Annotated in this window: 99 protein-coding genes, 1 pseudogene and 3 riboswitches (2 of these 103 only partly in view); of the genes and pseudogenes, 32 read left to right on the forward strand and 68 right to left on the reverse strand. The window is 66.8% G+C overall.

Features of this window, described 5'->3' with window-relative positions; all coding sequences use genetic code 11:
* A protein-coding gene (locus tag HNP02_RS28850) for a nuclear transport factor 2 family protein (RefSeq protein ID WP_184444060.1) crosses the window boundary here: on the forward strand, positions 1–88 show its end. The gene continues 320 nt to the left of window position 1, outside the view; the window shows 88 of its 408 coding nt (coding positions 321–408); the start codon falls outside the window, past its left edge; it ends in the stop codon at positions 86–88.
* Between the two features lie 636 nt (positions 89–724).
* On the opposite strand, the gene HNP02_RS28855 is transcribed toward HNP02_RS28850, so the two are convergent.
* Genes HNP02_RS28855 through HNP02_RS28890 form a run of 8 tightly spaced genes read right to left on the reverse strand, consistent with a single transcriptional unit; the run spans position 725 to position 8,009 of the window.
* On the reverse strand, positions 725–1,375 hold the full coding sequence (locus HNP02_RS28855; protein ID WP_184444061.1) for a class II aldolase/adducin family protein: 651 nt from the start codon (positions 1,373–1,375) through the stop codon (positions 725–727).
* Positions 1,372–2,628 carry a 3-oxo-tetronate kinase gene (gene otnK / locus HNP02_RS28860; RefSeq protein WP_184444062.1) on the reverse strand — a complete coding sequence of 419 codons (1,257 nt, stop codon included), beginning with the start codon at positions 2,626–2,628 and terminating at the stop codon, positions 1,372–1,374. The genes HNP02_RS28855 and otnK overlap by 4 nt, the downstream gene beginning before the upstream one ends.
* Positions 2,625–3,281, reverse strand: coding sequence for an aspartate/glutamate racemase family protein (locus HNP02_RS28865; protein WP_221318159.1), 657 nt, complete (start codon positions 3,279–3,281; stop codon positions 2,625–2,627). Before HNP02_RS28865 ends, otnK begins: the two co-directional genes overlap by 4 nt.
* Complete coding sequence (locus tag HNP02_RS28870; RefSeq protein WP_184444063.1) at positions 3,278–4,213, reverse strand: SMP-30/gluconolactonase/LRE family protein; 936 nt, start codon at positions 4,211–4,213, stop codon at positions 3,278–3,280. The genes HNP02_RS28865 and HNP02_RS28870 overlap by 4 nt, the downstream gene beginning before the upstream one ends.
* Positions 4,210–4,986 (reverse strand): HpcH/HpaI aldolase/citrate lyase family protein, encoded by a 777-nt coding sequence (locus tag HNP02_RS28875; protein WP_184444064.1) that lies wholly within the window; start codon positions 4,984–4,986, stop codon positions 4,210–4,212. The genes HNP02_RS28870 and HNP02_RS28875 overlap by 4 nt, the downstream gene beginning before the upstream one ends.
* A 13-nt stretch (positions 4,987–4,999) precedes the next feature.
* Positions 5,000–5,836: an IclR family transcriptional regulator gene (locus tag HNP02_RS28880; RefSeq protein ID WP_221318160.1), complete on the reverse strand. Its 837-nt coding sequence runs from the start codon at positions 5,834–5,836 to the stop codon at positions 5,000–5,002.
* Positions 5,833–6,582, reverse strand: a complete 750-nt coding sequence (locus tag HNP02_RS28885; RefSeq protein WP_184444065.1) for an SDR family NAD(P)-dependent oxidoreductase — start codon at positions 6,580–6,582, stop codon at positions 5,833–5,835. The genes HNP02_RS28880 and HNP02_RS28885 overlap by 4 nt, the downstream gene beginning before the upstream one ends.
* Before the next feature lie 41 nt (positions 6,583–6,623).
* Positions 6,624–8,009, reverse strand: a complete 1,386-nt coding sequence (locus tag HNP02_RS28890; protein ID WP_184444066.1) for an MFS transporter — start codon at positions 8,007–8,009, stop codon at positions 6,624–6,626.
* Positions 8,010–8,284: 275 nt separating this feature from the next.
* On the opposite strand from HNP02_RS28890, the gene HNP02_RS28895 reads away from it, so the two are divergent.
* A complete protein-coding gene (locus tag HNP02_RS28895; protein ID WP_184444067.1) occupies positions 8,285–9,220 on the forward strand; it encodes an SDR family NAD(P)-dependent oxidoreductase in 936 nt (311 codons plus the stop codon).
* Here HNP02_RS28895 and HNP02_RS28900 read toward each other — a convergent pair.
* Genes HNP02_RS28900 through HNP02_RS28935 form a run of 8 tightly spaced genes read right to left on the reverse strand, consistent with a single transcriptional unit; the run spans position 9,217 to position 16,692 of the window.
* On the reverse strand, positions 9,217–10,311 hold the full coding sequence (locus HNP02_RS28900; RefSeq protein WP_184444212.1) for an MSMEG_0565 family glycosyltransferase: 1,095 nt from the start codon (positions 10,309–10,311) through the stop codon (positions 9,217–9,219). The two genes, HNP02_RS28895 and HNP02_RS28900, sit on opposite strands and share 4 nt — an antisense overlap.
* Before the next feature lie 32 nt (positions 10,312–10,343).
* Positions 10,344–11,168 (reverse strand): carbon-nitrogen hydrolase family protein, encoded by an 825-nt coding sequence (locus HNP02_RS28905; RefSeq protein WP_375373719.1) that lies wholly within the window; start codon positions 11,166–11,168, stop codon positions 10,344–10,346.
* Positions 11,169–11,184: 16 nt separating this feature from the next.
* Positions 11,185–12,627 carry an MSMEG_0567/sll0787 family protein gene (locus HNP02_RS28910; RefSeq protein WP_375373720.1) on the reverse strand — a complete coding sequence of 481 codons (1,443 nt, stop codon included), beginning with the start codon at positions 12,625–12,627 and terminating at the stop codon, positions 11,185–11,187.
* Positions 12,628–12,629: 2 nt separating this feature from the next.
* Complete coding sequence (locus HNP02_RS28915) at positions 12,630–13,685, reverse strand: MSMEG_0568 family radical SAM protein (protein ID WP_184444069.1); 1,056 nt, start codon at positions 13,683–13,685, stop codon at positions 12,630–12,632.
* Between the two features lie 12 nt (positions 13,686–13,697).
* Positions 13,698–14,981, reverse strand: coding sequence for an MSMEG_0569 family flavin-dependent oxidoreductase (locus HNP02_RS28920; RefSeq protein WP_184444070.1), 1,284 nt, complete (start codon positions 14,979–14,981; stop codon positions 13,698–13,700).
* Positions 14,978–15,274 (reverse strand): MSMEG_0570 family nitrogen starvation response protein, encoded by a 297-nt coding sequence (locus HNP02_RS28925; RefSeq protein ID WP_184444071.1) that lies wholly within the window; start codon positions 15,272–15,274, stop codon positions 14,978–14,980. Before HNP02_RS28925 ends, HNP02_RS28920 begins: the two co-directional genes overlap by 4 nt.
* Entirely contained in the window at positions 15,267–16,160 is an 894-nt protein-coding gene (locus HNP02_RS28930; protein WP_184444072.1) for a carbon-nitrogen hydrolase family protein, read from the reverse strand. The genes HNP02_RS28925 and HNP02_RS28930 overlap by 8 nt, the downstream gene beginning before the upstream one ends.
* Before the next feature lie 10 nt (positions 16,161–16,170).
* Positions 16,171–16,692 carry an MSMEG_0572/Sll0783 family nitrogen starvation response protein gene (locus HNP02_RS28935; protein ID WP_184444073.1) on the reverse strand — a complete coding sequence of 174 codons (522 nt, stop codon included), beginning with the start codon at positions 16,690–16,692 and terminating at the stop codon, positions 16,171–16,173.
* 199 nt (positions 16,693–16,891) lie between these two features.
* Between HNP02_RS28935 and nei2 the strand changes: the two genes are divergently transcribed.
* Complete coding sequence (gene nei2 / locus HNP02_RS28940; protein ID WP_184444074.1) at positions 16,892–17,650, forward strand: endonuclease VIII Nei2; 759 nt, start codon at positions 16,892–16,894, stop codon at positions 17,648–17,650.
* Positions 17,651–17,675: 25 nt separating this feature from the next.
* Here nei2 and HNP02_RS28945 read toward each other — a convergent pair whose 3' ends face one another.
* Together HNP02_RS28945 and HNP02_RS28950 are read right to left on the reverse strand one after the other, a co-directional pair.
* The gene (locus HNP02_RS28945) at positions 17,676–18,716 is read right to left on the reverse strand and encodes a fatty acid desaturase (RefSeq protein ID WP_255507096.1); all 1,041 of its coding nucleotides are present in this window, start codon (positions 18,714–18,716) and stop codon (positions 17,676–17,678) included.
* Positions 18,717–18,841: 125 nt separating this feature from the next.
* The gene (locus HNP02_RS28950) at positions 18,842–19,918 is read right to left on the reverse strand and encodes a ferredoxin reductase (protein WP_184444076.1); all 1,077 of its coding nucleotides are present in this window, start codon (positions 19,916–19,918) and stop codon (positions 18,842–18,844) included.
* A 69-nt stretch (positions 19,919–19,987) separates the two neighbouring features.
* Here HNP02_RS28950 and HNP02_RS28955 point away from each other — a divergent pair, with 69 nt between their 5' ends.
* Positions 19,988–20,674, forward strand: a complete 687-nt coding sequence (locus tag HNP02_RS28955) for a TetR family transcriptional regulator (protein ID WP_184444077.1) — start codon at positions 19,988–19,990, stop codon at positions 20,672–20,674.
* A gap of 24 nt (positions 20,675–20,698) precedes the next feature.
* Positions 20,699–21,481, forward strand: coding sequence for an enoyl-CoA hydratase/isomerase family protein (locus HNP02_RS28960; protein ID WP_184444078.1), 783 nt, complete (start codon positions 20,699–20,701; stop codon positions 21,479–21,481).
* Here HNP02_RS28960 and HNP02_RS28965 read toward each other — a convergent pair.
* The 5 genes from HNP02_RS28965 to HNP02_RS28985 form a co-directional block, all read right to left on the reverse strand.
* Complete coding sequence (locus HNP02_RS28965; RefSeq protein WP_184444079.1) at positions 21,478–22,248, reverse strand: SDR family NAD(P)-dependent oxidoreductase; 771 nt, start codon at positions 22,246–22,248, stop codon at positions 21,478–21,480. The genes HNP02_RS28960 and HNP02_RS28965 overlap by 4 nt on opposite strands.
* Before the next feature lie 76 nt (positions 22,249–22,324).
* Positions 22,325–22,561 (reverse strand): hypothetical protein, encoded by a 237-nt coding sequence (locus HNP02_RS28970; RefSeq protein WP_184444080.1) that lies wholly within the window; start codon positions 22,559–22,561, stop codon positions 22,325–22,327.
* A 203-nt stretch (positions 22,562–22,764) separates the two neighbouring features.
* Positions 22,765–23,661, reverse strand: coding sequence for an NAD(P)H-binding protein (locus HNP02_RS28975; protein WP_184444081.1), 897 nt, complete (start codon positions 23,659–23,661; stop codon positions 22,765–22,767).
* A gap of 49 nt (positions 23,662–23,710) precedes the next feature.
* Positions 23,711–24,091: a DUF1330 domain-containing protein gene (locus HNP02_RS28980; RefSeq protein ID WP_309241731.1), complete on the reverse strand. Its 381-nt coding sequence runs from the start codon at positions 24,089–24,091 to the stop codon at positions 23,711–23,713.
* Positions 24,092–24,667: 576 nt separating this feature from the next.
* The gene (locus HNP02_RS28985) at positions 24,668–25,312 is read right to left on the reverse strand and encodes a hypothetical protein (protein WP_184444083.1); all 645 of its coding nucleotides are present in this window, start codon (positions 25,310–25,312) and stop codon (positions 24,668–24,670) included.
* A 61-nt stretch (positions 25,313–25,373) separates the two neighbouring features.
* Here HNP02_RS28985 and HNP02_RS28990 point away from each other — a divergent pair, with 61 nt between their 5' ends.
* Together HNP02_RS28990 and HNP02_RS28995 are read left to right on the forward strand one after the other, a co-directional pair.
* Positions 25,374–37,130 carry an Ig-like domain-containing protein gene (locus HNP02_RS28990; protein WP_184444084.1) on the forward strand — a complete coding sequence of 3,919 codons (11,757 nt, stop codon included), beginning with the start codon at positions 25,374–25,376 and terminating at the stop codon, positions 37,128–37,130.
* Between the two features lie 375 nt (positions 37,131–37,505).
* Positions 37,506–39,413: a glycoside hydrolase family 2 protein gene (locus HNP02_RS28995; protein WP_184444214.1), complete on the forward strand. Its 1,908-nt coding sequence runs from the start codon at positions 37,506–37,508 to the stop codon at positions 39,411–39,413.
* On the opposite strand, the gene HNP02_RS29000 is transcribed toward HNP02_RS28995, so the two are convergent.
* From HNP02_RS29000 to HNP02_RS29010, 3 genes are read right to left on the reverse strand one after another with little or no spacing between them, the layout of a single operon-like run.
* Positions 39,334–40,314: an RluA family pseudouridine synthase gene (locus tag HNP02_RS29000; RefSeq protein WP_184444085.1), complete on the reverse strand. Its 981-nt coding sequence runs from the start codon at positions 40,312–40,314 to the stop codon at positions 39,334–39,336. The genes HNP02_RS28995 and HNP02_RS29000 overlap by 80 nt on opposite strands.
* On the reverse strand, positions 40,311–42,056 hold the full coding sequence (locus tag HNP02_RS29005; RefSeq protein WP_184444086.1) for a glycerol-3-phosphate dehydrogenase/oxidase: 1,746 nt from the start codon (positions 42,054–42,056) through the stop codon (positions 40,311–40,313). The genes HNP02_RS29000 and HNP02_RS29005 overlap by 4 nt, the downstream gene beginning before the upstream one ends.
* Positions 42,057–42,115: 59 nt before the next feature.
* Complete coding sequence (locus tag HNP02_RS29010; RefSeq protein ID WP_184444087.1) at positions 42,116–43,531, reverse strand: NAD(P)H-quinone dehydrogenase; 1,416 nt, start codon at positions 43,529–43,531, stop codon at positions 42,116–42,118.
* Between the two features lie 81 nt (positions 43,532–43,612).
* On the opposite strand from HNP02_RS29010, the gene HNP02_RS29015 reads away from it, so the two are divergent.
* A complete protein-coding gene (locus HNP02_RS29015) occupies positions 43,613–44,086 on the forward strand; it encodes a gamma-glutamylcyclotransferase (protein ID WP_184444088.1) in 474 nt (157 codons plus the stop codon).
* 72 nt (positions 44,087–44,158) lie between these two features.
* On the opposite strand, the gene HNP02_RS29020 is transcribed toward HNP02_RS29015, so the two are convergent.
* From HNP02_RS29020 to HNP02_RS29030, 3 genes are all read right to left on the reverse strand, one after another.
* Positions 44,159–45,046 (reverse strand): hypothetical protein, encoded by an 888-nt coding sequence (locus HNP02_RS29020; RefSeq protein ID WP_184444089.1) that lies wholly within the window; start codon positions 45,044–45,046, stop codon positions 44,159–44,161.
* A 161-nt stretch (positions 45,047–45,207) separates the two neighbouring features.
* Positions 45,208–46,377 carry an amidohydrolase gene (locus tag HNP02_RS29025; protein WP_184444090.1) on the reverse strand — a complete coding sequence of 390 codons (1,170 nt, stop codon included), beginning with the start codon at positions 46,375–46,377 and terminating at the stop codon, positions 45,208–45,210.
* Entirely contained in the window at positions 46,374–47,552 is a 1,179-nt protein-coding gene (locus HNP02_RS29030) for a M20 family metallopeptidase (protein WP_184444091.1), read from the reverse strand. The genes HNP02_RS29025 and HNP02_RS29030 overlap by 4 nt, the downstream gene beginning before the upstream one ends.
* A gap of 138 nt (positions 47,553–47,690) precedes the next feature.
* On the opposite strand from HNP02_RS29030, the gene HNP02_RS29035 reads away from it, so the two are divergent.
* Positions 47,691–48,494, forward strand: coding sequence for a purine-nucleoside phosphorylase (locus tag HNP02_RS29035; protein ID WP_184444092.1), 804 nt, complete (start codon positions 47,691–47,693; stop codon positions 48,492–48,494).
* Here HNP02_RS29035 and HNP02_RS29040 read toward each other — a convergent pair.
* Complete coding sequence (locus HNP02_RS29040) at positions 48,440–49,540, reverse strand: AbrB family transcriptional regulator (RefSeq protein ID WP_184444093.1); 1,101 nt, start codon at positions 49,538–49,540, stop codon at positions 48,440–48,442. The two genes, HNP02_RS29035 and HNP02_RS29040, sit on opposite strands and share 55 nt — an antisense overlap.
* Positions 49,541–49,616: 76 nt before the next feature.
* On the opposite strand from HNP02_RS29040, the gene HNP02_RS29045 reads away from it, so the two are divergent.
* Both HNP02_RS29045 and HNP02_RS29050 read left to right on the forward strand, forming a co-directional pair.
* Positions 49,617–50,054 carry a MarR family winged helix-turn-helix transcriptional regulator gene (locus tag HNP02_RS29045; protein ID WP_184444094.1) on the forward strand — a complete coding sequence of 146 codons (438 nt, stop codon included), beginning with the start codon at positions 49,617–49,619 and terminating at the stop codon, positions 50,052–50,054.
* Positions 50,055–50,058: 4 nt separating this feature from the next.
* Positions 50,059–51,582, forward strand: a complete 1,524-nt coding sequence (locus tag HNP02_RS29050; protein WP_255507070.1) for a phospho-sugar mutase — start codon at positions 50,059–50,061, stop codon at positions 51,580–51,582.
* Here the strand turns inward: HNP02_RS29050 and upp are convergent.
* Positions 51,564–52,187 (reverse strand): uracil phosphoribosyltransferase, encoded by a 624-nt coding sequence (gene upp / locus HNP02_RS29055; RefSeq protein WP_184444096.1) that lies wholly within the window; start codon positions 52,185–52,187, stop codon positions 51,564–51,566. The genes HNP02_RS29050 and upp overlap by 19 nt on opposite strands.
* Positions 52,188–52,238: 51 nt before the next feature.
* On the opposite strand from upp, the gene HNP02_RS29060 reads away from it, so the two are divergent.
* Together HNP02_RS29060 and HNP02_RS29065 are read left to right on the forward strand one after the other, a co-directional pair.
* Positions 52,239–52,592, forward strand: a complete 354-nt coding sequence (locus tag HNP02_RS29060) for a hypothetical protein (protein ID WP_255507071.1) — start codon at positions 52,239–52,241, stop codon at positions 52,590–52,592.
* 2 nt (positions 52,593–52,594) lie between these two features.
* Positions 52,595–53,674: a C40 family peptidase gene (locus HNP02_RS29065; protein ID WP_184444216.1), complete on the forward strand. Its 1,080-nt coding sequence runs from the start codon at positions 52,595–52,597 to the stop codon at positions 53,672–53,674.
* Here HNP02_RS29065 and HNP02_RS29070 read toward each other — a convergent pair.
* The 3 genes and pseudogenes from HNP02_RS29070 to HNP02_RS29080 all read right to left on the reverse strand — a co-directional run.
* Positions 53,675–54,270: pseudogene (locus HNP02_RS29070) on the reverse strand (BTAD domain-containing putative transcriptional regulator); the annotation flags it as partial.
* 96 nt (positions 54,271–54,366) lie between these two features.
* Complete coding sequence (locus HNP02_RS29075) at positions 54,367–55,410, reverse strand: zinc-binding dehydrogenase (protein WP_184444097.1); 1,044 nt, start codon at positions 55,408–55,410, stop codon at positions 54,367–54,369.
* 30 nt (positions 55,411–55,440) lie between these two features.
* Complete coding sequence (locus HNP02_RS29080) at positions 55,441–55,764, reverse strand: hypothetical protein (protein WP_184444098.1); 324 nt, start codon at positions 55,762–55,764, stop codon at positions 55,441–55,443.
* A 252-nt stretch (positions 55,765–56,016) separates the two neighbouring features.
* Between HNP02_RS29080 and HNP02_RS29085 the strand changes: the two genes are divergently transcribed.
* On the forward strand, positions 56,017–57,291 hold the full coding sequence (locus tag HNP02_RS29085; RefSeq protein WP_184444099.1) for a primosomal protein: 1,275 nt from the start codon (positions 56,017–56,019) through the stop codon (positions 57,289–57,291).
* Between the two features lie 38 nt (positions 57,292–57,329).
* A complete protein-coding gene (locus HNP02_RS29090) occupies positions 57,330–58,190 on the forward strand; it encodes an alpha/beta fold hydrolase (protein WP_184444100.1) in 861 nt (286 codons plus the stop codon).
* 179 nt (positions 58,191–58,369) lie between these two features.
* Here the strand turns inward: HNP02_RS29090 and HNP02_RS29095 are convergent, their stop codons facing one another.
* The 3 genes from HNP02_RS29095 to HNP02_RS29105 are packed head-to-tail and all read right to left on the reverse strand — an operon-like array spanning position 58,370 to position 61,220.
* Positions 58,370–59,458, reverse strand: a complete 1,089-nt coding sequence (locus HNP02_RS29095; RefSeq protein WP_184444101.1) for an adenosine deaminase — start codon at positions 59,456–59,458, stop codon at positions 58,370–58,372.
* A gap of 56 nt (positions 59,459–59,514) precedes the next feature.
* Positions 59,515–60,816, reverse strand: coding sequence for a thymidine phosphorylase (locus tag HNP02_RS29100; protein WP_184444102.1), 1,302 nt, complete (start codon positions 60,814–60,816; stop codon positions 59,515–59,517).
* Positions 60,813–61,220: a cytidine deaminase gene (locus HNP02_RS29105; protein ID WP_184444103.1), complete on the reverse strand. Its 408-nt coding sequence runs from the start codon at positions 61,218–61,220 to the stop codon at positions 60,813–60,815. Before HNP02_RS29105 ends, HNP02_RS29100 begins: the two co-directional genes overlap by 4 nt.
* A gap of 238 nt (positions 61,221–61,458) precedes the next feature.
* On the opposite strand from HNP02_RS29105, the gene sdhC reads away from it, so the two are divergent.
* From sdhC to sdhA, 3 genes are read left to right on the forward strand one after another with little or no spacing between them, the layout of a single operon-like run.
* Positions 61,459–61,887 carry a succinate dehydrogenase, cytochrome b556 subunit gene (gene sdhC, locus HNP02_RS29110; RefSeq protein WP_184444104.1) on the forward strand — a complete coding sequence of 143 codons (429 nt, stop codon included), beginning with the start codon at positions 61,459–61,461 and terminating at the stop codon, positions 61,885–61,887.
* On the forward strand, positions 61,884–62,354 hold the full coding sequence (locus tag HNP02_RS29115) for a succinate dehydrogenase hydrophobic membrane anchor subunit (RefSeq protein ID WP_184444105.1): 471 nt from the start codon (positions 61,884–61,886) through the stop codon (positions 62,352–62,354). Before sdhC ends, HNP02_RS29115 begins: the two co-directional genes overlap by 4 nt.
* 10 nt (positions 62,355–62,364) lie before the next feature.
* Positions 62,365–64,119 (forward strand): succinate dehydrogenase flavoprotein subunit, encoded by a 1,755-nt coding sequence (gene sdhA, locus HNP02_RS29120; RefSeq protein ID WP_184444106.1) that lies wholly within the window; start codon positions 62,365–62,367, stop codon positions 64,117–64,119.
* Between the two features lie 49 nt (positions 64,120–64,168).
* On the opposite strand, the gene HNP02_RS29125 is transcribed toward sdhA, so the two are convergent.
* Positions 64,169–65,353: an RNA-guided endonuclease TnpB family protein gene (locus HNP02_RS29125; RefSeq protein WP_184444107.1), complete on the reverse strand. Its 1,185-nt coding sequence runs from the start codon at positions 65,351–65,353 to the stop codon at positions 64,169–64,171.
* Between the two features lie 98 nt (positions 65,354–65,451).
* Here HNP02_RS29125 and HNP02_RS29130 point away from each other — a divergent pair, with 98 nt between their 5' ends.
* Complete coding sequence (locus tag HNP02_RS29130; RefSeq protein ID WP_184444108.1) at positions 65,452–66,237, forward strand: succinate dehydrogenase iron-sulfur subunit; 786 nt, start codon at positions 65,452–65,454, stop codon at positions 66,235–66,237.
* A gap of 345 nt (positions 66,238–66,582) precedes the next feature.
* The gene (locus HNP02_RS29135) at positions 66,583–67,176 is read left to right on the forward strand and encodes a carboxymuconolactone decarboxylase family protein (protein ID WP_184444109.1); all 594 of its coding nucleotides are present in this window, start codon (positions 66,583–66,585) and stop codon (positions 67,174–67,176) included.
* Here the strand turns inward: HNP02_RS29135 and HNP02_RS29140 are convergent.
* Together HNP02_RS29140 and HNP02_RS29145 are read right to left on the reverse strand one after the other, a co-directional pair.
* The gene (locus HNP02_RS29140; protein WP_184444110.1) at positions 67,124–68,104 is read right to left on the reverse strand and encodes a sigma-70 family RNA polymerase sigma factor; all 981 of its coding nucleotides are present in this window, start codon (positions 68,102–68,104) and stop codon (positions 67,124–67,126) included. The two genes, HNP02_RS29135 and HNP02_RS29140, sit on opposite strands and share 53 nt — an antisense overlap.
* Complete coding sequence (locus HNP02_RS29145) at positions 68,101–69,300, reverse strand: MFS transporter (protein ID WP_184444111.1); 1,200 nt, start codon at positions 69,298–69,300, stop codon at positions 68,101–68,103. Before HNP02_RS29145 ends, HNP02_RS29140 begins: the two co-directional genes overlap by 4 nt.
* Positions 69,301–69,717: 417 nt before the next feature.
* Between HNP02_RS29145 and HNP02_RS29150 the strand changes: the two genes are divergently transcribed.
* Positions 69,718–71,370 carry an APC family permease gene (locus tag HNP02_RS29150; protein ID WP_255507100.1) on the forward strand — a complete coding sequence of 551 codons (1,653 nt, stop codon included), beginning with the start codon at positions 69,718–69,720 and terminating at the stop codon, positions 71,368–71,370.
* An 18-nt stretch (positions 71,371–71,388) separates the two neighbouring features.
* Here the strand turns inward: HNP02_RS29150 and HNP02_RS29155 are convergent, their stop codons facing one another.
* The 17 genes from HNP02_RS29155 to HNP02_RS29235 all read right to left on the reverse strand — a co-directional run bounded on the left by HNP02_RS29155 (position 71,389) and on the right by HNP02_RS29235 (position 94,510).
* Positions 71,389–72,762: an L-serine ammonia-lyase gene (locus HNP02_RS29155; protein WP_184444112.1), complete on the reverse strand. Its 1,374-nt coding sequence runs from the start codon at positions 72,760–72,762 to the stop codon at positions 71,389–71,391.
* Positions 72,759–74,030 carry a serine hydroxymethyltransferase gene (glyA, locus tag HNP02_RS29160; RefSeq protein WP_184444218.1) on the reverse strand — a complete coding sequence of 424 codons (1,272 nt, stop codon included), beginning with the start codon at positions 74,028–74,030 and terminating at the stop codon, positions 72,759–72,761. Before glyA ends, HNP02_RS29155 begins: the two co-directional genes overlap by 4 nt.
* 204 nt (positions 74,031–74,234) lie before the next feature.
* Positions 74,235–74,337: riboswitch (glycine riboswitch) on the reverse strand.
* A 92-nt stretch (positions 74,338–74,429) separates the two neighbouring features.
* On the reverse strand, positions 74,430–75,239 hold the full coding sequence (locus HNP02_RS29165; RefSeq protein WP_255507072.1) for an IclR family transcriptional regulator: 810 nt from the start codon (positions 75,237–75,239) through the stop codon (positions 74,430–74,432).
* Between the two features lie 16 nt (positions 75,240–75,255).
* Entirely contained in the window at positions 75,256–77,046 is a 1,791-nt protein-coding gene (locus HNP02_RS29170; RefSeq protein WP_184444219.1) for a putative nucleotidyltransferase substrate binding domain-containing protein, read from the reverse strand.
* A 64-nt stretch (positions 77,047–77,110) separates the two neighbouring features.
* On the reverse strand, positions 77,111–78,685 hold the full coding sequence (locus tag HNP02_RS29175) for a GMC family oxidoreductase (protein ID WP_184444114.1): 1,575 nt from the start codon (positions 78,683–78,685) through the stop codon (positions 77,111–77,113).
* Between the two features lie 159 nt (positions 78,686–78,844).
* Positions 78,845–80,371, reverse strand: coding sequence for an APC family permease (locus tag HNP02_RS29180; RefSeq protein WP_184444115.1), 1,527 nt, complete (start codon positions 80,369–80,371; stop codon positions 78,845–78,847).
* A 53-nt stretch (positions 80,372–80,424) separates the two neighbouring features.
* Positions 80,425–81,927 carry an aldehyde dehydrogenase family protein gene (locus HNP02_RS29185; protein WP_184444116.1) on the reverse strand — a complete coding sequence of 501 codons (1,503 nt, stop codon included), beginning with the start codon at positions 81,925–81,927 and terminating at the stop codon, positions 80,425–80,427.
* Positions 81,917–83,146: an aromatic ring-hydroxylating dioxygenase subunit alpha gene (locus HNP02_RS29190; RefSeq protein ID WP_184444117.1), complete on the reverse strand. Its 1,230-nt coding sequence runs from the start codon at positions 83,144–83,146 to the stop codon at positions 81,917–81,919. Before HNP02_RS29190 ends, HNP02_RS29185 begins: the two co-directional genes overlap by 11 nt.
* A complete protein-coding gene (gene solA / locus HNP02_RS29195) occupies positions 83,143–84,282 on the reverse strand; it encodes an N-methyl-L-tryptophan oxidase (protein WP_184444118.1) in 1,140 nt (379 codons plus the stop codon). The genes HNP02_RS29190 and solA overlap by 4 nt, the downstream gene beginning before the upstream one ends.
* A gap of 7 nt (positions 84,283–84,289) precedes the next feature.
* The gene (locus tag HNP02_RS29200) at positions 84,290–86,728 is read right to left on the reverse strand and encodes an FAD-dependent oxidoreductase (RefSeq protein ID WP_184444119.1); all 2,439 of its coding nucleotides are present in this window, start codon (positions 86,726–86,728) and stop codon (positions 84,290–84,292) included.
* Between the two features lie 177 nt (positions 86,729–86,905).
* Complete coding sequence (locus HNP02_RS29205; protein WP_184444120.1) at positions 86,906–88,498, reverse strand: gamma-glutamyltransferase family protein; 1,593 nt, start codon at positions 88,496–88,498, stop codon at positions 86,906–86,908.
* Between the two features lie 23 nt (positions 88,499–88,521).
* A complete protein-coding gene (locus HNP02_RS29210) occupies positions 88,522–89,301 on the reverse strand; it encodes an amino acid ABC transporter ATP-binding protein (RefSeq protein WP_184444121.1) in 780 nt (259 codons plus the stop codon).
* A gap of 26 nt (positions 89,302–89,327) precedes the next feature.
* Positions 89,328–90,110, reverse strand: coding sequence for an amino acid ABC transporter permease (locus HNP02_RS29215; RefSeq protein ID WP_184444122.1), 783 nt, complete (start codon positions 90,108–90,110; stop codon positions 89,328–89,330).
* Positions 90,111–90,125: 15 nt separating this feature from the next.
* The gene (locus HNP02_RS29220) at positions 90,126–90,974 is read right to left on the reverse strand and encodes an ABC transporter substrate-binding protein (protein ID WP_184444123.1); all 849 of its coding nucleotides are present in this window, start codon (positions 90,972–90,974) and stop codon (positions 90,126–90,128) included.
* A 113-nt stretch (positions 90,975–91,087) separates the two neighbouring features.
* The gene (locus HNP02_RS29225) at positions 91,088–91,768 is read right to left on the reverse strand and encodes a TetR/AcrR family transcriptional regulator (RefSeq protein WP_184444124.1); all 681 of its coding nucleotides are present in this window, start codon (positions 91,766–91,768) and stop codon (positions 91,088–91,090) included.
* Positions 91,769–91,834: 66 nt separating this feature from the next.
* Positions 91,835–93,016 carry an enhanced intracellular survival protein Eis gene (locus HNP02_RS29230; RefSeq protein WP_184444220.1) on the reverse strand — a complete coding sequence of 394 codons (1,182 nt, stop codon included), beginning with the start codon at positions 93,014–93,016 and terminating at the stop codon, positions 91,835–91,837.
* An 18-nt stretch (positions 93,017–93,034) separates the two neighbouring features.
* A complete protein-coding gene (locus HNP02_RS29235) occupies positions 93,035–94,510 on the reverse strand; it encodes a gamma-aminobutyraldehyde dehydrogenase (protein ID WP_375373718.1) in 1,476 nt (491 codons plus the stop codon).
* Positions 94,511–94,634: 124 nt separating this feature from the next.
* Here HNP02_RS29235 and HNP02_RS29240 point away from each other — a divergent pair, with 124 nt between their 5' ends.
* The 3 genes from HNP02_RS29240 to HNP02_RS29250 are packed head-to-tail and all read left to right on the forward strand — an operon-like array spanning position 94,635 to position 97,556.
* A complete protein-coding gene (locus HNP02_RS29240; RefSeq protein WP_184444126.1) occupies positions 94,635–95,156 on the forward strand; it encodes an Lrp/AsnC family transcriptional regulator in 522 nt (173 codons plus the stop codon).
* Positions 95,153–96,538 (forward strand): aspartate aminotransferase family protein, encoded by a 1,386-nt coding sequence (locus tag HNP02_RS29245; protein WP_184444127.1) that lies wholly within the window; start codon positions 95,153–95,155, stop codon positions 96,536–96,538. Before HNP02_RS29240 ends, HNP02_RS29245 begins: the two co-directional genes overlap by 4 nt.
* 22 nt (positions 96,539–96,560) lie before the next feature.
* Positions 96,561–97,556 carry an SMP-30/gluconolactonase/LRE family protein gene (locus HNP02_RS29250; RefSeq protein WP_309241732.1) on the forward strand — a complete coding sequence of 332 codons (996 nt, stop codon included), beginning with the start codon at positions 96,561–96,563 and terminating at the stop codon, positions 97,554–97,556.
* Positions 97,557–97,559: 3 nt separating this feature from the next.
* Here the strand turns inward: HNP02_RS29250 and HNP02_RS29255 are convergent, their stop codons facing one another.
* Positions 97,560–98,192, reverse strand: a complete 633-nt coding sequence (locus HNP02_RS29255) for a TetR/AcrR family transcriptional regulator (RefSeq protein ID WP_184444129.1) — start codon at positions 98,190–98,192, stop codon at positions 97,560–97,562.
* A gap of 119 nt (positions 98,193–98,311) precedes the next feature.
* Between HNP02_RS29255 and HNP02_RS29260 the strand changes: the two genes are divergently transcribed.
* A complete protein-coding gene (locus HNP02_RS29260; RefSeq protein WP_184444130.1) occupies positions 98,312–98,731 on the forward strand; it encodes an ester cyclase in 420 nt (139 codons plus the stop codon).
* 265 nt (positions 98,732–98,996) lie between these two features.
* Positions 98,997–100,235: a D-alanyl-D-alanine carboxypeptidase family protein gene (locus HNP02_RS29265; RefSeq protein ID WP_184444131.1), complete on the forward strand. Its 1,239-nt coding sequence runs from the start codon at positions 98,997–98,999 to the stop codon at positions 100,233–100,235.
* Between the two features lie 9 nt (positions 100,236–100,244).
* Here HNP02_RS29265 and HNP02_RS29270 read toward each other — a convergent pair whose 3' ends face one another.
* The gene (locus tag HNP02_RS29270) at positions 100,245–101,069 is read right to left on the reverse strand and encodes a nitronate monooxygenase (RefSeq protein ID WP_184444221.1); all 825 of its coding nucleotides are present in this window, start codon (positions 101,067–101,069) and stop codon (positions 100,245–100,247) included.
* A 61-nt stretch (positions 101,070–101,130) separates the two neighbouring features.
* Positions 101,131–101,195, forward strand: a riboswitch (guanidine-III (ykkC-III) riboswitch).
* Positions 101,196–101,206: 11 nt separating this feature from the next.
* Between HNP02_RS29270 and HNP02_RS29275 the strand changes: the two genes are divergently transcribed.
* On the forward strand, positions 101,207–101,524 hold the full coding sequence (locus HNP02_RS29275; RefSeq protein WP_184444132.1) for a multidrug efflux SMR transporter: 318 nt from the start codon (positions 101,207–101,209) through the stop codon (positions 101,522–101,524).
* Here HNP02_RS29275 and yhjD read toward each other — a convergent pair.
* From yhjD to HNP02_RS29295, 4 genes are read right to left on the reverse strand one after another with little or no spacing between them, the layout of a single operon-like run.
* On the reverse strand, positions 101,521–102,540 hold the full coding sequence (gene yhjD / locus HNP02_RS29280) for an inner membrane protein YhjD (protein WP_184444133.1): 1,020 nt from the start codon (positions 102,538–102,540) through the stop codon (positions 101,521–101,523). The two genes, HNP02_RS29275 and yhjD, sit on opposite strands and share 4 nt — an antisense overlap.
* A 16-nt stretch (positions 102,541–102,556) precedes the next feature.
* Entirely contained in the window at positions 102,557–103,585 is a 1,029-nt protein-coding gene (gene trpS, locus HNP02_RS29285) for a tryptophan--tRNA ligase (RefSeq protein ID WP_184444134.1), read from the reverse strand.
* Between the two features lie 16 nt (positions 103,586–103,601).
* On the reverse strand, positions 103,602–104,417 hold the full coding sequence (locus tag HNP02_RS29290) for an exodeoxyribonuclease III (protein ID WP_184444135.1): 816 nt from the start codon (positions 104,415–104,417) through the stop codon (positions 103,602–103,604).
* Between the two features lie 9 nt (positions 104,418–104,426).
* A complete protein-coding gene (locus HNP02_RS29295; RefSeq protein WP_255507074.1) occupies positions 104,427–104,741 on the reverse strand; it encodes a hypothetical protein in 315 nt (104 codons plus the stop codon).
* Between the two features lie 133 nt (positions 104,742–104,874).
* Here HNP02_RS29295 and HNP02_RS29300 point away from each other — a divergent pair, with 133 nt between their 5' ends.
* Positions 104,875–105,714, forward strand: coding sequence for an alpha/beta fold hydrolase (locus HNP02_RS29300; RefSeq protein WP_184444136.1), 840 nt, complete (start codon positions 104,875–104,877; stop codon positions 105,712–105,714).
* A gap of 1 nt (position 105,715) precedes the next feature.
* Here the strand turns inward: HNP02_RS29300 and HNP02_RS29305 are convergent, their stop codons facing one another.
* Both HNP02_RS29305 and HNP02_RS29310 read right to left on the reverse strand, forming a co-directional pair.
* Positions 105,716–106,933 carry an NADP-dependent isocitrate dehydrogenase gene (locus HNP02_RS29305; RefSeq protein ID WP_184444137.1) on the reverse strand — a complete coding sequence of 406 codons (1,218 nt, stop codon included), beginning with the start codon at positions 106,931–106,933 and terminating at the stop codon, positions 105,716–105,718.
* Between the two features lie 17 nt (positions 106,934–106,950).
* A complete protein-coding gene (locus tag HNP02_RS29310) occupies positions 106,951–109,188 on the reverse strand; it encodes an NADP-dependent isocitrate dehydrogenase (RefSeq protein WP_184444138.1) in 2,238 nt (745 codons plus the stop codon).
* 182 nt (positions 109,189–109,370) lie between these two features.
* Positions 109,371–109,492, forward strand: a riboswitch (SAM riboswitch).
* A gap of 140 nt (positions 109,493–109,632) precedes the next feature.
* Here HNP02_RS29310 and HNP02_RS29315 point away from each other — a divergent pair.
* From HNP02_RS29315 to HNP02_RS29325, 3 genes are read left to right on the forward strand one after another with little or no spacing between them, the layout of a single operon-like run.
* On the forward strand, positions 109,633–110,970 hold the full coding sequence (locus HNP02_RS29315; RefSeq protein WP_184444139.1) for a bifunctional o-acetylhomoserine/o-acetylserine sulfhydrylase: 1,338 nt from the start codon (positions 109,633–109,635) through the stop codon (positions 110,968–110,970).
* Complete coding sequence (locus HNP02_RS29320; protein ID WP_184444140.1) at positions 110,967–112,097, forward strand: homoserine O-acetyltransferase; 1,131 nt, start codon at positions 110,967–110,969, stop codon at positions 112,095–112,097. Before HNP02_RS29315 ends, HNP02_RS29320 begins: the two co-directional genes overlap by 4 nt.
* 11 nt (positions 112,098–112,108) lie before the next feature.
* Positions 112,109–112,831, forward strand: coding sequence for a class I SAM-dependent methyltransferase (locus HNP02_RS29325; RefSeq protein ID WP_184444223.1), 723 nt, complete (start codon positions 112,109–112,111; stop codon positions 112,829–112,831).
* Here the strand turns inward: HNP02_RS29325 and HNP02_RS29330 are convergent.
* Positions 112,828–113,322: a helix-turn-helix domain-containing protein gene (locus tag HNP02_RS29330; protein ID WP_184444141.1), complete on the reverse strand. Its 495-nt coding sequence runs from the start codon at positions 113,320–113,322 to the stop codon at positions 112,828–112,830. The two genes, HNP02_RS29325 and HNP02_RS29330, sit on opposite strands and share 4 nt — an antisense overlap.
* Positions 113,323–113,397: 75 nt before the next feature.
* Here HNP02_RS29330 and HNP02_RS29335 point away from each other — a divergent pair, with 75 nt between their 5' ends.
* Complete coding sequence (locus HNP02_RS29335) at positions 113,398–113,826, forward strand: nuclear transport factor 2 family protein (protein ID WP_184444142.1); 429 nt, start codon at positions 113,398–113,400, stop codon at positions 113,824–113,826.
* On the opposite strand, the gene HNP02_RS29340 is transcribed toward HNP02_RS29335, so the two are convergent.
* A complete protein-coding gene (locus HNP02_RS29340; protein WP_184444143.1) occupies positions 113,823–115,337 on the reverse strand; it encodes an FAD-dependent monooxygenase in 1,515 nt (504 codons plus the stop codon). The genes HNP02_RS29335 and HNP02_RS29340 overlap by 4 nt on opposite strands.
* Positions 115,330–115,343: the 3' end of a TetR/AcrR family transcriptional regulator gene (locus HNP02_RS29345; protein WP_184444144.1), read on the reverse strand. The gene runs 610 nt beyond the window's last position; the window shows 14 of its 624 coding nt (coding positions 611–624); the start codon falls outside the window, past its right edge — the gene reads right to left on this strand; its stop codon occupies positions 115,330–115,332. The genes HNP02_RS29340 and HNP02_RS29345 overlap by 8 nt, the downstream gene beginning before the upstream one ends.

Consider the following 115,343-nt stretch of genomic DNA (forward strand, 5'->3'; position numbering starts at 1 on the left):
CGAGAACGGCCTGATTCATGCCCACCGCGTCTATTGGGGCTGGCGAGGCGTGCAGATTCTCGCGAAGGACGAGTACCACCGGCCGTAACGCGTGTCGAACGACTTGGATTCGTCGGCCACATGGCTACGCAGTCTCCCATGATGGTGTTCTCACTACTGTGGGGTTTTCCGTACTTGACCTCCGCACAACACCTTTCAGTGACGACGGCAAGCTCGCTCGTCATGGGGCTCGCCGTTGCCACAATTCCGATCGGACAACTCGTCGGCGTGATGACCGCGCGCTACCCCATGTATCGATTGTGGGTCATCCTCGGCGTTTCGTGCACGACCAGCACGGTGTGGACGCTCGTCTTGGCCGCTCCGGGAACTGCGCCGGTGTGGATGCTCGTCGTTCTCGTACTTTCCCTGGCTGCGCGAGGACCGGGTTCGGTCGTGGGTTTGGACATCGCGCGCACATCGAATCCGCCCCTAAACATCGGCGTCGCGCAGGCAATCGCGAACCTCGGTGGCTTTCTTTCCACGCTGTTCGTCCTCGCAGCCATGGGAGGTGTCGTGACGGTGGCGGGTGGGTTCACACCGGAGGGATTTCGGATAGCTTGGCTCGTCATGTGCCCGATCTGGGGGTTTGCATCGTTGGCGTCATCGTCACCCGACACAAAGGTCGCCTGGCCCTCCGCGAACACGATCAACTTACGGGTCCGGCAAGGCCACGCAGCTCGGCTGATCACCAGGCGGCACGGAATCTTTCGGCCAGGTCCTTCATCGCGGCCGCTGGCAGCGAACTGGGGTGCAGTCGGTTCCACAGCAGTGCTGTCTCTTCGAGCTCTTCGAGCACCGCCATTGCCCGTAGTGGGGTGCCGTGCCAGACGTTCGGCCCGAGGCGTGCCAGGACGAGACTGCGCACGGGCCGGTGATCGCGGATGCGCCGGGCCACCAGCCTTCCCACGTGTTCGGCGGTCGCAGCACTCCCTGGCGCGGAGTAGTGAAGTACGGGCGTCGAGCCGACCTTCATCACCTGGTAGGGCGTGATGGGGGGCAGCAGATCGCCTTCCGGCTCGCGCTCCTCGAAGGACGCGGCTACCACCTCTCTGCTGTGGGTGTGGATGATGCACCGGGCGGAGTTGTCTGCGTCATATACGCTGCGGTGCAACGCTATTGCCTTACTCGCCGGTTCGCCGTCGACGTGCACGCCGTCGGGATCAACGAAGGCGAGCGCCGCGGGGTCGAGTTCGCCCAGGCAAGCGTCGGTGGGCGTGATCAGATAACCGTCGGCAAGCCTGACGCTGATGTTGCCCGTCGTGCCATGGACGTAACCACGCGTGAACAGAGATGCGCCGACCCTGCAGATTTCCGTTCGCGCCTCGTCGAGGTTCATTGCAGGGTCTCGAAGGCAGCGCGGAAGAAATCGGTCCGCCCGAAGTTGCCCGACTTGAGCGCGATGTGGACGCCACCCGCCGATGTCTCGCCCCACGCCCAGGCAACGCCTGGATCAATCTGAGGTCCCACGCGCAGAGACTGAATCCCAAGCGCCTCGACGCAGGCCCCCGATGTCTCTCCGCCCGCCACCACCAGACGCCGCACGCCGGCGTAGTCGACGAGCATTCGGGCCGCGCGCGCCAATGCGTGTTCCACCGCCTCGGCGGCGCGTCCACCGGAGATCTCCGCGGCGCGGGCCACGGCCTCCGGCGATGCGCTGGAGTAGAGCAATGGTGTTGCCCCAGAGTCGATCTGCCCATAGGCCCAGTGCAAGATCTCGTCGAGATGAGCGGGTCCGTCGAGGAGGGCATGTGGTTGGAGTGCTCGTTTGGGCCCCTCGTACGCCGCAACCTGCTGGTTCGTTGCCCGTGAGACACTGCCCGCGAGGACGGCGCCCGCACCAGCGGGCCCGGGAAGGTCGACCGCCGATGGGGAGAGTTCCAGCTGCCAGGCGGCGGGAAGGTGCTGTGCCAGACCAGATCCGCCCGTAACGACGGGGAGGTCGCGAGCCGCGACGGCCACCACGGCGAGATCGTCATCACAGATGGCGTCGACGACCACCAATCCGCCGCCGTCGGCGGCGATCCGGGCGAGCTCCTCGGCCACGGCGACGTGCCCCTGCCGGACGGTGTCGTGCGTTATCAGGGATACCCGGCGACGGGTCTGTGGGCGCAGCAGCCGAATGACGGAGGAGTCGGTCATCGGCGTGAGTGGATGGTGTCGCATGGAGGACTCGTCGAGAAGCTCGCCACCGACGAACAGGTGGCCTTGATAGACCGTTCGACCCGTCCCGGGAAATGTTGGGACGACGATGGTGATGTGTTCACCGAGCCGGTCCAGGACGGCATCGACGACCGGACCGATGTTGCCTGCGGGCGTGCTGTCGAAGGTCGAGCAGTACTTGACGTACGTGTTCGAGGCGCCGCGCTCGCGCAGCCAGTCCAGTGCGGCGGTCGAGTTGCGCACCGCATCGTCCACGGGCGCCGTACGCGATTTCAACGCCACCACGACTGCCTGCGCATCGCCGATGTCCGCGTCGGCGCCGGGCACGCCGTTGAGTTGTACGGTGCGGAGCCCGGCGCGGGCCAAGTTGTTGGCCAGGTCGAGCGCTCCGGTGAAGTCATCGGCGATGGCTCCGAGTGCGAGTCTCATGTGGCCGCTGCCAACCGGGCCCGAAGGGCCTCCATCAGGAGGCCGGGACTGGCGAGCACGTCGATGCCAAGCTGGTCAGCGAGCTTGGTTTGCAGGTGGGCCAAGGACGCCTGGGCCAGGACGATCACCTCGACACGCGGTGCGAGTTCCATGGCGGCCTGCTCGACGAGGCGGTCGTGTTGATCCTTGTCCCCTCGGTGTAGCGCGTCGTACGCCGCCGTGATCAGCATCGGCTCGATGACGACGTCGCCCCCGAGTGCGCGGGCGTGTTCGTGAAGCAGGTCGGTGCTGGCCGCCAAGGTGCTGGAGGCGGTGCACAGCAGTCCGATGACCGAACCGGTCTCCACGGCTAGTTGAGCCATCGGGTCATCGACCTTCACGATGGGGACGCCGAGTGTCCGTCGTGCGACGGCGACACCGGGTGATGTCGACGAGCACGTCATCACGATCAGGTCGGCACCCGTCGTCTCCGCCACGGCCAGCTGCGCGGTCAGTGCGTCGAAGACCACCTGCGGATCCTTGCCCCGCAACAGATCCTGCAGCAGTCCCTCGTTCAGAATGTGGAAAGCGTCCAGATCGGGAAGTTCCTCCGCCACCCGGGCCTTGAACATCTCCAGCACCCCGGTGACCGTGTGTACGAATGCGACTCTCACGATGCTCCGCGGGTGTTGACGTACAGCGCGTAGAGGGACGTGCCCGCAGCCATGAACAGCCGGTTGTTGAACCGACCCCCGAAGGCGACATTGGCACACCGTTCGGGAAGGCTGATGTGGCCGAGAGTCGTCCCCTCGGGGTCGAAGACCCGGACACCGTCGAGTTCGGCGGTACCCATCCCCCATCCGCACCAGAGGTTGCCATCCTCGTCGATGCACATTCCGTCCGGGATGCCGTCCTCGGCATCGATCAGGACCCTCTGGTTCGTCAATGCGCCGTCGCTCACGTCGTAGACGATGATGTTTCGGCGTGGGAGCGCTCGCGATTGCACGACGTACAGGAGCTTTTCGTCCGGCGAGAAGGCCAGGCCGTTCGGCGATCTGACATCGTCTGCGACACAGTCCACTTCGAGGGAATCCGAGTCGACCCGGTAGATGTTCGTCGGCAGTTCGGGATCTGCCCGGTGCCCCTCGTAGTCACCCGAGATTCCGAAGGCGGGGTCGGTGAACCACACCGAACCGTCCCGCGCGACGGTCACGTCGTTGGGGGAGTTCAACGGCTTGCCGTCGAAGGCGTCGGCGATCACGGTGACGCTGCCGTCGTATTCCGTCCGCGCCACACGGCGATTACCGTGCTCGCATGTCAACAGGCGGCCCCGTTGATCCCGGGCATTTCCGTTGGCGAACCGGGAAGGATGGCGGAACGTCGTCGTCTGGCTGGATGATTCGTCCCAGCGCAACAGGCGGTCATTGGGCACGTCACTCCAGATCAGGCATCGTTGATCGCCGAACCACACCGGTCCCTCCGACCATCTGCAACCGGTGGCGAGACGCTCCACCTTCGCGAGCACCACGACGTAGTCGGCGAAGCGCTGATCGAGGATTCGCACGGCTGGGTCGGGGAAGCGGTCGGCAGGACGCCAGTCGGTCACGACACCTCCCGGATTCGCAAGGTATCCATCACCATTGCTGCTCCGGTGTTGACGATCGACGTGTCGGTGGCGACACCGACCATCTCGATGCCCTGACGCATGCGATTCTTCGCTTCGGCACCGTTGAGCGTCAGGTATCCGCGGGGTTTGCCAAGGGACTGCAGCAAGCGAAACACTTCGTTGATCGCCTGCTGGACATCCGGATGCTGAGCATCCCCGAGGTGACCAAGGGACGCGGCAAGGTCTGCGGGTCCGATGAAGATGCCGTCGACCCCTGGGACGGCTGCGATTTCGGCAATGTTCTGCAGGGCGGTCGCGGTCTCGATCTGCACCAACAGGCAGATCTCGTCCGCTGCTCGGCGCAGATAGTCTGGGTACTGGCCGTAGCCTGCGGCGCGTGAACTGCCCGACACGCCGCGAAGCCCCTCGGGTGGGTAGCGGGTGTAACTGACCGCCGCGGCCGCTTCCTGCGCGGTGTCCACCGATGGGATCAGCAGGTTGCGCGCACCAGCGTCGAGGAGCCGTTTGATCTGGGTGCGATCCGACCATGCCGGCCTGACGACGGCACCGACGTCCTGCCCCTCGAGCACGCGCAATTGTTCGATGACGTCGGCCATCTCGCTGGGTGAGTGTTCGGTGTCGATGAGCACCCAATCGAATCCGAGCCCGCAGAGCAGTTCGACGAGTGTCGGACTGTTGAGGGTGGCGAACAGACCTACCTGCTGTTCGTGGGATAACAGTTTCTTCTTGAACATGTTGGAACGGTGGGGCATTGAGATCACCTTCCTAGGTGTGTGCCGTGAGCGGAATGTTGTCAAGGGAGTCTGAGAGCGCCTTTGACAGCTGTCCTGCAATCCGCAGGGTGAGTGGTGCGCCGATGTCGACGAGTTCGGCCATTGACATCCGGCTTGCCTCGACGGTGAGGCTGATTGCGGCGACTGGGACGCGATGGGAGTTGAAGACGGCGGCAGCGACCGTGCGGAGACCGTACGCGTTTTCGCCATCTGAGATCGCGTAACCCCGCTCCCGCACCTCGGCGCACCGTTGCAATAGATCGGGCAACTCCGTGAGTGTGCGTTCCGAGAGCTTCACTCGCTCACTGCTTTCAAGGGTCTGAATCTGGGTGCTCTCCGGAAGATGGGCGAGAATGACGTGGCCGAGTGCCGATGCGTATGCCTTCACCCGGCGCCCAGGACGGACGTCGATGTTGTGGTGGGCGAGCCCGCTGTCGACCCGTTGGAGATAGAGGATGTCGGAGCCCTCCAGCGTTCCGAGTGAAGCTGCGTCCGCGAAATCGGGTACGCATTCCTCGAGAAGCGGCTTGGCGTGATCCCACAAATCGTGGGAAGACAGGGCGTTGAAGCCCAGCTCGAGGCACTTCAGACTGAGCCGAAATCGCTTGGATGGCACACTGATCAGATAGCCGAGGTCGAGCAACGTGTTGAGCAGCCGGTAGGCGGTGCCGCGGTCGAGGTTGGCCGCCGCGGCGACCTCGCTGACCGACATGATCGGCGTGCTCGGCTGAAAGGCCGTCAAGACGGTGAATGCCTTGGCTACCGAATTGACGACGTTCTTGGGATTGCGGCCCTCCATCGCCGATGGCGAGCCCGTGGAGTTCCTCACGAGGCGAACACCTTGATCGTGGTGAGACCGCCGTCGACGGCGAGCACGGTTCCGACGATCGAGCGTGCACTCGGTCGACTGATGAAAAGGGCGGCATCGGCCACCTCGTTGGCGCCGACCATCGCACCGGTGGGTTGCCTGTGGTCGTACACCGCGCGCTGGGCCGCCGGATCGGGCGCCCGATCGATGAGTCGGTCGATCAACGGTGTATCGACGGTCCCCGGCGCCAGGCAGTTCACCCGAATCCCCTCGGCCACGAGGTCGGCCGCCATCGCCCGGCTCATGGCCTCGATGGCACCCTTGGTCCCGGCGTACAGCACTCGGTTCCGTAGCCCGGTGGTGGCCGTGCAGGACGACATGTTCAGAATGCTTGCCGCGGACGACTTCCGAAGAAGGGGCAGAGCAGCGCGTGCAGTGCGGATCATCCCGAGCACGTTGACGTCATAGACGTGCGCCCAATCCGATATCGATCCCTCCTCGACGGTCGCGGGGTAGCTGATACCGGCGTTGTTGATCAGGACGTCGAGTCGCCCGCCGGGACTGAGTTGGTTGACTGCGGACTCCACGTCGTCGTCGTCGGTGACGTCGACAGCGAGCGCCGTTGTCCCGGTCGGGGCACCGTGCGGATCCTTGTCCAGGACCCCCACGGTCGCACCCGCCGCGACGAAGGCCTTCGCGATCGCCCACCCGATGCCCGATCCACCGCCCGTCACGATCACGTGCATGCCATCGAATTCGTTGGTCATGGACTGCCTCCTTGAGTGTGGGTGGTCGGTGTCATCTCGAATTACGAATTGGCGGTGACGGTTTCGATCGACTTTCCAGTGTCCGGCTCGTAGGCCAGGCTCATCTGCTCGGCGCGATCGGCGGTCGTGAAGTCGCTGCGGCGTGTCGGTGCGATGGCGCCCTTGGCGAATGCGAGGCCGACGATCGCCACACCCTGCCAGAGGACGAGGAAGCCGATGACGTAACCCGCTCCTCCCCCGGCCAGCATGATGAGGCCCGACGCGACGAGCGGGGTCAGGCCGGACAGCGCCACACCGTTGAACTCGCGGGCCACGGAGATTCCGGTCTGCCGGAAGCGGGTCTCGAAGAGCTCGGCCAAGAACGCGCCCTGCGGACCGAACGTCGCGCCGAGACCGATGCCGTACGCGAGCGCCATCGCCAGGACTATCAGGGTGATGTTCCGGCTCTCGAGCATTGCGAAGAACGGGTAGGCGAACGCGATCATGAACACGCAGCCGGTGATCATCACACGCCGTCGCCCCACGATGTCGGAGAGCCAGCCAAAGAACGGGGTGCAGATCATGCCCGCAATCGCCGCGCAGACGAGGGCCCAGGTGGCAGTGTCGGTCGACATTCCGAGCGTGGCGACGATGAAGCCGGCCGCGAAGGTGTCGACCAGTGAACCCGTCGAGTTCAAACCCGAGATCGACAGAAAGCCCATGAACAGGTCGCGGGGGCGCTCCCGGAAGACTTGGAGGATGGGCATGTGCGGACGATCGCCCGCAGCCACCTCGGCGAGGAACGCCGGTGTTTCGCTGAGGCGGTTCCGGACGTAGACGGCGATCCCCAGGAACACGATGCTGATCAGGAACGGAATTCGCCAGCCCCAGGCGGCGAACTGTTCGTCAGTGGTCAACGCAGAGATGATGGCGAACGCGCCGGAGGCCAGGAGGAGACCACCCGAGGTCATCGCGCAGGTAATTGCGGTGAAGAATCCCCGACGCTTGACAGGCGCGTACTCGGCTACGAACGTGATGCCGCCCGCAAGCTCCGCACCGGCGCCGAATCCCTGGGCGATCAGCAGCAGTACCAACAAGATCGGCGCCCAGAACCCCGCTGTCGCATAGGTCGGCAGCACACCGATGAGGACCGTCGAGATGCCCATTAGTGACAGCGAGAACAGGAGAATCGGCTTACGCCCATACCTGTCTGCGAGGCTACCGAGCACCACGCCGCCAATTGGCCTTGCAAACGAGCCAACGGCATACCCGGCGAAGGCGGCGAGCGTTCCCGCCGCCGGGCTGAACGTCGGGAAGAACAGATCATTCAGGACGAGCCCGGCCACGATTCCGTACAGCGCGAAGCCATACCACTCGATCACCGTTCCCACGGCGGCGCCCATGGTGACGCGCCACATCTCCTGACTACTCAATGAATTGACGGACATCGCTCTGCTCCTGGTATGAGGATGACAGCCGCTCCTGACGGCGCGGCTGGGATGCGAGGAATGTCCGTCTCGCTGATCGGAATGCGAACACTCGTTCGGAATACCGATTACGGTCACCAGTGTGTGACGGACGCCACGTGTTGTCAAGTATTTGGCGGACGTCGGCGGCCTACGTCCGTGGGCCTAACTCGGGCGAATCGACCCGATCCGACCGCGGCCAGTTGTTCGACACGTTTACGGGAACACCCGACGGCCGCATTGTGTTGGCAACGGTCGTGAGCCATGACCTGATCACCACGCCATTTGGATTCGACTCGACCGCAGCGGAGGTGATCGCAGGCGTCGACCTCTCGGGCAAGCGCGCAATCGTCACCGGCGGCGCTTCAGGGATTGGTGTCGAGACCGCGCGAGCGCTGGCCGACGCCGGTGCGCACGTCACGCTGGCGGTGCGCGACACCGCCGCGGGCAGCCGGGTCGCCGGGGAGATCGGCGGCAAGGTGGACGTGGCGCCGCTCGACCTGAGCGCGCCCACGAGCATCGCCGCCTTCGTCGCGGCATGGTACGAGCCCCTGCACATCCTGGTCAACAACGCAGGCGTGATGGCCATCCAAGAGCTGACGCTGTCTGCCACCGGACACGAAATGCAGTTCGCCACCAATCATCTCGGCCACTTCGCGCTCGCCACCGGCCTGCACGATGCACTTGCCGCGGCGGGCGGCGCCCGCATCGTCTCGGTCAGCTCCAGCGGACACCTGCGGTCCCCGGTGATCTTCGACGACATCGACTACGCCTTCCGCGAGTACGACCCGTTCGGTGCGTACGGTCAGTCCAAGACGGCCAACGTGCTGTTCGCCGTCGATGCCAGCACCCGCTGGGCCGACGACGGCATCACCGCCAACGCCTTGATGCCCGGCGGAATCCTCACCGCGCTGCAACGGCACCTCGACCCGGACTACGGGAAGGAGGCCGAGGAGCGCTTCCGCAGGGCGGGCAGCCGGCTCAAGAACGCCGAGCAGGGCGCGGCCACCTCGACGCTGCTCGCCGCCTCTCCCCTACTCGACGGCGTTGGTGGCCGGTACTTCGAGGACTGCAACGAGGCGCCGGTGATACACCGCCGCGACGAGACGACCATCGCAGGCGTCGCACCGTATGCGCTCGACCCCGAGAACGCGGCCCGTCTCTGGGACCTGTCCGCAGAGCTGATTGGCTAGCGCGGCATCGGGTTTGACCGGTAGAACTCGACGTGACGCCGCGCGGAATCCTCCCAGGTGAGTGACGACGCCAGCGCGCGGCCCGGTTCCGGATCAGCACCGCGCTCCAGTGCATCGACGAGCGCCTCGGCGAACGCGGCCGGTGTGGAGGCATAGCGGACCGTGTCACCAAAGACCTCGTGCAGCACCGGCAGGTCCCGCGTCACGACGGGTCGACCCGCGGCCAATGCCTCCATGGCGGCCAGCCCGAATCCCTCCTTGGTCGAGGGAAAGGCGAAGGCCGCCGATGCGGCGACCAGGCTGGGTAACTCGTCGTCCTCGAGCGTGCCCAGAATGACGGGTTCGACGTCGAGATCGGCGCACTTCTGCTCGAAGGCGGCGCGATAGTCCCGGTAGTCGAACAGCGTCTCGCCGCCGGCGATGACCAGTCCGACGTCGGGAAGGCGCTGGCGCAGAAGGTGATACGCCTCGACCAGGTCGATGGTGCCCTTGCGGGGTTCGATCCCGCCGACGGCGAGCACGTACCTTCCCAGGCGTTGCCGCCAATCGTCACGCCGGTTTCGTGCCGACCGCGTGTCGGACGCCGCATCGATGAACCGTTGCGCGCGAACGCCGTTGGGGATGACGGTGGGATGCAGACCCCAGCCTGCGGCTACCTCGGCGGCCACGGCTGCCGACACGCAGATGCGGGCATACGGTTCGACGACGGCCTTCTCGTGGCACTCGGCCAGCACCGGGGTGGTGAACTCGTCGAGGTGGTGAATGGTGCGTATGCACCTACCCGCGGCGTTGGCGCTGATGCAGTCCTGGGCGTGCACGACGTCGTACTCGCCAGGGGTGAACTCCGAGCGCATGAGCGCTATCGACCGGACGATGCGGTCAGTCACCGACTCCTCGCCGCGGTCGGGGAAGTCGACCAGCCTGACCCGGACCGCCGGATCGACGTCGCGGAAGAAGCCGCGGTCACCCTTGCGGGCCAACGACCACACGGTCACCTCCACACCCGACGCCGCCAGCGCCTCGGCCAGGTTCAGCGTGTGCACCACCCCACCCCGGGGCTTCGTCGAATAGGTCAGGAGCGCGACGCGCAGCGGGGCGAGCGAAGCGACGGGAGATGTCACGGTCAACGCCGCGTCGTGATGCCGTAGACGTCTACCCGACGTTCGGCCAAGTGGTTCAACACCCTTCTGGCCCTGGCAATTTCGGCTTCGACGTCGACGGTGACCTTCGCCATTCCGCCCTTGGATCCGGTGTTCACCAGCACGTCACCGCCGGGACCCACCACCTTGGCCTGGCCAAGAAACCGCAAAGCCCCCATCACGCCCGTCTGATTCGACGACACCAGCACCACTTGATTCTCGGCGGCGCGGGCACAGTCGTAGAGGTCGAACAGGCGGGCCTGCCGGTCGGCGGGCAGTCTCGAGGCTCGGTCGGTCACGCTGGCCGGCCACGCCGACAGCGCCGCGATGATCTGTGCACCGTCCAGCGCCAGAGCGCGAGCGGATTCCGGGAACGTCTTGTCGTAGTCGATCAGCATGCCGAGCCGGCCGACCGGGGTGTCGAACGCCGCGAAGGCATCTCCGGCAAGATAGGCCAGCCCTTCGCCCGCCGGCTGATGGACCTTGCGGTGGTGACCGAGCACTCCGTCGCCCGAGACGCAGATCGCCGCGTTGTAGCGACCGTGGTGGGCCTCCTCGGCGTAGCCGAGGCACACCGTCATCGGCCCGGCAGCGGCGATCACCGCCGCGATCTCGGGCCCGTTCGGGTCCAGTGCCGACGGCCTGTCGTCGGGATCGGGCGCGCGCAGGTCACCGATGTAGCCGCCAAGGCACGCGTCGGGGAACACCAGGAGGTCGACGCCATCGCGTGCGGCGGACTCCACGATGCCGACCACCTTGGCGACCCCGCGATCGACGTCGCGGCCGAAGTTCGCCGCGACGGCCGCCATCGTGACCAAGGTCAACTCACGCCCTCCCCAGACCCGTCACACCGGGCGCCACCGCGGTCGTCGTGACGCCGTCCGGCCATCGCATCCGGACACCCGGATCAGTCGTCAGCCTGCCGCAGTCCGCGCTTGCCACTCCGTCGGGTACTGGTGTCGTACGGGCGTCTGCACGGTCGGCGGTGAGCATGGCGTAGCCAGGAAAGCACGTCAGCCACTGCCCCATGTCGGCTTTCGCCGGTCGCGGAATCCTGGCGACGTCGAGTTCGGCGCCGGCACCGCTGGCTTCGGCGAGCATGCCCGCGGTCCCAACGATGCCCGCCATGCTGACGTCCTTGGCCGCGCGCGGCCGCATCTGCCCCACCAGGGTTGCCAACCGCGCCAGGTCGGCGCCGTCGCGGGTGCTGCTGGAATCCCATTGGCGGCCATGGTGACCCGGCCGCCAGTCGCCGACCAGATCCGCAGTCAGGCGCAGGGTGTCTCCCGCCGATCCACCGCCTGCGCGGACGAGTTCGGTGGTGCGGCCGAACGCCGTCACCGCGAGCGATGCGGGGACGCCCAGCTGGGTGTGGCCACCGAGAACCGGGACCTGCCACGCGGCCGACGCCTTGGCGATCCCCCGCACGATGCGGGTGAGCAGCGACCTGGTCGGGGCGCCGATCGCATCCAAGAGACCCGTTGGTGTCGCGCCCATCGCCGTCAGATCGTTGACGTTGACCAACACCGAGCACCAGCCGGCCCACTCCGGATCACGTTCGACCATCGACGGGATGATGGCATCGCACGCGGCGACGAAGTCACTGCCGGGCAGCGGCACTCCGTCGTCGCCGACGAAGCCAGCGGGGCCGAGGCCGCCCTGGATCTCCCGCAGCGGCGCCAGCGCGTCGCCGAGGAACGACTTGGTGGCGTCGGCCAGGCGTTGCATCTGATGAAGCGGCCAGCGCATCGCGGCGTGTGGTTGGCCCGCGACCAGGCAATCGCCGTGGTTCTCCCACCCGAGCGAGCCGAACATCGCGGCGTAGCGCGCCTGTACCGTGGCATCGAAGCGCAGCACATCCGCGGACTCCGCGTGGGCGCACGCCGCCCGGATGAGTGCGGGGCCAACCCCCGAGGACCGTGCCGAGTCGACCGTGACCAGGCGGCTGCCCGTCCACCAGCCGATGTCCGGTTCGCACCGTGGCGCGAGTCGCACTCCGCCGAGGACCGTCCCGTCGGCGGCAGCGGCGACGAGGACCACCGTGCGTGGATCGTCGTCGATGTCGTCGGCGTCGCTGCTCGTGAACAGATGCTGCTCGCGCACGAACGCGTCGTGACGCAGCCTGCGGAATGCCGCGACGTCCGCGTCGCTCTCCGCACGATGGATGAGGAACGCCGGCGTCGAATGGGTGCGGGCGCCTGCCAGGATCGACAGCTCTTGCCTACGCCGGAGCTGTTGGGCCACTTCGGTTCTCGTCGTCTCCACGATGCTCACCCGCCCACGCTCTGCAGAATGCCGCAAGCACCGCACGCAGCGCAACCGGCCTTCTGTTCGGCGCCCGCCATACTTGCCAGCTGAAGGGCGTTGGCGACTTCGCGGGACACCTTCTCGACGATCGGGGCGTCGGGGGCCCGCGCTCCGTCGACGTCGACGGCCAGGGTGCCGGGATGCGGCCGGAACGGCACCACGAAGGGGTAGACCCCGATCTCGATGAGCTCGGCGGCGCCCGCGATGAGCTCATCGGGATCCTCGCCGAGTCCGACGAGCAGATACGTCGAGACTTGATTGCGTCCGAACACCCGGACCGCCTCGCGCCACGCGTCCCGGTACTGCGACAGCGGAACGGTCGCCTTGCCCGGCATCCATCGACGACGTACGTCATCGTCGAGGGATTCCACGTGAATGCCGATGGCGTCCGCACCCGCGTCGCGCAGTTCGGCGAGCACGGCCAGGTCGGTGGGTGGTTCGCACTGCACCTGGATGGGCAGTCCGGGCACCGCCGCCTTGACCGCCCGCACACAACGGGCCAGATGCCTGGCGCCGCGGTCACTTCCCGCGGAGGTGCCCGTGGTCATCACCATGTGCTCGATGCCGTCGAGCCGCACTGCCGCCTCGGCCACCTCCGCCAGTTCGGCAGGGCGCTTGACGGCGGTGGTGGCGCCCGACCGCAGCGACTCCTCGATCGAACAGAATCGGCAGCGCTGATCCTCCGCGTAACGGATGCAGGTCTGAACGACGGTGGTGGCGAGCACGTTCCGGCCGTGCAGCCGGGCGATCTTCTCGTATGACACGCCTTCCGCGGTCTGCAGATCGTAGAACCTGGGCCGGTCGATGACGCGAACGTCGAGCCCGGAATCCTCACCATCGAGGAGCACCTTGGCGCCGTCGAAGACGAAGGGGCTCAGCGGGTTGAGCGGGATGGCGGCGGCGCGGCCGTCGATCACCAGGTGGCCGTCGTCACTGGGACCCGCACCAGCGGTGCGGCTCACGGGCGGCCGGCCGCGAATACCCAACAGGGCGAGGTCGACTCGAGTGGAGACTGACATGGATTCTCCTCCTCAACGAGCCACGGCGAGCCGCGGCGCGGACTGGTGATGGAGATCGTCGATGATCGTTGTCGCAATGTGTTTGGCGTCGCGGTCGATGCCGAGGAAGCGGCCCGAACCCCAGGTGTGCATCCACGGGAGCCCAATGAACGTCAGGCCTTCGACTCCCGTGACACCGCGGTTCTGCATCGGCCGGCCTGCGCCGTCGAACGCACTCGCTTCGATCCACCGGTAATCGGGCCGGTAGCCGATCGCCCAGACGATGCTGGTGACTCCCTGGGCGGCGAGGTCCAATTCAGTGGTCTCGGCGTCGGGCTCCCAGACGGGGGTGTATCGGGTGGCCGGCGGCGCGGAGATGCCCTCGCGCTCGATGTGGGCGTCGATGTCCGCGCAGATCGAGTTGTACACGGAGTCGGCCTTGTCGAGCGCCTCACCCAATGACGGTTCGAAGGTCAGTGTCGCGTCCTTGCCGTTGCTCAGGGTGCCGTAAAGCCGCATTCCTTCTGCGGCGAAGCGACGCAGGTCGATGTCGCGTCCGCCGTCACGCCCGGTGACGTAGTGGTTGGTCTTCTCGATCGCCGCCTTCCCGCCGGGGTATTCGGGGGCAGGCTTCTCGTAGAGGCCCATGTCGGACAGCCACGTCATGCAGTCACGGCCACGGTAGAACCGCGCTACGCGTGGTGCACTGCCGACGGCGAGGTGCACCTGCCTGCCTGCCAGGTGCAGGTCCTCGGCGATCTGCGCACCGGACTGGCCGGTGCCAACAACCAGGACGGCACCATCCGGCAGCTGATCGGCGTTGCGGTACTGCTCGGAGTGGATCTGGCTGATCGAGGTGTCCAGCGACCCTGCGAACGGGGGCAGCACCGGAACGGGATATCCGCCGGTCGCGACCACCGCGTGATCACAGGTCAAGGACTCGTCGCCTGCTGCCGTCTGCAGCGTCAGTTCGAAACCGCCTGAAGCCAGCGGACGTAACCGCGTGACGCGGGTCTGGGTGAGCAGCGGGGGCGTGAAGGTGTGCAGCCAGCCGTCGAGCCAGTCCACGACGTCGTCTCTGGTCATGAAACCGTTGGGATCGTCACCCTCGTAGGCGTAGCCAGGCAACTTGCAGTGCCAATTCGGCGTGACCAGGGTGAAGTTGTCCCATCGGGTATCCGCCCAGGCATGCACGGGGGTCTGCGCCTCCAACACGACGTGATCGATGCCGGCCTCGCCGAGGTACCAGCTCACCGAGAGCCCAGCCTGGCCGCCGCCGATGACTGCGACTGTGACGTGTCCGGCGTCCGTACTCATGATGCCTCCAAACCCGGTCGCATGCCGACGATGCGGATCGTGGCGTTCGACGGGAATTCCGTTGCGGTCGACGAGATTTCTTCCTCGGTCCATGCCGCGGAGCTGCACGCGAAGCCGAACTTGGCCCGCACCCTGTCGCTCGCCTCGTGCAGCGCCTTTCCGGAACGCTCGAGGAAGTCCGCGACGGTGTAGTCCGTACCCGCGCTCAGGTAGTCGTGCATCACCAGGCTCGGCGAGTAGCACCGCTGCACCCGACCGTCTGGCCACTGCACGTCAAAGGTCATCTCAGGCATGGGTCAGCTCCTGCCATTGACTCGTGCCATCGGCATCCGTGACCGGGCCGTAGACGTCGGGCCTGCGGTCACGCAGGTGGAACATCCCGGCTCGCATGGCGCGGAACGTGCTGTCGATGTCGACGTCCGCGACGGCCATCCCGCTACCGAGAAGTGTTGTCGCCAACGTATTTCCACCCGGATCGACGACCTTGGCGTTGCCGACGTAGCGCAGGGATCCGAACGTTCCGCTCTGGTTCGACGCGATCCAGAACACCTGGTTGTCCAGTGCCCGCGCCGCATCGAACAGGTTGAACCGGTAGGTCCATCGATCGTCTTGCAGATTCTCCGCGGTGGCGGTGCGTGCCGCGGGCCACGCCGACAGGCTCGCGATGATCTGCGCGCCCTTCAGCGCCATGATCCGAGCGGCCTCGGGAAATGCCTTGTCGTAGCAGATCTGGAGTCCCACCCGGCCAACCGGAGTGTCGAACACGCCGTAGTCGGAACCAGCCGAGTAGGACATGCCTTCGCCGAGGGGCTGGTGCACCTTGCGGTACGTGCCGTAGACGGTGCCGCCGTCGAGGACGGCAGCCGCGTTGTAGCGGGTCTCGCCGTCGTCGTCGAGTTCGCAGAACCCGATAGCGACCACCAGATCGCCGGCGATCTGCTGGACCCTGGCGATCTCGGGGCCGTCGACGCGGATGGCGGGCGGCAGAGACTTGGACGTGGTCTTGACGGTGTCGCCGTGGTTGCCCAACGACGACAGGTAGCCACCGATGGCGGCTTCTGGCAGGACCATGAAGTCGACGCCCTCGTCACGCGCCTGTTGGGCCAGTGACTCGATGAGTGCGTAGTTCTGTTCCAGGTCGCGGGTGAAGTTGGCCGCTACCGCAGCGAGTTTGGTCATCGTGAATCGCCTAGACCATGTAGGTGGAGTTGATGATTGCGCCCTTTCGGGCGTAGTGAATGAGGGCGTCCTGCACGTCGAGTGGGTGCGCGGGAATCACGCCTTCGATCAGGTCTTCCTCGCGGCCGCCGTGCAGCGCCAAACCGAACCGGCAGCAGAACACGGTGCCGCCCTCGGAGATGAAGGTGCCAAGCGAGTCGTTGATGTTCTGCTCGCCGGGGAAGCCGGAGTCGCCGGTCTTGGGGAATCCGCGGGTGGCCAGGCAGTTGATGGCTCCCGGTCCGTAGAAGTAGATCGCCGATTCGTAGCCCTTGCGCAGCGCCCTGGTGGCCTGCAGTACTGCGACGAAGCTGACGGACGACTCGTGGGCGATGCCGTGTACCAGCGTGAAGTAGCTCTCGCCGTCCTCGGCCTGGTAGTCGGGGAAGATCTTCGTCCCGCCGTAGATGTTGGAGCCCTTTGGCAGAGCCGGATGCGGGATCTCGGCGAGCGAGGTCTTGATGTTCTCGGCGATTGAATCGTCAAACGTCATGGCGGACTCCGATTTTCAGCATTGGCGTGAAGGTTCTTGGCGACTCGGCGACGATGCCGGCTGGCCGGGAAGTTCGGCTTGAACCAATTACAGGAGCCACGTGTTTCCGATTGGTCATCACAGGAATACGTTTCGGTCATCGGGACCTCACAGCGGACATCTGCGCGTAACACGGGACGAGCGCGGGTAGCGTGTACGCATGCCCGAAGGGGACACCGTGTACCGGACGGCCATGAAGCTGCGCGAGGCACTCGATGGCAGAACACTCACCCGGTGCGACGTGCGGGTGCCGAAGTTCGCCACCGTCGACCTCACCGGCGAGAAGGTCGACGAGGTCATCAGCCGCGGCAAGCATCTGTTCATCCGCGTCGGCGATGCGAGCATCCACTCGCACCTCAAGATGGACGGCGCGTGGCTGATCGGCGGTCAGATCCGCCGGGTGCAGCCGCACAAGGTGCGGATCATCTTGGAAACGGCCGACTCTCGCGTCGCGGGTATCGATCTCGGTGTCCTGGAGATCCTGCAGCGGGAGCACGACATGGACGCCGTCGCGCACTTGGGCCCCGACCTGCTCGGCGACGACTGGGAGCCACGAACGGCAGCGAGCAACCTGGTCGCCGATCCCGACCGGCCGCTGGCCGAGACGCTGCTGGATCAGCGGGTGATGGCGGGTGTCGGCAACGTCTACGCCAATGAGCTGTGTTTCGTGCTGGGGCGCCTGCCGACGTCACCGGTGAGCAGCGTCAAGGATCCGCTGCGGGTCGTGCAGCGGGCACGGGACATGCTGTGGCTCAACCGGTCCCGGGCCAGTCGGGTGACGACCGGTGACACCAGACCCGGCCGTGACCTGTGGGTCTACGGCCGGGCCGGAAACGCGTGTCGCCGCTGCGGGACCATCGTGGAGATGGACCGCAACGGCGACCGCGTCATGTACTGGTGCCCGAACTGTCAGACCTAACGGATGCTTTCCTCGCCGAGCGGGGTTAGCGCCAGGGCAGAGCGAGCCTGTAGATCTTGCGGACCACGGTGGCGAACTGCTTGGGCAGCGGGCCCTTGTTGTAGGGCACGCCATACCGCTCGCAGACCTCCTGCACCTCCTTGGAGATCTCGTCGTGCCGGAACGCCGGGAGGTCGGGGAACAGGTGGTGCTCGATCTGGAACGATAGGTTGCCGCTCATCACGTGGAAGAGCTTTCCACCGGTGAGGTTCGCCGAGCCGAGGACCTGGCGGAAGTACCACATCCCACGGCTCTCGTTCTCGGTCTCCTCCTTGCTGAATTCCTGTGTGCCGTCCGGGAAGTGGCCGCAGAAGATGATCGCGTAGGACCACACGTTGCGGATCAGGTTGGCAGTCAGGTTGCCGGTGAACACCCACGGCGCGAAGGGGCCTGCGAGCAACGGGAAGGCGACATAGTCCTTCAGGGTCTGCCGCTTGACCTTGCGCCAGATGCCCCGGATCGTGTCGCGCTTGTCGGCGATGGAGATCTCACCGGAGCGGATGCGCTCGGTCTCCAACTCGTGCAGCGCCACGCCGTACTGGAAGAACACCATCAGCAGGAAGGCGTACACCGGGTTGCCCAGGTAGTAGGGCGACCAGCGCTGGGCCTCGCTCATCCGCAGGATGCCGTAGCCGATGTCGCGGTCCATGTCGACGATGTTGGTGTAGGTGTGGTGCATGTAGTTGTGCGAGTGGCGCCACTGGTCGCTGGGGCACGCCGAGTCCCATTCGAAGTTGCGGCTCGTCAGGGCGGGATCGCCCATCCAGTCGTACTGGCCGTGCATGACGTTGTGGCCGATCTCCATGTTGTCCAAGATCTTCGACGCGGCGAGCATGGCCGTCCCTGCGAGCCAGGCCGGCGGCAGGATGCCGGCGAAGAGCAGGGTCCGGCCGCCGACCTCGAGTGCGCGCTGGGCCTTGATGACCCGGCGGATGTAGGTGGCGTCGCGGTCGCCGAGGTCGGCGATCACGCGTTCCCTGATCGCGTCGAGTTCGCGGCCGAAGTTCTCGGCCTGCTCGGGCGTCATGGTGACCGTCTTGCCGCCGACGATCTTGGTGATGGCCGTCTGAGGAACAGGTGCCTTCGGTTCGACGATCACGTCGTCGGTGGTGGTGGCGTTCTCGAGTGTCGCAGTCATGACGAAGTCCTTTCCTAGAGCGCCAGTTCGACGTCGCCGACGGGGGCGGTGACGCAGATCTGCACGTCCTCCCCATCGGTCGTCGACACGGCGCCGGTGATTAGGTTCTTGACCGCGCCGCTGGTCTTGCGGCGGGTACAGGTGTGGCAGATGCCCATGCGGCAACCGCTTTCGGGTGACAGTCCGGCCGCCTCTGCCTGCTCGAGCAGGGATCGCCCGTCATCGACGACGTCAATGCCGCTGTCGGCGAACGCCACCCGGCCGCCCGACGCTTCGCTCGGCACGGCGAACACCGGCGGAACGAAGCTCTCCGACAGTGCAGCGGGGCACTGCGCGCGGACCGCATCGACCAGCGCGGGCGGGCCGCACGCGAACACGGTCTCGGGGTTCGGCATGGCCGCCACGAGGTGCTCGGGGCCGAACCGTCCGACGAGATCACCCGCATCGTCGCTGCGGGTGTAGCCGTGCAGCACCCGCACGCCGGGCAGCTCCGCCAACTCGTCGCGGTAGCACGCCTCGGTGGCCGTGCGGGCGTAGTGGACTAAGGCGACCTCGCCGGTGTGACCCTCGGCGATCAGCGTCCGCAGCATCGACAGCACCGGCGTGATGCCGCTGCCGCCGGACACGAAGAGGATGCGCCGCGGCCGGTTGGCCGGCAGGACGAAGTCCCCACCGACACCCTCGAGCCCGACGACCATGCCGGGACGGGCGTTGCGGTACAGGTGCTGTGAGACGGCGCCGCCGTCGTGCAGACCGATGGTCAGCTCGATGAGGGTGTCGTTCTCGGCGTTCGCCGGTGAGTAGCAGCGCGTCAGCCTGCGCCCGTCGACCTCGACGGAGAGGGTCACGTGCTGGCCAGCTCGCAGGGGGGATTTAGCCATGAAGGCCGCGTTGGGTTCCAGCGTCAGGGTGACACTGCGGGTGGTCTGTCGCCGGACCGCGACGACCTTGGCGCGGGAATCGCCAAGGGTCCAGGTGGGCTCCACCAGCTCGGTGTAACGGTCGACGCCGTGCGGGCCGGTAAGCAGGTCGACCAGCGGCGACCGCAGTACCCTGTCCCGTAGGCGCGGCTTCGAAGTTTGAGTGAACATGTGTACACCGTGATCCTCGTTAGCCCAATCCGTCAATCGATCGGGCCAGGTTGTGGTACGTTTCACACAGTGAACAGTCGTACGCCTAGTTCACGAACGCCCCGATCGGGACGCTCGTCGTCCTCCCGTTCCTCCCGGGACTCGCCGTCACGCGAGGAACGCAAGGAGGCGACGCGGCGGGCCATCATCGCGGCAGCACTGCGGCTCCTCGAAGAGCGCAGCTTCACCGCGCTGAGCCTGCGTGAGGTCACTCGTGAAGCGGGCATCGTGCCCGCGGCGTTCTACCGGCACTTCGACACGATGGAAGCGCTCGGGCTGATCCTCATCGACGAGTCGTTCCGCGCCCTGCGCGACATGTTGCGCAGCGCCCGCGCGGGCAAGCTCGACCCGACGAGGGTTATCGAAGGCTCCGTGGACATCCTCATAGCCGGCGTGAACGAGCGCCGCGAGCACTGGCGCTTCATTGCGCGCGAACGCAACAGCGGCGTTACCGTGCTGCGCTACGCCATCCGCACCGAGATCCGGCTGATCACCTCGGAGCTCGCGATCGACCTGGCCCGCTTCCCCGGGCTGAACGCCTGGAGTGCCGAGGACCTCAACATCCTTGCGAGCCTGTTCGTCAACTCGATGATCTCCATCGCCGAGGCCATCGAGGACGCCGTCGACCAGACCGCACTCGAGGAGATCAGGCGCATCGCCGTGAAGCAGCTCCGGCTGATCGGCACTGGGATCAACGGATGGCACAGTAGCGATTAGTTGACGCGAATAGTGTCAAGTGCCATGGCGCATCTTGAACTGACCCGGCCACGTCCAGACGTCGCCCTCATCACGCTCAACCGGCCCGACAAGCTGAACGCACTCAACTACGACTTGGTCGAAGACCTGCACGCCACACTCGAAGCGATCGATGCCGACGACGAGTGCCGCGTCGTGGTCCTGACGGGCGCCGGCCGCGGGTTCTGCTCGGGCCTGGACCTGACGGATCCGTTCCCCGATGAGGCCAACCACGGGTTGGAGTTTCCCCGGTCGAGCATGCGCTGGCAGGAGCGCATCGCGAACCTCACCACGCGCCTGATCCGCCTGCGCCAGCCGGTGATCGCCGCCGTCAACGGACCGACGTACGGCGGCGGTTTCGCCCTGGCGCTGGCCTCCGACATCCGGATCGCGTCGGAATCGGCGCGGTTCTGCACGCAGTTCATCAAGCTCGGACTCGGCGGCTGCGACATCGGCGTCAGCTACACGTTGCCGCGCGTGGTCGGCGCCGGGCAGGCCTTCGACCTGATCCTCACCGCGCGCACGGTTGCCGCGGACGAAGCGCTGCGGCTCGGCCTGGTATCGCGGCTGTCGACCGGATCGGTGGTCGACGACGCACTGGCGATCGCCGAAACCCTGTGCGGCTACGGCAAGTTCGGTGTTGAGTCCACCAAGCAGGTGCTGTGGGCGAACCTCGAGGCGCCGAGCCTGGAGGCGGCGCTGCAGGTGGAGAACCGCAGCCAGATCCTCGCGACCACTAGCGGTGAGATACGCGAGGCAACCGCGGCGTTCGCCACCCGCAAGCGCTAGCGCGGGGTCCCGCCGCCGTCGACGATGACGACCTGGCCGGTGATGAAACTACCTGCGCCAGAACACAACAGCAGCGCGGTACCGACCATCTCGTCGGCATGCGCGAGGCGCTTCATCAACGTTCCGCCGATCATGTGATCGATCGCCTGCTGCGGGTTGTTGCGCATCATGTCGGTGTCCACCGGTCCTGGCGCCATGGCGTTGACCCTGATGCCGTATGAGACCAAGTCAGCGGCCATCGACCGCGTGAACGACATCAGCGCCGCCTTGACGGAACCATAGATGGCCAGGCCCGGGGCGAACGTGAACGCACCCACCGACACCATGTTCAGCACCGCCGCGTGCTCGCTCTTCCTCAGGTGCGGCAGCGCCTTCTGCACCAGGAACACCGGGCCGTGCAGATTGACCTCGTAGGACTTCGTCAGCGCCTCGGGAGTCATCTCGCCGAACGGTTGGGCCAGCGCGTTGGCGGCATTGTTGACCACTACGTCGATGCCACCGAACTCGGCGACGGTGCGCTCCACGATGACGTCGAGGTCGTCGACGCTGCCCGTGTGCGCAGGCACGCCGATCGCCTGTCCGCCGAGGTCGCGCAGGTGTTTGGCAGCCCCCTCGCAGGCGTCGGCCTTGCGGCTGGCAACTACGACGTTTGCACCGGCCAGCACGAAACCCTCGGCCAAGGCCAGCCCGATGCCGCGGGTGCCACCGGTCACGATGACGGCACGGCCGGTCATGTCGAAGAGACGGTCGAATGCGCTGCGATCCATTTCGTCAGTAGAACACGGTGCAGTTTTCCGCTAGTCGCCCAAGTTCGTCGACCTACATCCGATCGGTGCAGGAGCCTCAGCCCTTATAGGGCGTGGCCTTCACGGGCGGCACGTTCTTGACCGGCTCAACAGTCCCCGAGAACGTCAGCGTCGTCGTCTCACCGGTCGACATCGACCCGACGGATACGACAGCCGTCTGACCGTCACTCGTGCCACCGGCTACTGCGCCGATGACTCCCATTGCAACCAGAGCGCTCAGGCCCAGCAGTGCGGCCGGCCCCTTGCGGTTGCCGGAGCCAAGAGTTCGGGTCATGTTGATCCACCAATCGTCAATTGTTCGGAACGCCTTGCCGGCGCATCGACGTCCATTAACCCTGCAGCGACCCCAATCCGACCGTCAGCCCAAGGACATTGACAGGAAATTGGTAAGCGAATGGCAGCATTCAGCGCTGGCGCAGATCAGATTTCGTGATCTGTTCACAGGGATCCCAACAGTGGACGAATCCCCGGCGTGGATTACGACCACAGGTCCAGATGGGTCGATACCCATTGCTCGACGGTTTGGGCGGGACGTCCCGTGACGCACTCCACGTCATCCGTCGCGCGGTTGTACCGGTCCTCACGATGCAGCTGCGCCATCGTCGAAATATGGTGCGCCACATGGTTGGAAAGCCCCGCACTGGCCAGCAGGCCGAGCATCGTCTCGGTCGGGAGCTCCTCGGGGGTGATCGATCGCCCCAGTGCCCGTCCGAACTGTTCGGCGAGCCCGGCGACGTCGAGCACCTGTGGCCCGGTCAGCTCGTACACCTGACCGGCCGTCGTCACGGGTTTGCCAAGCAACGCCACGACCACCCGGGCCACGTCGTCGGCCGCGATCGGCGAGGTGTGGCCGTCGCCGAAGGGCAAGGCGAGTACTCCCCTGTCGCGGATCGACGCGGCACCAAGGACGGTGAACAGCGGGTTGTCGAGGAACACCGTCGGCCGCACGTGCACGACGGGTATGCCCGACCAGTTCATGACGCGCTCGGAGAGCCAGTGCAGACGCTGTTGCCGGGACTCCTCGGTGCTCGTCAGCGTCATCTGAGACACCGTCATCTGCGACATGTTCACGACCGTCTCGAGGCCGCCGAGTTCCCTGACCACGGCGCTCACCACGGCCGAAGCCTCGACGTACTCCGGTGAGACGCTCATGTTGAAGTACATCCGGGTGACGCCGCGCGTCGCGCTGGCGACGTCCTCCGGCGATGTCAGGTCGCCGACCACCACTTCGGCGCCGAGGTCGCGCAGGGCGTCGGCGCGCGCGTCGTCGCGACGGACCAACGCACGCACCGGCTGGTCCGCCCGCCGCAGCTCGGCAACGACGCGACGGCTGACACTGCCGACGCCTCCGCCGGCACCGGTGATCAGGAACATGCGACTAGCGACGTCGGCGGGTGTCGAGGAATTCCCCGCCGCGGTGGGATCACTCGGTCATCGACCACGTCGACGTGGCGATCAGGTCGCCGTGTTCCAAGGCTGCCACGCGGAGTTCGTGCACCTTGGCGTAGTCGGGATCGGTCACCATGTCGATGAACGCCTGCGGCGTCGGATATTCGGCGATCAGGATGGCGTCCCAACCTGGCCGCTCGCCGTTGCCGATCACCACCGTCGGCGCCGTCCCGGCGTAGTGGACGGTCGCGCCCACCCGTTGCAGGTGCGGGACGACCGCCTGTGCGTACCGCACGTAGTTTTCGCGCCCGCCGTCCACCTTGAACGTCAACAGGTTGACCATCACGACCGGGGCGTCGGGCGGGCGCGCAGCCAATGCCGCGAACTGTTCGGGGGTGGGTTCGAGGGCGCTCACCGCGTCCACTCCTCCCTGAGTAGGGGCATGCACTGATTGTGGGCGCCGGCGCGCTGCCGCGGTGCGGAAAGCGCTCGATCTCGGACGGCGGTGCGGCCCTGCGAAGCGGTCGTCATAGGTCGAGCGGAAAACTCTCATCGAACTTTGTAGCAAATTTTGACGCGTACGTTCTTTCGTCAGCGTAAATTATTGCTAGAGGCGACCGCCCCCGACTGCGCCGAACCGTCGAACGAACCCTTGAGCCGACGGCTTGAACGTCGTCGTGTGCGTGCGCCCACGGCATCGCGGCACGCTTCCAGCTCCGGAATCGATCCCGATCGGGCCCTGAGCAGTAGAGGATGGACGTTTGACCGCGCATTCGAGTCGAAGTGGCGTCCGGTCGAAACCGCGCCACCGGAAGGTCGGCGGCGCACGTAGCAAGCAGGCCACCTACCCCAGCTTCCGCATCGATCAGCAACGTCCAAACTTTGCCCCAGTCGCGCCAATGGTCGTCACTGTGTCGGGTTGCAGTAAATATGTTGGACGCGTCGGAGCGCTCGCGGTGGCACTCGGCGTCGGGGCCGCGGTCGCCACCGGTCATGGCCTCGGACTGCCCGAGGCGCATGCCGAGACCGGATCGGATCCATCGGATACCAAGTCATCGGACTCGCCATCCGATTCGGCACCCACCTCGACGCCGACCGGGCGGACCAGCGAGAGCCACCAGGCGGCAACCGAAGAGCCCGCCGAGACGAGCACGTCGTCGACGACGCAAACGAACCAGCCGGCCGCGCCGACGACGTCCACCGGATCCACCTCGCAGCCGGCGCATGCCGCCGAGTCGGCACCCGAAATGCACGTCAGCAGCTCCGGCGGCGCCAATACGTCTACGAACGACGCGGGCCAGGCCACCGACGCGGACCCGACGCCGGCCTCTACGTCATCACCGACGTCGTCGCCATCAAGCACCCATGAGCAGGTGGAGCCGAGCACTACGCCGACGGTTACCGCGCCCGAGACGCCGGTCGTCACGACGCCCGCAGCCGAGGTCACCGAGCAACCGCCCGCGGTGCCGGCAACGACGCCGACTGCGGCCAGCGACCCAGTGCCCGTCGTACCGGAATCCGTACACGACGTCATCACGCCCGCCGGGTCGGACGGCGGGAGCGATCCGTCCCAGACCGCCGGTTCGACCCCGACGCCGCCGAAACCCGGCGACCACGTCCAGAGCGCGCAATCCACGGCGCCCGACGCGGAATCAACCTCCTCGGTCGACGGTCAGGAATCGCCGACGGCGAACTCGATGCAGTTTGCTGCCCTCAGCTTGCCGCAGCCGCCACCGGATCTCTCGCAACAGGTGAATCCGCTCCTGGCGATACCCGTCGCGATCGTCAACATCGCCGCCACGTTCGTCGCGGCGATCTTCGCCCCGTTCTTGGCACCCGGTCCTTGTGCGCCTGCGCAACCCCCGTTGCTATGGGCGGTGTTGGCGTGGGTGCGCCGCGAGATTCAGCACACCTTCTTCAACCGCACGCCCCACGTGCGTTCACAAGACGTGGACCTTTCCCTCGGCCCCGGCGAGGTGAGCGATCCGATCTCGTTCGACGCCTATGACTCGGATGGCGACGGCATCGTCTACGGGGTACCCGATCGCGGCGCCTTGAACGGCCCCGCCCACGGCACGGTGACAGTCGACCAGGCCACCGGCACCTTCACCTACGACCCCGACGACGGCTACACCGGAACCGACGAGTTCACCGTCACCGTCAGCGACGCCGAGAACTGCTTCCACTTCCACGGCCTGCTCGGCTTTCTGCGACCCAACTTCGGGCACACCGACACGGCGACGATCCGACTGACGATCGCCGGCTCGGGGTCCGGCCCCGGCGCCGCACCGGTCGCATTCGACGACACCGTCAACGCCATCGAGGACCACTCCGCCACGGGTAACGTCTTGAGCAACGACAGCCACGTCGGGGCCACTCCATTGAGTGCCACGTTGGGGACCGGGCCCACGCACGGCACCCTCACGTTCAACTCCGACGGCTCGTTCACCTATACACCGCAAGCGAATTACAGCGGAGCCGACTCCTTCTCGTACACCGCGTCCGATGGCACCGCGACGAGCAATCTGGCCACTGTCACCATCGGTTTGACCGCGGTGAACGACGCACCGGTGGTTGGCGACGACGCCGTAAACACTTCTGAGGACCACCAGGTCTCGGGGAACGTCCTGACCAATGACACCGACGCCGACAGCGGTTCCCTGGCGGTGGTCAACCCGGGCGCCATCACCACCACCCACGGTACCGTCACCCTCGCCGTCGACGGATCCTTCACCTACACACCACAATCGGACTTCGTCGGCACGGACTTGTTCTCATACCAGACCACCGACGGTCAGGCCGTCAGCAGACTGGCCATCGTCACCATCACCATCACCGCGGTCAACGACGCGCCGGTCGCCGGCGACGACACCGTCAGCACTACCGAAGACCATCAGGTCTCGGGCAACGTCCTGACCAATGACACCGACATCGACAGCGGCACCCTCACGGTGGTCAACCCGGGAACGATCACCACGACCCACGGCACGGTCAGCATGGCCGCCGACGGCTCGTTCACCTACACACCGACCACCAATTTCTTTGGCACGGACTCGTTTAGCTACCGAGCCACCGATGGTCAAGCCGTGAGTGACCTCGCCACCGTGACCATCACCGTCACGGCGGTCAACGACGCACCAGTGGCCGGCGACGACGCCGCCAGTACCACTGAGGACCACCCGGTCTCGGGCAACGTGCTCACCAACGACACCGACGTCGACAGCGGCACGCTGACCGTCGTCAACCCGGGAACCATCACCACCACGCATGGCACCGTCACGCTGGCCGCCGACGGATCCTTCACCTACACACCACAATCGAACTTCGTCGGCACGGACTTGTTCTCATATCAGAGCACGGATGGTCAGGCCGTCAGCAGACTGGCCATCGTCTCCATCACCGTCTCCGCGGTCAACGACGCGCCGGTCGCCGGCGACGACACCGTCAGCACTACTGAAGACCATCAGGTCTCGGGCAACGTGCTCACCAATGACACCGACGTCGACAGCGGCACCCTGACCGTGGTCAACCCAGGGACGATCACCACCACGCACGGCACGGTCAGCCTGGCAGCCGACGGAACGTTCACCTACACGCCGACCGCGAATTACTTTGGCACGGACTCGTTTACGTACCGAGCAACTGATGGTCAAGCGGTCAGCTCATTCGCGACGGTCACCATCACGATCACCGCGGTCAACGATGCACCCGTCGCCGGCGACGACACAGCCAGCACCATCGAGGACAACCCCGTCTCGGGCAACGTGCTCACCAACGACACGGACGTCGACAACGGCACCCTCACGGTGGTCAACCCGGGGACCATCACCACCACGCACGGCACCGTCACCATGGCCGCCGACGGCTCGTTCACCTACACACCAACCGCCAACTACAACGGCACCGACTCGTTTACCTACCGCGCCACGGACGGCACCACCGCCAGCGCACTGGCCACCGTGACCATCACGATCACCGCCGTCAACGACACACCGGTATCAGTCGAAGACTCGGCCAGCACCACCGAAGACAACCCCGTCTCGGGCAACGTGCTCACCAACGACACCGACGTCGACAGCGGCACCTTGACCGTGGTCAACCCGGGGACGATCACCACCGCCCATGGCACCGTCGCACTCGCCGCCGACGGCTCATTCAATTACGCACCGACTACCAATTTCTTTGGCACCGACTCCTTTACGTATCAGGCCACTGACGGCACCGCAGTCAGTGACCTCGCGACCGTGACGATCACCATCACTGCGGTCAACGACACACCCGTGGCGACCGACGACAACTTCACGACCGGTGAAGACGGAGTACTCACTGTCGGCGCCGCCGCCGGCGTTTTGGGCAACGACACCGACGTCGACAATGGCACGCTCACGGTGGTCAACCCGGGCACCATCACCACCACCCACGGCACCGTGACGCTCGCCGCCGACGGCTCGTTCACCTACACACCGACTTCCAATTTCTTTGGCACGGACAGCTTTACCTACCGCGCCACTGACGGCACCACCGTCAGTGACCTCGCCACCGTCACCATCACCATCACCGCAGTCAACGACGCACCCGTCGCCGGCGACGACACCGCCAGCACTACTGAAGACAATCCGGTGTCAGGCAATGTCCTCACCAACGACACCGACGTCGACAGCGGCACCCTGACCGTCGCCAGCCCCGGCACCATCACCACCACCTACGGCAGCGTCGTCCTCAACACCGACGGAACCTTCACCTACACACCAACAATCAACTACAACGGCACCGATTCATTCACCTACCGCACCACCGACGGGACCACCACGAGCGCCCTGGCCACCGTCACCATCACCATCGCCGCAGTCAACGACGCGCCGATGGCTGGCGACGATAACGTGAACACCATTGAAGACAATCCAGTCTCGGGCAATGTCCTCACCAACGACACCGACGTCGATGGTGGCACGTTGACGGTGGTGAGCCCGGGCACGATCTCCACCACCCACGGCACCGTCACACTCGCCGCCGACGGAACCTTTACCTACACACCGACCACCAATTTCTCTGGCACGGACTCGTTTACCTACACCGCTACCGACGGTCTGGCCGTGAGCGCGCCGGCCACGGTCACCATCACCATCACCGCCGTCAACGATGCACCGGTATCGGTCGATGACGGCGTCAGCACCACCGAGGACAACTCCGTCTCGGGCAACGTCCTCACCAACGACACCGACATCGACAGCGGCACCCTCACCGTCGCCACCCCCGGCACCATCACCACCGCCCACGGCACCGTCACCCTGGCGGCCGACGGCTCCTTTACCTACACACCAGCAGCCAATTACAACGGCACCGACTCGTTCATCTACCAAGCCACCGACGGCACCACCGCCAGCGCCCTCGCGACAGTCACCATCACCATCACCGCCGTCAACGACGCACCGAAATCAGTCGACGACGCCGTCAACACCACTGAAGACAACCCAGTCTCGGGCAACGTCCTCACCAACGACACCGACATCGACAGCGGCACCCTGACCGTCGCCAACCCCGGGACCATTGCCACGACGCACGGCACGGTCACGTTGGCCGCGGACGGATCGTTCACCTACACACCCACCGCCACCTACAACGGCACAGACTCATTCACCTACCAAGCCACCGACGGCACCACTGTCAGCGCACTCGCCACAGTGACGATCACCATCACCGCCGTGAACGACGCACCCGTCGCCGGCGACGACACTGCGAACACCACTGAAGACAATCCGGTCTCGGGCAACGTCCTGACCAACGACACCGACATCGACAGCGGCACCCTCACCGTAGCCAGCCCAGGCACCATCACCACCACCCACGGCACCGTCACCCTCGCCGCCGACGGAACCTTTACCTACACACCAACCGCCAACTTCTTTGGCACCGATAGCTTTACCTACCGCGCCACTGATGGTCAGGCCGTGAGTGCCTTCGCCACCGTCACGATCACCGTCACCGCCGTGAACGACGCACCCGTCTCCGGCGACGACACTGCCAGCACCAGTGAAGACAACCCCTTCTCGGGCAACGTGCTCACCAACGACACTGACATCGACAGCGGCACCCTCACCGTCGCCAACCCAGGCACCATCACCACCACCCACGGCACCGTCACCCTCGCCGCCGACGGAACCTTCACCTACACACCAACGGCCAACTACAACGGCACCGACTCGTTCACCTACCGCACCACCGACGGCACCACCACGAGCAACCTGGCCACCGTCACCATCACCATCACCGCCGTGAACGACGCACCCATCGCCAACGACGACACCGCCAGCACCACCGAAGACAACCCCATCTCGGGCAACGTCCTGACCACGGACACCGACATCGACAGCGGCTCACTCACTGTCGCCACCCCCGGCACCATCACCACCACCCATGGCATCGTCACACTCGCCGCCGACGGATCGTTCACATACGCACCCACCGCCAACTACAACGGCACGGACTCGTTCACCTACCAAGCCACCGACGGCACCAACGTCAGTGACCTCGCCACCGTCACCATCACCATCACCGCCGTCAACGACGCACCTATCGCCAACGACGACACTGCCAGCACCACCGAAGACAACCCCATCTCGGGCAACGTGCTCACCAACGACACTGACATCGACAGCAGCACCCTGACCGTCGCCAACCCCGGCGCCATCGCCACCGCCCACGGCACGGTCACTATGGCCGCCGACGGAACCTTCACCTACACACCCACCGCGAATTTCTTCGGCACGGACTCGTTTACCTACCGCACTACCGACGGCACCACCACGAGCAACCTCGCCACCGTCACCATCACCATCACCGCCGTCAACGACGCACCCGTCGCCGCCGATGACAACTTCACGATCGGCGAAGACGGTCCACTAAGCGTGGGCGCTGCCGCCGGCGTGCTGACCAATGACACCGACATCGATAACGGCACCCTCACCGTCGTCAACCCAGGCGCCATTACCACCACCCACGGGACCGTGACGCTTGCCGCAGACGGGTCATTCACCTACACGCCCGCCACCAACTTCTTTGGCACGGACTCGTTTACGTATCGCGCCACCGACGGCACCACCGTGAGCAACCTCGCCACAGTCACCATCACCATCACCGCCGTCAACGACGCGCCCATCGCCAACGACGACACAGTCAGCACCACCGAAGACAACCCCATCTCGGGCAACGTGCTCACCAACGACACCGACATCGACAGCGGCACCCTCACCGTCGCCACCCCGGGCATCATCACCACCACCCACGGCACCGTCACCCTCGCCGCCGACGGCTCGTTCACCTATACGCCGACTGCCAATTTCTTTGGCACAGACTCGTTCACCTACCGAGCTACCGACGGGACCGCCGTCAGCGACCTCGCCACAGTGACGATCACGATCACCGCCGTCAACGACGCGCCCATCGCCAACGACGACACTGCCAGCATCACTGAAGACCAACAGGTCTCCGGCAACGTGCTCACCAACGACACCGACGTCGACAGCAGCACCCTCACGGTGGTCAACCCAGGCATCATCACCACCACCCACGGCACGGTCACTTTGGCCGCCGACGGAACCTTCACCTACACACCAGCAGCCAACTACAACGGCACCGACTCCTTCACCTACCAAGCCACCGACGGTCAGGCGGTCAGCGCACTCGCCACAGTGACGATCACCATCACCGCAGTCAACGACACCCCCGTCGCCGGCGACGACACCGCCAACACCACCGAGGACAATCCGGTCTCGGGCAACGTCCTCGCCAACGACACCGACATCGACAGCGGCACACTCACAGTCGCCACCCCCGGCACCATCACCGCCACCCACGGCACCGTCGTCCTCAACACCGACGGGTCGTTCACCTACACACCCACCGCCAACTACAACGGCACCGACTCATTTACCTATCGAGCGACCGACGGCACCACCACGAGCGCGCTAGCCACCGTCACCATCACGATCGCCGCGGTCAACGACGCACCAGTATCAGTCGGTGACACCGCCACGACCACTGAGGACAATCCGGTCTCGGGCAACGTGCTCACCAACGACACTGACATCGACAGCGGCACACTCACCGTCGCCACCCCCGGGACCATTGCCACGACGCACGGAACCGTCACCTTGGCCGCCGACGGAACCTTCACCTACACACCACAATCGAACTACAACGGAACCGACAGCTTTACCTATCAGGCGACCGATGGCACCACCACCAGCGCACTCGCCACCGTCACCATCACCATCACCGCCGTCAACGACGCACCCGTCGCCAACGATGACAACTTCACTGGCGGTGAGGACGGCACGCTGACCGTGGGCGCCGCCGCCGGCGTGCTGGCCAACGACACCGACGTCGACAGCGGCACGCTGACCGTAGTCAGCCCGGGAACCATCACCACGGCACACGGAACCGCCACCCTTGCTGGCGACGGCTCGTTCACCTACACACCCACCGCGAATTTCTTCGGCACGGACTCGTTTACCTACCGCGCTACCGACGGCACCACGGTGAGCGCACTGGCCACGGTGACGATCACCATTACCGCGATCAACGACGCACCCGTGGCTGGCGACGACGCAGCCAGCACCACCGAGGACAACCCCATCTCGGGCAACGTGCTCACCAACGACACCGACATCGACAGCAGCACCCTGACCGTCGCCAACCCCGGCACCATCACCACCACCCACGGCACCGTCACCCTCGCTCCCGACGGATCGTTCACCTACACCCCCACAACCAACTACAACGGCACCGACACCTTCACCTACCAAGCCACCGACGGCACCACCGCCAGCGCACTCGCCACCGTCACCATCACCATCACCGCCGTCAACGACGCACCCGTCGCCAATGATGACAACTTCACTGGCGGTGAGGATGGCACGCTCACCGTCGGCGTCGCTGCCGGTGTTTTGGGTAACGACAGTGACGTCGACGGCCCCACCCTGACCGTCGTGAACCCCGGCACCATCACCACCACCCACGGCACCGTCACCCTCGCTCCCGACGGATCGTTCACCTACACACCGACGGCCAACTACAACGGCACCGACACCTTCACCTACCAAGCCACCGACGGCACCACCACGAGCAACCTGGCCACCGTCACCATCACCATCACCGCCGTCAACGACGCACCCGTCGCGACCGATGACAACTTCACGACTGGCGAAGACGGTGCACTCACCGTCGGCGCCGCCGCCGGCGTCTTGAACAATGACACCGACATCGACAGCGGCACACTCACCGTCGCCAACCCCGGGAGCAATGCCACGACGCACGGAACCGTCACCCTGGCGGCCGACGGATCGTTCACCTACACACCCGCCATGAATTTCTTTGGCACCGACAACTTCACCTACAGGGCGACCGACGGCACCACCGTCAGCGCACTCGCCACCGTCACCATCACCATCGCCGCGATCAACGACGCACCCGTCGCTGGCGACGACGCAGTCAACACCAACGAAGACAATCCGGTCTCGGGGAACGTCCTGACCAATGACACCGACGTAGAGAACAGTCCATTGACGGTGGTCAGCCCCGGAACTATCACCACCACCCACGGCACCGTCACCCTGGCCGCCGACGGATCGTTCACCTACACACCGACCACCGACAACAACGGCACCGACTCATTCACCTACCAAGCCACCGACGGCACCACTGTGAGCAACCTGGCCACCGTCACCATCACGATCACCGCCGTGAACGACGCACCCGTCGCCAACAACGACAACGCCACCACCAACGAAGACAATCCGGTCTCGGGCAACGTCCTGACCAATGACACCGACGTCGACAGCGGCACCCTCACCGTCGTCAGCCCCGGGACCATTGCCACGACGCACGGAACCGTCACCTTGGCCGCGGACGGAACCTTCACCTACACGCCGACGGCCAACTACAACGGCACCGACAGCTTTACCTACCAAGCCACCGACGGTCAGGCCCTCAGCGCACTCGCCACCGTCACCATCACGATCGCCGCGGTCAACGACGCACCAGTATCAGTCGGTGACACCGCCACGACCACCGAGGACAATTCGGTCTCGGGCAACGTGCTCACCAACGACACCGACGTCGACAGCGGCACCCTCACCGTCGCCACCCCCGGCACCATCACCACCACCCACGGCACCGTCGTCCTCAACACCGACGGAACCTTTACCTACACACCAGCAGCCAACTACAACGGCACCGACACCTTCACCTACCAGGCCACCGACGGAATCACCGCCAGCGCACTGGCGACGGTCACCATCACCATCGCCTCAGTCAACGACGCACCCGTCGCGACCGATGACAACTTCACGACTGGCGAAGACGGTGCACTCACCGTCGGCGCCGCCGCCGGCGTCTTGAACAACGACACCGACGTCGACAGCGGCACCCTGACGGTCGCCAACCCCGGCACCATCACGACTACCCACGGCACCGTCGTCCTCAACACCGACGGAACCTTTACCTACACACCAGCAGCCAACTACAACGGCACCGACACCTTCACCTACCAGGCCACCGACGGCACCACCGTGAGCAACCTGGCCATCGTCACCATCACCGTCACCGCAGTGAACGACGCCCCAGTCGCCAACAACGACAACGTCACCACCAACGAAGACAACTCGGTCTCGGGCAACGTGCTGACCAACGACACCGACGTCGACGGCGGCACCTTGACCGTCGCCACCCCCGGCACCATCACCACCGCCCACGGCACCGTCGTCCTCAACACCGACGGGTCGTACACCTACACACCCACCGCCAACTACAACGGCACCGACACCTTCACCTACCAAGCCACCGACGGTCAGGCCCTCAGCGCACTCGCCACCGTCACCATCACGATCGCCGCGGTCAACGACGCACCAGTATCAGTCGGTGACACCGCCACGACCACCGAGGACAATTCGGTCTCGGGCAACGTGCTCACCAACGACACCGACGTCGACAGCGGCACCCTCACGGTCGCCACCCCCGGCACCATCACCACCGCCCACGGCACCGTCGTCCTCAACACCGACGGGTCGTACACCTACACACCCACCGCCAACTACAACGGCGCCGACTCGTTCACCTACCGCACCACCGACGGCACCACGACAAGCAACCTAGCGACCGTGACGATCACCATCACCGCGGTCAACGACGCACCCGTCGCGACCGATGACAACTTCACGACTAGCGAAGACGGTGCACTCACCGTCGGCGCCGCCGCCGGCGTCTTGAACAACGACACCGACATCGACAGCGGCACCCTGACGGTCGCCAACCCCGGCACCATCACGACTACCCACGGCAGCGTCGTGCTGAACGCGGACGGCTCGTTCACCTACACACCGACGGCCAACTACAACGGCACCGACTCGTTCACCTACCGCACCACCGACGGCACCACCGTGAGCAACCTGGCCATCGTCACCATGACCGTCACCGCAGTGAACGACGCCCCAGTCGCCAACAACGACAACGTCACCACCAACGAAGACAACTCGGTCTCGGGCAACGTGCTGACCAACGACACCGACGTCGACGGCGGCACCTTGACCGTCGCCACCCCCGGCACCATCACCACCGCCCACGGCACCGTCGTCCTCAACACCGACGGGTCGTACACCTACACACCCACCGCCAACTACAACGGAGTCGACAGCTTCACCTACCAAGCAACCGACGGTCAGGCCCTCAGCGCACCGGCCACCGTGACCATCGCCGTCACCGCAGTCAACGACACACCCGTCGCGAACAACGACAGCTACATCACCAACGAAGACACCGTCCTGAACGGCAACGTGCTCACCAACGACACCGACGTCGACAGCGGCACACTGACCGCAGTGCTCGGCACCGGGCCAGCACATGGCGTCCTCACGCTCAACGCCAATGGGTCGTTCACCTACACCCCGCAGGCGAACTACAACGGCGCGGACTCGTTCACCTACACGACCACCGACGGCAACACCACGAGCAACGTCGCCACTGTCACCATTGGCCTGACGGCGGTCAACGACCCGCCCACCGCTGGCGACGACGCATACGGCGTTGCGGAGGACGGAACGCTGAACGTGAGCGTTGGCAGCGGTGTACTGACCAACGACGCCGACGCCGACACGGACCCGCTCGCCGCGGTGATCGGTACCGGACCCTCGCACGGCGCCCTCACCCTCAACGCCGACGGGTCCTTCACCTACACACCGACGGCCAACTACAACGGCACCGACACCTTCACCTACCGCGCCACCGACGGCCAAGCTGTCAGCGCACTAGCGACGGTCACCATCACCGTCACCGCCGTCAACGACGCACCCGTCGCAGTCAACGACACCGCCACCACCAACGAAGACACTCCCCTCAACGGCAACGTCCTGACCAACGACACCGACATCGACAGCGGCACCCTCACCGTCGCCACCCCCGGCACCATCACCACCACCCACGGCAGCGTCATGCTCAACACCGACGGGTCATACACCTACACACCAACAACCAACTACAACGGCACCGACTCCTTCACCTACCGCACCACCGACGGCACCGCGACGAGCAACCTCGCCACCGTCACCATCACCGTCACCGCCGTCAACGACGCGCCCGTCGCCACCAGCGATTCCTACAATCTCCCAGCGAACGGGACTCTCACGGTTCTCGCGGGCGGGGTGCTGACCAACGACAACGACGTCGAGGGCAGCTCACTGACCGCAGTCCTCGTCACCGGCCCCGCCCACGGCTCTCTGAGCCTCAATGCCGACGGCTCCTTCACCTACACCCCCACCAGCGCCTACACCGGCAGCGACAGCTTCACCTACCGCGCCTTCGACGGCACCACCAACGGAAACATCGCCACCGTCACCATCACCGACACCATCGCCCCCACGGCGGTCGGGGTACAGACCACCAACGCGGGCGGCGCTGGCGGGGTCGGGGTCATCCAGCAGAACGACACCATTACCTACACCTTCAGCGAGCCGATGGACCCCAATTCGATCATCGCCGGATGGGACGGCACCAGCATGAGGGACGTCGTCGTCCGGGTCAATGACGGCGATCTCCTCCTCGGTATCGGTGTCGCCGACACCCTCCAGGTCTGGGACGCCTCGAACGGCTCGGTTCTGCCGCTGGGGACGGTCAGTTTGGGCCGCACCGACTACGTCAACTCACTGCTCGGAGGACTGCTCGGGTCCAACCTCCGCTACGGCGCCACCGGGACTCCATCGAAGATGATGATGAGCGCCGACAAGAGGACGGTCACGATCGTGCTCGGCACCTACAGCGCGAGCAACGCCCTCGTCGGCCAAGGCGGCGCGGGGGGAACTGGAACGATGACCTGGACGCCGACAGCGGGGCCGAAAGACCTCGCGGGCAACGCGCTCGTGCTCACGCCCGCAATCGAGTCCGGCACTGCCGACGAGGAGTTCTGACGGGCTTCGACGCGGGAAGCGCATTTTGCTCCCTACGGAAGCATCGCCCGCCCGGCGACCAGGAACGACGCCGACGATCATCCGGAGCACCGTAGCCATTCCGTGACCTTTGGCATTGCAGCGTGGGCGATCTCGGTCTGCACCCATACAACGAAAGTTACTGTGATCAAGAGAATTCGGATTCGGTAGCGATCTTGAATGCCACGGACTAGATTGGCCGTCAGCATCCACACCGCACCAGATCGGTTTCGGCGCAATCCCTAGAACCCCCGGATTACTTCGTTGCGAATTGGCTCGACGCGTTTGCTGCGTAGAAGCAGTGTGCGGGCACGTCGGTGTTGTCCAGATTCCACCTTGGGGGTATTTGCCGTGCGCATGCGCCGTTTCGCGGCCGTGGGCGTCGCGTTCTTGGCCGTCGTCATGACGGGGAACGCGCCGGCCAACGCTGTAGTGATCTGGCATCCCAAGGTGCCGCCGCTGTTGACGCCGTGGACTCATTTGGTGGGACCGGACAACGCGCTGCCCGACTACCCACGCCCGCAGATGGCGCGGAGCCAGTGGCTGAACCTCAACGGTGTGTGGAGTTACACGGGCCGGTCCGCACAGAACGCCTTGACCGCACCTCCCCCCGCGGCCGCGTACGGCGAGCACATTCTGGTCCCGTATCCCACGGAGTCGGCACTGTCGGGCATCCAACGTCACGACGACCAAATGTGGTACCGCAAGGTCTTCAAACTGCCGAGCGCCTGGCGCGGGCAGCACGTGCTGTTGCACTTCGGCGCGGTCGACCAGATCGCGACCGTCTGGGTGAACGACAAGCAGGTCGCCTTCCACGAAGGCGGGTTCACGGAGTTCAGCGCCGACGTCACCGCTGCGCTGCGGCCCGGATCGCTGCAGGAGGTGACCGTCCGCGTTGAAGACCGCAACGAGGCCAACCCCTTCCCCGTCGGCAAGCAGCGCAACAAGCCGGAGGGGCTGTTCTACACCGGAGCGTCGGGCATCTGGCAGACGGTGTGGATGGAACCGGTGCGCGCCTCGCACATCGAGAAGCTCGACATCACCTCGGATCTGACCGGTTTCACCGTCACGCCAAGAGTTTCCGGAACGAGCAGGCTGCGCGCCGAGGTGGTCGTCTCCAAGCCCCAAGGTGAGGAGATGGCGGGCGTGATGGGCCCGGCGGGGACGCCGCTGCGCGTCCGCCTGCCCAACCCGCGCCTGTGGTCACCGGATGACCCGTACCTCTACGACCTCAAGGTCCGGCTGCTCAACCCGGTCGGAAAGGTCGTCGACGAGGTTTCCAGCTATGCCGGGTTGCGCACCGTCGGCGTCGTCAACGACGCGAAGGGCAGGCCGCGGATCGCGTTGAACGGCGCGATCACCTTCCTTCACGGCCCGCTGGACCAAGGCTTTTGGCCGGACGGGATCCTGACCGCGCCCACCGATGATGCGCTGAAGTTCGATCTCGAGCAGACCAAGGCCATGGGAATGAACTTCGTCCGCAAGCACGCCAAAGTGGAACCGGCGCGGTGGTACTACTGGGCCGACAAGCTCGGGCTGATGGTGTGGCAGGACATGCCGTCGCTGGACGTGTCGCTCGACATTCCCGTTGGCCCCGCGCCGGAACCGGTTCCCGCGGCCAAGAAGAACTTCGAACGCGAACTGTCGGAGATGGTGGACCAACTGCGCAGCGTGACCTCGATCATCGGGTGGGTGGTGTTCAACGAGGGGTGGGGAGAGTTCGACACCGCCAGGGTCGTCAACGCCGTGAAGGCCGAGGACCCGACGCGGATGGTCAACGCGAACAGTGGAGTGAACTGCTGCAAGTCACGCCCTGACAGCATGGCCGGCGACGTCTACGACGATCACACCTACGTCGGTCCCGGGGCTCCGCTGACGCTCGACGAACGCAGGCGCGCCAACAACGTCGACGTGCCAGGCCGTCAGCCGGTGAACGACCGCAGGGTGATGGTCGACGGCGAGTACGGCGGACTCGGGTTGGTGCTCAACGGAAACCGATGGCCGGGAAAGCCGCAAGCCTACGAGATGACCGACAGCCAGGCGCGGCTGACGGATCGGTACGTCGAGGTCAGCCGGGTCCTGGAAGACGTAGTGCGTAAGGGCGGCTTGTCGGGCGCGATCTACACCCAGACGACCGATGTCGAGAACGAGGTCAACGGGTTCATGAGCTATGACCGATGGGTGGTCAAGATGACGCTTTCGACGGTGGCGGCACGCAATCGGGCGGTGATCGCCGCGGGGTCGGGCCCACCCGACCGTCGTTGACGACCAACGTCCGTCTGCTGACGAATTCGCACCGACGCCCGCTGATCGGGTCGTCGAATGCGACACTGCGCGCCAGCAGCTGCAGCGGCCGCGAGAAGTCGTCGGGTGCCACGTCGATCACGTTCGGGTACAAGCTGTCCCCGACGATGGGCAGGCCAAGCGAGGCCATGTGCACCCTGAGCTGGTGCGTGCGGCCGGTGCGCGGACTCAACCGGTAGAGACCATCACCGAGGTGTTCGATCAGCGTCTCCGCGTTCGGTTCGCCCGGCTCCTCGAACGCCTGTAAGCGGCTGCGCTCCTTGCTGATCCGACTGCGCAGCGTCAGCGGGAACTCCAGCGCTGGATCGACGGCCGCTCGGGCGAGGTACGTCTTGTCTACGAGACCAGCGGCGAACAGCGTCTGATACGCGCCTCGGACCTCGCGGCGCGCCGTGAACAGCAGCACGCCCGCTGTCAGCCGATCCAACCGGTGGGCGGGCGAGAGCTCCGGCAACTCCAATGAGCGCCGCAACCGGACGAGTGCCGTCTGCGCGACGTGCCCACCGCGCGGCGTGGTGGCCAGGAAGTGCGGCTTGTCGACCACGACGATGTCGTCGTCGCGGTGCAGGATCGGAATGTCGAACGGGACTTCGACCTCGTCGGGCAGGTCGCGGTACAGATAGACGTGGGCGCCCGGCGGGAGGACGGTCGCGTCGTCCACGATCGTGCCGTCGGCGCAGACCACCTCGCCGGCAAGCACTTTCGCGGCGGCGTCCACACCGAATCGCTCTGCGAGTTCGGAGGCCACGGACACCATCTCACCCCAGGTCGCTTCGCTCCTACCCGCCGAACCATGCAGCCGCACCCGCGCCGGCCCGACCCCGTCGCGGTCGGGCAGTGGCGCCTGGCGCGCTCGCCTCAATTCAGCGGCACCGGCTCGAGAATCTCGGCCCGCGCCTCCGGGGCGGCGGCACGCAAGGCGTCGGCCGACTCGTCGTCGGGCTGCGTCTGCGACAACACCTCGGCCTCCACGCGCGCGGCGTACGTGGCGACTTCACGGTCCACGTCCTCGGCGCTCCACCCCAGCACGGGAGCGACCACCTCGGCGACCTCGCGAGCGCAGGCCACCCCGCGGTGCGGATACTCGATCCCGATCCGCATCCGTCTGGTCAGGATGTCCTCGAGGTGGAGTGCGCCCTCGGCGACCACGGCGTACCACGCCTCCACCTTCAGGTAGACCGGCGCTTCGGTGATGGGCGCCAACAGATCCGGGCGGCCCTCGGCCATCGCGAGTACCTCCCCGATCAGCGATCCGTAGCGGTCGAGCAGGTGGCGCACACGGTACGGATGCAGACCGTAGTGCACGCCGACGTGCTCGGTCTGGTTGATCAGCGCGAAGTAGCCGTCGGCGCCCATGAGCGGCACCTTCTCGGTGATCGACGGCGCCACCCGGGCCGGGACGTACTCGGCGGCCGCGTCGATCGCGTCCTCGCCCATCACCCGGTAGGTGGTGTACTTGCCGCCGGCGATGGCCACCAGCCCGGGCGACGGGACCGCGACGGCGTGCTCGCGCGACAGCTTGGACGTCTCTTCGCTCTCGCCTGCCAGCAGCGGCCGCAGCCCGGCGTAGACCCCGTCGATGTCGTCGTGGCTCAGTGGGGTGGCCAGCACGGTGTTGACGGTTTCGAGGATGTAGTCGATGTCGGCCTTGGTGGCCGCGGGATGGGCCAGGTCCAGATTCCACTCGGTGTCGGTGGTGCCGATGATCCAGTGCGTCCCCCACGGGATGACGAACAGCACCGAGTGATCGGTCCGCAGGATGATCGCCACCTCACTCACGATGCGGTCGCGCGGCACCACGATGTGCACACCCTTGGAAGCCCGGACTCGGAACCGGCCCCGCTGTTTCGACAGCGCCTGGATCTCGTCGGTCCACACCCCGGTGGCGTTGACCACCACGTGCCCGCGCACGTCGGTGACCTCGCCGTTCTCGGAGTCGCGCGCCCGGACGCCGACCACGCGGTCACCCTCGCGCAGCAGCGACACCACCTGCGTCGAAGACCGCACCACCGCCCCGTAATGCGCGGCCGTGCGCGCGACCGTCATGGTGTGGCGGGCGTCGTCGACGACGGTGTCGTAGTAGCGGATGCCGCCGATCAGCGAGCTGCGCTTCAACCCGGGAGCCAGCCGGAGCGCGCCCGCCTTGAACAGGTGTTTCTGCGCGGGAACGGATTTGGCACCGCCGAGCTGGTCGTAGAGGAAGATGCCCGCGGCCACATACGGCCGCTCCCACCAGCGCTTGGTCAACGGGAACAGGAATGGCAGCGGCTTGACCAAATGCGGGGCCAGTGTCGTCAGCGAGAGTTCGCGCTCATGCAGCGCTTCGCGCACCAGCCCGAACTCCAGTTGCTCGAGGTAGCGCAGGCCGCCGTGGAACATCTTCGACGAGCGGCTCGACGTGCCGGATGCGAAGTCGCGGGCCTCGACGAGTGCCACCTTGAGCCCGCGGGTCGCTGCGTCCAGGGCTGCGCCCGCGCCGACCACGCCACCCCCGATCACGACGACGTCGAACTGCTCGTTGCCGAGTCGCTCCCAGGCTGCAGCGCGCTGCTGGGGGCCTAAAAAGGTCTGACCGTTGCCCGGACCGGGTATCGGGTCACTCACGCCGGGACTCCTCAGTGTTACTCGTCGGTAGGCGTTCCTAGCTGAGAGCCTACGTGGACTCAGTCCAGATCGTCGTGCGCCATCAGCCTGCGGGCCGCTTCGACGATCGACCCCGACAGCGACGGGTACACCGACAACGTCTGGGCCAGGTCGGTCACGGAGATCCGGTTCTGCACCGCCAGCGCGATCGGCAGGATCAACTCCGACGCGATCGGGGCGACGACCACGCCACCGATCACCACGCCGGTCGCGGGGCGGCAGAAGATCTTGACGAAGCCGCGGCGCAGCAGCGACATCTTCGCGCGCGCGTTGGTGGTCAGCGGCAGCATGATCGTTCGGGCGGGGACGGTGCCGTCGTCGATGGCCGTCTGCGGCACTCCGACGGCGGCGATCTCGGGCCGGGTGAACACCGCGGCCGCGACCGTGCGCAGCCGGATCGGCGAAACACCCTCGCCAAGGGCGTGATACATGGCGATCCGGCCCTGCATCGCCGCAACGGACGCCAGCGGAAGCAGGCCTGTGCAGTCCCCCGCCGCGTAGATCCCCGACGCCGTGGTGCGCGACACCCGGTCCACCGACAGGTAGTTGCCGGGGCCGAGTTCGATGCCTACCCGCTCCAGGCCGAGTCCGCCGGTGTTGGGCACCGAGCCGACAGTCATCAACGCGTGGCTGCCCTCGACGGCGCGCCCGTCGGCCATCGACACCTTGACCCCGTCGGCGGTGCGGGTCACCGAGTCGGCGCGGGCGTTCTTGACCAACGACACGCCGCGTTCGGCGAAGGCCTCCTCGAGCACCGCTGCGGCGTCGCTGTCCTCATGGGGCAGGATCTGGTCGCGGCTGGCAACCACGGTGACCTTCACGCCCAACTCGGTGTAGGCGCTGCAGAATTCCGCACCCGTCACGCCCGATCCGACGATGATCAGGTGTTCTGGCAGTTCGGTGAGGTCGTAGAGCTGGCGCCAGTTCAGAATGCGCTCGCCATCGGGCGCGGCGTTCGGCAGCACGCGCGGGCTGGCACCGGTGGCGATCAGCACGACGTCGGCCTTGAGCACGCCGACCTTGCCATCGGTCGTGGTGACCTTCACCCTGTGGTGGGCCATCCCTGGGATGTCGTCGACCAGCTCACCGCGACCGTGCACGACGCTCACGCCCTGGCTGAGCAGTTGCGCACCGATGTCCGCCGACTGCGAGCGGGCGAGCGTCTTCACCCGGTTGTGGATCTGCGGCAGCGAGATCTTGGCGTCCTCGATCGCGATGTCGAAGCCCAGCCCGTCGGCCCGGCGCAGTTCGGTACGCACGCCCGTCGAGGCGATGAACGTCTTCGATGGCACGCAGTCCCACAGGACGCACGCACCACCGATGCCGTCGCTGTCGATGACCGTGATCTGCGCAATGTCGGGGCCATTGCCGGCCGCCACTAGCGCGGCTTCGTACCCGGCGGGCCCGCCGCCGATGATCGCAATGCGGGTAACCACGTCGCTAACCTAACCTCCCGGGTCGCTTCGTTCCTGCCCACCGGGCGAAATCCCCGAGGGCAAAGCCTTAGGCTTGCCCCCGTGCCGATCTACGCCGCCTACGGATCGAACATGCATCCGGAGCAGATGCTGTTGCGCGCTCCTCACTCGCCGATGGCCGGAACTGGCTGGTTGCACGGCTGGCGGTTGACGTTCGGCGGCGAGGATCTCAGCTGGGAAGGCGCGCTCGCCACGCTGGTCGAGGAGCCCGACTCCAAGGTGTTCGTGGTGCTCTACGACATGACCAAGGAGGACGAGGCCAACCTGGACCGCTGGGAGGGTTCGGAGCTCGGCTTCCACAAGAAGATCCGCTGCCGGGTGCACCGACTGGCGTCGGACACCAACACGGAGCCCGTGCTGGCCTGGATGTACGTCGTCGACGCATGGGAGGGCGGCATACCATCGGCGCGCTACCTCGGCGTGATGGCCGAGGCCGCCGAGATCGCCGGTGCGCCAGCGGAGTACGTGCACGATCTGCGTACCCGGCCCGCGGGCAACGTCGGCCCGGGCACCTAGCTCACCCCCCTTCCCCGCGAGCGTGCGTGTCTGTTGGTCGACACGCCGCAATCGTCGACATTCTGCGCACGCTCACGCCGCGCGAGAGCGACTCATTTGGTGATTGATCCGGGCGACGAGGTCTGCCGACCGGTACCGAACGTCGTCGAACAACGCGGGTATGGCCACCCAATCGATGTCCTGCAACGCGACGTGGCGCCTCCGGTCCCGGCGCATGGCCTCAACGCCGCTGTGCCACGGCTCCCCGTCGTACTCCACGGCTATCCGATGCTCCGGCCACGCCAAGTCGAGGCGCCTCAGCTCGCGGTTGCCGTCCACGACCTCGTACTGCACCGCCGGGGTCGGCAGGCCTGCGTCGAGGACGATCAAACGCAACTCGCTCTCCATCGGTGATTCCGCTCTTGGGTCAGCCAGCGGGATGAGGTCCCGGACCACGACGATGCCGCGTCTGCCGGCCTGTTGAAGCGCAGCGCGCCAGAGTTCGGCTCGGTCACAGGTGCGACTGCGCAGGGCGGCGTCCAAGGTCGCCAACGCCCGCGGGCGACGCAGACTGCGTGCCACCTCGACCGCAGTCCACGCCGGGGCGGTGACGGGTCGCCCGTCGATGACGGTCAGCGGTGCTCCGTCCCGACGGTGCACCGACAATCCATCGGCCGACCGCAGCTGGCAGTTCGGCGGGTTTATCACGTGCAACGTCGTGGTGTCTTCGGTATCGAATCCGTGCAGCGCCGCTGCGGTGCCGAGACATACGGCAACCGTTCGGCCACAGGACAAGTCGATGCCACGTAGTCGTGCGGCATCGGTCGGTTCGCCCCGACAGTAGATGCCCTGCCACATGCGTTCGAGCCGGCCATCCTCCACCATTCGATCGAAGGCATACCGCGTGACGCACTGCAAGATCTGGCCGCTGGTGGCCACTCCGCCCTGCTGCTTGAGAGTCCGCATTAGTTCGTCGTCCATGCAGGCGATGGTCAGGCTCGGCGACGGTGGCCCACCAGTGACGAATCAACATTTGTGGATGAAAGGTCAACTGTGCACAGCCAGTTCGTCGCGAGCGTGCGCATAGTGCTGGTGTTTGCGGCGTGTCGTGCAACAGACACGCACGCTCGCGGGAAAGGGAATTAGAGCAGCGCGGACTGCTCCACGATGTTGGTCATCACCCGCACGCCGACGGCCAGCGCCCGCTCGTCGAGATCGAACGTCGGCTGGTGCAGATCGAGCTGCGGCCCGCGCCCCGACCAGACGCCGAGGCGGGCCATCGCGCCGGGCACGTCCTCCAGATACCAGGAGAAGTCCTCGCCGCCGCCCGACTGACGGGTGGCGGACAGCACGTCGGGCCCGACGGCTTCGATGGCATGGGTGAGGATGCGCGTCGACACCGCTTCGTTGACCACCGGCGGAACGCCGCGCCGGTATTGCACGCTGTAGTCGACGTTCAGTGGCGCCATCAACGACGAAACGATTTCGCGGACAAGCAATTCCATCGCGACCCAGGCCTCTCGGCTGGCCGTTCGAATGGTGCCTGCCACCGTGCCGGACTGCGGGATGGCGTTGGCGGCCACCCCGGCGTTCACCGCGCCCCACACCATGACGGTGCTGTCCCGCGGGTCGACGCGTCGCGACAGCACGCCGGGAACGCCGGTGATCAGCGTGCCCAGCGCGTACACCAGGTCACCGGTGAGGTGCGGCCGCGAGGTGTGCCCACCGGGCGAGCGCAGCGTGATCTCCACCTGGTCGGCCGCCGACGTGATCGGGCCCGCGATGACCGCCACCTTGCCGACTTGCAGCCGCGGATCGCAGTGCAGCGCGAATATCCGCGACACGCCGTTGAGGGCACCCGCCGCGATGGCGTCGATGGCGCCACCGGGCATCAGCTCCTCGGCGGGCTGAAAGACCAGCCGCACGCCGACCGGCAGCTCGGGCACCGACGCCAGCGCAAGGGCCGCGCCAAGCAGCACCGACGTGTGCCCGTCGTGGCCGCAGGCATGGGTGACACCGGGCATCAGCGACGCGTACGGCGCGCCGGTCCGCTCGGTCATCGGCAACGCGTCCATGTCGGCCCGCAGCGCCACCCGCGGACCGTGTTCCGGGCCGAAGTCGCACGTCAGACCGGTGCCGCCGGGCAGCACCTTCGGGTTCAGGCCGGCGTCGGCCAGAAGCGACGCGACGAATTGCGTCGTCGCGAACTCCTGGCGGCCCAGCTCGGGGTTGGCGTGGATGTGTCTGCGCCACGCCACCAGATCATTGACGTGGCCGGTCAGCCACGCGTCGGTGTGATCCCTGATGCTCATGCGCGATCCGCCTTCAGGCGCAGCACGCGGTCCCGCTCAGCGGGCGTCTCGGCCAGCGCGACGACCGTGCGCGCCAGCATGATGGCCCCTTCGACGACGGCCTTGTCGGCACTCGGTCCCGCTGCCGCAACCGCGAATCCGGGCTGGTGGATCGACGCGCCGTTGGCGTCGATGCCCACGATCGGGTGGATGCCCGGCATCACCTGCGTGACGTTGCCCATGTCGGTGCTACCCAGCGGCAGCGCGGCCTCGACCTCCACGGCGACGGGAGTCCGGCCCATCCGCACCATCTCGGCGCGGAAGACGTCGGCCAACCACTGGTCGGGGGTCAGCTCGAGGTAGGAGGGCTCGGTCTCCGAGACGTCGAACTCGCAGCCGGTCGCCACCGCGCCTGCCAGGAAGCAGTCCGACATCCTGCCCTCGAGTTCGCGCAGCGACCAGGCGTCGTTGGCGCGCATCGTGTACTCCATCTCGGCGCGTGCCGGAATGATGTTCGTGGCCTGTCCGCCGTCGGTGACGATGCCGTGCACCATCTGCCCCGGCGCGAACTGCTGCCGCAGCAGCCCGATCGCCACCTGCGCGACGGTGATCGCGTCGGCGGCGTTCAGACCCAGATACGGCGCGACCGCCGCGTGTGCCTCTCGGCCCGAGTAGACGACCGCGACCTGCGACAACGCCAACGAACGTGCGCGGGCGATGTCGAGCGGCCCGGCGTGCAGCATCACCGTCGCGGCGATGTCGTCGAACGTGCCCGCCTCGAGCATCAGCGCCTTGCCCCCTCCGGCCTCCTCGGCGGGCGTGCCGAGCAGCACCACCGTCAGGTTCAGCTCGTCGGCGACGTCGGCCAGCGCCAGCGCCGCGCCGACCGCGGACGCCGCGATGATGTTGTGCCCACAGGCGTGACCGATCTCGGGCAGCGCGTCGTACTCGGCGCAGATGCCGACGACCAGCGACCCGCTGCCGTACTCGGCACGGAACGCGGTGTCCAACCCGCCGGGCGCGGCCATGATCTCGAATCCGCGGTCGGCGACGAGCGCCTGCGTCTTGGCACAGCTGCGATGTTCGTTGAAGGCGAGCTCGGGCTCGGCGTGGATCGAGTGCGACAACTCGATCAAGTCGCCACGACGTCGCTGGACTACATCCTCGACGGTCGTCGAGGCGGTGGCGGTGGGCATCCTGGCAGTATCTCACCGCTGGCTGATGCCCACTTCGTCGCGTTGAGGTAGCGCTGGCGGCCATCGCCACTCGCACTTCGTCACACTGGTTGCTCAGTCAACTTTGCTCAGTCGACGCCCGACGTAGGCTTCCTTCTCGTGACTGGCGCGACCGATCCCCAGGCCACCGCGGAAGCGGCCGCCGCAGAACTCCTGGCACGCACCGGCGTGGACTCCTTCGACGTCGCCGTGGTCCTCGGCTCGGGATGGGCGCCCGCCGCCGCGGAACTCGGTCAGCCGTCCGCCGTCGTCGCCATGGCCGATCTGCCGGGGTTCACCCCGCCGACCGCGGCAGGCCACGGCGGACAGGCACTCGCCGTCCCGGTCGGTGACCGGCGGGTGCTGGTGCTGCTCGGCCGCACCCACGCCTACGAGGGCCATGACCTGCGCCACGTCGTGCATCCCGTCCGCACGGCCTGCGCCGCGGGCGCCAGCACGGTCGTGCTGACCAACGCCGCGGGTGGGCTGCGCGAGGACTTCACGGTGGGCCAGCCGGTGCTGATCAGCGATCACCTCAACCTGACCGCACGTTCACCGCTCGTCGGCGCCCAGTTCGTCGACCTCGTCGACGCATACGCGCCGCGACTGCGGGACCTGGCCCGCGACGTCGATCCGACCCTGACCGAGGGCGTCTACGCCGGGCTGCCAGGGCCGCACTACGAAACGCCCGCCGAGATCCGGATGCTGCGCACGCTTGGCGCCGACCTGGTCGGCATGTCGACGGTGCACGAGACGATCGCGGCGCGGGCGGCCGGGGCTGAGGTACTGGGCGTCTCGCTGGTGACGAACCTGGCCGCGGGCATGACGGGACAGCCGCTCAGCCACGTCGAGGTGCTCGAGGCCGGACGTCAGTCGGCGACGCGGATGGGTTCCCTGCTGGCCGACGTGCTGGCCCGCCTGTAGGCGAACCGCTTGGTCAGCGCGACGACGCCGCGTGCCATCAGCGGAGCGACGAACAGCATGAGCAGCACCCGCACCACCTGCGCGGCAATGATGAACGTGACGTTGGATCCCGTCTCGACGGCCGTCGCCAGCACCGCGTAGACGCCGCCGGGGCTGGTGGCCAGGTAACCCTCTAGGGGACTGATCCCGGTCGTGTGCGCCAACAGCACGCCAAGTCCCGCGCACGCGACGTTGAGTAGGACGATCAGCGCCAGTGCGGCGGGAAGCGCTCGCCCGATGGCCTTGAAGGACGTCTTGGTGAACGCGACACCTGCCTGCCAACCGATCACGGCGTAGCCGAGTTGAACGAGCACGAACGGCACCGACAACCCGAACGAAACCCCGGTGAGCTGCAATGCGATGGTGATCGTCATCGGGCCGAGCAGCCCAGCGCCAGGCAGTCGGATGAGCTTACCGCCCGTTGCGCCGACGAGCACGATGGCGACGATCATCGCCATGCTGAGATACCAAGGGGCCGAACTGGTTTGGGCGGACGGGGCGAAGTGTCCGGTCTTCTGGGCGTGATAGACGAGGGTGACCACGACGGGCATCGACGCGGTGATCAACCCGACGCGCAGGTACTGCACGACGGCGACCACGCGGTCGTCGCCACCGAGTTCCCTGGCGATCGCGACCAGACCCGACGCGCCGCCCGCGACCAATGCGAGCGCTCCCGTGAGCGGACTGACGTCGCGGTGCAGGCCGAGCAGAGCTCCGGCGATGATGCTCAGCACCAGCGTGGCAACGGCGACCCCGAGCACGATCGGCCAGTCCGCGCCAAGCGCCGTCAGCGCGTCGCGGTGCACCATCGTGCCGATGTAGACGCCAAGCACGCCCTGCGCGGCGATGCCCGCCTTGCGGGGGACGCGCCCCGGAGCGTAGGACAGCAAGGCCAGCACCATGCCGACGACCAGTGCGGCGAACAGCGCCGCCGAGGGCACGCCGACGATGGTCAGCGGCACGGTCACGGCAACCGTGACCAGCACCAACAACGTCCATCGCATCATTAATGCAAGTATGCACTTGTCACTTCGAGCTCACAACCTGATGTTCATCACGCAAATACCAAGGTATAACTTGGTAATGCGATCAAGCACCGCGAACGCCACCGAACTGCGGGAGTCGATCATGGCGCTGACCCGCCAACTTCGTCGACACCGCAGCGACAACGGGCTCACGCTCAGCCAGCAGCAGCTGCTCAGCGAGGTGAGTCGGGCCGGCGTCACTACCCCCGCCGAACTCGCGACCCGGATGCGCGTGCGCGTGCAGTCCCTGACCGACGGCATCAACCATCTGGAAGCACAGGGGCTGGTGGAACGCAGGACCGACGTCGACGACCGGCGCCGTCAACTCATCGAGGCCACCGCCGACGGGATCGCGCTGTTGCAAGCCGACCGCGCCGAGCGCGACAAGTGGCTCAACGTGGCGATGCGCGACACCCTGACCGAGCTGGAGTTCGACCTGTTGATGCTCGTCGCGCCCGTGCTGCGAAAGCTGGCAGATGCCGACGCCGCACAATGAACGCATGACCGGACCCTCGCTCCAGCCTCTGACCTTCGGCACGGCGGGGCTGCGGGGGCCGATGCGCGATGGTCCCGACGGCATGAACGTCGAGACCGTGACGAGGGCGAGCTGGGCGGTGGCCAAGGTACTCAAGGATCGCTGCCTTGGGGGTTCGACGGTCGTGGTGGGCCGCGACGCCCGCCACCAGTCAGACGACTTCGCCTTGGCCACCGCCGAAGTGCTTGCCGCGGAAGGCTTCTCCGTCGTACTGCTGCCCGATCCCGCGCCGACGCCGGTGGTGGCGTTCGCCGTGCGCCATCTGCGCGCGGTGGCGGGGGTGCAGATCACGGCGTCGCACAACCCGCCTGCCGACAACGGTTACAAGGTCTACCTCGACGGCGGCCTGCAGATCGTCCCCCCGAGCGACCGCGACATCGAATCGGCGATGGCGAGTGCACCGACAGACATCGCCCGCGCGGAGGTGTCTCCGGCCGACACCGAGCTCATGCACGACTACGTCCGGCGCGCTGCCACGGTGCGCCGCACGACGGGCGACGTGCGGGTCGCGCTCACCCCGATGCACGGTGTCGGCGGCGAGGTCGCGCTGCACGTCCTGAGCGAAGCAGGCATCACCGACGTCCACACCGTCGCCGAGCAGTTCGTGCCCGATCCCGACTTCCCCACCGTCGCCTTCCCCAACCCCGAGGAGCCGGGCGCCATCGACCTGCTGCTCGCGCTGGCTGCAAAGGTCGACGCCGATGTCGCGATCGCGCTCGACCCCGACGCCGACCGATGCGCGGTGGCAGTACCCACGCCGACCGGCTGCCGCATGCTCACCGGCGACGAAACCGGTTGGCTCCTTGGCGATTACGTGCTGTCACAGACCGAGCCCGGCGACGTGGTGGCCGCAAGCGTGGTGGCCAGCACGGTGGTGTCCTCCCGCATGCTGGCGGCGATAGCCGCCAGCCACGGCGCCCGGCACGTCGAGACCCTGACCGGCTTCAAGTGGCTGGCCCGCGCGGATGCCGGGTTGCCGGGCGCCACGCTGGTCTACGCCTACGAGGAGGCCATCGGGCACTGCGTCGATCCTGCCGCGGTGCGCGACAAGGACGGCATCAGTGCAGCCGTGCTGGTGTGCGACCTGGTCGTCGCGCTGCGCGACGACGGCCGCACGCTGCTCGACGCGCTCGACACACTGGCCCGCACACACGGTGTGCACACGACGACTGCGGTGTCAGTGCCGGCCGACGCGACGGTGATGGCGCGGCTGCGCGCCGAACCGCCCGGTCTCGTTGGCGGCGAACCGGTGGAGGTCGCCGATCTGCTGGAGCGCCGCGGCCAACAGCGGACGGATGCATTGATCTACACCGGCGAACGCGTGCGGGTCGCGATCCGGCCGTCGGGCACCGAACCGAAGATCAAGGCGTACCTGGAGATTCGGCTACCGCCGAGCGACGACGTATCCGCGGCCCGCGCCGTCGCAGTACGGTTGCTCGACGAGCTGCGGGCCGACGTCGTCGACCTGCTTCAGCGCGGGCCGAACTGACGGTCCCCTGCGTCGCCGAGCCCAGGCACGATGTAGGCGATCTCGTTGAGCCCATCGTCGATCGCCGCGGTGTAGAGCCGGACGTCGGGTGCCACCTTCTCAAGTGCGGCAATGCCTTCCGGCGCACACACCACGCAGACCACGGTGATGTCGGCGGCCCTGCGGGCGTGCAGCAGCCCGACGGTGTGGGCCATCGAGCCGCCCGTGGCCAGCATCGGGTCGAGCACCATCACCGGCTGCGTGCTCAAGTCCTCCGGCAAGGACTCCAGATACGGTGTGGGCTCGTGGGTTTCCTCGTTGCGGGCGACGCCGACGAACCCGACCTTCGCCTCGGGGATCAGCATGTGCGCCCTGTCGACCATCCCGAGGCCTGCGCGCAGTACCGGCACCAGTAGCGGCGGAGTAGCCAACTTCGACCCGACGAAGTCGGCCATCGGTGTGCGGATCGGGAGGGGCTCGCTCGCGGCGTCGCGGGTGGCCTCGTAGACGAGCATCAGCGTCAGGTCGCACAACGCGGCGCGGAACGCGGCGTTGTCGGTGCGCTCGTCGCGCAGGGTGGTCAGCCGCGCCGCGGCCAGTGGGTGATCGACAACGCGAACGTCCATGGGCGGAGACCCTAGTGGAACCACGATGTCGGAGACATCCATGGAACCACGATGTCGGAGACATCCATGGAACCGAAGCGGGCCGTCCGGCGTCATAACGTCGTGCTCGCCGATACCGCCGTGATCCGCGCCCTCGGCGCTGCCCACTCCCGCCAGGCTGCCGACCTCGATGCCGTCGCCGCCACGTTGCGGTCGGTCGCAGGGCCGGGGTGCGCCGCCACGTTCGGCCCCATTGGCGCACGGTTCGTGGCAGCGCTGACCGAGGCGATCGCCCGCGAGTCGGGCGTCGCAGCGCAGCTGAGTGAACGCGTCGCCGCCGCCGGCCGCACCGCAGAGGCCTCGGCCGCCGCGTATGGCGGCACCGAGCGTCGCGTCGGGCAGTCGATCACCGCAGTTGGCGGGTGACGGTGCCCAATTCCCTGGTCTCGGCGCTGTCGGCGCCCATCCGCGAGGTGCAGGCACAGGTCGGACCGGGCTGGTCGGGAGACGACGCGGCCGCCGTCCTCTCGGGCGCGCGCGACGCGCTGGCCGACGTGTCCGCCGCAGGCCGACGGGCATGGAACGACGCGGCAGGCCAATGGGTCGGCGACGGTGCCGACGCCGCCTCTCAGTTCACCCACGCGATGGTCACCGCGGTCGACGCACTGGCGATCCGTGCCGAGCGCCTCGGCGCGAGCACAGCAAAGGCGGCCGACGCGGTGGCCAGCGCGCGTGCCCGGCTGCGCACCATCGTCGAGGAGTTCGAGGCGCGCGCCGAAGCGCTCGAAGCCGACCTGGAAGCGCCGGGCGCCGCCGAGGAGCTGATCGCCGAGGCGCGCCGGGCGCTGGACGAGGCCGTCGCGGTGGTCGATGAATTGCGCATGGAGTTGGACGCGCAGGCCGCGGCGGTGAGCGCACCCGCGGGGCCGGCCACGCCGACGGTGCCTGCGGCCGCGGTGCCGGGCTGGGCGGGCGGCTCGGGTTCGGGCAGTTCGGGTTCTGGGGGCTCGGGTCCTGGCCTGGGGGCGTCCGGCGGCGGGTCGCCGTTCTCGTGGCCGGACACCGACGCGGGCACCCCCGCCAGGGAGCTGGCCGATCCTGCGGAGTTCGGCAGTGGCGTCGCGGTCACCCTGCCCGACGGCAGCACCGCGACAGCGCCGAACGCCGTCGCAGCCAGCGCCGTCCGGCATGCCCTGACCCAACTCGGTGTGCCGTATGACTGGGGTGGCACTACGCCAGGCGTCGGGCTGGACTGCAGCGGCCTGACCCAGTGGGCGTATCACGAAGCGGGACTGGATCTTCCGCGGCTGGCGCAGGAGCAGGATGTTGGCGCGGCGGTCAGTCAGAACGACTTGCGCCCGGGTGATCTGGCGGTGTGGGATGGCCACGTCGCGATGATCGCGGGTGACGGCCTGATGGTCGAAGCGGGAGATCCGGTTCAGCTCTCTCCGATCCGAATTACCAACGCGGGTCAGGGTTTTCAGGGGTTCTGGCGGCCGACCGCCTGATCAGTCCCTTGGCTCGAGCTCGAAGACGAACTCGTGATGGCAGATCCGGATCCGGTCGCCATCGGCGAGCGGGACACTGCCCCGGATTCGACGGTCTTGTGCGTACACGCCGTTGGCAGAGCGCAGATCGGTGATGACGAACGTCGTCCCCGTGTCGCTGAGCACGGCGTCCATGACCTCTTGGCGTAGCACCCGCTCGTGCAGAGCTCGGATCGTCGGCCCTGGCTCGATGCCCAGGTCCTCGGCGAGGGCGATCTTCAAGCGGCGGTAGGCCTCGAGGGCATCGGATTGCCGTTCGGCGACGTAGTAGGCGATGATCAATTGGACCCACAGCGGCTCGCGATAGGGATGCTCGGCGGCAAGGCCCTCGAGCGAGCCGATCACGGCATCGGCACGCCCACAGGCAATTTCGGCCTCAGCTCTGGCGATGTGCACGGTGACTTCGTCTTCGACGAGCGCGGCGGCGAAGGAAGCGACGAACTCGAGGTCACCCAGGTCCTCGAGCACCCGTCGGCGCCATTCGGCAACGCCGCCGACAGGTGACGGCTGGCCAACTCGAACTGGCCCGCCGCCGCCCGTATGCCTGCAGTCTTTTCGACGTCCGGCATGGCGAGCAGCGCGGTGGTCACCCGATGAGCTTCTGGGAACCGGCTTGGAGGTTTCTCAAATAAAACTTGGAGCCCGCGTGACGGTTAGGGCAGCCGCGGGTCGATGAGGGTGACGCCGACGGGAGAGGCAGTGCCAACCGACGGGAGTCGACCGGCGCCTTCGGCCAGCCCGACGACCCGCTCGACCAGCGCCTGCGGTCGCAACGTGCCTGCTTCGACCAGTCGCAACATGTCGGGGTAGTCGACGCTGGCCATGCCGTGGCTACCGAGAACGTCCAGCTCCCAGGCGATCACCCGGTCCATCGGCACCGCGGGGTGTCCGTCGATGCTGGGCAGCAGCCCCACCTGCACGTGGCGTCCGCGGCGCCGCAGGCTGTGGATGGCGTCCGCACAGGTGGCCGGGGCGCCGACCGCATCGATGGCGACGTGGCTGCCCCCGCCGGTCAGGTCGTGCACCTGGGCGGGGACGTCGCCTCCGTCAGACAGCACCGTGTACTCGGCACCGAGGGTCCTCGCCAGGTCGAGTGCTGCCGGCGTGCGGTCGACCGCGATCACCCTGGCTCCTGCGGCAACCGCGACCTGCACGGCGCTGAGCCCAACGCCGCCGACCCCGAACACCGTCACCCACTCGCCGTGTCTGATGCCTGCCCGTGCGTGCAGCGCGCGGTAGGCAGTGGCGAACCGGCAGCCCAGCCCAGCTGCCGCAGCGTCGGAGACGGCATCGGAGACCGCGACCAGGTTGGTGTCGGCGGCGTGCAGGGCGACGAATTCGGCGAAGGAGCCCCAGTGCGTGAAACCGGGCTGGGTCTGGTCGGGGCAGACCTGTGCCTGACCGTCCTGGCACCACTGGCACCGCCCGCAGCCGCAGACGAACGGTGTGGTCACCCGGTCGCCGACACTCCAGCGTCGTACCTCGGCGCCCACCGCGGCGATGACGCCGACCAGTTCGTGACCGGGGACGTGCGGGAGTGCTACCCCGTCGTCGTGGCCTGCCCACGCGTGCCAGTCGCTGCGGCAGAGACCGGTCGCGTGCACCTCGACGACCACGCCCCCTGGCGATGGCGCCGGATCGGCGACCGTGACGACGTCCACCGAATCACCGAACTTCTCGAACACCGCCGCGCGCATGACGCCATCGTCCCGCACGTGGCCGCGGCGTCACGCCCCACGGTCGGCGGCAGCGATGACTTCGGGAGCGAATGCCACGATCGCGGCCTCGATCGCGGCACGGGCGGACCCGACCGACGATTCCCATTCGTCGTGGAGTTGGAGCATCTCGAGCAACTCGCCGGGGTGTCCGCAGTCACGCGACAGGCTCCGATGAGCGCCTGTGCCGGGCGGGATCTCGCCTTCGACGAGCGCGGTCGCGATCGGCCGCACCAATGTCCACCCTGCGGTTTCCCTCGACGACGGTTGGAGACCGACCTCGGCGAGCGCGCTACGAAAGAGGATCTCGACCTGTTGGCTGTCGATCGCGTTCACATCGGCCGGCTGGGAGGCGAGTTGGACCAGCCCGTCGACGTCGACCCCCTCAGCGACGAGTTCAGCTGCGGTGCGGACGGCGTCCTCCGGGTCGAAGCCACAGCCAAGGACGAGACGCCGCCAGCTCGTCCAGCCGCATCCGCTGCCGCCGGGTCAGACCGGCCTCGTCGGCGCCCATTCGACCAGCATGACAAACGAAGCCATCGCCAACCACCCTCGGAGTCGCCAGACCGCGTCGTTAGGCTGTGCCGCATGGCAGCAGAAATCGTGCCGGTGCGGCTCGGCCTGACCAAGGGCGACCTCTACACCCTGTGGGCCCCGTCGTGGCGTGACGCCGATGACGAGTGGCAGGCGTTCCTCGGCAACGACGAGGACCTCTACGCCTTCGACTCGGCCGCAGACCTGGTGGCGTTCATCCGGGCGGGCAACGAGAACGACCTGGCCGACCACCCCGAGTGGCCAGCGCTCATCGAGGCGTCGGCGCATCGCTGCGATCCCGCGGAGGACCAGCAACACGACCTCATCGGCGTGCCCGACTTGGTTGCCGAGAAGCCGACGGAGGACTCCGTCGCCGCGCTTCTCGGCGCGCTGAGCATCGTTCAGGCGATCGGATCGGTGTGCGACATCACCGTGGTGTCGAAGCTCTTCAACGGGAATCCGGTGCTCGGCTCGGTGGGCGGTGGCATCGACGCGTTCGAAGGCCGCGCCGGCCGCAAGCGCTGGTCTGAGATCGAGGCGGTCATCGGCCGCACCTGGGACGGTGTGATCGACGCCATCGACGCCATCGTCACCACCCCCGACGTCGACGCCGCTGCGTCGGAGAAGGCCGCCGAGGAACTGGCCGAGCCCGCGCCCGAGCCGGAGGTCGTCGAGGAGGCGGACGATGACGGCGACGACGTCGTGATCGAGGGCTTGGTGGACACCGACGAGGAGGTCGACGAGGTCGCCGCCCAGGCCCAGAACCAGGTGCTCGGCAGCCACACGGACTTCTGGGGCCAGGTCGGTATCGATCCGGTCCGGATCATGACCAGCGGCGGGACGTTCTACACGCTGCGCTGCTACCTCGACGATCAGCCGATCTTCCTCGGCCGCAACGGCCGGATCAGCGTGTTCGGCTCCGAGCGCTCCCTGGCCCGGTATCTGGCCGACGAGCACGAGAGCGACCTGTCGGATCTGGCGACCTTCGACGACATCCGAACGGCCGCCACCGACGGCTCGCTGCGAATCAAGGTCACCGACGACAACGTCTACGTGTTGACCGAGCTGTCCGATGACATCACCGACGGGCCCGACGCCGTCGATGGCCAGCAGCTCGAATTGGCCGTCGAATTGCTCAGGGACGTCAGCGATTACGCCGAGGACACCACAGTCGACGAAGCACTCGACCCCGACCAGCCGCTCGGCAGGTTCGTGGCGCACGTGCTCGAACCCGGCTCGGTCACCAAGCCGCCCGCGCCCTACGCCAAGGCCGCCGCACAGTTCGACGCGCTGGCGACGTTCGTGGAGTCGCGGCTGCGCACCGAGTAGCGCGATGAGTTCTGCCCGCGTCGCGAGTCGACACTGGCATGACCATCACTGACGGCATCACCACCCGCTCGCTCGACGTCCCCGGCGCCCGACTGCACTACGAGGTCCGCGGCGGTGTTGAATTCGCGGCTCGCCGCGGTGGACCGCTTCTGTTCGTCGTGGGTTCCCCCATGGGCACCACCGACTTCGCGGGCCTCGCCGACGCCCTGGCGTCCGACCGCACCGTCGTCACCTACGACCCGCGCGGTCTTGCCGGCAGCACCATCGACGACCCCACGCAGGACGCCACCCCCGATCTGCGGGCCGACGACGTCGCGGCCATCCTGGACGCTCTCGGCGCCGAATCGGCCGACGTGTTCGGCTCGAGCGGCGGCGCGGTCACCGGCTTGGCACTGGTCACCCGTCACCCGGGCCGGGTGCGCACGCTGATCGCCCACGAGCCACCGCTGCTGGAGCTGCTGCCAGACGCCGAGGCGCAGCGCGCGGGCACCGAGGCCATCATCGAGACGTTCCACCGCGACGGGCCGGACGCGGCGTTCGTGCATTTCATGACCACCGCGGGCTACGACATGTCCGACCCGAAGCTCGGCCCGCCGTCGGGACCCGAGCCGACCGAGGAAGAGCTGGCCAAGCACACGGCCGACATGGCGCGCTTCTTCACCCACGAATTGCGCGACACCACGCGGTACCTGCCCGACGTCGCGGCTCTGCGCGCGAGCTCCACCGAGGTCCTGGTCGGCATCGGGGTGGACTCCGGTCACCTGCTCACGCATCGCACGTCGACTGCGCTGTGCGGACTGCTTGGCAGTTCACCCGTCGAGTTCCCCGGCGATCACGGCGGATTCATCGCGGCCCCCGACGCCTTCGCCGATCGCGTCCGCGAGGTGCTGGCGCGCTAAGTACTCCCCGCGAGCGTGCGTGTTTGTCGCACGACACGCCGCTAAACGACGGCAGTCTGCGCACACTCAGCCCCGGCCGAGCGCGCGCAAAATACCCCCAGCAGTCGGCGTGTCGCCCGCAAACACGCGCGCTCGCGGAGAAGAGATTGCCCGCGGGGTGGGGCCGGGCGCGCCGGGGGTCAGCCGATGAGGACGGCGTAGCGCGGCTTGATCACCTCGTCGATGATCGCCAGTCGTTCGTCGAACGGCAGGAACGCCGACTTCATCGCGTTGATGGTGAACCGTTCGAGATCGCTCCAGCCGTAGCCGAACGCCTCGACCAGCCGCAGCATCTCCTGGCTCATGGTGGTGTCGCTCATCAGCCGGTTGTCGGTGTTGACGGTGACGCGGAACCGCGATCGGGCCAGCAGGTCGAACGGGTGCTCGGCGATGCTGGCCGCGGCGCCGGTCTGCACGTTGCTGCTCGGGCACATCTCCAGCGGAACTCGCTTGTCGCGCAGGATCGACGCCAGCCTGCCCAGTTTGACCGAACCGTCGGCGGCGATGTCGATGTCGTCGACGATCCGCACGCCGTGGCCCAGCCGGTCGGCGCCGCAGAACGCGATGGCCTCGTGGATCGAGGGCAGACCGAACGCCTCACCGGCGTGAATCGTGAAGCGCGCGTTGTTGCCTCGCATGTACTCGAAGGCGTCCAGGTGCCGGGTCGGAGGGTACCCGGCCTCAGCGCCCGCGATGTCGAACCCCACCACGCCCCTGTCGCGGAAACGGACGGCCAGTTCGGCGATCTCGCGCGAACGGGCGGCGTGTCGCATCGCGGTGACCAGACATCGCATGGTGATGGTGCGGCCCTCACTGGCCGCCGCCTTCTCGCCGTCGGCGAAGCCGGCGAGCACCGCCTCGACGACCGCGTCGAGCGACAACCCGCGATCGATGTGCAGTTCTGGCGCGAACCGGACTTCGGCGTAGACGACGGAGTCGGCGGCAAGGTCCTGCGCGCACTCGAAGGCCACCCGGTGCAACGCTTCCGGGGTCTGCATGACGCCGACCGTGTGCGCGAACGGCTCCAGATACCGCACCAGCGACCCGCTGTGCGCCGCCGTGCGGAAGAACGTGGCCAGCGCCTCGACGTCGGTCGCGGGCAGCTCGTCATAGCCCGTCTCCCCGGCCAGTTCCAGCACCGTGGCCGGGCGCAGACCGCCGTCGAGATGGTCGTGCAGGAGCGCCTTGGGGGCTTGCTTGATGAGGTCGAGGCTCAGCGGCGTGGTCATCCATCCATCTTGCTCGCGCGCGGCCGCATTGGACGCAAAGTTCACCGTGGCTTTGATTACTCGACGATCCGGTCGATGATCAGAGGCCGCGATTTCGGCGGCTGGTCACCGACGCTCCATCCCCCGTCCAGCTCGGCGATGGCACCGCCGAACCGCTCTGGGGTGTCGGTGTACAGCGTGAACAGCGGCTCCCCCGCGACCACCGGCTCGCCAGGCCCACGGTGGATGCGCACGCCTGCGCCGAACTGCACCCGCCCGCCTGGCGTCGAGCGGCCGGCTCCGAGCCGCCACACCGCCAGCCCAACGGCCATCGCGTCGATGTCGCCCATCACGCCACCACGCGGCGCGGTGACGGTCTCGGAATGCGCCCCGATGGGCAACGGCTGGGACAGGTCGCCGCCCTGCGCGGACACCAAGTCGCGGAACCGGTCCATGGCGGTTCCGTCGGCCAGCGTGTCGGCAGGATCGATTCCGTCGACCCCCGCCGCGTCGAGCATCTCCCGAGCCAGCGCCAGCGTCAGCTCGACCACGTCGTCGGGGCCGCCGCCTGCGAGCACGTCGAGTGACTCGGCGACTTCCACCGCGTTGCCGACGGCGCGTCCGAGCGGCCGGTCCATGTCGGTGAGGAGCGCGCGCGTGGCGACGCCGTGCGCGGTGCCCAACTCGACCATCGTGCGGGCCAACTCGCGCGACTCCGCCTCCGTCTTGAGGAAGGCGCCGCGACCCACCTTGGTGTCCAGCACCAGTGCGTCGGCGCCCTCGGCCAGCTTCTTGCTCATCACCGAACTCGCGATCAGCGGCAACGACTCGGTGGTCGCGGTGACGTCGCGCAGCGCGTAGATCTTGCGATCGGCAGGCGCCAGGTCGCCCGCCGCGAAGATGGCTGCGCCGATGTCTTGAAGCTGTTGGCGGATTTGGTCTTTGGAGAGTTCGGCGGTGAACCCGGCGATGGCCTCCAGCTTGTCGAGGGTGCCGCCGGTGTGGCCGAGTCCGCGACCGGCGGCCTGTGGCACCGCCGCGCCGCAGGCCATCACGACGGGTACCAGCGGGATGGTGATCTTGTCGCCAACCCCTCCGGTGGAGTGCTTGTCCACCAACGCCAGTGGCTTGCCGTTGCGGCGCAGATCGCTGAAGTCGAACCGCTCGCCGGAGCCGATCATGGCCGCCGTCCACCGGGCGATCTCGGCTGGCGTCATGCCGCGCAGGAAGATCGCCATCAGCAGTGCCGACATCTGCTCGTCGTGCACCCGCCCGTGGGTGTAGCCGTCGATGACCCAGTCGATCGCGGCGTCCGAGAGCACTCCCCCGTCGCGCTTGGTCCTGATGACGGTCGGGGCGTCGAAGGTGAACTCCGTCACGGGTTCTCCACGCGGGCCATGTCATCGGGACCGAAGGCGTCGGGCAACAGAACCGACAACGGACGGGGACCCGCGGGATGGTCGATCAACATGTCGGGCCCGCCGTGCTCCAGCAGCACCTGGCGGCACCGGCCGCAGGGCATGAGCAACGCGCCTGCGGCGTCCACGCACGACAGCGCGACGAGTCGTCCGCCGCCGCCCGAATGCAGGGCGCAGACCACAGAACACTCGGCACAGAGACCTAGGCCATATGAGACATTCTCCACATTGCAACCGACCACGATTCGACCATCGTCGGTCAGCGCTGCCGCCCCGACGGGGAAGCGCGAATATGGGGCGTACGCACGCGACATCACCTCAATCGCATTGCACTGCAATGACTTCCAGTCAATCTCAATGGCCACGACATCTCCGCGGTCGACGATCTGAATCCATTCCGAAGCCTCCGTTTCACGCCCCGAGTTCCTAGATAGGCGACCCTAACTTCTGCGGTGGGACGGCTGCCGGAGCTACCACGCTAGTTCTTTCAGCAAGACAATGGGTTTAGAGTCGCCCCGAGGTTTGGGTACAGGTTGGGCAACGTCGACACGAGGTCCCCACCCGCGTGCCCCGAGCGTCCACCGAAGGCGTTGGAGGTCGGAGATGAGTACAGCGACAGCCGCGGATTCCGCATTACCGGCACCGCGATCGTCACCACCGCGCCGCCGCACCCTGTATCGCGGCGACCCGGGCATGTGGTCGTGGGTGCTGCACCGCATCACCGGCGCCACGGTCTTCTTCTTCCTCCTCGTCCACGTGCTCGACACCGCGCTAGTGCGCGTCAGCCCCGAGGCCTACAACGAAGTCATCAACACCTACAAGACGCCGATCATCGGCCTCATGGAGGTGGGCCTGGTGGCGGCGATGCTCTACCACGCCCTCAACGGCATCCGGGTCATCCTGGTCGACTTCTGGCAGCACGGTCCGAAGTACCAGCGACTGATGTTGTGGGTGGTACTTGGCGTCTGGATCGCGGTATTCACCGCCGCGATCGGCGTGATCGGCATGCACATGGCGGAGCGATTCCTGTGACCGGGCCGTGGACACCGCACCACAAGGAAGGCCGCCTTGCGCCGGTGCAGGAAAAGGAACACGACCGGCCCGCCAGCCTGGACCATCCGCGCGCACCCCGACGCCCGAGGGGCATCCCGTACTTCGAGAAGTACGCCTGGCTGTTCATGCGGTTCTCCGGCGTTGCATTGGTGTTCCTCGCGCTCGGGCACTTGTTCATCGGGCTGATCTGGGACGGCGGCGTGTACCGGATCGACTTCAACTACGTCGCGCAGCGCTGGGCCTCGCCGTTCTGGCAGATCTGGGATATGGCATTGCTGTGGCTGGCGATGGTGCACGGCGCCAACGGCATGCGCACCATCATCGGCGACTACGCCCGCACGAACGTCACCAGGTTCTATCTGAATGCGCTGTTGTTGCTGGCGACGGGGTTCACGTTGGTGTTGGGCACTTATGTCCTCGTCACCTTCGACGCGAATATCTCTTAGGGGACGCAGGATGATTCAGGAACATCGCTACGACGTCATCATCGTCGGTGCAGGCGGCGCAGGCATGCGTGCCGCCGTCGAAGCCGGCCCCCGGGTGCGCACCGCGGTGCTGACCAAGCTGTACCCGACGCGCAGTCACACCGGCGCCGCGCAGGGCGGCATGTGCGCGGCGCTGGCCAACGTCGAAGAGGACAACTGGGAGTGGCACACCTTCGACACTGTCAAGGGCGGCGACTACCTCGCCGACCAGGACGCCGTCGAAATCATGTGCAAGGAAGCCATCGACGCCGTCTACGACCTCGAGAAGATGGGGATGCCGTTCAACCGGACCCCCGAGGGCCGCATCGATCAGCGCCGCTTCGGCGGGCACACCCGCGACCACGGCAAGGCGCCGGTGCGCCGAGCCTGTTACGCCGCCGACCGCACCGGCCACATGATCCTGCAGACGCTGTACCAAAACTGCGTCAAGCACGGCGTCGAGTTCTTCAACGAGTTCTACGCCCTCGACATCGCCATCACCGAGGCGCCAGGTGGGCCAGTCGCGACCGGCGTCATCGCCTACGAGCTCGCCACCGGCGACATTCACATCTTTCACGCCAAGTCGATCGTGTTCGCCACCGGCGGGTCGGGTCGGATGTACAAGACCACTTCCAACGCGCACACACTGACGGGCGACGGTCTTGGAATCGTCTTCCGCAAGGGATTTCCGTTGGAGGACATGGAGTTTCACCAGTTCCATCCGACCGGTCTGGCTGGCCTGGGCATCCTGATTTCCGAGGCCGTGCGCGGCGAGGGTGGCCGCTTGCTCAACGGTGACGGCGAACGGTTCATGGAGCGCTACGCCCCCACCATCGTCGACCTGGCGCCGCGCGACATCGTTGCCCGCTCAATGGTGCTCGAAGTGCTCGAGGGCCGCGGCGCAGGCCCGAACAAGGACTACGTCTACATCGACGTGCGCCATCTCGGCGCGGACGTGCTCGAGGCCAAGTTGCCCGACATCACCGAGTTCGCCCGGACGTACCTCGGTGTCGACCCGGTCACAGAGCTGGTGCCCGTCTACCCGACCTGTCACTACGTGATGGGTGGCATCCCGACCACCGTGCACGGCCAGGTGCTGCGCGACAACAACGCGATCGTGCCAGGGCTGTACGCGGCAGGCGAGTGCGCCTGCGTGTCGGTGCACGGTTCCAACCGGCTGGGCACCAACTCCCTGCTGGACATCAACGTGTTCGGCCGTCGCGCAGGCATCGCGGCGGCGAACTACGCACTCGGACACGACCACGTCGACCTGCCGGCCGATCCGGCGGGGATGGTCGTCGGCTGGGTCGGCGACATCCTCTCCGAACACGGCAACGAACGCGTCGCCGACATCAGGGGCGCGCTGCAACAGTCGATGGACAACAACGCCGCAGTCTTCCGCACCGAGGAGACGCTCAAGCAGGCGATGACCGACATCCACGCGCTCAAGGAGCGTTACGCCCGAATCACGGTGCACGACAAGGGAAAACGCTACAACAGCGACCTGCTTGAAGCGATCGAACTCGGCTTCTTGCTGGAGTTGGCCGAGGTGACCGTCGTCGGTGCCCTCAACCGCAAGGAGTCCCGTGGCGGTCATGCCCGCGAGGACTACCCCAACCGCGACGACACCAACTACATGCGCCACACCATGGCCTACAAGGAGGGCACCGACCTGCTGTCCGATATCAGGTTGGACTACAAGCCGGTGGTGCAGACGCGTTACGAGCCGATGGAACGGAAGTACTGACTTGACGTCCTCCTCCGGCTGAGGCCAGGGATTCCAACCCACCCACTACCTATGCGGCAGGAGAGCAGTGTTGAGGTTCACGGTTCTCAGACCGGCTAGTGCCGAGGCCTCCCCGTGCTGTCACCGCCCGTCCGGCGGCGATGTTGCGTGCAGCGTTCACATCGGCATTACACGGGCCGGTGGTGCAGGCTTGGCACTCGAACACCGCTTGGCTCTTGCGGTTTCCGGGAGCCACGTGCCCGCACGCGGAACATCGTTGCGACGTGTACGCGGCCGGGATCTGCTCGACCCGACCACAAGCCTTATGCTGCAAACGCGAGGCGAGCAGACCCCATCCGCTTCGGCTAATGCCACGGTTGAGGCCGCGCTTTTGCGCCACCCCCCGACCAGGCTGCTCGACGGTGCCCAGCGCACGGCGGGTCATCGCACGCACGTCAAGGGCTTCGATGCGGATCGTGTCGAAGCGCCGCGCGATATCGGTGGTGACCTTTTCAACCCAGTCCTTGCGCCGGTCGGCCTCACGCGCCCTCATCTTCGCGATCGCGCGCTTCGTGCGAGCTCGCCGGTTAGAGCCACGCTGAGAACGGGCCAGGCGCTGCTGCAGCACCTTGAGCCGCTTGGCCTCACGTGGTCTCAGGCCGGGAGCGTGCAGCAGTTCGCCGGTGGACAGGGCTGCCGATACCGCAATACCACGGTCGATACCCACCACACTGCTGTCCTGGGGACCTGGAATCGGGGCGGGCACGCGGGCAAAGGCGATATGCCAGCGGCCGGCCCGATCGCAGGTGACCCGGTAGGACTTCACACCTTTTGGTACTGGGCGCGACAAGCGGAACCGGACCCAGCCAACCTTGGGCACCCACACCCGACCGAACCGGCGATTGATCCGCTCGACGTGATGCGGTTTCACCGCAATTTGTCGAAATCCCTCGTGCACACCGGCTTTGCGCCACGTCGGTCGGCGATGGGATCCAGTGAAAAAGTTCTGCATTGCCTGAGCGAAATCCCGCAGCGCCTGCTGCTGCACGGTTTGCGAGCCGGCCGTCAACCAGTCGTGTTCGGCGCGGGCCTCCGTCAACTGGGCGCACTGATCGTTGTAGCCGGGCGCGCGGCGTCCCGGCTGCCAGTGCTGTTGCTGCTCGACAGCCAGATTCCAGACATACCGGGCGTGGCGGCAATGACCAGCCAACACCGCCACCTGCTCATCAGTAGGAAGCAACCGGTATCGCGCCACACTGGCAACCTAACCGCCACCACTGACAAGCCACCGAAAGGAGACGCGGCGTTTGCTCCCCCGGCTAGAGCCAGGGGTTTCCACGCCGCAACAAGCCGATGACCGCACCCTCCATCGACAGTCCGGAAGTCGGCGACCCGCCGCTGCCACCCGTGCCAGAGGGCTCAGTGATGGTAACGATGAAGATCGCCCGCTTCAATCCCGAAGATCCTGACACCGCCGGTTGGCAGAGCTTCCGTGTCCCATGCCTGCCCAGCGACCGCCTGCTCAACCTGCTGCACTACGTCAAGTGGTACCTCGACGGCACGCTGACGTTCCGGCGCTCCTGCGCGCACGGGGTGTGCGGCTCCGACGCGATGCGCATCAACGGCGTCAACCGACTCGCGTGCAAGGTGCTGATGCGCGATCTGCTCCCGAAGAAGCCGGGCAAGCCACTCACCATCACGATCGAGCCGATCCGCGGGCTGCCCGTGGAAAAGGATCTCGTCGTCGACATGGAGCCGTTCTTCGACGCATACCGCGCGGTGAAGCCGTTCCTGATGACCAGCGGCAACCCGCCAACGCGGGAACGGATTCAGAGCCAGACCGACCGGGCCCGCTACGACGACACCACCAAATGCATCCTGTGCGCGTGCTGCACGACCAGCTGCCCCGTGTACTGGAGCGAGGGCAGCTACTTCGGCCCTGCCGCGATCGTCAACGCGCACCGGTTCATCTTCGACAGCCGTGACGAGGGCGCCGCCGAGCGGTTGGACATCCTCAACGAGGTCGACGGGGTATGGCGGTGCCGCACCACGTTCAACTGCACCGAGGCATGCCCGCGTGGCATACAGGTGACCCAGGCCATTCAAGAGGTCAAGCGAGCGCTAATGTTCGCCCGCTGAATCTGGTTGCACCCCTCCGCGAGCGCGCGTGTCTGCGGGCAACACGCCGGTCTTCGACCGGAGTTTGCGCGCGCTCGGCGCAGAATCATAACGCCAGACAGCGCGGCACACATGCTGACGATGGCGGCGGTTCGTCCACCGGAGCCGTCGAAACCAGGCGGTAGATAGCCGTTCTCGAACTTGACGGCATAGTTGGTGTCGCCGAGCTCCAGCAGCGCGGACAAGGCCAGTCGAGCTCCGCGAACGCGCGCAGATTCGGCCTTGGTGACGGCGTGTCGCCCGCAGACACGCGCGCTCGCGGGTAAGGGGGTGTCACACATTTGGGGGCTGTCTCGTCCAAGAGACATGACCACTCAAAAGCCTCGTATCGAACCCCTGCCCCCCAACAAGGCTCCGTTGCTGGCCCGCCTGATGTATCGCTACGCCAAGCGCCGCTTCGGCGAGGTGCCCGTGCCGTTCGCGGTTGGCGCGCACCACATGCCGCTGCTGGTGGCCAACGCCGTGCACGAGACGCTGCTGGAGCGCGGCTCGAAGAAGCTGCCGTCAAACGTTCGCGAGCTGGCGGTGTACCGGACGGCCCGCACCGTCGGCTGCTCCTGGTGCATCGACTTCGGCGCCATGCTGATCCGCCTCGACGGGCTGGACGTCGACCGGCTCAAGCACATCGACGACTACGCGAACTCACCGCTGTTCACCGATGACGAGCGCGCGGCGATCGCCTATTCCGACGCGATGACCACCGACCCGCTCACCGTCACCGACGAGCAGGTCGCCGATCTGCGGCGGCGTTTCGGTGACGCAGGCACGATGGAGCTGACCTATCAGATCGGCATCGAGAACATGCGGGCCAGGATGAACGCCGCCCTTGGCATCACCGAACAGGGCTTCAGTTCCGGCGACGCGTGCCAGGTTCCGTGGGCGACGCAGGAGCCAGGCTAATTCCCGGGTCGCTTCGCTCCTGCCCTCCGAGCGGCGAACCCGTGAACTTGTCCGGGTTCGCGACATCCCATATGGCGCAGACCTTTCCATCGCTGACGGTCAGCGCCTGGATGTGCGGCTGCATCGCAGGCCACTCGTCGGTGGCGTCCAATCCGGTGGTGTACAACCCGAGTTCCCCGTTGACCAAGGCCATCTCGCCAACGTCGAAGAAGCGCGGGCCGTATCGCTTGGCCAACCCGAAGATGAAGCGGGACACCTTGTCGGAGCCGTGAATGACGCGGGCGGCGGTAGGCGCCTTGCGGTTCGAGTCACCGGTGAACGTCACATCCGGGTGCAGCAGGGCGACGACAGCGGCCATGTCGCCCGCCGCCATCGCGGCGATGAGCAAGCCGACCACCTCGTCATGGGACGGATCGCGTTCAGGCGCCTCGGCATCGACGACCGTGCGCCTGGCCCGCGACGCCAGCTGGCGGGCCGCGACTGCGGTGACGCCGAGGACGTCGGCGATCTCGGCGAACGGCACCGCGAAACCGTCGTGCAGGACGAACGCGACCCTCTGGTCGGGAGTCAGCCGTTCGAGCACCACCATCGCGGCGAACCGGGCGTCCTCCCCCGCGACGACTGCCACCAGCGGGTCCGACCGGTCGAGCGGTGTCACGACGGGTTCGGGCAGCCATTCGCCGAAGTAGGTCTCGCGCCGGTGGGCGGCCGAGCGCAGCCGGTCGAGCCCGATGCGGCTCACCACCGTCGTCAGCCACGCCCGCAGATCGTCGATGCCGTCGCGATCGGCGCCAAGCGCATGCCAGCGCAGCCAGGCATCCTGCACCGCGTCCTCGGCGTCGGCGAACGTCCCGGTGAGCCGGTAGGCCACGGCAAGGAGATGCGAGCGTTGCCGCTCGAATTCGTCGGTCCGCGCCGCGGTGGTCACGCCTCAAGCGTAGTGAGTTTGCCCGCGCCGATGACCAGGCACACGGTGACGGCCGCGGTGGCACCGCCGAGCAGCATGACCGCCGTCAGCGACGCGCCGTCGATCACGAACCCGCCGAGCAGCGCGGCGATCGAGATGGTGGCCTGGAACGCACTGGTGAACAGCACCGTCGCGGCTTCGTCGGCACCGCCGGATGCGCGCGCCAGCCACGTCTGGCTGCACGCGGGCACGGCGCCGTATGCCGCGCCCCACAGGATCAGCAGGCCCACCACGGCCAGGACGCTGGTCCCGGCGAACGTCAACACGACCGTCGCGATGGCGATCAGCGCGGCCGCCGTGGCGAACGTGGCGCGCAGGCTCTTCGCGATGGCCACCCCGGCGATCAGGTTCCCCGCCAAGCCGGCCGCGCCGTAGACGAGCAACAGGACGCTGATCGTGCCAAGATCGACGCGGGTGACCTCCTCGAGGAACGCCGACACGTAGGTGTAAGTACCGAAGTGGGCGACGACGATGGTGAACGTCAGAAGCAGGCCGACGCGTACCTGGCGCCGAGCCAGCAGCGCGCCAAGCACCACGAGCCGGGTCACCCGCTCTGGCGGCAACGCGGGCAGTGAGGCGATCAATGCCGCCAAGACGCCCACTGTCGCGACGCCAAGACAGACGAACGCCGTCCGCCACCCAGCCACGTCGGCGATGAACGTCCCGATCGGAACGCCGAGCACGGAGCCGAGTGGCACGCCGAGGAAGATCGTCGGGGTGGCCCGTGCGACCGATCGCGCGTCGACGAGCCGGGAGGCCAAACCCGCTCCGACCGACCAGAATCCGCCGATCACGATCCCGACCAGAACACGTGCCGCCAGCAGCATCCAGAACTCGGAAGCCACCGCGCTGACGAGGTTCGACGCGGCCAGCACGACCAACCAGACGCTCAGCATCAGCCGCCGGTCGACCCGCGCCGTCGCCACGGTCGCCACCGGGGCGGCGACGGCCGCGACCAGTCCTGGCACCGTCATCAACAAGCCACACCTGCCAGGCGACACCGCGAACTCCGCCGAGATCGGCAGCAGCAGCCCGATCGGCAGGATCTCGGCGGTGACGATCACGAAGATCCCCGCCATGACAGACCAGACCGCCAACCACCGCCTGGCCCCGCGGATTGCCGATCGGTCCTCGAAGGTTTTGGGCTGCAACGTCATTCGGACTCCACATCGATCTCGGCACGGGAACTTGGGTTCCTCTGCGCCAGTCGACCACCGCGCCAGGTCGAGGGCTCGCGGGTTTCCGACGTCGCGGCCGCCCGTGGACTGCAATGTCGGTTTACCGCGATCCCGTGAACCGAACGAGAACGCGCCCCAACAAGCCACAATTCGATGTTTTCGTTACTGTGAAGAATCTGTGCGTGCGGATTTCGTCGTTGTAGCGCGATTTTGCAACTGAAACCGTATTCTCGAACGGTTGTCCACGTGGAGCAGGGGAGAAAGCAATTGACTACAGGTGATACAGAGGCGAGCGAAGCGACGGGAAATCGCTCAGAGGCGAGCGAAGCGACGGGAAATGACACAGAGGTCGTCCCGGGAAGCTCGGGAACCGCGGGGGCCGTCGACAGCAAGGGCCTGAAGGGCGGCTCCCTCGGCCTGCTGTCCAGCGTGGTGGTCGGGATGGCGTCGACTGCGCCCGCCTACAGCCTGGCGGCAGTCCTCGGACTCATCGTGGCCAGTGGCGCAGGCGTGAAGGCTGCGTCGATCGTCCTGCTGGCCTTCATCCCGATCTACCTGATCGCGGTGGCTTACCAGGAGCTCAACAAGGCCGAACCAGACTGCGGGACCACGTTCACCTGGGCCTCGCGCGCATTCGGGCCGCTCGTCGGATGGATGGGCGGCTGGGGCATCATCGCCGCCGACGTGATCGTGATGGCCAACCTGGCCCAGATCGCGGGTGCGTACTCGTTCACGTTCGTCGGGGACCTCGGCTGGACCTCGGCGGCCGACCTCGCGAGCAGCACACTCTGGTCGACGGTGGCCGGCGTCATCTGGATCGTCGTGATGACCTACATCTGCTATCGCGGCATCGAGGTCTCGGCCCGCCTGCAGTACTTCCTGCTCGGCTTCGAGGTGATCATCCTCGTCGTGATCTCGATCTACGCGCTGATCAAGGTCTACACCAGCAATGCGCTGCCCGAGTCGATCCACCCCTCGCTTGCCTGGTTCTGGCCGGCAGGCCTGGACTTCGGCACCGTCGTCGCCCCTGCGATCCTGATCGCGATCTTCATCTACTGGGGCTGGGACACCGCGGTCGCCTGCAACGAGGAATCCGACGATCCGGGGACCACCCCCGGCAAGGCCGCAGTCCTGTCGACGTTCCTGCTGCTCGCCACGTACGCCATCGTCACCGTCGCGGTGGTCGCCTTCGCAGGCGTCGGCGAGACCGATGCGGGCCTTGGCAATCCGGCCAACTCGGCCGACGTGTTCTCAGCCATCGGGCCTGCTCTGTTCGGTGACAGCGTCATCGGCCACATCGGGCTGCTCGCATTGTCCGCGACCATCCTGACCTCCGCCTCGGCGTCCACGCAGACGACGATCCTGCCGACGGCACGCACGACGCTGTCGATGGGCGTCTACAAGGCGCTGCCGACGTCGTTTGCGAAGATTCACCGCAAGTACCTGACGCCGACCGTCTCGACGGTCGTGATGGGTGCCGTGTCGATCTTCTTCTACGTGCTGTTCACCCTCATCAGCAGCAGCCTTCTGTTGGCCCTGATCGGTTCGGTCGGCCTGATGATCGCCTTCTACTACGGGATGACCGGGTACGCCTGCGTCTGGTACTACCGCAAGACGCTGACGAAGAACGCCCGGGACCTCGTGATGCGTGGCGTCGTGCCCCTGCTGGGGGCCATCATGCTCACGGTCGTCTTCGCCTACGGACTCATCTCGTACTCGAAGCCCGACTACCTCGTCGACGAGGCCACCGGCGAGAACGTGACGATCCTCGGGTTCGGCGCGGTCGCGGTGGTAGGCATCGGCGCGCTGGTCCTCGGCGTGATCATGATGTTCGTCTGGTGGGCGATGTCGCCGGGCTTCTTCAAGGGCCAAACCCTGGAGCGCCGTTCGGACCTGCTGCTGGAACCGGCGATCGGCTCCACCCCCTACTTCGGGTTGCCGGACTCCGGTGACATGCCGACGGTGATCGCACCGGATCTGTCGAACCTTCCGACGGGCGGGATAGCCATCGATGCCGCGACCGGCGAGGAGTTCAGCAAGGGCGGCTGACCGTCGAATACCGACCCCTCAGCACTCGACGACGTTGACGGCGAGCCCGCCGCGCGATGTCTCCTTGTACTTGTCCATCATGTCGGCGCCCGTATCGCGCATGGTCTTGATCGCGGTGTCGAGGCTGACGTGGTGCTGGCCATCGCCGCGAACTGCCATGCGGGCGGCCGTGATTGCCTTGACGGCGCCGACCGCGTTGCGTTCGATGCACGGGATCTGCACTAGCCCCCCGACGGGATCGCACGTGAGCCCGAGGTTGTGTTCGATCCCGATCTCCGCGGCGTTCTCCACCTGCTCGGGAGTGCCGCCAAGGACCTCTGCCAGCCCGGCTGCTGCCATCGCGCACGCCGACCCGACCTCGCCTTGACAACCGACCTCTGCGCCGGAGATCGAGGCATTGCCCTTGAACAACAGGCCGACGGCGCCGGCGGCCAGCAGGAACGCGATCACGCCGTCGTCGGACGACGCGTTGACGAACCGCCGGTAGTAGTGCATGACCGAGGGGATGATGCCTGCGGCGCCGTTGGTGGGTGCGGTGACGACGCGTCCGCCGGCGGCGTTCTCCTCGTTTACGGCCAGCGCATACATGTTCACCCATTCCATGGCGCGCAGCGGGTCGTGCTCGTCGGCGTCGGCCTCCAACCGCGCCCGCAGGGCGGCGGCCCGACGCCGAACCTTCAGCCCGCCCGGCAGTACGCCGGTCTGCTGTGTGCCGCGCTCGACGCAGCCCTGCATCACCGACCACACCCGCAGCAACCCGGCCCGGATCTGCGCCTCGTCGCGCCAGGTCAGTTCGTTGGCGAGCATCAATTCGCTGATGCGCAAACCGGTTTCGGTGGTCAGCACCAGCAGCTCGTCGGCGGTGCGGAACGGATATGGAACGTCGCCGAGTTCCGGAACGTCGTCCAGCCCGCTCACGTCGTCCTCGTCGAGAACCGCGCCGCCGCCGACGGAATAGTATTCGCGCCTCAGCACCGGCGAACCGTCCTCGCCAAGCGCCGAGAACACCATGCCGTTGCTGTGGAACGGCAGGCGCTCCCGTCCGAGCAAGACGATGTCGCCGGCCGCCGAGAACGCGATCCGATGCACACCGCCAAGGCATAGTTCGCCCGCTTCGGCGATGGCGGCGGTCCGGGGTCCGACGTCATCGGGGTCGATGGTCTCGGGGTCCGCGCCCTCCAGCCCGAGCACCACCGCAGGAACCGTGCCGTGCCCTTCGCCGGTGGCCCCGAGCGAACCGAACAGCTCGACGCGCACCCCGGTCGTCCGTTCGAGCAGATTCTCGGTGGACAGCCGCTCCACGAAGGACTTGGCCGCCCGCATGGGCCCGACGGTGTGCGAACTCGACGGTCCGATCCCGACCTTGAACAGGTCGAACACGCTGCCGGTCACGGTGATGCCCGCAGGCTGTCGTACAGCGGGAAGCGTTGTGCAAGAACATCAACGGATGCGCCGAGGCGGGCGAGATCGGCCGCATCGATCGCGGGCGTCAGGGCCTCGGCGATGACGTCGGCCACCTCGCCGAAGGCGTCCTCGGTGAAACCCCTCGCCGCCAGCGCAGCGGTGCCGATGCGCACACCCGAGCTGACCATCGGCGGGCGCGGGTCGAACGGAACGGCGTTGCGGTTGACCGTGATTCCCACGTCGCGCAGCCGGTCCTCCGCCTGCTTGCCGTCCAACTCCGACGCGCGCAGGTCGACGAGCACCAGGTGCACGTCGGTGCCGCCGGTGACCACGTCGATGCCTGCGCGCCGCGCATCGGGCTGGGTCAGCCGCGCCGCGAGAAGCTTGGCACCGACCAGGGTGCGCTCCTGGCGGTCCCTGAAGGCAGGTTCGGCGGCCATCTTGAAGGCGACGGCCTTCGCGGCGATCACGTGTTGCAGCGGGCCGCCCTGCTGGCCGGGGAACACCGCCGAGTCGAGCTTCTTGCGCAGCTCCTCGACCGCAAGGATGAAGCCGCCGCGGGGACCGCCGAGCGTCTTGTGAGTCGTCGACGTGACGATGTGCGCGTGCGGAACCGGCGAGGGGTGCAGCCCCGCGGCGACCAGGCCCGCGAAGTGCGCCATGTCGACCATGAGATAGGCGCCGACTTCGTCGGCGATGCGCCGGAATTCGGCGAAGTCGAGCTGACGCGGGTAGGCCGACCAACCGGCGAGGATCAGCTTCGGCTTGCGTACGTGCGCGAGCCGCCGAACCTCGTCCATGTCGACCCTGTGGTCGTCTTCTCGCACGTGATACGGCGCGACGTCGTAGAGCCGGCCGGAGAAGTTCAGCTTCATGCCGTGGGTCAGGTGCCCACCGTGGGCCAGTGACAGGCCCATGATGGTGTCCCCCGGTTGCAGGACCGCGTGCATTGCGGCTGCGTTGGCCTGGGCCCCGGAATGTGGTTGCACGTTTGCGTATTCGGCTCCGAAGAGGGCGATCAGCCGTTCGATCGCGAGCGCCTCGATCGAGTCGACGTGCTCGCATCCGCCGTAGTACCGGCGTCCCGGGTAGCCCTCGGCGTACTTGTTGGTCAGCACCGAGCCCTGTGCCTCCAGCACGGCCCGCGGTGCGTAGTTCTCCGACGCGATCATCTCAAGGCCGCGCTGCTGGCGAATCAGCTCCAGGTCGACCAGGCCGGCAACCTCGGGGTCGAAGTCACGAAGTGACGCGTCCATGTCCCATTCGGGAGCCATCTCGGACTGTGGTGAGGCGATGGATCGTGTCACGGGGTGAGCCTTTCGTCGGCTGCTGGCGCAGCGCTGGTTAGCGACGGCTCCTCCCACTCTGTTTTGTGGCCTGAGAGATTCGCGTGAGGGACGGACCCTTCACCCTTGCCCCGTCGGCGAGCACGCTTGTCGCGAGCTACTTTCCAGAGATGCCTGAACGTAGCGGTACTGGGCCTGAGAGATTCCCGGGAGGACATTGCTCCTTCGGCTCTCCATGCGCCGAGAAACGGCGTCGGAGATCTCCCGCTACGTGTAACGGCCGATCTTTAGTTGTGCACTACGCAACGCGTGCGTATAACGCAACCATTCTCGTTGACTGCCGTAGCAGTGTCAACAGTATCGGACAGGTCAGCCCGAATACCCGAGCCTGCGACTGATCTGATTCGCCGCGTCGATCGCCCGTCGCGCCATTGCCTCGAAGCCGTCGGGCTTCAGCCGATACGACGGCCCCGAAACGCTCAGCGCTGCAACGATTTCACCGGCACTGTCGCGGATGGGACCCGACACCGCGTTGAGGCCGATCTCCAGTTCTTCGTTGACCGCGGCCCAGCCGTTGGCCCTCGCGGTGGCGAGCTCGGCCTCAAGCGCGGCCAGCGTGACGATCGTGTTGGGCGTGAACGACTCAAGCCGCTCGCCGAGGCGCGAACGCAGGTCGGCCGACGTCAGCTCGGACAGCAGAACCTTTCCGCTCGAGGTGGTGTGGGCCGCGCAGCTCTGCCCCACCCAGGTGCGCAGCGCAACTCCCGCCGAGCCGATGGCTTCGACGATGTTGATGATCCGGTCACCGTCGAGGATCGCGATGTTCGTGGTCTCACCGGTCTGCGTCGCGAGCGCATCCAAGGTGGCCTGGCCCTGCCTGGTCAAATCCATGGGGGCGCTTGTCGATCCGGCCAACCGCACGATCGAGAAGCCCAGCCGGTACTTGCCTCGCTCGGAGAGCTGTTCGACATACCCGCGGGACTCGAGAACGGCGATCAACCGCGACACGGTGGACTTGTGCACACCGAGTTCGGTGGCGATCTCGGTGACCCCGGCAGCGCCGAGCTTGGCCAGGATCTCCATCACCATCAGCGCGCGGTCGACCGACTGCACGGCAGCGACGCCGCGTCCGTTCGGGCTCTCCCCCGTCGCTTCGCTCGCCCCAGTATCTTCTGTCATGACCATCCCAACTCTGTCATGTCAGCATCCCAGCGTTCGTCGCCGCCATGTTCCTTACCCTGCGCTGCACGGCGGTGATCTCACGCACGCCATCGTTGAGCAAGCTGCGGTTCAGCGGCGACAACTCCGACATCGTGACGATGTCTCCCGGGGTGCATCCCGCGGCGATCTGATCGATCTGATGGGCCATCCGCAGGCCCTGCAGCAGCGCGAAGACCTCTCCGAGGGTGTTGGCGTCCGCCGGGGAGAGAACGCCGTTGCCCGCGGCGGCCTCGAGCCTCGCCGGGGTGGACGCCGAGACGACGCCGACGGTCAGGCCGCCCCACCGCGCGAGGTTGACGATCGGCGTCAGCGCGTGGCCCTTCAGGTCGAACGTGCCCCCGCGCCGCGCGACCACATCGCGAAGCGAGCGGGTCCGCACCTTGCCAGAAAGCGCGTCGAGCAGCTGCAGCCGCAACGCATTTGGATGATCCGACGGCATGCAGCGATAGGCCGACGGCACCGTGTGCAGCGCCGGATCGCCCCACACCACGCGGCCGTCCAACAGCAGCGACGACATGATCAGGCCACGGTTCTTCAGCGGATCGTCGAGCCAGCCGGTCGCCGCGCGTGCCCACGCGGAGCTGGACCGCGCGAACAGCGGCTTCGAGGCCAACGCGCCGTTGGTGTCCGACGGCAGACCGCAGGCGTCGAGGGTCGCATGCACCCGCGCGGCGACCCGCATGAAGCGCCCCTTCTCGGGCTCCACGTCGTCGGCCCACGACAACGCGCTGTCGACGTCGGAGGACGGCATGGCCTCGCGACGGGCGACGCTGCCCAGCGTCAGCCAGGCGAACTGGGGGCGCCGGTTGAGCTCCGGATGGGACAGTTCGAGCTCCAGAGCCCGTCGCACCACGCTGTCGATCACGACCGAGAGAATGCCGCTGCACCCGGAGGCGTCGGTGCCGCTGCGATACAGGTCGACGGTCAGATCGGCGATGCCCGCGGCGGCCGCCTGGAGCTCGGCGGGGTTGGCCGCAAGGGCAATCGAGCGCCGCAGCAGGAAACTCTGCCGCGTCGAGGTGGCGACCAGGTCGGCGTCTTCGAGCACGCCGAGCACCTGGCCGTGCTGGGTGAGCACCGGCATGTGCCGCATCCCGCTCTCGAGCATGTCCATCAGCACGGTCGCCGCGACCCGGTCCGCGGTGACCGTGCGTGCAGGCACGCTCATCACCTGCCCGATGGGTGCGTCGACGCCGATCCCCGCCGCGACCACCCTGGTCCGCAAGTCACGATCGGTGAAGATGCCGAATTCGCCGTTGGGCATCGCTATCAGCACGTAGGAGCTGCGCTGCTCGGTCATGTGTCGCACGGCGTCACGGACCGTGGTGTCGGCCGTGGTGAACACGGGCTCGGCGTGCACCAGATCCCCGACCGGTCGCAGCGACGGCCGTTGGGCGGCAACCCGATTGCCGGCGATCGTCTTCCACGCCGATGACGCGAGGAACGACAGACCCGCGGGCTTGGCGAACTCGGCACGAACCAGGCTGCCAGGCAGCCGCACGACGGTGCTCGGCTCGGTGGCCCGTGCCACGAACTGCACGGTGCCACCGGTCAGCAAGGGGAAGAACCCGAAGATCCCGCCCGGCGGCACCGTGTCGAACGGTTCGTCACCGTCGGGGGCGGCGGTCAGCAACACCACCTGCCCGTCGCACAGTAGCCAGATCTCGTCCGGTTTCTGCGCCGAGTAATCGACGATCACCGCGCCCGCGTCGTACCGAATGACCGACGACGCCCTTGCCAGTTCGGCGAGGGCGTCGGGGGTCATCGACTGGAACGGAGCGTGCGCACCTAGGTAGGCCGCCAGCTCCTCGTCGGTCAGCACGGAGTCATCAGACTCCCCTGACGAGGTCTGCACACTTCTCCGCCATCGTCATCACCGTGATGTTCGGGTTGACGGCAGGAAGTTTGGGCATCGCCGATGCGTCGACGACCCGCAACCGGTCGACGCCCTTGACCCGGAGTTCGGGATCGAGCACTGCCATCGGATCGTCCACCGCGCCCATTCTAGCGGTGCCCGCAGGGTGATAGACGGTGTTGTGCGTGCGATGGATGTACTCGAGCAGGTCGGCGTCGCTGGTGCGGTCGGGGCCGGGCGCGAGCTCGCGGCCGATCCAGCTCCTCAGTGGTTCCTGCTCGGCGATCTTGCGCGCCAACCTGATTCCCGCCAACATCACCCGTTCGTCATGCCCCTCCGGATCAGTGAAGTATCGCGGATCCACCCGCGCGCGGTCCCGGAAGTCCCGTGACCGCAGCCGGACGGTGCCACGGGAGCGGCCCTGGGTGACGTTGGGGGTCAGACAGAAGCCGTTGTCGGTGGTCGGATAGCCCCACCGCAGCGTGTTCATGTCGAAAGGCACACTGCCGTAGTGCATCATCAGGTCCGGCTGTTCGAGACCGTCCTCCGTCGTGGTGAACAGGCCGATCTCCCACCACTGGCTCGACGTGGTGACCATCGGGCGTGAGGCCTCCCAGAACACCAGCCCCTCGACGTGGTCGTCGAGGTTCGAACCGACGCCCGGCGAGTCCACGCGCACCGGTATCCGGAAGTCCCGCAGGTGATCCGCCGGACCTATGCCGGACAGCATCAACAGCTTCGGCGTGTCGATGGCGCCCGCGGTGACGATCACTTCGCGACGCGCCGACACCGTGTCGTATCCGGTCAGGTCCGGCCGCTGATACCGGACCCCGGTCGCAGCCAGCGAGTCGTCGATCAGGATCTCGCTGACCCAGCAGTTGGTTCGCACCTCGAGGTTGTTGCGCTTCCCCAGAATCGGGTGGAGATAGGCGTGCGAGGTCGACATGCGGGTGCCGTCCTCGGCCGCGTTGATCTGGAACCACCCCGCACCGTTGCGCACGGTCTCGCCCCGGTTGAACGCGACGGTGGGCATGCCCACCTTGGCCGCGGCCTCAAGCACCGCCTGACCACACGGATCGTTCGGCGGGACGTCGCGCAGCCGGACCGGTCCGCTGTGGCCGTGCTCCTCGCCAGGGGCGTCGTTGTTCTCCAGCCGAGTGACGTAGGGCAGCACACCCTTTGCGCCCCACCCGGTGGCCCCCATCGCCTCCCATTCGTCGAGGCCCTCGGCAGGCGGCCAGAACGCGATGCAGGAGTTGTGCGACGAGCACCCGCCGAGGACCTTGGCGCGGGCGTGCCGCAGGAAGCTGTTCCCCTTCTCCTGCGGTTCCACCGGATAGTCCCAGTCGTAGCCGGAGTCGAGCAGATGCATCCACTCGGCCAACTCCAGGATGTTGCGGTCACCGACGTCTGACGGGCCTGCCTCCACCAGGCACACCGTCACCGACGGGTCCTCGCTGAGCCGGGCGGCAAGAACGCATCCGGCGGTGCCGCCGCCTGCGATCACGTAGTCGAATGTGTTGCCTTGTCCAGCAGGTGTTTCCGACATGACAAACTCCTTGAAAGTGTTTTGACGAGAAGCGAACTGGCGTCAGTACACGCTGTCGACCTGAACGGCGACGGGGGGCCCGTCAGGTCGCACTACCGGTCCGTCGGACCCATCGGACTTGGTGAACGCGGTCGGGCAGGAGCGCCGGCGCGATGCGTGTCATGACTCCACTGACGCCTGATGCGCGGCCAGCGTGCCGAGGTGATGACGGCCCTTCACGCCGTACCAGATCAGACCGAATCCGAGGATCACGCCGATGTAGATGAATGCGCCCCAGGCGTTGTACCAGCCCTCGCCGTAGACGGCTTCCCGCGGCCAGGCGAGGTTCACCGCCATGCCGACACCCCAGGCCACCGCGACGATGTTGACCAGCATCCCCCACCTGCCCATGGTGAAGTAGCCGCCCTCCTTGAGATCCTTTGGCGGCCACTCGCCTTGGAAGCGCTTCTTCAGCATCGGGCCGGTGACCATCAGGTAGGCCAGGTAGATCATGATGATCGCGATCGAGGTCAGCACCGTGAAGATCTTCGGCTGCCCCACGTTGATCACCAGGATCAGGACTGCTATTCCGCCGATGACGATCGCCGGGATGATCGGCGTCTGCGTCTTGGGATTCACCCTGGCGAGCTTCTCGCCGAACGGCAGCGCGTTGTCCCGTGCCATGGCGAACATCAGCCGAATCGCCGCGGTGTGCACCGCGAGCGAGCACACCGTGACCGCGATGACGATGCAGACGATGAACACCTTGCCCAGCGGGCCCCACATCACCTGCTCGACGATGTACTGCAGGCCGCCGCTGCTCTCGCCGATCGCGGGGTCTTGCAGGTTGGGTGCCGACAGCACGGCGAAGACCAAGATGGCGCCACCGATGACGAAGGACGCCAGAATGGCCCGCAGGATGGCCTTTGGTGCGGTGCGTCTCGGCTCGACGGTCTCCTCGCCGAGCGAGCTGGCGGTGTCGAAGCCGTACATCACGTAGCCCGATGCCAATGATGCGATCAGGAACGCACCGAGGTAACCGCCGCTCTCCCCCGCGCCATAACCGTTGGTGGAGAAGAACACCGAGGGGCCGCGAGTCGTGCTGGCGGCCAGGATGATCGCGATCAGGACGGCCGCGATGAGCTCGATGAACACGCCAGCACTGTTGATCATCGCCATCAGGCGCACGCCCAGCGCGTTGACCACCGTGGTGAACACGATGAGGACCGTCCCGAGGACGACGGCGTTGAGCGCGAAGCTCTGCGGGGTGCTCCCGTCGCCGACGATCTGGAAGCCGCTCCACAGGCGGGGCAGGTTGAGCTGAAGGGCCAGCACCACCGCGGACAGAGTGACGATCGACGCGGTGAGCATGAGCCAGCCCGACGACCACCCGACGATCCTGCTGCCGAGCTTCTTCGACCAGTTGTAGACCGCCCCGGCAACGGGATACTTCGCGGCGAGTTCCATGAAGCACAGCGCGACGGCCATCTGACCGACGAACACGAGGGGCCACGACCAGAGGTAGGCCGGGCCCGCGGTACCGAACCCGAAGTAGAACAGCTGAAAGGTTCCGGTCAGGATCGAGATGTAGCTGACGCCTGCCGCGAAGCTGGCGAATTTGCCGATGCTGCGGTCGAGCGATTCCTTGTAACCGAAGTCGTCCATGCCGCTGTCGGCACTCTGTTTCCCTGCTTCTTCAACCACCATGACGTCGTCCTATCTTCAAAGCTCAGTGCCGCGGCGGGCTGTCCGTCGGCAAATCAACCCTTGAATTCACCCTTGAACCAGCCAGCGGGTTTCGGTGCGGTGTTGTGCCAGATGTGCTTCAACTCTTGGTATTCCGCGAGCCCCGTGGGGCCGAGCTCCCGGCCGTTGCCAGACTTCCCGAATCCGCCCCACTCCGCCGCTGCGGTGTAGTAGCCGAAGTCGTTCAGCCACACCGTGCCGTGCCGCAACGCGCGCACCACACGTTCGCCCCGCGCCGAATCGGACGTACGAACGCCCGCCGCGAGACCGTACTCGGTGTCGTTGCCGAGGCTGATCGCCTCGGCCTCGTCTGTGAATCGCTCGACCGTGAGGATCGGGCCGAAGGTTTCCTCCCTGACGATCCGCATCGAGCGGTCGCAGCCGTCGAAGATCGTCGGTAGGTAGAAGCTGCCCTTTTCCAGTGCCGGATCCTTGGGCCGCGCGCCGCCGGTCAGCAGTTTCGCGCCTTCTGAAATGGCGTCTGCGACATGCGCTTCCACCTTGGCGCGGTGCTGCTCGGAGACCAGCGGCCCGGTCTCACTGGTGGGGTCCATGCCGTCGCCGACGCGGATCAGTTCTGCGCGGGTGACCAGATCGGCGACGAAGTCGTCGGCGATCGACTCCTCGACGATCAGCCGCGTGCCTGCCGAGCACACCTGGCCGGAGTGCAGGAACACCCCGGTGAGCACCTGGTCGACCGAGGCGTCCCAGGCATCTCCGGTGCCGATGTCGGCGAACACGATGTGCGGGTTCTTCCCTCCGAGTTCCACCGCGACCTTCGTCACGTGCTCGGCGGCGACCTTCGCGATGGTCCGCCCGGTGGCCAGCCCTCCGGTGAACGAGATGAAGTCCACTTCGGGGTTGTCGGTCAAGGCGGCACCGAGGACCGCGCCACTGCCCTGAACGAGGTTCACCACCCCGTCGGGTACGCCCGCCTCCTCGAGTAGGTGGACGAAGGCGATCGTGGAAAGCGGCGTCACCTCACTGGGTTTCGCGACCATAGTGCAGCCGGCGCCGAGGGCGGGTGCGATCTTCCACGACATCTGCAGCAGCGGGTAGTTCCACGGGGCGATCAACACACAGACGCCGATCGGCTCGCGCACCACCCGGCTGATCACCGCCGGATCGCCGACGTCGACCAGTCGATCGGAATCGATGCCCGCCAGCCGCGCGTAGTAGCGGAACACCGACGTCACGTCGTCGATGTCGATCCTGCTCTCCACCAGCGTCTTTCCGGTGTCTCGCGTTTCCAGCGACGCCAGAGCCTCTTTGTCTCGCTGCAGCAGGTCCGCGATCCGATCGAGTAACTCGGCGCGCTCGGCCGCCGAGGTTGCGCCCCAGGCGCCGCCATCGAATGCGACCCGTGCGGCGCTTACCGCGGCACAGGCATCGTCTGGGGTCGCCTCGTCGACGACGGCCGCGATGCTGCCGTCCGCGGGGTTGACGATGTCTCTGGTCCCGCCATCGGAGGCATGACGCCATCCGCCTCCGATGTAGAGGTCTGGGTCACCGTTCATTCGATGTCACCTCGGTTTCGCCGATACGGGACAGTACCCACTCGTGGAACTCCGCGATGTGGTGTTCGACAGGAACGAGTACTCCGCCCTTGCGATAGGCGCGCGATGACATCGCCGGCTGGGTCCGCTCGCAGGCATCGAAGTCCTGCAGGTTGACCCGATGGAACAACTCCACTGAATGCTCGACGTCGCGACCCTCGGCCACCACGTCCGGGGCGTAGAGCCAGTCGCATTCGACGATCGTGCGGTCCGCCGCCATCGGATACATCCGGTGGAAGATGATGTGGTCGGGCACCAGGTTGATGAACACCGTCGGCCGCACGGTCATGGCGTAGTACTTCTGGTCTTGCTCGGGGGTCAGCCCTGGCAGGGTGTCGAACCCCGCGGAGCCGTCGACGGTGAACCCTTCGATCTCCTTGCCGAAGGCCGCGCCGTGGCCGACGTAGTACTGCACCGCCATTCCCTTCGCGAACTCCGGAAGCACCTCGGTGAGCTCGGGGTGGATGGTCGCGCAGTGGTAGCACTCCATGAAGTTCTCGACGATCAGCTTCCAGTTCGCCGCCACGTCGTAGACGACGCGACGCCCGACCTTGAGCTCGTCGATCTGGTAGCGGTCGATGGCCGTCGGATCACCGAGACGTTCCGTCACCGCGCCGATGACGTCCTCCTCGAACGACGGCGGGGTGTCGGCCAGACACACCCATGCGTAGCCGAGCCATTCGCGCACCGCCACCGGTATCAGCCCGTACGCGACGCGGTCGATGCCCTGTCCGTCATCGTCCTTCAGAGTGGCGAGGTTCGGTGCGGCGACGAGCTTGCCGTCGAACCCGTAAGTCCAGGCGTGGTAGGGGCACTTCAGGGTCCGGCGCACCTCACCCTCCGGCTCGGTGCACAGCTGCGCGCCGCGGTGCCTGCAGACGTTGAGGAACGCACGCAACGCGCCGTCGCGGCCGCGGAGCACCAGCACGCTCTCGCGCCCCACCTGCACCTTCTTGAACGACCCGGGGTTGGGCAGGTCGGGACTGCGTACCGCGCAGAACCACATCTTCTCCAGAATGTGTTCCTGCTCAAGACCGAAAATGCGATCGCTGTAATAGTATTCGCCGCCCAGCGTGGGGATCAGCGAACCGGCGGAAGCTTCAGCGGCCCCCGTGGCCGCAGAGGCTTCCACGGCCTCGGGGTCGAAGCCGGTCGACGTAGGAAAGTCGGTCGCGGTCATGTAGTCACCAGCCTCTGCGGGTCGAATAGGGCGATCGGATGTGCGGTGGTACCGGTGGTCGCGAGATCGGCGACGATCTCGCCGACCACGGGGACGAACTTGAAGCCATGCCCCGAAAATCCGCATGCGACAGTGACGTTGGCATAGTCGGGGTGGCGCGTGATGACGAAGTGCTCGTCGCTGGTGTTCGAGTACATGCACGTGGCCGAGTGCACGCAGTCACCCGTCAGCGCGGGCAGCAGCTCGGTCACCCGGTCACGCATGGCGGATATCTCCTCGGGGTGCACCACCCGGTCGATGGTTTCCGGCGTGCACTCCTGCCCCTTCCTGAAGAAGGCGACTTTGACGCCGCCGTCGGGGCCGTCAATTGCAGGGAATCCGTAAATCTGCATGCCGTTGGCGTTTTCGTTGATGAAGATGGGCTGATCTTCGAAGGGCGCGGTCCCGCCAACGGGGTCCAGCCAGTACAGCACCTGGCGCTCCACGGTGATCGGGATGCCCAACTCGGCAAGCAGCTGGGGCGCCCACGCACCGGGGCAGATCACCAGCTGGCCCGCCGTGTACGTGCCTGCGGCGGTCGTGACCGTTACGCCCGTCGCCGTCTCCGACCACTCCTGAACCTCTTCACCGAAGCGCAGCGTCGCACCAACACGCGCGGCGAGGTCGAGATGCGCGGCGACCGTCATCTCCGGACGTGCGAACCCTGCCTTGGCCTCGTACAGCCCGACGTCGCCGGGTTCTGGTGTGAAATTTGGGAATCGGCTGCGGATCTGGCCGGCGTCGAGCACCTCGTGCGGCAGTGACCACTCCCGGCTGGCCCGCAGGCTTCCCGCGACGGTCAGGCAGTCCGGCGGGCCGAGGAACAGGCCGCCGGTGAGGCGGTAGACCTCCTGCCCGGAGTCCTGCGCAAGGCCTTCCCAAAGCTCGTAGGCGCGCAACAACAGTGGCACGTACGCGGGATCCTCGAAGTAGGACTGCCGGATGATCCGCGACCCGCCGTGGCTGGATCCCTTGTCGTGCGCAGGCGTGAACTTCTCCAGCCCGAGCACCCGTTGACCCCGCCGGGCCAGATGGTAGGCCGCGGCACTGCCCATGCCGCCGAGGCCGATGATGATGACGTCGTAGCTCTCCGCCATCCCGCCGCTACCTCCGGATCCGTGACATCTCGGGGTCCACGACCGGTTCGGCGTGCACCTTGGCGGTGAATGTCGTTGTCATGTAGTCGACCTCGACCTCGGCGCCGGGGCCAAGATCGGCGGGCAGCCAGGCGTAGGCGATGCTGCGGCCGATGGTGGCCGAGTACCCCGCACTGGTGACGTAACCGACCGTCGTCCCGCCGACCGACACCGGCTCCTTACCAAGCACGACGGCCTCGGGAGCGTCGAACACGATGCTGCGCAACATGGTTGTCGGCGGCGGCGCCTCTTCCAGCGCGCGTTTGCCGACGAAGTCCTCCTTCGCCATCCGTACCGCGAAGTCGATTCCAGCCGCGGTCGGGGTGTGCTTGGCGGTCATGTCGCTGCCCCAGGCGCGGTAGCCCTTCTCCATCCGGAGGCTGTTGAAGGCGATCTGTCCCGCGGCGATCGCCTGGTGGGGTCGTCCCGCCTCCCACAGCAGATCCCACAGCGCGGCACCGCATTCGGCCGTGGTGTAGATCTCCCAGCCGAGTTCACCGACGTAGGACACCCGCATCATCGTGACCGGGACGGAACCGATCTGGGTCTGCAACGCGCGGAAGTACTTGAACGACTCGTTGGACAGGTCGTCCGGGCACAGTGGCTGCACCAGGTCCCGTGCCTTCGGCCCCCAGACGCCGACGCAGCACGTCCCACCGGTGACGTCGCGCACCGTGACGCTGCCATCGTCGGGCAGTTGCCTGCTGAACCAGTCGAAGTCCAGCGGCCCGTTGGCGCCCACCTGGAAGAGGTCGGGTGCCAACCGGGCGACCGTGAGATCGCTTCGGACGCCGCCATTCTCGTCGAGCAGCAGCGTGTAGGTGACCGACCCGACGCTCTTGGCGACGTTGTTGGACGTCAGACGTTGGAGGAAGTCGACTACATCAGGCCCGGCGACCTCGTAGCGCGTCAGCGGCGTCATGTCGTAGAACGCGACGTGCTCACGGGTCCACCGCGCCTCGGCGATCGAGATCGGCGAGTAGAACCGGGCCGACCAGTCATCGCGCTCCGGCACGTCGAGACCCTGCGCCCGCAGCGTTTCCAGCAGCGGGGCGTTGGCCTCGTACCAGGCGGGGCGTTCCCAGCAGCGGACCTCGAAGAAGAACGCGCCGAGGTCGCGCTCGCGCTGATTGAACGGGCTGACCCGCAGATTGCGCGGCTCATCGCGGTACTGGTGCGGGTGCAGGATGTCGTACACCTCGACGAACGCCTGTGCACTGGTGCGGCTGATGAAAGCAGGGCTGAGCGCGGCCTTTTCGAATCGGTACAGATCGCATTCGTGCACATCGGTGCCTGGGGCGCCGTCGACGATCCACTCGGCCATGGCCTTCGCGACACCGGCGGAGTGGGTGACCCATACCGCCTCGGCGACCCAGAACCCACTCAGCTCGCGGTGCTCGCCCATGATCGAGAACCCGTCGGGGGTGAAGGAGAAGATGCCGTTGAACCCCTCCTCGACCTTGGCGTCCCCGAGCACCGGCAGCAGAGCGGTGCTCGCGGCCCACGCGGGAGCGAAGTCGTCGTCGGTGAACGGCAGCATGGACGGCATCGCCTCGTCGGCGGTGTCCTGCAGCAGCGTGTCCATCTCGATCGGCATCGGGCGGTGCCCGTAGTAGCCGATTCCGATCCGGTCGCCGTGCTCGCGGTAATAGAGGTCCTCATCCTGGTGACGCAGGATGGGCAACCGCGCGCCGTCCCCGGTGTCGTCGGGCACCAGCCCTGGCACTTGGCCGGTCTTCGCGTACTGATGCGCCATCGGCACCAGCGGCACCGTCAGCCCAACGCTGGCGCCCAACTGGGCGCCCCAGAACCCGACCGCGGACACCACCACGTCGGCGTCGAACACGTCACCTGCGACGGTGCGCACCCCGGTGACGCGACCATTCTGGTTCACCACTTCGGCGACTTCTTGACCACCGAGGAAGCGGGCCCCGCGGGCCGTCGCGCGGGCGGCCTGTGCCTCGACCGCACGCACGGCCATTGCCAAACCGTCTGCGCGAGTGTGGAATCCGCCGAGCACCCGGTCCCGGTCCAGCAGCGGGTAGATGTTCAGGCATTCGTCGGTGTCGAGCAGCTTTCCTTCGATGCCCCATGACCGCGCCCACCCCGACTTGCGATGCAGATCGGTCCAACGCTCGGGGGTCGTCGCGACCTCGAGTCCCCCGACCGCGTTGAAGGCGCCAAGCGACGAGAACTTCTCGACGGTGTAGGCGGCGAACTCGGTCATGGTCTTCGACGCATTGGTCTGGAACACCAGGCCCGGTGCGTGCGACGTGGAGCCGCCCGTCGAGAAGAGGGGCCCGCGGTCGAGGACCGTCACATCGGTCCATCCGCGCTCGGTGATCTCGTCGGCCAGCGACGCTCCCACGACGCCGGCCCCGATGATGACGACCTTCGGCTGACGCACGCGACCTCCCTTTGGTGCGCATGGCGCAACGTGTACCGTAATAAGCAACTCAATGCTCTACCGCACGGGGACGACTGTCAATACCGGCGGCGGGGTCATTTCCTGTGAGTTTTGGGGTTGGGACGCCAACGAGCCCGCACCCAAGACGGGTGCGGGCTGGGTCGGTCTCGACGATCCCTAGGGCGTGGTCATCCGCGGGCAGTGCACGACGACCGCGGCGCCGTCCGAACGCGGGTCGGAGGCTGCCGTCATCGAACCGTCGGCGCCGGCGACGACGACGTTGGCGTGCCCGAGCGACTCGGTATGCGCGGCGACCCGGGTCGCAACCAGGCCGGCGTGGCCGATCGACCCGACGGCCACCGCGGGCATGTCGGCCTCCACCGTCACCGAATCGACCGTGGCTCCGTCTGCCTGGCGTCCGACGATCGCGCGCGGCGCGCTGACCGCAGCCTCTGCCGTCGCGCCGTCGACCTCGCGCAGCAGCACTTGCGCAAGGATCTGCGGTTGCCCCTGCCCGCCCATCGTCGCCAGCACGTGCCGGGGTGCACCCTGGTACATCGTCATTGCGGGCATCAGGGTGTGCGCGGGGCGCTTGCGTGGCGCGATGACGTTCGGCGATGCGGCGTCGAGCGAGAAACCCGTCCCGCGGTTGTGAAACAGAATGCCGGTGGCCGGGTCGATGAGTCCCGAACCGAAGGCGTCGTACACGCTCTGGATCAACGACACCGCATAGCCGTCGCCGTCAGCAGCGGCGACTCCGACCGTGTCACCATGCGGCACCGATGCCCGCTCGGCCAGCGCTCCGACCAGTTCGGCCGTCTCGTCGAGCCCATCGTTGACCAGCGCGGCCACGTCGACCTCCGCGTACCGCGGGTCGGCAAGGTGGGCGGCGCGTAACGCATTGCCCCGGTGGAAGACCCGCATCAGCGTGCCCAACCCGCGCCCCAGCGGGTCGTCGATGCCGAGTTCGTCGATTGCGCGCAGGGCCCGCAACAGTAGTAAACCGTGCGTGTTCGGCGGGCTGGTCAGCACCGTCAGACCGCGGAAGGCCAACGAGATCGGCGCAGGCGTCTCGGGCTGAAACGTCGCGAAATCATCGGCGCTCAAGGATGATCCGCGCGAACGGAGATATCCCACAGTGCGTTCGGCGATCTCGCCGGAGTAGAACGCGTCGGGCCCGTCCTGCCTGAGCGTCGCGAAGGTATCGGCCAGCGCAGGCTGGACGAAGGCATCCCCCTCGCGCAGCAGCCTGCCGCCAGCACGGAACACCCTGTCGAAGTCCTCGGTGCCGACCAGATCGGCATTCTCCGGATCGGCGAGATGGCCGGCCAGGGACGGCGCCACCGGCGCTCCCGCCCTTGCAGTGGACTCCGCGTCCGCCAGGGTGCGCTCCCAGGAGAGGCGAGCGCCGAAGCGGCGCAACGCCTCCCAGCCGCGGACACCGCCTGGCACGGTCACCGCATCCGCGCCACGTGCGGGTAGCCGATTGCCGTGCCTGGCCTGCAGGCCTGCCGCGTCAACCGCAGCACCCGCCCACCCAGAGGCGTTGACACACCGAACGGTTCCATCCGGCGTGCTGACGAGCGCAATGAGGTCACCGCCCAGTGCGACGTTGTGCGGGTACACGGCGGTGAGCACCGCGGCGGCGGCGATCGCTGCATCGATCGCGTTGCCGCCGTCGCGGTAGGCGCGCACTCCGGCCTCGGTGGCCAGTGCGTGCGGTGTGGCAAGCGCGCCGGTGAACGAACTCGGCGCCGCGGTGGTTGGCACGGTGTGAATACTCCTTGCTCGGATCAGGCGATGGTAGACAGGAAGGTCTTGGTGCGCTCGTGCTGCGGGTTGCTGAACAACCGCTCGGGCGGGGCGTCCTCGATGATCCGGCCGGCGTCCATCACGACGATGCGGTCGGCGACCTCGCGCGCGAACCGCATCTCGTGGGTGACGGCGACCATCGTCATGTGGTCAAGGGCGAGTTCGCGCATGACCGCAAGCACCTCGCCCACCATCTCGACGTCCAGTGCGCTGGTGGGCTCGTCGAACAGCATCACCTTGGGCCGCATGGCAAGTGCTCGCGCGATGGCGACCCGTTGTTGCTGCCCGCCGGAGAGCTGGCTTGGGCGTGACTCCGCCTTGTCGCTGAGACCGACGCGCTCGAGTAGTGCCAACGCATGTCGGCGCGCCTCGTCCTTGGGCGTGCCGAGCACCCGGACCGGACCGTTCCACACGTTCTCGGCGGCGGTCATGTGCGGGAACAGGTTGAAATGCTGGAATACGAAGCCGATCTCGCTCCGACGTCGGGCGAGTTCGGTGGTGCCGACCTTCTTGCCGCCGGTGAGGTCGCGGTGACCGATCGGCAGGCCGTCGATCAGGATCGAGCCGCTGTCGACTCGTTCCAGGTGGTTCAGCGACCGCAGCAGCGTGGTCTTGCCTGCGCCGGACGGTCCGATCAGCACCACCACCTGGCCGCGCATGACATCGAGCGAGACGTTGTCGAGGACCTTGCGGCCGCCGAGGGTGCAGCACACGTCGCGTACCGACACGATGGGCGCGGTCGTTTCCGCGGTGGCACTCATGGGTGATTCCTTCAGGTTCATGATCGTCATCCCTGCGGTTGGAGAGCCGGTGCGGCGCGGCGGGCGCCGAGAAGCCGCTGGGTGATCGGGATCCGCTGCTCGATGCCGAGCTGCCGCGCCAACCGGCTCTCGATGTACGCCTGGATGAACGTCCAGATCGTGGTCAGCGCAAGGTAGTAGATCGCTGCGACGATGAAGATCTCGAACGTGTGGAAGGTGTACGAGCTGATCGACTGCGTCACCAGGAACATCTCGCTGACCCCGATCACGGACAGCACCGACGTCGTCTTCATCATGCCGTTGAAGGAGTTGCCAAGCGGCGGGACCATGACGCGCAGTGCCTGCGGCATGATGATCCACCGCATCACCTTGCCCGGTTTCATGCCGATCGCCGCCGCCGCCTCGAACTGGCCCTTCGGCACGGAATCCAGTCCGGCACGGATGATTTCGGCGATGTAGGCGCTCTCGTTGATCATCAGCCCGATGATCGCGGCTTGTACCGCGGCCTTCAGCGACATGCCAAGCAGCCCGACATCGTGGAACTGGTAGAGGCCCACGGCGGCAAGGCCGGTGTAGATGAGCACCAGTTGTACGAGCAGCGGGGTCCCGCGAATCACCCAGATGTAGACGCCCGCAGACCAGCGCAGTGCGGCGAACCGGGAGCGCCGCATGAGCGCGACGACCAGTCCGGCGACTATGGCCAGCACCATCGCCACCACCGAGATCACGATGGTCAGGACCAGACCATCGAGGAAGGGCTCACTCGGAGTGAACAGGGCCTTCCAGAAGAATTGCCAATCGAATTGCATGGCGGCCGCCGCCGATCACTTCTGAATGCTGAGGTCGGTCTGACCCCACTCGGCGATGATCTTCGCGTAGGTCCCGTTGCTCTCGAGCTCGCTCAGTGCCTGCGCAATCGCATTCTGCAGCTCCGTGTTTCCCTTCAGCGTCGCTGCGCCGATCTTGATGGTGCCGAAGGGTTGGCCCGCCATCTGGATCTGCGCACCGGTCTTGGTGGCGTAGTAGCCGAGCGTCTCCGCGGTGTCGAGGTAGGCATCGACCTGCCCGTTCTGCACCTGTTGGATCGACACGTCGGCATGGTTGTTGCGGTTGATGTCGATCGACGGCTTGCCCGCGGCCGTGCACTTGTCGGACTGCTCCTGGGACAGCGATTCGGCTGTGGTCCCGACGGCGACCATCACCTTCTTGCCGCACAGGCTGTCGTCCATTCCGGTGATGTCGGCGGGGCGCTCCTTCGATACCGCGATGCCGGTGCCCGAGTACAGGTAGGGCACGAAGTCGACGACCTTTTCGCGCTCCGGCTTGATGTAGAGCTGGGCCATGATCACGTCGCACTGCTTAGCCTGCAACGTGGGGATGACGGCCGCGAAGGCGGACTGGACGTACTCGGGTTTGAGACCCAGTTGCGCCGCGAGCGCCTTGCCGAGGTCGACCTCGCTGCCCACCAGCGCGCCGGTCTCGTCGTGGTAGACGCTCGGCGGCGTGCCGTCGTTGGGTGCGCAGATCTTGAGCGTGCCTGCCTGCAGGATCGCCGGCGGGGCGACCTTCGCGGGACCGGTGGGCGCGGGCGTCGACTCCCCCGACGACGAACAGCCGGACAGGGCGAGCACTGCTGCGCCCGCGATGACGCCGGCGAGGACGGTCTTCTTCACGGTTCCTCCAAGGTCGGTTCGACGTGACCTATCGAACGATAGGTGACTATCGATCGATAGGCATCTTTTCCGCGAAGTTCATCCCCAATTGGTTCCGATGAAGGTGGTGACGACTAGCGAATCGGGGTGGCGATCGCAAGCTCGTCGAGGCGCAGCAGCGTGACCTCGCGGATCCGCTCGAGCGCCTGCTGGTCGACGAGCAGGCCCCGCACCACGAAGTCGGCGGCCTGCAGCGGGCGACCCTCCCGGACCCGGCCACTGGGGCCGCCCTGCTCACGAAGCGTCTCGAACAGCACGCCGTTCACGGCTCGCTGCATGAAGCTCGGCTCGAAGTCGACGAACTCGCCCGCGTCCCCGCCACTGGAGATGACGTGCTCGACCTGCTGGTGGAACAGCGCGATGCCCTCGCGCTCATCGGCGAACTCCGCCAATCCGAGCACCGCATCCTGGTAGAGGCCGCGCGCATCGAAGGGCTGAACCAACGCCTCGCGCACGTCACACGCGATCGCTAGATGAAGTTTCTCGGCCCACGTCGAGTCCTCCTCGATGCGGCGGCTCATCCGGTCGATCGACGGTCCGAGATCCAGTTCGACCAACGTCCGGAAGATCTCGTGTTTGGCCTCGAAGTGGTGGAACAGCGACGGCTGCCTGATCTGCACGTCATCGGCGATGTCACGGGTCGAGGTGCCGAAGTAACCGCGCTGGGCGAACAACGCCGACGCCGCAAGCAGGATACGACCCCGCGTCGACGACCAGTCGACGACAGGGGGTCGCCAGTCACGTCCGTACTTCACGGCTCGATTCTGTCATCGCCATCCACGGCCCCCTGGGACGCGGCGACGTTAGAAGTGGCCGTGACATTAGAAATGAAAACCGAGCTGCGCGGGAACGTCGCTTCGGAACGCGGCGTCCAGTCGCGCCAGCGACTCCGGATCACCGCCCCGGATGCGGTTCGCCGCGGCCAGGGTCGCGACAGAGTGTGCACCGAGATACACGCTGCCAAGCACGTCGAGATCCATCGTGAACTCCGGCTGCGCGTCCGTGCGGGCGCAACGGGCCCGGCCGTCGCGGATCTGCAACGCGAATCGTCCTCCGTCGGAACGGAACTCGTCGCCGATCTCGACCACGGTGTCGAGATCCGCCTGGTACGTGCGCGCTTCGAGGGCAGCGGCCACGTCCATGATGCGCAGCCACAGGCCGTCTTCCGATGCGGTGGTGCGGACCAGACGCGAGTCGGTCAGCAGGTACGGCAGCGGGTCGGCGGGGTGACTGAGCGCGACGATGGTCTCGACCAGATCGAGCCCGAGCAGCGCACGCCACAACGCCACGTGCGCATCTGGCGTCACCGCGTTGAACTCCTCGACGCGAACGGTTTTGGGATGCCGCCCGTGCACGCGGTAGAGCAGATAGCCGTCCGGATGCAGGAACGCGAACCACTGGGTGGCACCGCGCCGCGAGCCCTCCCAGTCGGCCAGCAGGTCGTCCCACAGCGGCAATGGGCGCTCGGTACCGCCCGGCGTGCCCCGCCGGTAGCGGTCGTAGATCGCGGCGAACTCGTCGCGGTGTGCACTGGCGGAGATCACGCGTACCCCACCGGGGTCGGGGGCGTCGGGATGGAACTGGGCGAAGCGGCGATCCAGAGTCAGCTCCGTTTCGACCGTCGCCGGGCCGTAGCCGAAGCGCCCATAGATGCCACCCTCACTGGCGGTCAGTGCCGCGAACGGGTAACCGGCGTCGGCGAGCCGCTGGTGCAACTCGACGTACATCGCGCGCAGCAGACCTCGCCGACGGTGCGTCGGCGCGACCCCCACCCAGGTCACCCCGGCGCAGGGCACGACCGCTCCCCCGGGCACGGTGAGCAACAAGTCGAGGGAGTGCGCCATCGCGACCACGTCGTCACCGTCGCTGACCACCACCGAACTGCGCGGTGGCATCAACGTCCGCCAGGCCGTGATGGTCTCGGGTCGCCAAAACGAGCCGAAGCTGGTGGCGGTCAGCAGCGCCACGCCCGGCCAGTCGTCGTCGGTGATGTCGCGAACGATCACATCGGCTCCTCCGGGTCACCGCTTGCTGAAGATGATCCGGTGCCAATCCTTGTCCGCGGCGGCGGTGATGTCGCTCATTACGTGCTTGATGGTCTGGTATTCCTCGAACGAATAGTCGCTCATGTCCTTGCCGAAGCCCGAGGCGCCGACGCCGCCGTGCGGCATCTCGCTGATGATCGGGATGTGGTCGTTGATCCACACGCAGCCGGCCTTGATCTCGCGCGACGCGCGCTGCGCCCGGTAGACGTCGCGGGTCCATGCCGAGGCCGCCAGCCCGTACTCGGTGTCGTTGGCCTGACGCAGCGCATCGTCGTCGTCGGTGAACGCGCGGGCCACCAGTACGGGCCCGAAGATCTCACTGCGGTAGGCCTCCGAGCGCTCGTCGACGTCGGCGATCAGGGTGGGCCGGTAGAACGATCCGGGCAGGTCGGGGATGGTGCCGCCGGTGACGACGCGACCGCCCTCGCCGGGCGCGCGGGCCACGATGGCCGCGACCTTGTCGCGGTGCGCGGTGGTGATCAGCGGGCCGAGATCGGTGTCTGGGTCGTGCGGGTCGCCGACGACGATGCCGCTCATCACCTCGGCGACGCCTGCCACGAAGTCGTCGTACAGGTCACGCGCGACGATCGCCCTGGTGGCCGCGGTGCAGTCCTGCCCAGAGTTGATCAGCGACGCCGCGACGGCGCCCTGGATCGCGGCGTCGAGATCGGCGTCGTCGAACACCACGAACGGCGCCTTTCCGCCGAGTTCGAGCTGGGTGCGGTGGCCGTGCGCGGCCGCCGCGGTCATCACCTTGCGACCCACCGCGGTGGAGCCGGTGAACGTCACCAGGTCGACGTCGCGGTGCCCGGCCAGTGCCGTGCCGACGTCGGCTCCCGCGCCGGTGACGACGTTGAACACGCCGTCGGGCAGACCGGCCTCGCTGGCCAGGCGGGCCAGGGTCAGCGTGGTCAGCGGCGTGACCTCGGCAGGCTTGATCACCACCGAGCAGCCTGCGGCCAACGCGGGCAACACCTTCCAGACCGCCATCTGCAGGGGGTAGTTCCACGGCGTGATGGTCGCGACGACGCCGATCGCCTCGCGCCGGATGCTCGAAGTGTGATCGGCGGAGTACTCGGCGGTCGCCTTGCCCTCCAAGTGGCGGGCCGCGCCTGCGAAGAAGTCGATGTTGTCGATGCTGCCGGGGACGTCGAAATCTGTGGCCAGTCGTACCGGCTTGCCGGTCTGGCTGACCTCCTCGGCCACCAGTTCGTCGGCATGTTCGCCCGCCAGTTTGGCCAGCTTGGCCAGCACAGCCGACCGGTCTGCCGGCGTTGCGGTGGCCCATCCCGGCAATGCCGTGCGCGCCGCCGCAACGGCTGCGTCGACGTCGGCCGTGGTCGCAAGGGCGTACTCCGCGACGACACCGCCGTTCGCCGGGTTGACGATCTTGAAATCGTGGCCGGCGGTGGCCACTGCGCCGCCGTTGATCCAGCTGCTCGCTTTGGTCATGGCCCAAACGGTAGCGGACCCGGCCGAACCCTGGCTGCGCATTACTGCCGTACCGGTGGTCGCAGACGCGCGATTTCATCGAGATAGTTGCCTGATTCGACGGATTCCGTGCACAATCGTGGGCATGGTCAAGCCGGACGCAACGCCCGGCATTCAAGCCGTGTCGTTGCGAATCAACCACTCGCGCCCTGGTGCCGCGTTCCAACTCGATGAGCTCTCCAAGGCGATCGTCGAGAAGTTGCAGCAGGACGGGCGGCGGTCCTACGCGGGAATCGGAAAGGCCGTCGGCCTGTCCGAGGCTGCCGTGCGCCAGCGCGTCCAGCGCATGGTCGACGCGGGCGTCATGCAGATCGTTGCCGTCACCGATCCGATGCAGCTGGGCTTCGCGCGCCAGGCCATGATCGGCATCCGGTGCACCGGCGACACGACCATCGTGGCGGAGAAGCTTGCCGCCATCGAATCCGTCGACTACGTGGTGCTCACCGCGGGGTCCTTCGACGCCATCGTCGAGGTCGTCTGCGAGGACGACGGTGACCTACTCGACCTCCTCAACACCAAGATCCGCGCCGTCCCAGGGGTGATATCCACCGAAACCTTGGTTTACCTGAAACTTGTCAAACAGCAATACAATTGGGGTACGAGATGACAGCAGTAGACGTAGCGCAGACGACAACGACCGACCTGGCAGCCAAGGCCAAGCGCCACCTGTGGGGGCACTTCGCCCGGCATGGCGACAACATCAACCCGGCCATCATCACCCGCGGCGAGGGCGTGCACATCTGGGACAGCGACGGCAACAAGTTCATCGACGGCCTGTCCGGACTCTTCGTCGTGCAGGTCGGCCACGGTCGCGCCGAGTTGGCCGAGGCAGCCGCCAAACAGGCTGAGACCCTTGCCTTCTTCCCGCTGTGGAGCTTCGGCACACCGCCCGCCATCGAGCTGGCCGAGCGCATCGCCGGATATGCGCCTGGTGACCTGAACCGGGTCTTCTTCACCACCGGCGGCGGCGAAGCCGTCGAGAGCGCGTGGAAGCTCGCCAAGCAATACTTCAAGCTGACCGGCAAGCCGGGCAAGTACAAGGTGATCTCGCGGTCCATCGCCTACCACGGCACGCCGCAGGGTGCGCTTGCCATCACCGGCATCCCCGATTTCAAGGCGCCGTTCGATCCGCCGACCCCTGGCGGTTTCCGGGTGCCCAACACCAACTTCTACCGGGCTCCCGAGCAGTACAGCACCGACCCCAAGGCGTGGGGCCGCTACTGCGCCGACCGGATCGCCGAGGCCATCGAGTTCGAGGGTCCCGACACCGTGGCCGCGGTCTTCCTCGAGCCGGTACAGAACGCCGGCGGCTGCTTCCCGCCGCCGCCCGGGTACTTCGAGCGGGTCCGCGAGATCTGCGACGAGTACGACGTGCTGCTGGTCTCCGACGAAGTGATCTGCGCCTACGGCCGGATCGGTTCCATGTTCGCGTGCGACGACTTCGGCTACGTGCCGGACATCATCACGTGCGCGAAGGGTTTGACGTCGGGCTACTCGCCCATCGGCGCGATGATCGCCAGCGATCGGCTGTTCGAGCCGTTCAACGACGGCAAGACCGTCTTCGGGCACGGCTACACCTTCGGCGGGCACCCGGTGTCGTCGGCGGTCGCGTTGGCCAACCTCGACATCTTCGAGCGCGAGGGCATCAACGCTCACGTCAAGGAGATGGCACCCGTGTTCAGGGCCACCCTGGAGAAGCTGTACGACCTGCCAATCGTCGGCGACGTGCGCGGCGAAGGCTTCTTCTACGGCATCGAACTGGTCAAGGACAAGGCGACCAAGGAGACCTTCAACGACGAGGAATGCGAGCGGCTCCTGCGCGGCTACCTCACTCCCGCACTGTTCGAGGCAGGGTTGTACTGCAGGGCCGACGACCGTGGCGACCCAGTCGTCCAGCTGGCGCCGCCGCTGATCAGTGGTCAGAAGGAATTCGACGCGATCTACGACATCCTGCGCGGTGTGTTGAGCGAAGCCAGCCGACGCATGTAGCCACGGCGTTATGGTCGGCGGCGTGCCACCGAAGAGCAAGCCGCCGATCCATCCCGTCCGTTGGCAGCCGCCGCCCGTTGACCCGATCCCCGACCAGCCCGGTGGATCGGTCACGGTCGTCGCACTGCCCGGCGACGGCCCCGAGGACATCGTCGTCGATGCCGACGGTCGGCTCTGGACCGGTCTTGTCGACGGCCGCATCGTGCGGATGTCACCGGACGGCGGCGAGCCCACCGTCGTCGCCGACACCGGTGGCCGCCCGCTCGGCATGCACGTCGCCCGCGACGGTCGGGTACTCATCTGCGACAGCTACCGCGGGCTGCTGGCACTGAGCCCCGACAGCGGCGAGCTGACGACCCTCGTCGAGTCCGTCAATGGCCGGAAGTTGAAGTTCTGCTCCAACGTCACCGAAACATCCGACGGCACAATCTATTTCACCGAGTCGACGAGCGACTTCCACTTCGAACACTTCCTCGCACCGATCCTCGAGGCGCGCGGCACCGGAAGCTTGTTCCGCCTCGCGACCGATGGCACCGTCACCACGCTCGTCGACGGGTTGTACTTCGCCAACGGGGTGACGGTGACCGCCGACGGCTCTGCGCTGGTGTTCGCCGAGACGATGAAACGCAGTCTGTCCAAGTACTGGCTGGCGGGCCCGGCGGCCGGAACCGTGACGCCGCTCGCGGTGCACCTGCCCGGCATGCCCGACAACATCTCGACGGGGTCCGACGGCCGGATCTGGGTCGCGTTGGTGACACCGGCCAACCCCACCGCCGAGGGCCTGATGCCGCGGGCGCCGTGGATTCGAAAGCTGATCTGGCGACTCCCGGCGCAACTGCAGCCGAAGGTCAAACCCGAGATCTGGGTGGTGGGCTTCGACGCGGACAACGGCGCCGCGGTCGGCGGCATCCGGACGACGCATCCCGACTTCGGCGGCGTTACCGGTGTCGTCGAATCGGCTGGCCGAGTGTGGATGTCGACGATCGAGTTCCCCGCCGTCGCCTACTTCGAGCCGTAACGGTTACCGGCCCGACTCTTCGATCGCCGTCTTGACGATCGCGCGAGCCGACCAGCACATGACCTCCACGGCCGCGGTCTCGTCGAGATCGAGGGCATCACGCGCCACGATCAGGGCTTCACTTCCGCAGAGGAACATCAAGGCCCGCATCAAACGCAAGAGCGCAGCCGCGTCGAGGGTCGACTGCAGTGGCTGCAGCACGATCACCAGCGCGTCGCGGCGGGTGGTGCCGCGCACCGGCACGCGTTCGCCGGCCTCCAGTTCCTGCTGGGCGAACCATCGCTCTTGTACGGCGCGCACGGATTCCCGCCAGAGCGCCTCATCGGCGAACTGGAGGCGAGCGATCCGACGGATGACGATCTCGACCCGCTCTACGACGTCGTCGGGCAGGTCGGCGGTGAGCTCGTCGGCCGAGACCCTGCGGACCGCGACGTCGGCCCACAGCGAATGCGTGTTGGGAAAGTACCGGTAGGCGGTGGCAGGAGAGATGTTCGCCGCCTCGGCAATCTGGCCGATCGACGGCGACACCCCGCTACGCACGAGGTCGGCCGCGGCATCGAGTAGCGCCGCCCTGGTGCGCTGCTTCTGCTTGATCCGACCGTCGGTCAGGGAGACACGGTCCGGTGCGTCAGCCATCGCCCCACGATATCAGCCTCTCGTAATGAGACATTCAACTTGTCATGAGAATTACTTCTCATTAAGGTCGGTTTCGCCAGGACCCACTCGGCCGGGCGTGCCAATCAGAAGGAGCTGAAGTGACACCCGAAGAATTCGATGCGCTGTTCGACCGCCATGGCGCAGCCGAAGCCGCAAAGGACATTGACGCGGTGATGGCCACGCTCGCCGACGACGTGGAGCACGACGTCGTCGGAGACCCCGACGGAGTCCTGACCGATGCGGACGCCATCAAGAAGCGGTACCTCGCGCTCTTCGACACCTTCGCCGACGAAACCCTGACCCCGCTGCGCCGCTACTACGGCGCCGACTTCCTCGTCGACGAGTCGTTGTTCGAAGGCAAGATCGTCAACGACTTCCTTGGCCTGCCCGGGCAAGGCCGTCACATCACCTTCCGCTTGCTGCACATCCTCGAAACCCGCGACGGCCTTATCGGCCGGGAGAACGTCTGGCTGGATGCCGCCGCGATCGTCGCCCAACTCTCAAGCCCAGCAACATAATTCAGATTCCCTTCGCCTCATCCACCATCGGGGGGTTCCGATGCATCTCAAATTCAGAACCATTGCAAGGACGACGACGGCTGTCGTGGGGTCGGCCGTAGCGGCAGTGATGGTTTCGGCACAGGCCAAGGCGGCTCCGAAGCCGATTGGTCGCACGGTTGGTCGAGACGCTGGCGATGCCGCGACCTCATCCGTAGCAATAGTCACTCCAGTAACAGCGTGGCTACCAGAAAACAGGGGCTCGATCTCCTACCCTGCAGACACGATGGCTACCTTCGGATCCGCCCCGCGCCGGGCAGCGTGCCTGCTCGCGGCAGCCGCACTGCTGACCGCACCCGCCCTGGTCAGCACACCCGTCGCACACGCCGACGACGCCTGCCCGTACCGCGTCACGACGCCCCCGGCCGTCGACTCGTCGGAGGTCCCGACCGCGGGTGATCCGCCTGCCCCGCTACCGGTACCGGCCACCCCGCTCGGCGGCGATGCCCTGTCCAGCTGTGGCACCGTCACCGCGCCAGGCACGCCCCCGCTGCCCGGCGACGTGTCCGCCGAGGCGTGGCTCGTCGCCGACCTCGACACCGGCGAGGTCATCGCCGCCAAGGACCCGCACGGTAGGCACCGACCGGCCAGCATCATCAAGGTCCTGGTGGCCATGCAGGCGATCAAGGACCTGCCGATCCACAAGCAGGTGATCGGCACCGTTGACGATTCCAATGCCGAGGGCACCAGGGTTGGCGTCGACGAGGGTGGCGTGTACACCGTCGACGACCTGCTCCACGGCCTGCTCATGCACTCGGGCAACGACGCCGCGCACGCCTTGGCGGCCCAACTCGGCGGCATGGACGCCGCGACGGGCAAGATCAACGATCTGGCCGGCAAGCTCGGCGGCCGCGACACCCGGGCGGCCACGCCGTCGGGCCTTGACGGCCCCGGCATGAGCACCTCGGCCTACGACCTCGGACTGTTCTACCGCTACGCCTGGCAGAACGCCGTCTTCGCCGACATCGTCGCCACCCAGAAGTACGACTTCCCAGGGCATCCCGGCAACGCCGGCGAGGAGAACAACCCCGGCTACGAACTCGAGAACGACAACCAGCTGCTCTACAACTACCCCGGCGCCATGGGTGGAAAGACCGGCTACACCGATGACGCAGGCCAGACCTTCGTCGGCGCGGCCAACCACGACGGGCGCCGACTGGTCGTGATCATGCTGCACGGCACCCGCCTGCCGATCGCCCCGTGGGAGCAGGCCGCACACCTGCTCGACTACGGCTTCGCGACCGCGCCGGGTACCAAGGTCGGCGCGTTGATCGAGCCAGACCCCTCTCTTCGGGTGACGAAGGTCGATCCGGCAACCGACCCCGCAGCCGCCCAGAACGTCGCCGCCGAACTGCCTCCCGCCGACGCGACGCCGGTCAGGGTGGGCGTCGGCGTCGTTGGGGCAGTGGTGGTCTTCGCTCTGATCATGGCCGCGCGCTCGCTCAACCGCCGACCGCTGGGCTGAGGCGCCGCTTCAGCTCCAGCGGCTCAGCAGGTCCAGCGCGCCGTCGCGCAGACCCGTGACCAGCTCCGCCGCTCCCATCGACTGGCGCACCACGCCGACACCCTGACCGGCATTGACCGGTGTGCCGCGCAGTACCCGCTCGGGAATGGCTGCCGGCCAGCGGTATCCGGCGGCGACGTCGAACTCGCGGGTGAGCTCGGTGGCATCGCCTGCGGCGTCGAGCAGCTCGGCCCGCGCCGGCCCAGGTGTCAGCGCCTCCTGGCATGTCGAGAACACCGTGCCGAGCCACCCGGCGGACGCACCAGCCGCCAGCACTGCGGCCAGCCCCCTCGCCGAGGAGATGCCCCCGGCGGCCAGTACAGGAACGTCGACCGCGTCGAGGACCTCTGTCAGCAGCGGCAACGTACCCATGGCCGGCTCCCCATGCCCGCCGCCTTCCGCCCCGCGGGCGACCAGGACGTCCACCCCGGCATCGACCGCGCGCCGAGCCGCGCTCGGATCGGCGATCTGCGTCACCACCGTCACGCCGGCATCGTGTGCGCGCCGCACCCAACTCCAGTCGTCGCCAAAGCTCACCGACAGCAGGGCGGGACGCGCGGCCAACGCGACGTCGAACAGCTCGGGGTCATCCTCCATCACCCAGTGCACCAGGCCGATCCCGAACGGCAGGTCGAAGTCGCCGAGAACGGCCAGCTCGCGGCGCAACCCGTCCGCAGACGCCGAACTACCCATCCCGATCATGCCGAGACCGCCTGCGCGCGATACCGCCGCGGCCAGCCGGCCACCGGCGGCCCCGCCCATCGGCGCATTCACGATCGGCACGGCGATGCCCATCGCCTCCGACCACGTGGTGACCAACGGCACGACACGCCATGTTACTTCGTTGTCACAATGGATGACGCCAGCACATGGCACCGGACGAGGCAGCACCGTACCCGGCCAGCGACAAGACGGAGCTCCGGAGGTGTGCCATGGCTTGGTTGATCCTTGTCGTCTCGGGTGTTCTCGAAGCGATCTGGGCGACGGCCCTTTCCAAATCCGACGGTTTCACCCGTCTCGCGCCATCGGTGACGTTCGGCGTCGCCCTGGTGTTGTCGATGGCGGGGCTCGCCTTCGCAATGCGAAGTCTCCCGCCAGGAACCAGCTACGCGGTCTGGGTTGGCATCGGCGCGGTGCTCACCGTCGGCTACGCGATGCTGACCGGCGCCGAAGTGACGTCAGCGGTCAAGGTGCTGCTGATGCTCGGCATCGTCGCGTGCGTCACCGGGCTGAAGGTCGTCGGCCACTAACGGCGCCAGAAGCGCGAAACCCCCAGCGCGCCAAGGGCGCCGATCGCGATTCCGGCCAAAGCGCCGGATACTCCGATCCCCGCGTGCACCTGCACGCGGGGAGTGATCACCGCGGGGTCTGGCGGGCCGACCGGTGCGGCGGCGAGACTGTCCGCCGACGTCGCGGCCCATGCCGTCGAGAACAGGATCAGTCGCGCGGTGATGTAGGCGAAGACCATCAGGCCAAGCACCGGACCGAACGTGGCGCCCGCCGGTCCGTGAATCACCGACTGCAGGTAGATCGACGCCACCTGTTTGAAGATCTCGAAGGCGACGGCCGCCAGCAGCCCCGCACGCACCGAACTCCGGAAGCTGACCGACTCACGCGGCAACCGGGCGATGATCCAGGTGAACAGCAGCCACGACACCACCAATGACAACAGCCACGACGCCACCCGCAGCAGTCCACCGATGGCCGAGACATCATGTATGCCAACCCAACCCAAGACCCGGGTCATCACCGACTCGTTGCCAAGGGCGGTCAGCGCGATGGTCAGCGTCATCGCCACGAACGTCGACAGCAGGGCGATCAGATCCGACACCTTGGTCATCACGAAGTTGCCGGTCTCGCTGCGCTGCTCCCACATGGCGCTCAGCGCTTCGCGCAGGTTGGCCATCCAGCCAAGCCCGGCCCATGCGGCGGTGGCCAGGCCGATCACACCGACCGAGGTCCTGGACGCGATCGCCGAGTCCATCAGCTTGATCAATTGCGGGCCAAGGTCGCCGGAGAAGCTCGCCTTGATGTTTGCCTCGATGCCGTCGAGGAGATCCGGCCTGCTGGCCAGGACGAAACCGCCAGCCGCGAAACCGACCATCAGCAGCGGGAACAGCGCGAAGATCGTGAAGTAGGTGATGCCGGCTGCGTAGAAGTCGCCCTTGCTGTCCTGATAGCGCTCCTGCGCCCGCATGACGCGGTCCAACCAGGCGAATCTGGCTCGCAGTCGGTCCATGAAACCCGGTTTGGCCGGCTCGGTCACACCAGCCTCCTGAGCGCTATGGGCGTTTCGGAAGAAACCCTAACCGGTCATAGACCCGCTGCAACGTCGTGGCAGACACGTCACGAGCGCGCTGCGCCCCCGTCGCCAGCGCGGACTCCAATTCGGCCGGGTCGGCGAGCATCTCGTCCACCCGCGCCTTGATCGGCGTGACGAACTCCACCACGGCATCGGCGGTGTCGGCCTTCAGGTCGCCGTAACCGCGCCCGGCATAAGCCTCGACCAACTTGTCGACGTCGGTACCGGTTACGGCGGACTGGATGGTCAGCAGGTTGGACACGCCCGGCTTGGCCTGCGCGTCGAAGCGGATCTCGCGCTCGCTGTCGGTGACGGCCGAGCGGATCTTCTTGGCGGTCTTCTTCGGGTCGTCGAGCAGGCTGATCAGTCCCGCGTCGCTGGCGGCCGACTTGCTCATCTTCGCGCTCGGATCCTGCAGGTCGTAGATCTTGGCGGTGGCCTTCTGGATCATCGGCTCAGGCACGACGAACGTGTCGGGGAATCGCGCGTTGAACCGCTGCGCGACGTCGCGCGAGAGTTCCAGATGCTGGCGCTGATCCTCGCCGACCGGCACCACGTCGGTGTCGTAGAGCAGCACGTCCGCGGCCATCAGCACCGGGTAGGTGAACAGGCCGACGGTCGTCGCGTCCGCGCCCTCCTTCTGCGACTTGTCCTTGAACTGCGTCATCCGCGACGCCTGCCCAAATCCGGTGAAACAGCCAAGTACCCAAGCCAATTCGGCGTGCGTGGGCACGTGGCTCTGCACGAAGACCGTCGATCGGGCGGGGTCGATACCCAACGCAAGGTATTGCGCAGCGGTCACCAGGGTGCGCTTGCGCAGCAGCTCCGGATCCTGCGGAAGGGTGATCGCGTGCAGGTCGACGACGCAGAAGTACGCGTCATAGCCGTCCTGCAAGGCTACCCACTGACCGACCGCACCCAGCGCGTTGCCGAGGTGAAGGGAATCGGAGGTGGGTTGCGCGCCCGAGAAGACGACTCTTCGCGGCGCCGCTGTGGCGTTGGTGCTCATGATGACTTCAATACTTTCACGCCGGGCCAACTCCATATTCGACGGTCACGGGCGCGTGGTCGGACCAGCGCAATGCGTAGGCCTCGGGCCGCTCGACATAGGCGGCGAGCAGGCGCGGGGCCAGCGCAGCACTGGCGAGCTGGTAGTCGATCCGCCATCCGGCATCGTTGTCGAACGCCTTGCCCCGCCACGACCACCAGCTGTACGGGCCTGCCACGCCAGGATGAAGGACGCGGACCACGTCCACCCATCCGGTGGCCAGCAGGTCGGTCAGCCACCGACGCTCGCTCGGCAGGAAGCCCGACTTCTTCTGGTTGGCCTTCCACGCCTTGATGTCGGACTCGGTGTGGCCGATGTTCCAGTCGCCGCACACCACCGCGCCGCGTTTCCCCGACGAGTTCAGGACGGCCATCCGGCTCGCGATGGCCGCCATGAAGCGTTCCTTCTCCAGCTGCCGGTCGGTGTCGGCCTCGCCGGTAGGGAAGTACACGCTGGCGACGGTGAGATCGCCCGTGTCCACCTCGAGATAGCGTCCGTGCGAGGCGAATTCGTCGGCCTCGGGCCCGATCAGCGTCCGGGTGATCGGGTGTCTGCTCAGCACGGCGACGCCGTTGCGGCCCTTGATGTGCGGATCGGCCGACGCCAGGTGCCAGCCGTCGGCGAGCGCGGGTGTCAGCGCGTCGGCCAGTTGCTCGTCGTCGGCCCGGGTCTCCTGCAGGCATACGACGTCGGCCGTCGTCTCCTTCAGCCAGGCCAGAAGGCCGAGATTGTCGGTGGATCGCTGCCTGACTGCGGCGCGGATTCCGTTCACGTTGATGGTGCTGACGATCACCGGGCGACCCTAGCCGAGGGCGCCAAAGCGGCGGTGCAGCGACTGCTTCGAGACGCCGAGCAGACAGCCGATCTCGGCCCAGGAATATCCGGCGACGCGACCGGCCCGGATCGCCTCTGCGTAACGCTGTCGGGCGCGGTCGAGGTCGTCACGGGCGTCGGCGAGTTCACGACCACACGCCCCACTGGCGATCTCGACGAAGACGGGGTCGGGCCCATCGGGCACGGGCGGCCGCGGCTGCGCTTGCTCGATCTCTTCCAGCGCCTTGCGACGTAGCGCGGCGATCGTGGGATCGGAAACCCACCACGGTTCGGTCTCCTCCATGGGAAGTACCTCCGCTCTGCGCCGTCAACATTTGATGACGCCGCACGGAAGCATGTCTCCTCCCACCGACAAGACCTACGTCTGACCAAGCCCATTCTTGCGGTACCGGCGGTATCACCTTAGTGTCGGCCGCATGCCTGAACGCGATCCGATCCACGAAGGCTCGGGAGAACCGATCGTCCTGCTCCATCCGTTCCTGTGCTCGCAGAACGTATGGCGGACCGTCGCCGACCAGCTTGCCGACACCGGCCGCTTCGAGGTGTTCGCCCCGACCATGGCCGGCCACCACGGCGGTCCCCGGTCGGGCACCTGGCTGCTGGACATCAACACGCTCGTCGACCACGTGGAACGCCAGATGGACGAGCTCGGCTGGCAGACCGCTCACGTGGTCGGCAACTCGCTTGGCGGATGGGCGGCGTTCGAGCTGGAGCGCCGCGGGCGGGCCCGCAGCCTGACCGCGATCGCGCCGGCAGGCGGCTGGACCCGCTACTCGCCGACGAAGTTCGAGACGGTCGGCAAGTTCCTCCTCGGCGGCCCTGCGCTGCTACTCGCGCGCCTTCTCGGCCCACGGATCCTCGACCTGCCGTTCGCGCGCCGCCTGGCGACGCTGCCGATCAGCGGGCCCGCCGACGGGCCTAGCCAACCCGACCTGCTCGCCCTGATGGATGACGCGACGCACTGCCCGGCCTACTTCCAGCTGCTGGTCAGGACTCTGCTGCTGCCGGGGCTCGCCGAACTGGCCAACGCGTCGGCGCCTACCCAGCTGGTGCTCTGCGAGAAGGACCGGGTGTTCCCGTCGCCGCGAGGCAACCGGTACTTCACCACGAACCTGGCCCCTGGCTCGGAAGTGATCCGACTCGACGGAGTCGGTCACATCCCGATGCTGGAGGCGCCGGGCCGGGTGACCGAGCTGATCGCCGAGTTCGTCGATCAAAACACCGAACCGGGGCGGCTGGCGTCACCCGCAGGCTGAGTTAGCGCAGCGCCGTCTTGAGGTGGTCGGCGATCGTGGCGAGATACTCCTCGCTGGTCTCCCAGCCCTGTTCGGGCCCGATCAGGATGGCGAGGTCCTTGGTCATGTGGCCGCCCTCGACGGTCCCGATCACGACTTCCTCCAGCGTCTCGGCGAACTCGATCACCTCGGGGGTGTTGTCGAGCTTGCCGCGGTGCTCCAGCCCGCGGGTCCAGGCGAAGATCGACGCGATCGGATTCGTCGACGTCGCCTTGCCCGCCTGGTGCTGGCGGTAGTGCCGGGTCACGGTGCCGTGTGCGGCCTCCGCCTCGACCGTCTGACCGTCCGGTGTCATAAGCACCGAGGTCATCAGCCCCAGTGAGCCGTAACCCTGTGCGACGGTGTCGGATTGGACGTCGCCGTCGTAGTTCTTGCAGGCCCAGACGTAGCCGCCCTCCCATTTCAGGCAAGAGGCGACCATGTCGTCGATCAGCCGGTGCTCGTAGGTCAGGCCCTTGGCGTCGAACTCGGCCTTGAACTCCTCGTCGAAGATGCGCTGGAACTCGTCCTTGAACATGCCGTCGTAACCCTTGAGGATGGTGTTCTTCGTGGACAGGTAGACGGGGTAATTCTGTTGCAGCCCATACTTGAACGACGATCGGGCGAAGTCCTGGATGGACTTCTTGAAGTTGTACATGCCCATGATGACGCCGCCGCCATCGGGGATCTGGACGACGTCGTGCACCATCGGTTCGCTGCCGTCATCCGGGGTGAACGTCACCGTGAACGTGCCGGGCCTGTCGACCTTGGTGTTGAAGGCGCGGTACTGGTCGCCGAAGGCGTGCCTGCCGATGATGATCGGCTTGGTCCAGCCGGGCACCAATCGCGGCACGTTCTTGATCACGATCGGCGCGCGGAAGATGGTGCCGCCCAGAATGTTACGGATCGTTCCGTTGGGCGACAGCCACATCTGCTTGAGGCCGAACTCCTTCACGCGGGCCTCGTCGGGCGTGATGGTGGCGCACTTGACCCCCACGTGGTGCTTCTTGATGGCGTTCGCCGCGTCGACGGTGACCTGATCGTCGGTCTCGTCGCGGTACTCGATGCCGAGGTCGTAGTAATCCAGGTCGACGTCGAGGTGCGGGAGGATCAACGTCTCCTTGATCAGCTTCCAGATGATGCGAGTCATCTCGTCGCCGTCGAGTTCGACGACCGTTCCCTCGACCTTGATCTTGGACATGCGGGCTTGTCCTCCCTCTAGGCTCGAGCGGCCTCCAGCGCCTCGTTGAACGTCTTGCTCGGCCGCATCACCGCCGTGATCTTCTCCGCGTCCGGGTAGTAGTAACCACCGATGTCGACGGAATCGCCCTGCACCTCGTTGAGTTCGGCCACGATCGTGTCTTCATTCTCGGCAAGCGACTTGGCCAGCGGAGCGAAGTGTTCGGCCAGCTCCTTGTCCTCGGTCTGCGCGGCGAGCTCCAGCGCCCAGTACATGGCCAGGTAGAACTGGCTGCCCCGGTTGTCGATCTCACCGGTCTTGCGCGACGGGTTCTTGTTGTTGTCCAACAGCTTTCCCGTCGCCGCATCGAGCGTCTTGGCGAGTAGCTTGGCCCGCGGGTTGTCGGTCTTCTTGCCGAGATCCTCCAGGCTGACGGCCAACGCGAGGAATTCGCCGAGCGAGTCCCAGCGCAAGTGGTTCTCCTCAACCAGCTGGCTGACGTGCTTGGGCGCCGAGCCACCGGCACCGGTCTCGTACAACCCGCCGCCTGCCATCAGCGGCACGATGGACAGCATCTTGGCGCTGGTGCCCAGCTCCAGGATCGGGAACAGGTCAGTCAGGTAGTCGCGCAGGATGTTTCCGGTCGCGGCGATGGTGTCCTGCCCGCGCATGGCGCGCTCGATGGTGTGCCGCATGGCCCGTTCCTGCGACCTGATCGAGATGTCGAGACCCTCGGTGTCGTGGTCCTCGAGGTACGTGTTGACCTTCGTCCGCAATTCGTTCTCGTGCGGACGCCATACGTCGAGCCAGAACACCACCGGCATACCGGAGTCGCGGGCCCTGGTGACGGCCAGCTTCACCCAGTCGCGGATCGGGGCGTCCTTGACGACCGGCATGCGCCAGATGTCGCCCTCTTCTACGTTCTGCGTCAGCAGCACCTCGTCGGTGTCGTTGTCGACGATGTTGGCGACGCCGTCCTCGGGAATCTCGAATGTCTTGTCGTGGCTGCCGTACTCCTCGGCTTGCTGCGCCATCAGGCCCACGTTGGGGACGGTGCCCATCGTTGTCGGATCGAACTGGCCGTGCGTCTTACAGAAGTTGATGATCTCCTGGTAGATGCGGGAGAAGGTGGACTCGGGGTTGACGGCCTTGGTGTCCTTGGTCCGTCCGTCGGCGCCCCACATCTTGCCGCCGAGGCGGATCATCGCCGGCATCGACGCGTCCACGATGACGTCGCTTGGTGAGTGGAAGTTCGAGATGCCCTTGGCCGAGTCCACCATCGCCAGCTCGGGCCGGTGCTCGTGGCAGGCGTGCAGGTCGCGGATGATCTCCTCGTGTTGCGACGCGGGCAGCGACTCGATCTTGGCGTACAGATCGGAGAGCCCGTTGTTGACGTTGACGCCCAACTCGTCGAACAGCTTCTGGTGCTTGGCAAACGCGTCCTTGTAGAAGACCTTCACCGCGTGGCCGAAGACGATGGGGTGGCTGACCTTCATCATCGTCGCCTTGACGTGCAGCGAGAACATCACGCCGGTCTCGTACGCGTCCTGCATCTGCTCTTCGTAGAAGTCGCACAGCGCCTTCTTGCTCATGAACATGCTGTCGATGATGTCGCCGTCGTCCAACTTCACCTCGGGCTTGAGCACGATCGTCTCGCCGCTCTTGGTGATCAGCTCCATCCGGACGTTGCGGGCCTTGTCCAGCGTCAGCGACTTCTCGCCGTGGTAGAAGTCGCCGTGGTTCATGGTCGCCACGTGGGTGCGCGACGCCTGCGACCACGGGCTCATGCTGTGCGGGTGCTTCCTGGCGTATTCCTTGACCGCCTTGGGTGCGCGCCGGTCCGAGTTGCCTTCGCGGAGCACGGGATTCACCGCGCTGCCCAAGCAGGTGCCGTAGCGCTCCTTGAGCTTGCGCTCCTCGTCGGTCTTCGGTTCGCCGGGGTAGTCCGGCACGGCGTAGCCCTTGGCTTGCAGTTCCTTGATGGCGGCCAGCAGCTGCGGCACCGAGGCGCTGATGTTCGGCAGCTTGATGATGTTGGTCTCCGGCAACTGCGTCAGCTTGCCGAGGGCGGCCAAGTTGTCCGGCACGCGCTGCTCTTCGGTGAGGTAGTCGCCGAACTCCGCAAGGATGCGCGCGGCCACGGAGATGTCGCTGGTCTTGACGTCGATGCCGGCTGCGTCGGCAAAGGCGCGTATCACGGGCAGGAAGGCGTACGTCGCAAGCAACGGAGCCTCGTCGGTCAGGGTGTAGATGATGGTTGGCTGCTGGGCATTCATGGGCACTCTCCCGGCGTCACGGTGGGTCAGAATCGGGTCAAACTCCGCGTCGAAAACTCGATCGAAACGGGGCCATCGGTATCACGTCGGGTACGACGCTACGCGGTCCGATCATGCTCCGGTTGGGCAGCGTATGAACCCGCGCTGGCACGCCGACGAGGTGGTGAGATACCCTTTGAATCGGTCATGAGTGCCAGCGTCAAGCCCCGGCTCGCTGGCCGGCAACCCTCCAACCGCGGTGGGGTGCCCCGGGTGATTGACCAGGTTGAGTAGCCGACAGTCGGCTGCGAGGCAAGCGCGGGTCCGTTGGACGGGCCCCCCGAGAGACAGGGAAACCTGACGTGGAGGCTCATTTTGTGTCGTTGCACGTGACCCCGCTCCGTCGTTCGTCGACGGCGCAAGGGCGCTCTCGGTAACCATTCGATCCAGCAGGAGAAACATCGCATGACCAATCCCGAATCCGACCCGACGGCCAACTGGGCCTTCGAAACCAAGCAGGTGCACGCGGGCCAGACACCGGACATCGCCACGAACGCGCGGGCGCTGCCGATCTACCAGACCACGTCCTACACCTTCAACAGCACCGACCATGCCGCGGCGCTGTTCGGCCTCGCCGAGCCCGGCAACATCTACACCCGGATCATGAACCCGACCACCGACGTCGTCGAGCAGCGCATCGCGGCGCTCGAGGGCGGCGTCGCCGCGCTGTTCCTGGCCTCCGGGCAGGCCGCCGAGACCTTCTCGATCCTCAACCTCGCGGCCGTCGGCGACCACATCGTCTCCAGCCCGCGCTTGTACGGCGGCACCTACAACCTGTTCCACTATTCGCTGCCCAAGCTCGGGATCGAGGTCAGCTTCGTCGAGGACCCCGACGACCTGGATTCGTGGCGGGCAGCGGTGCGGCCGAACACCAAGGCGTTCTTCGCCGAGACGATCTCCAACCCGCAGATCGACATCCTCGACATCCCCGGCGTATCGGCGGTGGCCCACGAGAACGGCGTGCCCCTGATCGTCGACAACACGATCGCAACGCCGTACTTGATCCAGCCGATCGCCCTCGGCGCGGACATCGTCGTGCACTCGGCAACCAAGTACCTCGGCGGGCATGGTTCGGCGATCGCCGGCGTGATCGTCGACAGCGGCAAGTTCGACTGGACCAACGGCAAGTTCCCCGGCTTCACCGTCCCCGACCCGAGCTATCACGGCGTGGTGTACGCCGAACTCGGCCCGCCCGCCTTCGCGCTCAAGGCGCGAGTCCAGCTGCTGCGCGACTACGGCTCGGCCGCAGCGCCGTTCAACGCCTTCCTCATCGCCCAGGGATTAGAGACGCTGAGTCTGCGCGTTGAGCGTCATGTGGCCAATGCGCAACGCGTCGCCGAGTACCTGGCGGGCCACGACGGCGTCGTGTCGGTCAACTACGCAGGCCTGCCCACGTCCCCGTGGTACGAGCTGGGACGGAAGTTGGCGCCGAAGGGCACCGGCGCCGTGCTGGCGTTCGAGCTGGCTGGCGGCATCGCGGCGGGCAAGGCGTTCGTCGACGCACTCACCCTGCACAGCCACGTCGCCAACATCGGCGACGTGCGTTCGCTGGTGATCCACCCGGCCTCGACGACGCACGCGCAGCTGTCCCCCGCCGAGCAGCTCGCGACGGGCGTCACCCCCGGACTGGTCCGGCTGGCGGTCGGCATCGAGGGCATCGACGACATCCTCGCCGACCTCGAGCAGGGCTTCGCCGCGGCCAAGCCGTTCTCCGGGGTGCCGGAGAACGCGGTGTCGGCATGACGACGTTGGAAAGCCCTCCCGAGTTCGCCGCGCAGTTGCCCGCCGACGGCGAGCTGACCGTGGTGAACATCGGAGCGCTGACCCTGGAGAACGGCACCGTCCTCGACGACGTGTCCATCGCGGTGCAGCGGTGGGGTGAGCTGTCACCGAACCGCGACAACGTCGTGGTGGTGCTGCACGCGCTGACCGGCGACTCGCACATCACCGGGCCCGCAGGGCCGGACCACCCGACCCCTGGCTGGTGGGACGGCGTGGCAGGGTCGGGAGCGCCCATCGACACCGAGCGGTGGTGCGCGATCTCCACCAACGTGTTGGGCGGCTGCCGCGGCTCGACGGGTCCGAGCTCGCCAGCGCCGGACGGAAAGCCTTGGGGTTCAAGGTTTCCGGGGATCACCGTGCGTGATCAGGTCAATGCCGACATCGCCGCGCTTGCCGCGCTGGGCATCACGCAGGTCGCCGCTGTCGTCGGCGGATCGATGGGCGGCGCACGCGCACTGGAGTGGACCGTCGGCCGCCCCGACACGGTGCGGGCTGCCCTGGTGCTCGCGGTCGGCGCACGCGCAACCGCCGACCAGATCGGCACGCAGAGCTCGCAGGTGTCGGCGATCAAGTCCGATCCGAACTGGCAGGACGGCGACTACTACGGGACGGGTAGAGAGCCCTCCGTCGGGATGGAGATCGCCAGGCGGTTCGCGCACCTGACCTACCGCGGCGAGGCCGAACTCGACGACCGGTTCGGCAACGACGCCCAGGGCAACGAAGACCCGACCAATGGCGGCCGCTACGCGGTGCAGAGCTACCTCGAGCATCAGGGCGGCAAACTGGCGGCGCGGTTCGACCCGGGTACCTACGTCGCGTTGACGGATGCCTTGAGCAGCCACGACGTCGGCCGCGGGCGCGGTGGGTTTGCCGCGGCACTTGGCAGTTGCGGAGTGCCGGTGGTGGTCGGCGGCATCACCTCCGACCGGCTCTACCCGCTTAGACTGCAGGAAGAGCTGGCCGAGTTGCTTCCGGGCTGCACAGGGCTCAACGTGGTCGACTCGATCTACGGCCACGACGGGTTCCTGGTCGAGACCGACGCGGTCGGCGAGCTCATCCGGCAGACCTTGGAGCTAGCGTCACGGTGACTTCCGATCAGATCTGGCAGCAGCGTTCCCTGTCGTTCGGCCAGGAAGCCGCGGCGTACGAACGTGGCAGGCCGTCGTATCCTCCGGAAGCCATCGACTGGCTGCTGTCGTGCGGTGCGCGCGACGTGCTCGACCTCGGCGCAGGCACCGGCAAGCTGACCATCCGGCTCGTCGAACGCGGGCTGCACGTGGTGGCCGTCGATCCCATCCCCGAGATGCTCGAACTGCTCAGCGCGTCGTTGCCCGATACCCCTGCGCTGCTCGGCACGGCCGAAGAGATTCCGTTGCCGGACAACAGCGTCGACTCGGTATTGGTAGCACAGGCCTGGCATTGGTTCGATCTCGAGCGCGCGGTCAAGGAGGTGGCCAGGGTGCTTCGCCCCGGCGGCCGTCTCGGGCTGATATGGAACACCCGCGACGAACGCCTCGGCTGGGTCAAGGATCTCGGCCGCATCGTCGGCCACGAGAATGACCCGTTCAACCACGAAGTGACGCTGCCCGAGCCGTTCACCGGCATCGAACGCCAGCAGTTCGAGTGGACCAGTTACCTGACGCCACAGGCGCTCATCGACCTGGTCGCCTCGCGCAGCTACTGCATCACCTCACCGAACGAGGTGCGAAAGCGCACGCTGGCCGAGGTGCGCGAGCTGCTGGCCACGCATCCCGCATTGGTGAACACCACGGGCCTTGCGCTCCCGTACGTGACGGTGGGCATCAGGGCCACGCTGGCCTAGCGCTTGATGTAATCCCCGATGACGGCCGTACCTTGCCCGAGACGGGCACCTGGACCGGGCGCAGGAACGGCCGTGTCGGCGTTGAGTTCTCCTCCACATTCAGCGCATACCGTCACCGCAGCGGTCGGCTGTCCACACTCACTGTGCACGATCAACGCGGGCGGTCCGTGGCCGGCGGCCAGCCACTTGTCTCCCCACGCGATCAGCGTCGCAATCACCGGATACAGGTCGCGCCCCTTTGCCGTGAGCACGTACTCGTGGCGCACCGGCGCCGTCCGATACTGAGGGCGTTCGACGATGCCGTGACGCTCGAGGCTGTCCAATCGAGCGGCCAGCACGTTGGACGCGATGCCAAGATCGCGGCGGATGTCTTCGAACCGCGACATACCCACGAACAGGTCACGCAGGATCAGCGGCGTCCAGCGCTCACCCACCACGTCGACTGAGCGCGCGATCGAGCAGGCGATGTCGGCGAAGGATGGCTTCGGCACTCCTCAACCGTAGTCCATTGCTTTCTGCAATGGACGGTGGTTAAGTCACTTGCAAATCGCAATGGACGGAGTTCGATGACAAGAACGGAAACGATCGACGCAGTGGCCACCTTTCTAGCCGCCACCCTGGTCAACGACGTCGACGGGATGATCAGCGCACTTTCTCCCGATGCAGAACTCGTATCGCCCTTGTCCGGCCGGATGGTCTTTCGCGGGCACGACGACCTCCGCGCACTGCTCGCGGCTGTCTACGGCGGCCTGTCCGGCCTGCGATGGCGTGAGGTCATCGGCGACGGATCGACACGGGTTGCGGTGAGCGACGCCCGGATTGCGGGCGTCACGATCACCGACGCGATGGTGCTCGAACTCGACGATGACGGCCGGATCCGGCGCATCCGGCCACACCTCAAGCCGTGGCTGGCGATCACGCTGTTCGCAGCCGCGCTCGGACCGAAGCTCGTCCGCCATCCCGGCGCGATCCGCCGAGCGCTATCGGGCGCCTAGCCGAACCATCGCCCCAGCGCCGACCGCAGCCCGGCCAGGTCGGCCTCGTCGACGGAGTCCGCCGCCCAGGCCACGTAGCCGTCGGGCCGAATGAGCATGCCGCCGTACGGCTCTCCCGTCATGGCTCCGGTCACCAGATCGACGCGGTCGGCCCAGCCTGCGCCCGCCTGCGTGACTGCGCCTCCGGACAGGTCGAGCAGTACGGGTCGCGCGTCGCGCAGGAGTTCGGCGACGCGACGACCATCGTCCAGTTCGAGATCGGGCACCAGCAGACCGGACAGCGGGTGTCCGTCGCCGACCTCGTACCGTACGTCGGAGCCGGCGAGCAGGTGGGCCATGTGTGCCGCGACGGCCGGCTGCTTCAGCAGCTCACCGAAAAGCGTTCGCAGGCCGCCGACTTCGGGACCAGGCGTCATGAGTGCGGTCTGCGACAGAGACTGCATCATGACCCGCTCCCCCACCGGCCGACGCTCGGAATCATAGGTGTCGAGCAGCCCGTCGGGGGCCGACCCGTTCACCTGTGCTGCCAGCTTCCAGCCCAGGTTGACGGCGTCCTGCATGCCGAGATTCAGGCCAGGCCCACCCATCGCCGAGTGGACGTGCGCCGCGTCGCCGAGTAGCAGGACGTTGCCCGCCCGGTAGCGCTCGGCCTGCCTGCTGTTCTGCCCGGCGATCCGGCGCAACGCATGCGGGCCCGGCCCACGTGGCGCCTCCACCGGCACGTCCACGCCCAGCACGCGTTTCGCGCTCTCCCGTACTTCGTCGAGCGTCATCGGCGTCTCGTCCAGGCCCGGTTGGCGCCCGAATTCGATGGTGCCGAGCATCTGTCGGCCGGGCTGGAAGTTGGCAAAGATGAAGCCGCCGTTGTCGAGCCTGGTATGTCCGAACCGCAACGGGCCGAACCCGGGAACCGCGTAACCGCCGTCCTCGGTGCGCAATTCGTCGGGCATGTGGACGTGCGCGATCCTGGCGACGGTGTCCGACGTGCTGCCGGGGAAGTCGATGCCGACGGTCTTGCGGACCACGCTGCGGCCACCATCGGCGCCGACCAGATAGGTGGCGTCGATGTCGTAGCTGCGCTCGGGTGAGGTCACCGCGACGGTGACGCGACCCGGTGCCGAGTCGAGGCCGGTGAGCTCGTGACCCCACCGGACGTCGACGCCGAGATCTCGCGCACGCTTCTCCAGAAGCCTCACCAACCTGGGCTGCTGGATGAGTAGCGCACGCATCGGGTTGTCCTCGAGGCCAACGAGGTTGACCGACATGCCGGCGAACATCCATTCGTACATCGGCTCCGGCGGGCCGTCCGCACCGCTGAACGGTTGGTAGAGCCCGCGCATGTCCAGTTGCCGGATCACCTGTCCGACAAGCCCGTTGGCCTTCGGCTCGTCGCTGGGTGCGGGTAGCGCGTCGAGGACGACGGGCCGGACCCCTGCTAGCGCTAGCTCGCAGGCCAGCATCAAGCCGTTTGGTCCGGCTCCCGCGATGACGACGTCGTGATGATCAGTCATGGTTCT

This window comes from Mycobacterium sp. AZCC_0083, assembly GCF_014202335.1.
Taxonomy (GTDB): Bacteria; Actinomycetota; Actinomycetes; order Mycobacteriales; family Mycobacteriaceae; genus Mycobacterium.

What these genes read in the sequence shown, in the direction of transcription:
- HNP02_RS29295 (WP_255507074.1), bottom strand. Translation starts at nt 104,741, where the DNA reads ATGGAGGAGACCGAACCGTGGTGGGTTTCCGATCCCACGATCGCCGCG.
- solA (WP_184444118.1), bottom strand. Translation starts at nt 84,282, where the DNA reads ATGGCGGAGAGCTACGACGTCATCATCATCGGCCTCGGCGGCATGGGC.
- HNP02_RS28960 (WP_184444078.1), top strand. Translation starts at nt 20,699, where the DNA reads ATGGCGCATCTTGAACTGACCCGGCCACGTCCAGACGTCGCCCTCATC.
- HNP02_RS28970 (WP_184444080.1), bottom strand. Translation starts at nt 22,561, where the DNA reads ATGACCCGAACTCTTGGCTCCGGCAACCGCAAGGGGCCGGCCGCACTG.
- HNP02_RS28975 (WP_184444081.1), bottom strand. Translation starts at nt 23,661, where the DNA reads ATGTTCCTGATCACCGGTGCCGGCGGAGGCGTCGGCAGTGTCAGCCGT.
- HNP02_RS29030 (WP_184444091.1), bottom strand. Translation starts at nt 47,552, where the DNA reads ATGCCCACCGCCACCGCCTCGACGACCGTCGAGGATGTAGTCCAGCGA.
- HNP02_RS29275 (WP_184444132.1), top strand. Translation starts at nt 101,207, where the DNA reads ATGGCTTGGTTGATCCTTGTCGTCTCGGGTGTTCTCGAAGCGATCTGG.
- HNP02_RS29095 (WP_184444101.1), bottom strand. Translation starts at nt 59,458, where the DNA reads ATGACCACGCCGCTGAGCCTCGACCTCATCAAGCAAGCCCCCAAGGCG.
- HNP02_RS29320 (WP_184444140.1), top strand. Translation starts at nt 110,967, where the DNA reads ATGACGACGTTGGAAAGCCCTCCCGAGTTCGCCGCGCAGTTGCCCGCC.
- HNP02_RS29265 (WP_184444131.1), top strand. Translation starts at nt 98,997, where the DNA reads ATGGCTACCTTCGGATCCGCCCCGCGCCGGGCAGCGTGCCTGCTCGCG.
- HNP02_RS29185 (WP_184444116.1), bottom strand. Translation starts at nt 81,927, where the DNA reads ATGAACGGTGACCCAGACCTCTACATCGGAGGCGGATGGCGTCATGCC.
- HNP02_RS29050 (WP_255507070.1), top strand. Translation starts at nt 50,059, where the DNA reads ATGACCGGACCCTCGCTCCAGCCTCTGACCTTCGGCACGGCGGGGCTG.
- HNP02_RS29235 (WP_375373718.1), bottom strand. Translation starts at nt 94,510, where the DNA reads ATGACCAAAGCGAGCAGCTGGATCAACGGCGGCGCAGTGGCCACCGCC.
- HNP02_RS29040 (WP_184444093.1), bottom strand. Translation starts at nt 49,540, where the DNA reads ATGATGCGATGGACGTTGTTGGTGCTGGTCACGGTTGCCGTGACCGTG.
- HNP02_RS28935 (WP_184444073.1), bottom strand. Translation starts at nt 16,692, where the DNA reads ATGACGTTTGACGATTCAATCGCCGAGAACATCAAGACCTCGCTCGCC.
- HNP02_RS28930 (WP_184444072.1), bottom strand. Translation starts at nt 16,160, where the DNA reads ATGACCAAACTCGCTGCGGTAGCGGCCAACTTCACCCGCGACCTGGAA.
- sdhC (WP_184444104.1), top strand. Translation starts at nt 61,459, where the DNA reads ATGAGTACAGCGACAGCCGCGGATTCCGCATTACCGGCACCGCGATCG.
- upp (WP_184444096.1), bottom strand. Translation starts at nt 52,187, where the DNA reads ATGGACGTTCGCGTTGTCGATCACCCACTGGCCGCGGCGCGGCTGACC.
- otnK (WP_184444062.1), bottom strand. Translation starts at nt 2,628, where the DNA reads ATGAGACTCGCACTCGGAGCCATCGCCGATGACTTCACCGGAGCGCTC.
- HNP02_RS29130 (WP_184444108.1), top strand. Translation starts at nt 65,452, where the DNA reads ATGACCGCACCCTCCATCGACAGTCCGGAAGTCGGCGACCCGCCGCTG.
- HNP02_RS28945 (WP_255507096.1), bottom strand. Translation starts at nt 18,716, where the DNA reads ATGACGCCCGAGCAGGCCGAGAACTTCGGCCGCGAACTCGACGCGATC.
- HNP02_RS29335 (WP_184444142.1), top strand. Translation starts at nt 113,398, where the DNA reads ATGACAAGAACGGAAACGATCGACGCAGTGGCCACCTTTCTAGCCGCC.
- HNP02_RS29300 (WP_184444136.1), top strand. Translation starts at nt 104,875, where the DNA reads ATGCCTGAACGCGATCCGATCCACGAAGGCTCGGGAGAACCGATCGTC.
- glyA (WP_184444218.1), bottom strand. Translation starts at nt 74,030, where the DNA reads ATGGACGCGTCACTTCGTGACTTCGACCCCGAGGTTGCCGGCCTGGTC.
- HNP02_RS29020 (WP_184444089.1), bottom strand. Translation starts at nt 45,046, where the DNA reads ATGGACGACGAACTAATGCGGACTCTCAAGCAGCAGGGCGGAGTGGCC.
- HNP02_RS29255 (WP_184444129.1), bottom strand. Translation starts at nt 98,192, where the DNA reads ATGGCTGACGCACCGGACCGTGTCTCCCTGACCGACGGTCGGATCAAG.
- nei2 (WP_184444074.1), top strand. Translation starts at nt 16,892, where the DNA reads ATGCCCGAAGGGGACACCGTGTACCGGACGGCCATGAAGCTGCGCGAG.
- HNP02_RS28875 (WP_184444064.1), bottom strand. Translation starts at nt 4,986, where the DNA reads ATGCCCCACCGTTCCAACATGTTCAAGAAGAAACTGTTATCCCACGAA.
- HNP02_RS29045 (WP_184444094.1), top strand. Translation starts at nt 49,617, where the DNA reads ATGCGATCAAGCACCGCGAACGCCACCGAACTGCGGGAGTCGATCATG.
- HNP02_RS28995 (WP_184444214.1), top strand. Translation starts at nt 37,506, where the DNA reads ATGCGCCGTTTCGCGGCCGTGGGCGTCGCGTTCTTGGCCGTCGTCATG.
- sdhA (WP_184444106.1), top strand. Translation starts at nt 62,365, where the DNA reads ATGATTCAGGAACATCGCTACGACGTCATCATCGTCGGTGCAGGCGGC.
- HNP02_RS29190 (WP_184444117.1), bottom strand. Translation starts at nt 83,146, where the DNA reads ATGACCGCGACCGACTTTCCTACGTCGACCGGCTTCGACCCCGAGGCC.
- HNP02_RS28925 (WP_184444071.1), bottom strand. Translation starts at nt 15,274, where the DNA reads ATGCCTGAGATGACCTTTGACGTGCAGTGGCCAGACGGTCGGGTGCAG.
- HNP02_RS29175 (WP_184444114.1), bottom strand. Translation starts at nt 78,685, where the DNA reads ATGTCGGAAACACCTGCTGGACAAGGCAACACATTCGACTACGTGATC.
- HNP02_RS29315 (WP_184444139.1), top strand. Translation starts at nt 109,633, where the DNA reads ATGACCAATCCCGAATCCGACCCGACGGCCAACTGGGCCTTCGAAACC.
- HNP02_RS28990 (WP_184444084.1), top strand. Translation starts at nt 25,374, where the DNA reads ATGCAGTTTGCTGCCCTCAGCTTGCCGCAGCCGCCACCGGATCTCTCG.
- HNP02_RS29210 (WP_184444121.1), bottom strand. Translation starts at nt 89,301, where the DNA reads ATGAGTGCCACCGCGGAAACGACCGCGCCCATCGTGTCGGTACGCGAC.
- HNP02_RS28915 (WP_184444069.1), bottom strand. Translation starts at nt 13,685, where the DNA reads ATGTCAGTCTCCACTCGAGTCGACCTCGCCCTGTTGGGTATTCGCGGC.
- HNP02_RS28885 (WP_184444065.1), bottom strand. Translation starts at nt 6,582, where the DNA reads ATGACCAACGAATTCGATGGCATGCACGTGATCGTGACGGGCGGTGGA.
- HNP02_RS29340 (WP_184444143.1), bottom strand. Translation starts at nt 115,337, where the DNA reads ATGACTGATCATCACGACGTCGTCATCGCGGGAGCCGGACCAAACGGC.
- HNP02_RS28965 (WP_184444079.1), bottom strand. Translation starts at nt 22,248, where the DNA reads ATGGATCGCAGCGCATTCGACCGTCTCTTCGACATGACCGGCCGTGCC.
- HNP02_RS29305 (WP_184444137.1), bottom strand. Translation starts at nt 106,933, where the DNA reads ATGTCCAAGATCAAGGTCGAGGGAACGGTCGTCGAACTCGACGGCGAC.
- HNP02_RS29245 (WP_184444127.1), top strand. Translation starts at nt 95,153, where the DNA reads ATGACAGCAGTAGACGTAGCGCAGACGACAACGACCGACCTGGCAGCC.
- HNP02_RS29165 (WP_255507072.1), bottom strand. Translation starts at nt 75,239, where the DNA reads ATGACAGAAGATACTGGGGCGAGCGAAGCGACGGGGGAGAGCCCGAAC.
- HNP02_RS28950 (WP_184444076.1), bottom strand. Translation starts at nt 19,918, where the DNA reads ATGTTCACTCAAACTTCGAAGCCGCGCCTACGGGACAGGGTACTGCGG.
- HNP02_RS29135 (WP_184444109.1), top strand. Translation starts at nt 66,583, where the DNA reads ATGACCACTCAAAAGCCTCGTATCGAACCCCTGCCCCCCAACAAGGCT.
- HNP02_RS29085 (WP_184444099.1), top strand. Translation starts at nt 56,017, where the DNA reads ATGGCAGCAGAAATCGTGCCGGTGCGGCTCGGCCTGACCAAGGGCGAC.
- HNP02_RS29240 (WP_184444126.1), top strand. Translation starts at nt 94,635, where the DNA reads ATGGTCAAGCCGGACGCAACGCCCGGCATTCAAGCCGTGTCGTTGCGA.
- HNP02_RS29310 (WP_184444138.1), bottom strand. Translation starts at nt 109,188, where the DNA reads ATGAATGCCCAGCAGCCAACCATCATCTACACCCTGACCGACGAGGCT.
- trpS (WP_184444134.1), bottom strand. Translation starts at nt 103,585, where the DNA reads ATGAGCACCAACGCCACAGCGGCGCCGCGAAGAGTCGTCTTCTCGGGC.
- HNP02_RS28920 (WP_184444070.1), bottom strand. Translation starts at nt 14,981, where the DNA reads ATGAGTACGGACGCCGGACACGTCACAGTCGCAGTCATCGGCGGCGGC.
- HNP02_RS29060 (WP_255507071.1), top strand. Translation starts at nt 52,239, where the DNA reads ATGTCGGAGACATCCATGGAACCGAAGCGGGCCGTCCGGCGTCATAAC.
- HNP02_RS28855 (WP_184444061.1), bottom strand. Translation starts at nt 1,375, where the DNA reads ATGAACCTCGACGAGGCGCGAACGGAAATCTGCAGGGTCGGCGCATCT.
- HNP02_RS29145 (WP_184444111.1), bottom strand. Translation starts at nt 69,300, where the DNA reads ATGACGTTGCAGCCCAAAACCTTCGAGGACCGATCGGCAATCCGCGGG.
- HNP02_RS28905 (WP_375373719.1), bottom strand. Translation starts at nt 11,168, where the DNA reads ATGGCGGCCGTCGCGGCGAACTTCGGCCGCGACGTCGATCGCGGGGTC.
- HNP02_RS29090 (WP_184444100.1), top strand. Translation starts at nt 57,330, where the DNA reads ATGACCATCACTGACGGCATCACCACCCGCTCGCTCGACGTCCCCGGC.
- HNP02_RS29215 (WP_184444122.1), bottom strand. Translation starts at nt 90,110, where the DNA reads ATGCAATTCGATTGGCAATTCTTCTGGAAGGCCCTGTTCACTCCGAGT.
- HNP02_RS29270 (WP_184444221.1), bottom strand. Translation starts at nt 101,069, where the DNA reads ATGGGCATCGCCGTGCCGATCGTGAATGCGCCGATGGGCGGGGCCGCC.
- HNP02_RS29075 (WP_184444097.1), bottom strand. Translation starts at nt 55,410, where the DNA reads ATGCGCGCGGCGGTGTTCGAGAAGTTCGGTGATTCGGTGGACGTCGTC.
- HNP02_RS29180 (WP_184444115.1), bottom strand. Translation starts at nt 80,371, where the DNA reads ATGGTGGTTGAAGAAGCAGGGAAACAGAGTGCCGACAGCGGCATGGAC.
- HNP02_RS28890 (WP_184444066.1), bottom strand. Translation starts at nt 8,009, where the DNA reads ATGTCCGTCAATTCATTGAGTAGTCAGGAGATGTGGCGCGTCACCATG.
- HNP02_RS29170 (WP_184444219.1), bottom strand. Translation starts at nt 77,046, where the DNA reads ATGACCCCCGACGCCCTCGCCGAACTGGCAAGGGCGTCGTCGGTCATT.
- HNP02_RS29025 (WP_184444090.1), bottom strand. Translation starts at nt 46,377, where the DNA reads ATGAGCATCAGGGATCACACCGACGCGTGGCTGACCGGCCACGTCAAT.